Genomic DNA, 115,343 nt, shown 5'->3' with positions numbered 1-115,343 from the left:
AAGCGGTCGGCGTCGTCGGTCTTGTAAACCGATTTGGCCTTGCCGCGGTAGAGTTCGTCGCGTTTTTCCATGATTGGGCTCCGCTTGCTTGAGGTGTTGGGCTAGGCGATTTCGCGCCAGTCGAGCCCGTGTTCCTGATTCGCCACCTGGAGCCAGTCCGGGTCGCACCCAAGGGTGTCGACGAAGCACTGGCGAGCCAAGTGTGGCAGGTTGTTCTTGCTGCTGAGGTGGGCCAGCACCAGGTGTTGCAGGTTGCTCCAGCCCAACTCGTGCACCAGGCGCGCGGCCTGGTGATTGTTCAAATGCCCTTGCATGCCACCCACCCGCTGCTTCAGGAAGGCCGGGTAGTGACCGCGTGCCAGCAGGTCGCGGCAGTGGTTGGCCTCGATCAGCAGTGCATCCAGGCCCTGATAACGCTCCAGCAGCAGCGCGTCGTACGAGCCCAGGTCGGTCAGCATGCCGAAGCGCCGCTGGCCGTCGCTGACCACGTACTGCAGCGGCTCGTAGGCGTCGTGCTCGACCCGCGCCGCGGTCACTTCCAGGCTGCCGATACGCAGGCTTTCACCACAAGCGAGAAAACCGGCCACCTCCACCGGCTTGCGCATGCCGCGCAAGGTCCCCTGGCTGAGGTAGACCGGTACATTGTAGCGCCGTGACAGCAAGCCGACTCCATGCACGTGGTCGGCATGTTCGTGGGTGACCAGAATCGCACTGAGCTGGGCAGCCGACACGCCGAGCAGCGCCAGGCGCCGCTCGGTCTCGCGCAGGGAGAACCCGCAATCGACCAGGATGAACGTGTCACCACTGGCGATCAGCGTGCCGTTTCCCTGGCTGCCGCTTCCGAGTACCGCGAAGCGCACTTAGCCCAGGTGGTCCTGAATGGCGCTCAGCACGCGGCGGGCGACATCGGCCGGGGCCACGGTGTTGATGTTCTTCTCGACCGTGACCTGCACGCTCTCACCTACCTTGCTCAGGCGAACCTGGTAGCGCTCGGCACGGGCTTCACGCTCTTCCTTGGTCGGCTCGCTGCCGAACATGCGGCCGAAGAAGCCAGGCTGGTTCTGCTTGTCTTCAGGCTTTTCAGACAGGTTGATGTAGTACAGGCCCAGGCTGCGGTTGATGTCCTCGACACGCCACTCGCCACCCTGCTCCAGGGCACGGCCCACGCTGGACCAGGCGCGGTCCAGGTCGGCGCCCAGGTACAGCACCGGGTTGCCGCTGCCGTCTTCGCTCAGGCTGACGCGGCTTGGCGCGTCGAAATCGCGCGCGGCCAGCAGCGATACCGAACCGCCCTTCTCGGCGCTGCGGTTCATGCTGGCAAGCATTTCGTCGACCAGCAGGGCATCGGCACCAGTGTTGCTGGAGGTGGACGGGAAATCGGGCTCGGCAGTGCTGCCGGCCGGGCGCTCGACGCTGACCACATACACCTCGGAGGTGTTGCGCTGCACGCCAGGCTCCATGCGTACACGCACGCGCACTTCGCTGTCAGCGCTGCTGGCAGTGCTGGCCAGGCGCTGGCCGAGCGAAGCCGACAGTTCGTCGAAACGCTGCCAGGTGGTATTGAATTCACCGGTCTGCGGGCGCTCTTCGGCGATGCGGAAGCCGTTGTCCTCGAAGAACTGGCGAGCCACCGGCCATACTTCGGCCGGCGAATGCTGGGCCAGCACCCAACGGCTGCTGCCGCTGCGCTGCAGGCTGTAGTCGGTAACCTGGGCGGCGCCACCGGTCATCGGTTGCGGGCGCGGCACCTCGAACTCGCCGGTGGCGCTGTCGTCGGCGACGTTGCGCGGGATCGGCAGCAGCGGGTCAAGGCGCTTGACGTTGCTGGCGTCCGGCGGCAGCTGCATCGGCGCAGTCGGGCGCGCCTGCAGGTAATCGCTGCCGCGGTCGCGGAAATAGCCATCCTCGCCCCACAGCCAGCCACACCCACTGGTGCTGGAGATGATCAGGGCAAGGGCGGAAAGACCAGCCAGTCGCTTCATGCGGTGTACTTCCTCTTAAACCAGTACGCCGGACTGGCGCAAGGCAGTACGGACTTTTTCGTGGCAGCCTTCGCTCAGCCAGGTCAGCGGCAGGCGAATGCCTTTGTGCATCAGGCCCATTTCGACGAGTGCCCATTTCACCGGGATCGGGTTGGACTCGCAGAACAGGTCTTTGTGCAGCGGCATGAGTTTTTCGTTGATTGCGCGGGCCTTCTCGGCATTGCCCTCAAGGGCGGCCTCGCACAGGTCGGCCATTTCGCGCGGGGCGACGTTGGCAGTGACGGAAATGTTGCCCTTGCCGCCCATCAGGATCAGCTCGACGGCGGTCGGGTCGTCGCCGGACATGACGATGAAGTCTTTGTCGACGCCATCGAGGATGGCCTTGGCGCGTACCAGGTCGCCGGTGGCTTCCTTGATACCGATGATGTTCTTGACCTTCGACAGGCGGATCACGGTATCGGCCTGCATGTCGCAGGAGGTGCGGCCGGGTACGTTGTAGAGGATCTGCGGGATGTCGACGGCTTCGGCGATGTGCTTGAAGTGCTGGTACAGGCCTTCTTGCGTCGGCTTGTTGTAGTACGGCACTACCAGCAGGCAGGCGTCGGCGCCGGCGCTCTTGGCGTTCTGGGTCAGGTGCACGGCTTCGGCAGTGGAGTTGGCACCGGTACCGGCGATGACCGGGATGCGGCGGGTGCTGCGCTTGACGCGCTCGACCACGTGCTTGATGACCAGGATGTGTTCTTCGACATCCAGCGTGGCGGACTCACCGGTGGTGCCGACAGCGACGATCGCATGGGTGCCGTTTTCCAGGTGGAAGTCTACAAGTTTGTCGAGGCTTTCCCAGTCGAGACGCCCTTGTGCATCCATGGGAGTGACCAATGCCACCATACTGCCCGCAATCATGTAACTGCTCCTGCCGGAAAAAGAGAGCGGTAATGGTACTGGGGGCATCGGCCTTGCACAAGCGAAGCAGGCGGGCGGAGCATTCCCCTCGGCGCCTTATTTCGCTACCCTTGATGCTTTGATCGGTGCAGCGCGGCCCGCCGGGCCGTCGACCTTGCTCCCCGCCAGCGTCCACGACCTCGCATGCGAGCCCCGGGCCCTGCCGACAGGAGGCTTTCGCCCGTCCTGTGCCGACCGCTCATCGCTTTAGGAATGCTGCATGTCCACCCCCACCGTCCGCGAACAATTCCTTGTCATCAGTGCCCTGGGCCCCAACCCCATGGAGCTGGCCAACGTCCTCAGCCGCGCTGCCTTCGAAAACCGCTGCGCGGTGGTCACCTCGCGCCTGAGCCGCCACGGCGAGACCAGCGCCCTGGTACTGCAGGTAGGTGGCAGCTGGGACGCCCTGGCGCGCCTCGAAGCCATGCTGCCGGGCCTGGGCAAGAAGCACGGCCTGACCCTGGACGTGGTGCGCAGCGCCGACCAGGAAGTGCGCCCGCAAGCCCTGCCCTACGTGGCCTACGTCAGCGCCGCCTACCGGCCGGACATCATCAACGAGCTGTGCCAGTTCTTCCTCGACCACCGCGTCGAGCTGGAAGCCATGACCTGCGATACCTACCTGGCACCGCAGACCGGCAGCAGCATGCTCAATGCCCAGTTCACCGTGATTCTGCCGGCCGGCACCCAGATCAGCTGGCTGCGTGACCAGTTCCTGGACTTTGCCGATGCCCTGAACCTCGATGCGCTGATCGAGCCATGGCGTCCACAGAACCCAATGTAAGGAAACCGACCATGGCCGTAGCACTCGACCAACCCGTTGCCGACTTCCAGGCCCAGGCCACCAGCGGGCAAACCGTCAGCCTGGCCGAGCTCAAGGGCCGGCAAGTGGTGGTGTACTTCTACCCGAAGGACAGCACCCCGGGCTGCACCACCGAAGGCCAGGGTTTCCGTGACCAGCACGATGCCTTTGCCGCAGCCAACACCGTGGTGTTCGGCGTGTCGCGCGATGGCATCAAGTCGCACGAGAACTTCAAGGCCAAGCAAGGCTTCCCGTTCGAGCTGATCAGCGACAAGGACGAAGCCCTGTGCCAGCTGTTCGATGTGATCAAGCTGAAGAAGCTGTATGGCAAGGAATACATGGGCGTTGACCGCAGCACCTTCCTGATCGACAAGGACGGTGTGCTGCGCCAGGAATGGCGCGGGGTGAAGGTGCCCGGGCATGTGGATGCAGTACTGGCTGCTGCCCAGGCCCTGAACAAGGCTTGAGATCGTTGGGGGCGCTTTGCGCCCCTTTCGCGACACAAGGCCGCTCCTACAGGAAATCGCGTATCCCTGTAGGAGCGGCCTTGTGTCGCGATGGGCTGCAAAGCAGCCCCAAAATTACAGCATCGGTGACACACTAGGCTCCTGCCGCGGCCAGGCATCCAGCACGGCCTTGATCAAGGTCGCCAGCGGGATGGCAAAGAAGATCCCCCAGAACCCCCACAACCCGCCAAACAGCAACACAGCACAGATGATCGCCACCGGGTGCAGGCTCACCGCCTCGGAGAACAGCAGCGGCACCAGCACGTTGCCGTCCAGCGCCTGGATGATCGCGTACACCGTCATCAGGTAGATGAACTGGTCACCCCAGCCCCACTGGAACAATGCGATCAACGTCACCGGCACGGTCACCACCACCGCGCCCACGTAAGGCACCACCACCGACAGCCCCACCAACAGCGCCAGCAACGCCGCGTAGTTGAGCCCCAGGCTGATGAAGGCGATGTAGGTGGCAATGCCGCAGATCAGGATCTCGATGCCCTTGCCGCGGATGTAGTTGGCGATCTGCCGGTTCATCTCGCTGCCCACCCGGTTCAGCAGGCTGCGCTGGCGTGGCAGGTAGCCGCTTACCCAACGGCCGATCAGTTCGCGGTCCTTGAGAAAGAAAAACACCAGGATCGGCACCAGCACCAGATAGATCATGGCGTTGACCAGCAGCGGCAGGCTCGATAGCGAGAAGGTCAGCGCCCACTGGCCGAACTTGCCGATTTCCCCGCGCACCGACTCGATGGCATGCAGCACCTGCTCGTCCGACACCAGGTGCGGGTAGCGCTCGGGCAACAGCAACAACAGCGACTGCCACTTGCCGAGCATGCCCGGCAGTTCGTTGAACAGGGTGATCAACTGGTGCCACAGCAGCGGTACCAGCACCAGCATGAACACCGCCAGCGCGCCCATGAACAGGGCAAACACCAGCATCACCGCCAACCGGGTGGGTACCCGCAAGCGCTCCAGGGCATTGACCAGCCCCTGCATCAGAAACGCCAGCACCATGCCCGCCAGCACCGGCGCAAGCATGCCACCGAGGGTGAGTACCGCAGTAAAAGCCAGGAACAACAGGACCGCCAGCACCACCGCTTCCTCATCGGAGAAGTAGCGCTGCATCCAGTCGCGAAGCACTTTGAACATTGACGATCCTTGGAAAGACTCAGGCCTTGCGCAGCCAGTAAGTGTAGGTACCGGCCTCGGCCGTTTCCCGCAGCAGGGTATGACCGGCCAACTGGGCGAAAGTGCGGAAGTCGCGCTGGGAGCCGGCGTCGGTGGCAATTACCTTGAGCACCGCGCCGCTGGCCAGGCGGTTGAGCTCCATCTTGGCCTTCAGCAGCGGCAAAGGGCAATTCAGCCCGCTGGCGTCCAGTTCGGCGTCACAGGTCAGGGTTTCACTCATTGCGGGGCTCTCCAAAGGCATTGCCAGGCTGTATCTGGATTTGGCCGGCTAGGATAGCGCCACTGGTCGCCAACGTGTGAGCCCGCTACAGTAGGTATCTTTGACCGACGCGAGCTTCATGCATGAATCTACTGCGCCCTACCCTGCTGACGCTGGCCTGCCTGTTGGCCCTTCCCGGCCATGCTGACGACCTGCCATCACTGGGTGATGCCAGTTCCGCGATCGTCTCGCCGCAACAGGAGCACCAGCTCGGCCGTGCCTGGCTGAGCCTGCTGCGCGGCCAGGTCAACCAGCTCAACGACCCGCAGCTGAAGGACTACGTCGAAACCAGCGTGTACCGCCTGGCCGAAACCAGCCAGCTGCAGGACCGCCGCCTGGAATTCATCCTCATCGATAGCCGCGAGCTCAACGCCTTTGCCGCCCCGGGCGGCATCGTCGGGGTCAACGGCGGGCTGTTCCTCAACGCCCAGACCGAAGGCGAGTACGCCTCGGTACTGGCCCACGAACTGGCGCACTTGTCGCAGCGCCACTTCGCCCGCGGCGTCGAGGCCCAGCAGCGCATGCAACTGCCGATGATGGCAGCGCTGCTGGCCGGTATCGTGCTGGCGGCCGGTGGCGGTGGTGATGCCGGTATCGGTGTGATCGCCGGCACCCAGGCGGCGGCGATCCAGGAACAACGGCGCTTCTCGCGGCAGAACGAACAGGAAGCCGACCGCATCGGCATCCAGAACCTGGAAAAGGCCGGCTACGACCCGCGCAACATGCCAACCATGTTCGAGCGCCTGGCCCGGCAGTACCGCTACGACGCCAAGCCGCCGGAATTCCTGCTGACCCACCCGGTAACCGAGTCGCGTATCGCCGACACCCGCAACCGCGCCGAGCAGGCCCCCAAGGGCGGCGTCGAGGACAGCATGCGCTACCAGCTGATCCGTGCCCGGGTGGCGCTGACCTACGAAGGCACCCCGGGGCTGGCGGCCAAACGCTTCCGCGCCCAGCTGGACGAAGACCCCAAGCTGGACGCCGCGCGTTACGGCCTGGCCCTGGCGCAGATCAAGGGCGGCCAGCTGAACGAGGCGCGTGAACTGCTCAAGCCGCTGCTGGCCAAGGCACCCAACGACATTACCTACAACCTGGCGCAGATCGACCTGGACATCACCAACAACCGCCTGGCCGACGCGCAGCAGCGCGCCGAACGCATGCAGGGGTTGTACCCGGGCAACTACCCGCTGAAGCAAGTGCGTGCCGATCTGCTGGTGAAGCTGAACAAGCCCGCCGAGGCGGAAAAGGTGCTGAACGAACTGGTGAAGAGCCGACCGGATGACCCGGACGTGTGGTACGACATGGCCGAAGTGCGGGGCCTTTCGGGCAATACCATTGGCTTGCACCGGGCGCGGGCCGAGTACTTCACCTTGGTGGGCGATTTCGACCAGGCCATCCAGCAGCTGGATTACGCCAAGCGCAGGTCGGGTGGGAACTTCCCGCTGGCGGCACAGATTGACCAGCGCCAGCGCGAGATCATGGAGCAGCAGCGCATGGTTCAGGAAATGATGGGGCGTTGAGGGCCATTCGCGGGCACGCCCGCTCCCACAGGTACTGCACCGCCCGTGAGCGCTGCGCTATACCTGTGGGAGCGGGCGTGCCCGCGAAGAAAGCGACGCGGTCTGGCGTCAGGCGTTCCCGGACAACTTCAGGCGCGCTGCCTGGGTAAAGTCCAGCATCCGGTTCAGCGGCTTGATCGCCTTCGGCACCAGCGCCGGGTCGACAAAGATCTCGTTCGTGCCATTACGCAGGCAATCCAGCACACGCTCCAGGGTGTTCATCGCCATCCACGGGCAGTGCGCGCAGCTGCGGCATGCCGCGCCGTTACCGGCGGTGGGGGCTTCGACGAACTCCTTGTCCGGGCACAGCTGCTGCATCTTGTAGAAGATGCCGCGGTCGGTGGCGACGATGAAGGTCTTGTTCGGCAGGGTCTGGGCAGCCTTGATCAGCTGGCTGGTGGAGCCCACCGCATCGGCCAGCTCGATCACCGCTTCCGGCGACTCGGGGTGCACCAGAATCGCCGCATCCGGGTACAGCGCCTTCATGTCGGCCAACTGGCGCGACTTGAACTCTTCGTGAACGATGCAGGCACCGTCCCACAGCAGCATGTCGGCACCGGTTTGCTTCTGGATGTAACGCCCCAGGTGCTGGTCCGGGCCCCAGATGATGGTTTCGCCGTTGTCCATCAGGCTTTCGACGATTTCCAGGGCGCAGCTCGAGGTCACCACCCAGTCGGCGCGGGCCTTCACGGCAGCGGAAGTGTTGGCGTAGACCACCACGGTACGCTCGGGGTGCTGGTCGCAGAAGGCCGAGAACTCTTCTACCGGGCAGCCCAGGTCGAGCGAGCAGGTGGCCTCCAGGGTCGGCATCAGCACGCGCTTTTCCGGGGTGAGGATTTTCGCCGTCTCGCCCATGAAGCGCACACCGGCAACGATCACGGTTTCGGCCGGGTGGTTCTTGCCGAAGCGGGCCATTTCCAGCGAGTCGGACACGCAGCCGCCGGTTTCTTCGGCCAGCGCCTGGATGACCGGGTCGCAGTAATAGTGGGCGACCAGCACGGCGTTCTGGGCCTTGAGCTCGGCAGCGATGGCCGCACGGTATTCGGCCTCCTGCTCGGCTGTCAGCGGGTTTGGCTGCTTGGCGTCGAGGTGGGCCTGAACCAACAGGCGTTCGGAAATCTGGGTCATGATCGCTGGACCTGCAGGCGCGTGCGCGCGTCAAATCGAGTGTATCACCCGGCCCTGACAGATCGGCTAAGGGTGCCGGACGGCACAAAGGCCGCCACGGCGCTCTGCGGGCGCGGATTATTATCGGAGGCCGAAGGCTACAGACAATCCAGCGATTTCTAAAGTGGTTTTTGTGTTGCCTGTGCTGGCCTCTTCGCGGGCACGCCCGCTCCCACAGGTACAGCGCTGCCCTCGGGGGCAAAGAGTAACCTGTGGGAGGAACAGGAGAAACGATCAGCCCTGCGGCGACAGGGCCGCCAGCTGCGCCGCCATGAGCATGGCGAACTCTTCCACGGTCATCTTCTTGCCGTTGAAGTCGACCATGCCGTCGGCATAGTGCAGGCTGCTCACCACATCATTGCCCTGCACGGTGGCCATGCCACTCTGCAGCGCCATCATGCCGACCATTTCCCCGGCCTGGCTCGATTGCATGGCAATGGCCTGGGCGTCGGTCTGGCCATCCAGCAGTGCCTGCAAGGTTGCCAGGTCACCGATCATCGGCTTGGACAACGACAGCTTGCTCTTCACCTCGGTGATCAGTTGCTTGCTCAACTGGTCAGGCGGCAGGTCGAAGCTGGCCGGGGCGGAGAAGCCCATCGACAGGTCAAAGCGGCTTTCGCCATTGGCGGTCCTGAACGACAGGTTTTCCACCGCCACTCGGGGCTTGGCAGCCAGCAGTTTCTGCAGCTCGCCCTGGAACCTGGCCTTCTCCTCATCGTCCATCTGGATTTCCGGCACCGGCTGGCCAGCGGCAGCCGCGGCCTCGAATTCCGGCAGGTGCGCCTGGTACCACGTCGACAACGCCTGTAGCGCCGGCGCGTTGACCGACGTGATGCTCACCGCCATCTGCGCCTTGCCCACCGCACGACCATCCCAGGTGATATCCCCGACCTTGTACTCCACGCGGCCACCCACGGTATCCGGGCCGTCAAGGGTTTGCAGGGCGTTCTGCTCCAGCCCCTTGACCACCAGCACCTGCTGTTTGGGCCCCAGGGTGACCTTGGTTTCGGCCAGCGCCAGGTCGACGTTGCCCACGTAGATGGCCTGGTGCGCGGTGGCCGCCAGTTGGCCGCCGACCTTCAGGCCATTGAGCTCGAAGGTGGCAGGCGGCTGGTCATCGCGTACCAGTTTCATCACGAACCGATCGGCCTGGCCGTGGAAGCTCGAGGCCTTGCCTTCCTGGTCACCACTGACTTGCAGTTGCATGCCCGAGAAGTCGAGGCTGTTGCCATCCGCTTCGTCGAGCTTGACCGGTGCCAGCTGCACCTGGCTGACCACATTGCCGTCGTAACCCAGGCTGGTCTGTGCGCTGACCGGGGCCTGCTCGCCCGCTGCGGCGAACCACGGCGCGGTGGCGTCGTCCTTCTGCAGCGTGCTGTTGCTGACTGCCAGCACCGGCATCAGCTTCAGTGCCTTTACCCGCGACCAGGGGAACGGGCCGTGCTCGATCTGGTCGGTCACGCCAACGTCGAAATTCACCACTTCGCCTTCGCCCAGGTTGATATCGCGGGCCTTGAGCCGGTACTGGGCGGTACTGCTGAAGAAATGCTGCTCCAGCGACACCCGTTCGATGCTCATGCTGCCACCGGTACTCACCAGGGCCTTCTTGAGTTCCGCGTTGCTGCGGACCAGGGCGTTGTCCAGCTCCGCAGGCAGCTGCTTGCCGGTGTACCAGGCACCAGCGGTGGTTGCGACGGCGATGGCGATAGCCAGGCCGGAAAGGATGCCAACTGATTTCTTCATGAATAGAACCGATTGCTGTCCATATGGGCTTCGTAGGCGGCCAAGGGCCACACAGGACGCCAAGAGTACCACTGCAGCCCAGCCCTGGCGCTGGCCAGACTCGAGAAATCCGTTTTTTGGGAAACGCCTGACAGACCTTCCAAGGGAAACCGACATTCGTTAATTTTTGCGAACACCAGAATTGATCACAACCGCAAAAAAACGCGCAAAAACCGAACAAAACCCCACTTTAATCGATAAATATTTCAATCCAGCAACATCTTGTCATGTTTAACTTGACACTAAGCTACCCATCGTTTTTTATTTTCACCACTTTGCGCGCTCCCCCGCGCCCCCGCTGCTCCAACAATAAAGGTGAACAACATGGAGCCCACCCGCTCGCCCTTGCCGCATGCGCAGTACACCGTGCCCGCCGTTTACGCCCAGCCGCAGGAGCCATGCCAGCATGCAGCCTGACCACAGCGCTTCCGGCAACGGCCAACTCCGTAAAACCCTGCGTCTCTGGCACGTGATCATCATCGGTCTGGCCTACCTGACCCCGATGACCGTGTTCGACACCTTCGGTATCGTTTCCGGGATTACTGCCGGCCACGTACCCAGCGCCTACATCCTGGCACTGGCCGGGATCCTGTTCACCGCAGTGAGCTACGGCACCCTGGTAAGGCGCTTCCCGCAATCGGGCTCGGCCTACACCTACACCCAACGTGCGATCAACCCGCACGTCGGCTTCCTGGTCGGCTGGTCGTCGTTGCTGGACTACCTGCTGCTGCCAATGGTCAACGCCTTGCTGGCCAAGCTGTACCTTTCGGCCATGTTCCCGGAAGTACCGGAGTGGATGTGGGTGGCTGGCTTCGTCACCCTGATCAGCCTGATCAACATGCGCAGCGTGAACCTGGTGGCGCACTTCAACCTGCTGTTCGTGGCCGTGCAGGTGGCGATCATCGCCGTGTTCATCTACCTGTGCGTGCGCGGCCTGGACCAGGGTGAAGGGCTGGGTACCGCCTGGAGCCTGCTGCCGTTCGCCGACGACCAGACCCAGCTCAGCGCCCTGGCCGCCGGTGCGACCATCCTGTGCTTCTCGTTCCTCGGCTTCGACGCGGTCACCTGCCTGTCCGAAGAAACCCGCGACCCGGGCAAGACCATCCCTCGCGCGATCTTCCTCACCGCCCTGATTGGCGGCCTGGTGTTCATCACCGTGTCGTACTTCATCCAGGCCTACTTCCCGACCATGTCCCGCTTCCACGACCAGGAAGCGGCACTGCCGGAAATCGCCCTGTACGTCGGCGGCAAGCTGTTCCAGTCGATCTTCATAGCCTGCACCGTGATCAACACCATCGCCTCGGGCCTGGCCTCGCAGACCAGCGTGTCGCGCCTGCTGTACGTGATGGGCCGCGACAACGTGATCCCGGCCAGCCTGTTCGCCCGCCTGCACTCGCGCTACAAGACGCCGGTGCTGAACATCGCGGTGGTGGGGCTGATTTCGCTGTCGGCGATCTTCTTCGACCTGGTCACCGCCACCTCGATCATCAACTTCGGTGCGCTGGTCGCGTTCAGCTTCGTCAACCTGTCGGTGATCAACCACTGCTACCTGCGCGAAGGCAAGCGCCAGGGCCTGGCCAACCAGCTGACATACCTGGTGGCACCCACCATCGGCTTCTGCATCATCGTCTCGCTGTGGCTGGACCTGAACGCACACTCGCTGCTGTTCGGTGGCGTCTGGGCACTGCTCGGCCTGCTGTACCTGGCCTGGCTGACCAAAGCCTTCAGGGACTCCCCGCCCAACTACATCGCTGAATGACCCATGCTGCCGACAACGCCCGCGCCTGATCGCGGGCGTTGCATTTGATCGATAAGGAAAGCCCTCATGCCGCTGCGTCGCCTCTCCATCCAGTGGAAGATCACCCTGCTCGCCGGCCTGTGCCTGCTGGCCATTGTCGCCCTGCTGGTAACCACATCGCTGGCCCAGGCGCGGCGCAGCGCGGCATTGGTCAACCAGGCCAACACCGAAATGCTCGACAGCAGCGCACGCCTGCGCCTGCAGGCCCATGCCGAAACCCAGGCCCTGCGCATCCAGCGCTATTTCATGGACGCCTACCAGTACGGCAATGGCTTTGCCCGCCTGGTGCAGGTGCTCAAGGCCCGTGGCGGCAACGACCTGCGCGCCGAACTGACGCGCCAGGCCCGCGCCAGCCTGGCCGGCAACCCGGATGTGATCGGCCTGTACCTGGTGTTCCAGCCCAACGCCCTGGACCCGGACAGCCAGTACCTCGGCCAGGATGCAATGGGCAGCAATGAGAGCGGGCGCTTCTCGCTGTACTGGTCACAACCCCGCCCCGGCACCCTGGAGCTTGAAGCCATGCCGGAATCGATGCTCGGTGACGCCAACATCGGCAGCAACGGTGTGGCGAAGAACCGCTGGCTGACCTGCCCGCAGGACACCGCCAGAACCTGCATGCTCGAGCCATACCTCGACGAAGTGAATGGCCGCCAGGTACTGATGACCAGCATCGCCCTGCCGCTGCTGGAGCACGGCAAGGTGGTCGGCGTGGTCGGCCTGGACATCGGCCTGGCCAACCTGCAACAGCTGAGCCTTGACGGCCGCCGGGAGCTGTTCGATGGCCAGGGCCAGGTCAGTATCGCCAGCGCGGCCGGCCTGCTGGCCGGCAACAGCCGCGACGACAGCAAGCTCGGCGAGCCCATGGACAAGGCGGTAGCCGACGGCCTGCTGCGTGTTGCCCATCCGTTCACGCCAATCCCTGATGCCGCCCCTTGGCAGGTATTGCTGGAACTGCCGGAAAGCGTGCTGCAGGCGCCTGCCGTCGCCCTCAACCAGCGCCTGGATGCGCACAATCACAGCGCCAACCTCACCAGCCTGCTGGTTGGCCTGGGCGCTGCGGTAGTCGGTTTGCTGCTGGTGTGGCTGACCGCGCGCGGGGTGACCCGGCCAATCCTGGCCGTGGCCGCGCGCCTGGAAGACATCGCCAGCGGCGAAGGCGACCTCACTCGCCGCCTGGACTACGCCCGCCAGGACGAACTGGGCCAGCTTACCGGTTGGTTCAACCGCTTTCTCGACAAACTGCAGCCGGTCATAGCCCAGGTCAAAGGCTCACTGCAGGAAGCCCGCGGCACCGCCGACCAGTCGGCAGCCATCGCCAGCCAGACCAGCAACGGCATGCAGCAACAGCACCGCGAAATCGAACAGGTGGCCACCGCCGCCAATGAAATGAGCGCCACCGCTCTGGATGTCGCCCATAACGCTTCGCAGGCGGCCCAGGCCGCACGCGCTGCCGACCAAGCCAGCCGCGAGGGCCTGCAACTGATCGACAGCACCCGCCAGGGCATCGACCGCCTGGCCGCCGGCATGAACACCGCCATGGGCGAGGCACGCGCGCTGGAAGGCCGCAGCGGGCAAATCGGTTCGGTGCTGGAAGTGATCCGCACCATTGCCGAGCAAACCAACCTGCTGGCGCTCAACGCCGCCATCGAAGCTGCCCGCGCAGGCGAAGCCGGGCGTGGTTTTGCCGTGGTGGCCGATGAAGTGCGTGGCCTGGCCCAGCGCACCCAGGTGTCGGTGGAGGAAATTCGCCAGGTCATCGAAGGCTTGCAGCAAGGCACCCAGGATGTGGTGGGCGCCATGCACGAAGGCCAGCGCCAGGCCCAGGATAGCGCCGCGCGGATGGAACAGGCGCTGCCGGCGCTACAACGTATTGGCGAGGCAGTGGCGGTGATCAGCGACATGAACCTGCAGATTGCCTCGGCGGCTGAAGAGCAGAGCGCCGTAGCCGAAGAGGTGAACCGTAATGTGGCCGGCATTCGCGATGTGACCGAATCGCTGGCAGGCCAGGCCGATGAGTCAGCGCGGATCAGCCAGGCCCTGAACCGGCTGGCCAACCAGCAGCAGGCGCTGATGGAGCAGTTCCGCGTCTAACCTGTCAGGGCCAGTGCGCCTTCTTCGCGGGCATGCCCGCTCCCACAGGAAATGCCCGGCCCTTCGGGGTGGCGCCATACCCTGTGGGAGCGGGCGAGCCCGCGAAGAGGCCCCAACAGGCAATACAGCATTATTGATTTTATCGAGCACAACCTATGCAAAACCCAACCCGCCCCACCTTCTTCGACATCACCAGCGAACAGGGCCTGTTACGCACCTCGATCGCCGTCACCCTGTTCATTGCCATCATCGGCATCGCCTTCGGCCTGGCCTCCGGCTCGTTCTCCATCGTGTTCGACGGCGTCTATTCGCTGGTCGATGCCAGCATGAGCGGGCTGTCGCTGGTGGTGGTCAGGCTGATTACCGCGCACACCACCAGCGTGCAGATGTCACGCAAGTTGCGCGAGCGCTTCACCATGGGCTTCTGGCATCTGGAGCCGATGGTGCTGGCACTCAACGGCATCCTGCTCAGCGGCGTGGCCATCTATGCACTGATCAACGCCGTCAGCAGCCTGCTGCAAGGCGGGCGTCACCTGGAGTTCGGCATCGCCATGGTCTACGCGGTACTGACCGTGATCGCCTGCGTGACCATCGCCATTGTCGAGGCCCGCGCCAACCGCAAGCTGGGCTCGGATTTCGTGCGCATGGACGTCAAGGGCTGGGTAATGTCGGCCAGCATCACCGCCGCGCTGCTGATCGCCTTCTGCTTTGGCTATGCGGTGCAGGGCACATCGCTGGAGTGGGTGTCGCCGTATATCGACCCGGCGGTGCTGGCGCTGGTCTGCCTGGTGATCGTGCCGTTACCGATGTCGGTGGTGCGCCAGGCCCTTTCGGAAATTTTCCTGGTGACCCCTGGCGACCTCAAGCTGCACGTGGATGAAGTCGCCAAGGCCTTCGTCGCACGCCATGGGCTGCAGTCGTACCGCGCCTATGTGGCCAAGGTCGGGCGCTCGCGGGAGATCGAACTGTATTTCATCGTGCCGAAGGCCATGGCCGCGAAAACCATTGATGAATGGGATGCGTGGCGTAACGAGATCGGTGATGCCGTGGGTGGTGAAGGGCCGGACCGTTGGCTGACCGTGGTATTTACCGGGGATCCAGAGTGGGCTGAATAAGCATGGGGGCGCTTTGCGCCCCTTTCGCCGGCAAGCCAGCTCCCACCTCGACCGCATTAGCCTCGAGTCATGCGCAAGCCCTGTGGGAGCTGGCTTGCCGGCGATGAGGCCAGTACAAGCAGCCGAAAACGAAAAAGCCCGCCACCGTTGCCGGTAGCGGGCTTTGACGTACTGCATATGGTGGGTCGTGTAGGATTCGAACCTACGACCAATTGGTTAAAAGCCAACTGCTCTACCAACTGAGCTAACGACCCGTTGGATGGCGCGTATAATACTGATTTCTAACGGGAAATCAACACCCCATCAAACTTTTTTTCAAAAATACCGCGTCGGATCTTCGACTCCGGCGGCCTTGAAGCCGTCGGCACGCAGGCGGCAACTGTCGCATTTGCCGCAGGCACGGCCGTCATCGTCGGCCTGGTAGCAGGAAACGGTCAGGCTGTAGTCCACGCCGCGAGCCATACCGGCCTGCACGATCTGCGCCTTGCTCATGTTCTGCAGCGGCGCCTGGATGCGGAAGCCCTGCCCTTCGACGCCAGCCTTGGTCGCCAGGTTGGCCATGCGCTCGAAGGCTTCGACGAACTCGGGGCGGCAATCGGGGTAGCCGGAGTAATCCACGGCATTCACACCAATGAAGATGTCACGGGCTTCCAGCACCTCTGCCCAGCCCAGGGCCAGGGACAGGAACACGGTGTTGCGCGCCGGCACGTAGGTGACCGGGATGCCTTCACCCGGGGTTTCCGGCACGTCGATGCTGCTGTCGGTCAATGCCGAGCCGCCGATGCCGTCCAGGTTCAGGCCAATTACCTTGTGCTCGACCACGCCCAGGTCGCGGGCAACGCGGGCGGCGGCGTTCAGTTCGGCGCGGTGGCGCTGGCCGTAGTCGAAACTCATGGTGTAGCAGCTGTAGCCTTCGGCCTTGGCCATGGCAACCACGGTGGCCGAGTCCAGGCCGCCGGACAGCAGGATTACTGCGCGTTTGTCGGTCATGTGTGCTTGCTCCTCAATCAACGTCCGGGTTCGTCGTTCCACAGCAGCTTGTGCAGTTGCAGCTGGAAACGTACGGGCAGGTTGTCGGCGACGATCCAGTCCGCCAGCTCGCTGGCGTTCACCTGGTGGTGGCTGGGCGAGAACAGCACCTCGCCGGCACGCTCGGCCAGGTTGTACTGGATCAGCTTGGAGACCGCCCAGTCGTAGTCCTCGCGGGAACAGATGACGAACTTGACCTGGTCGTTGCGGGTCAGCTGCTCGATGTTCTCGTAGCGGTTACGGTGCGACTCTTCGGAGCCAGGGGTCTTCAGGTCGACCACGCGGCTGACGCGGGTGTCGGTGCCGGCAATATCCAGCGCGCCGCTGGTTTCCAGCGACACCTCGTAACCGGCGTCACACAGGCGCTGCAACAGCGGCAAGGCGTTGGGCTGGGCCAATGGCTCGCCACCGGTGACGCAGACGTAGCGCGGCTTGAAGCCAGCGACCTGCTCAAGGATCGAATCGAGGGTGCGGACGGTACCGCCACTGAAGGCATAGGCACTGTCACAGTACTGGCAGCGCAGGGGGCAACCGGTGAGGCGCACGAATACCGTGGGCAACCCAGCCGTTCGCGTTTCACCCTGCAAGGAGTAAAAGACTTCGGTGATGCGTAATGTGTCTTGCATGCTCGCCACGGGCGTGACAGCTAAACAGGCTGCCCGCCTCCGTCAGGCACTGTCGCGGACTCGACATAGCGTTATCCGCAGCAGCGTGTTTACGAAAAAAGGGCAGTGATTCTAACGAAAAAACCCGCGACAAGCGCGGGTTTCTTTCAAGCGGTACTGCTTAGAGCTTCTGCAGGTCACGCTGGGCCAGTTGCGCGGCCGAGGTGCCGGGGTACTGGGTGATGACCTGCTGCAGAATACCCTTGACCTTGTCGGTGTGGCCCATGCGGCGCTCGACGTCGGCCAGCTTGTACAGCGAATCCGGCACCTTGCTGTGCTTCGGATACTTCTGGCTGACCTGGGCGAAGGCCTGGCTGGCAGCCGGCAGGTCGCCCTTGGCCAGGTTCACTTCACCCAACCAGTACTGGGCATTGCCGGCGTACTGGCTGTTGGGGTACTTGCGCAGGAAGGCGTTGAACGCCTGGCTGGCCTTGTCGAAGTCTTTCTGCTTGATCAGGTCGAAAGCGGCATCGTAGTAGAGCTTTTCTTTCGCCGGATCACCGGGCTCGCTACTGGCGGCCGGTTGTTGAGCAGCAGCACCTGCTGCTGCATCGGGGGCGGCATTGGATGCACCACCACCGGAGGAATTGTCAGGGGTCGCGGCAGGCGCGGCGCCACTGTTGATGCGACGGTCCAGGTCCTGGTAACGCTCCAGGTTTTCCTGCTTCATGCGCGACACATCGTTCTGCAACTCTTCGATGATGCCTTGCTGGCGGGAAAGCTGATCCTGCATCTGTTGCAGCTGCATGAACAGCTGGCCCTGTGCAGAGGCAGGGGCCGAAGCCCCTGACCCGGCATAGGCGCCGCTCGTGCCATAACCCGCAGGCGGATAGCTGCCTGCGTTGTCATCAACTACAGGGACCTCAGCCCAGGCCGCGAGCGGCAGGCTGAGTGCGAGGACGGTTACTACACGGCGGCACATACGCATAAGAACTTACTTACGCAGTTCTACGCGACGGTTCTGAGCCCAGGACTGCTCGTCGTTGCCAGTGGCAACCGGACGCTCTTCACCGTAGGAGACCAGTTCCAGCTGAGCAGGGGAAACGCCCTGCAGAACCAGGTAGCGCTGAACGGCCTTGGCACGACGCTCACCCAGAGCCATGTTGTACTCGCGGGTGCCGCGCTCGTCGGTGTTGCCTTCCAGGACAACGCGGTTGCCGTTGGCTTTCAGGTCCTTGGCGTGAACGTCCAGAGCGCGCATGGCTTCTGGCTTCAGGTCCGAGCTGTCGTATTCGAAGTAGAAGGTGGTGATTGCGCGCAGGGCAGCTTCTTCGCTCAGGGAGCCGTCAACAGCGCCAGTGTTGGCACCGTAGCCAGCGTTCGGATCTACAGCAGCGCCTTCGCCTGCGTTGTCACCGCCCTTCGAGGAGCAACCTACAGCTACGGCCATGGCCAGAGCCAGCGCAGCAAATTTACCAAACTTCAGCATTTCCATCGTGAAACTCCTAATGAAACCCCAGTGTGTTAAGCAAAAGTATTACGCCGCAATCAGTTCAGGTAAGGGGACCAGGACGGTTCTCTGACTTCGCCTTGAGCGGTAGGAAGTGGGAGCCTCACGCGGCCATTAAGCGACACGAGCATCAAGACTCCCCGGCCCTGCTGGCGGGTGGCGTAGATTAGCATGGTGCCGTTTGGCGCAACAGTGGGAGACTCATCAAGACTCGTTTCCGAGAGAATCTTTACACTTCCGCGTTGCAAATCCTGGGCCGCAACTTTGAAGTTGGTGAAGCCCTGCTGGCGATGGATCATCACCAGGGTCTTTTCGTCCGCCGACAGTTTCGGGTTGGCGTTGTAGTTACCCACGAAAGTTACACGCTCGGCACCACCGCCACCGACCGACTGCTTGTAGATCTGCGGCTTGCCGCCACGGTCGGAGGTGAAGTACAGGGTGTTGCCATCCTTGCCCCAGAACGGCTCGGTGTTGATGCCCGGGCCGGCGGTGACACGGCTGATCTGGCGCGAAGCCACGTTCATCACGTAGATGTCCGGGTTGCCGTCCTTCGACAGCACGAACGCCAGGCGCGTGCCATCCGGCGACCAGGCTGGCGCACCGTTCAGGCCTTCGAAGTTGGTGACCTGCTCGCGGCGACCGGTATCGATGTGCTGGACGAAGATGCGCGGGCGCTTCTGCTCGAACGAAACGTAGGCGATGCGCTTGCCATCCGGAGCAAAGCGTGGCGACAGGATCGGTTCACGCGATTGCAGCAGGGTAACCGCACGTGCACCGTCGTAGTCCGAACGCTGCAGGGTATAGCGGGTGTTGTTGGTGGAGAAGCGCTCGGCCGTCACGTACAGCATGCGGGTGGAGAACGCACCCTTGATGCCGGTGAGCTTCTCGAACGACTGGTCGGCAATGTAGTGCGCCATGTCGCGCAGTTGGTCGACGCTGCCCGCCACGCTACCGGTCAGCACTTGCTGCTCGGTGGCGACGTTGAACAGCGCGTACTGCACCTGCAGGCGACCGCCCGACGGCACGATGCTGCCGACCATCACGTACTGCGCGCCCAGCGCTTTCCAGTCACGGAAGATCACTTCGCTGGCCTGCGACGGCTGGCTGATCATGTTCTGCCGCGGAATCGGCGAGTAGTAGCCGGAGTTGCGCAGGTCGTTGCCGATGATGTCGGCCATGTCTTCCGGCAGCACGCTGCCGCCCTGCAGACCGAACGGCACTACCGCGATGGGCGTGGCCCGGTCGCTGCCGCTGGTGACCAGGATGTTCTTTTCCTCTGCCACGGCCATGCCTGCCACGCAGCACAGCATGACCAGCAGTCCTCTCAGACGTTTAATCACAACGCTAGATCCTCAGGTGTAAATGTCATCTTGAACGAACGATATTGGTTGAAATCGCTCGGCTTCATACCCTGCATCTCGGTCAAACGACCGATGTTCTTCACTGCTGCCACCGCCGAGCTGTCGTACGGGCCGTCACCACTGGACCGGGCCACGCTGACGCTGGTGATGGTACCGTCCGGCAACATGTTGATCTGCAGGACCACCGTCATGCCCTTGCGCGCGGAAGGCGGACGTGCCCAGCCCTCGGCCGCGCGCATGCGGATCAGGTCGTCGAAGTCGCCGGCCACCTGGTCACCCTGCTCGTCAGCCAGCGCCTGCTGCCGTTCGGTGGTGTCGGACAACAGCTCGGCCAGGGCCTGGGCTTTCTTGTCTTCCGCCGCCTTGCGGGCCGCTTCCTGTGCCTTTTTCTTCTGGGCATCTGCAGCGGCCTTTTTCTTGGCCTCTTCAGCTGCCTTCTTCTTCGCTTCCTCGGCTACCGCTTTCTTCTTGGCGTCCTCGGCTGCTTTCTTCTTGGCCTCTTCGGCCGCCTTTTTCTTGGCGTCCTCGGCGGCTTGTTTCTTCGCCTCTTCAGCAGCCTCTTTCTTGGCCTCTTCTTCGGCTTTTTTCTTTTCTTCCTCGGCCTTCTTCTTGGCGATGTCGGCCTGCTGCTTCTCGGCAGCCTTCTTCGCCTCTTCGGCCTTCTTGGCTTCGGCGGCTTTCTTGGCCTCGGCGGCTTCGGCAGCTGCCTCGGCTTTTTTGGCTTCGGCGGCCTCGCGAGCCTCTTCGGCCTTTTGAGCGGCGTCGGCTTTCTTTTGTTCCGCGGCCTTCACGGCCTCCTGCTCGACCTTCTTCTGTTCCAGCTGCTCGACCTCGGTCTGGCGCGAAGCGGTTTTCTTCGCTTCCCCGGCAATCTTCTGATTGGTCTGGGTAGTCGCCTGGCTCTTGGACTTGAGCTGGTACAGGGTAGCCTGGACGATCGGCTTGGATGGCGGCAGCTCAGGCGTCATGGCAAAACTGACGAACAGCAGGGCGAACACCAGCACATGCAGGCCGATGGCCCAGATACTGGGCCAGAAGTAGCTTTCCGAGGCGGATGGCTCTCGCTGTTGCATCAGGGCGCCTCGGTAATCAGGCCAACGTTACCGACACCGGCCTTCTGCAACCCGCCCATGGCACCCATGACCGCGCCATAGTCGACAGCCTTGTCGCCACGAATGAACACCTGGGTCTGCTTGCCCTGGTCACGGCCGGCGGCAATGATCTTGGTCACCGCGTCGGTCATGGCAGGCAAGGTCATGGCCTTGTCCATCTGCTTGTCGGTATCGACTTCGCTGCCGAGGTTCCAGTAGTAGGTCTTGTCGGCCTTGATGGAGATGGTGAGGATCTGGACGTTGTTGTCCTGCGGCAAGGCTTCACTGGAAACCTTGGGCAGGTCTACCTTCACGCCCTGGTTGAGCATGGGCGCCGTCACCATGAAGATGACCAGCAGTACCAGCATCACGTCGATGTAGGGCACCACGTTCATCTCGGCGACGGGCTTGCGTTTGTGGCGAACTCGGGCCATGGGCTTCTACCTGATTACTCTTCGCTGGTGTGCACTTTGCGGTGCAGGATCGCCTGGAACTCGTCGGCGAAGGTGTAGTAACGGCCGATCAGCACTTCGCTGCGGGCCGAGAAGCGGTTGTAGGCGATGACCGCCGGGATTGCCGCGAACAAGCCGATGGCGGTGGCGATCAGCGCTTCGGCGATACCCGGGGCAACCGTGGCCAGGGTGGCCTGCTGGGCGCTGGCCAGGCCGCGGAAGGAGTTCATGATGCCCCATACGGTACCGAACAGGCCGATGTACGGGCTGGTCGAACCGACGGTGGCCAGGAACGGCAGGCTCTGCTCGAGTTTTTCTTCCTCGCGCGAGATGGCTACGCGCATGGCACGGGCAACACCCTCCATGACCGCGTCCGGGTCAACGCCCGGCTGCTGGCGCAGGCGCGAGAATTCCTTGAAGCCGGCACGGAAGACCTGCTCGACACCGGAATCCGGGTCTGGGTTGCTGCCTGCCTGGCGGTACAGCTTGGACAGGTCGATGCCCGACCAGAAGCGCTCCTCGAAGGCATCCAGCGCACGACGACCGGCGCGCAGCATGGTGCTGCGCTGGAAGATCATGACCCAAGAGGTGACCGAGGCGGCCACCAGGGTCAGCATTACCAGCTGTACCAGCACACTGGCATTGCTGACCAGACTCCACATGGAGGTATGGTCGACGACGTTAGCTTCCACGCTTATTCTCCTGCATTCGATTGAGTACCCGAGCCGTCCGCCGCAAAGGCGTCACGCAGCTCCGGGGGTATGGCTCGGGGTTTGAAAGTGTCGGCGCGCACGGCGGCCACCAGGAACTGCCCTTCGCAGAGCAGCGTTTCATCCTTTTCCCGCCAGACCTGCTGCACGAAGCGCAGGCTGGCGCGATTGAGTTCAAGTACTTGCGCGGTGACCCGCAGCTCGTCGTCCAGCCGCGCCGGCGCGTGATAGCGCGCTTCGCTGGAGTGGACCACGAACAGCAGGTTGTCTTCGGCCAGCTGCGCCTGGGAAAAGCCCAGGTGCCGCAGCCGCTCGGTACGCGCGCGCTCCATGAATTTCAGGTAATTGACGTAATACACCACGCCACCGGCATCGGTATCTTCGTAATAGACGCGACAACGGTGTGCGAACGGTTCCAGGCCATTTTGCGCGCGCATACTCTAGTGCTTACTCCTCAGCTTGCCAATCCGCTGTGGCAACTGTTTTTTCTTCATTAATGTCTTATTGCCAGCGCACCCTCGGCATGCCAGCGGTAGGACCACGAAAAGCCGTTTTCGATCTGTCACTCATCGCCCGTTTCGGAAAAATCCCCACCCTCCCCCAGGCGCCCGGGCACGTTCAAGCCAAAGTGCAGGTAGGCATGCCGGGTGACCACGCGGCCGCGCGGCGTGCGCATGATGTAGCCTTGCTGGATCAGGTACGGCTCGAGCACGTCCTCGATGGTGTGACGCTCTTCACTGATAGCCGCGGCCAGGTTGTCCACGCCGACCGGGCCACCGTCGAACTTCTCGATCATGGTCAGCAGCAGGCGGCGGTCGGAGTGGTCGAAACCGCGCTCGTCGACATCCAGCAGGTTGAGCGCCATGTCGGCCACGGCCTTGGTGATCTGGCCCTTGCCGCGCACTTCGGCGTAGTCGCGCACGCGGCGCAGCAGGCGGTTGGCGATACGTGGCGTGCCACGGGCGCGGCGGGCGATCTCGTAGGCACCCTGGTCTTCGATGGCCAGGCCGAGGATGCCGGCGGAACGGCTGACGATGGTGGCCAGGTCCTTGTCGCTGTAGAACTCCAGGCGCTGGACGATACCGAAACGGTCGCGCAGCGGGTTGGTGAGCATGCCGGCACGGGTGGTGGCACCGACCAGGGTGAACGGCGGCAGGTCGAGCTTGATCGAGCGGGCCGCAGGCCCTTCGCCGATCATGATGTCGAGCTGGAAGTCCTCCATCGCCGGGTACAGCACCTCTTCGACGACCGGTGACAACCGGTGGATCTCGTCGATGAACAGCACATCGTGCGGTTCGAGGTTGGTCAGCATGGCCGCGAGGTCGCCCGGGCGCTCGAGGATGGGCCCCGAGGTGCTCTTGACCGACACGCCCATTTCCTGGGCGATGATGTTGGCCAGGGTGGTCTTGCCCAGGCCGGGCGGGCCGAAGATCAGCGTATGATCGAGCGACTCGCTGCGGCCACGGGCGGCCTGGATGAACAGCGCCATCTGCTCGCGCACCACCGGCTGGCCGATGTACTCGTCCAGCCGCAGCGGGCGGATCGCACGGTCCTGGACTTCTTCACGGTCGCGGCCACTGGCGGCGATCAGGCGGTCGGCTTCGATCACTTGGTAATCATCCCTTTCAGGCTGCGGCGGATCAGCTCCTCACTGCTCAGGCCGGCCTTGTCCTTGATCGCGGCGATCGCCTTGCTGGCTTCCTGCGGCTTGTAGCCCAGCGAAACCAGGGCGCTGACGGCATCGGCTTCGGCCGTGGATGCGCTGGCGACCGGCAGCGGCCCGTCGGAGACCAGGGCGAACATGGCCGGTGACGTTTCCCAAGCCTTGAAGCGGTCCTTGAGCTCGACCAGCAGGCGTTCGGCGGTTTTCTTGCCAACACCGGGCACGCGCACCAGGGCCGAGGTGTCCTGAGCCTGCACGCAGCGCACCAGCTCGTCCACTTCCAGCCCGGACATCAGCGCCAGGGCCAGCTTCGGCCCTACGCCATTCAGGCGGATAAGTTCGCGGAACAGCTCGCGCTCGCGCTTTTCGGCAAAACCGTAGAGCAAGTGCGCATCCTCGCGCACCACCAGGTGGGTGTGCACGGTTACGGGTTCGCCCACCTTGGGCAGACGGTACAGCGTGGTCATTGGAACTTCCAGTTCGTAACCTACGCCGTTGACGTCGATAATCAGGTGCGGCGGCTGTTTTTCCGCCAGGGTGCCGCGCAAACGTCCAATCACGTTCCGATCCTTCCTCTCGGGGAGCCGGTCAAAGACCGCTCAACCCTATCAGCAAATGCAGCGGGTGAACGCATCACCCGAACAAAATGTGTATCAGCGCATGAAGCGCCTACAGACGCAAGCGCCCGCCGCGTCGCCTTGCCGTGGCCAGGCCATGCGGCACCAGGCTGGAGCGGGTATGGGCATGGCACAGGGCGATGGCCAGGGCGTCGGAGGCGTCGATCTGCGGCTTTTGCGTCAGTTTCAGCAGGTGCATGACCATCATCATCACCTGCTCCTTGTTGGCCCCACCGGTACCGGCTACCGCCTGCTTGACCTGGGTGGCGCTGTATTCGGCGATTTCCAGGCCGGCTTCGGCGGCGGCGACGATGGCTGCGCCACGGGCCTGGCCGAGCTTGAGCGCCGAGTCGGCGTTACGGGCCATGAACACCCGTTCGATGCCCATGGTTACCGGGCCGTGCTGGGCGATGATTTCACCCACGCCACGAAAAACGATCTGCAACCGCTCGTGCAGCTCGCCGCTGCCGGTGCGGATGCAGCCCGACGCCACGTACTCGCAACCACGCGCGGTCTGGCGTACCACGCCATAGCCGGTGATGCGCGAGCCGGGGTCGATACCAAGAATCAGAGTCATAGTGCCCGTCGTACAAAGCTCATGTTTTAACACCATTGGGGCCGCTGCGCGGCCCATCGCCGGCAAGCCAGCTCCCACAGGTACAGTGCAAGGCTTGAGGGTGGCACTGTACCTGTGGGAGCTGGCTTGCCGGCGATGGGCTGCACAGCAGCCCCAATTGCAGCCTTACCAGTGACCACAGGTGCAGCGCAAAACTTGAGGACTGCACTGTACCTGTGGGAGCTGGCTTGCCGGCGATGGGCTGCACAGCAGCCCCAATAAAGCTACCTGCCTGGCCCGAATGCTCAGGACACCTTAGCCGAGGTTTTCCATGATCTCATCGGAAATCTGGGCATTGGAGTAGACGTTCTGCACGTCATCCAGGTCTTCGAGCATGTCGATCAGCTTGAGTACTTTCTCGGCACCGTCCTGGTCGAGTTCGGCGCTGGTGGTCGGCTGCATGACGATTTCCGCGTCAGCGGCCTTGAAGCCCGCCTCTTCCAGGGCATTGCGCACGGCGTAGAAGCTGTTGAACGAAGTGAACACGTCGAACGAGCCGTCGTCGTTGGCCACCACGTCATCGGCATCGGCTTCCATCGCCGCTTCCATCAGCGCGTCTTCTTCCACGCCCGGGGCAAAGCTGATCTGCCCCTTGCGCTCGAACAGGTAGGCCACCGAACCGTCGGTGCCCAGGTTGCCACCACACTTGGTGAAGGCATGACGCACGGCAGCGGCGGTACGGTTGCGGTTGTCGGTCATGGCCTCGACCATGATCGCCACGCCACCCGGGCCGTAACCTTCGTAGCTGAGCTCTTCGACGTTGTCGCTTTCGTTGGTGCCGGCACCACGGGCCACGGCACGATCGATGATGTCGCGGCTCATGTTGGCGCCCAGGGCCTTGTCCAGCGCCAAACGCAGGCGCGGGTTGGATGCCGGGTCAGCACCACCCTGCTTGGCAGCGACCGTCAGTTCGCGGATCCACTTGGTGAAGATCTTGCCTCTCTTGGCATCCTGGCGCTCTTTGCGGTGCTTGATGTTCGCCCACTTGGAATGACCAGCCATAACGACTCCGAATCCTTTGAATCACAAACAGCCCCGCCCCTGTACGGGGCGGGACGGGAAATTGCCTGCGCCGAAACGCAAAGGCGCATCCATGTGGATGCGCCCGGGGACTGCTTACTCGACCTTGGTCTGTTCGCGCAGTCGGATGTGCAGCTCGCGCAGGGCCTTGGCGTCGACCATGCCAGGGGCCTGGGTCATGACGCACGCGGCGCTCTGGGTTTTCGGGAAGGCGATCACTTCACGGATCGACTGGGCGCCGGTCATCAGCATGACCAGGCGGTCCAGGCCGAAGGCCAGGCCACCGTGAGGCGGTGCACCGAACTTCAGGGCGTCGAGCAGGAAGCCGAACTTCTCTTCCTGTTCTGCCGCCTCGATGCCCAGCAGGCGGAACACGGCCTGCTGCATCTCTTTACGGTGGATACGGATCGAACCACCACCCAGCTCGGTACCGTTCAGGACCATGTCGTAGGCACGGGACAGGGCCACGGACGGGTTGGCCTCGAGCTCTTCCGGGGTGCACTTCGGCGCGGTGAACGGGTGGTGCAGCGCGGTGAAGCTGCCGTCTTCGTTCTCTTCGAACATCGGGAAGTCGACCACCCACATCGGTGCCCACTCGCAGGTCAGCAGCTCGAAGTCGTGGCCCAGGCGGATACGCAGCGCGCCCAGGGCTTCGCTGACCACCTTGAACTTGTCGGCACCGAAGAACACGATGTCGCCGTCAACGGCGCCAACGCGGTCGAGGATGGTGTTGAGGTTGGCCTCGGGGATGTTCTTGACGATCGGCGACTGCAGGCCTTCGACGCCCTTGGCGCGCTCGTTGACCTTGATGTAGGCCAGGCCCTTGGCTCCGTAGATGCCGACGAACTTGGTGTACTCGTCGATCTTGCTGCGCGGCATGCTGGCGCCGCCTGGCAGGCGCAGGGCGGTAACGCGGCACTTCGGATCGTTGGCCGGCCCGGCGAACACCTTGAAGTCGACGTCCTTGAGCTGGTCGGCAACGTCGACCAGTTCCAGCGGAATACGCAGGTCCGGCTTGTCGGAGCCGTAGCGGCGCATGGCCTCTTCGAAGGTCATGTGCGGGAATTCGCCGAATTCCAGGTCCAGCACTTCCTTGAACAGCTTGCGGATCATGCTTTCGGTCAGGCCCATGATCTCGCTTTCATCGAGGAAGCTGGTCTCGATGTCGATCTGGGTGAATTCCGGCTGGCGGTCGGCACGCAGGTCTTCGTCACGGAAGCACTTGGCGATCTGGTAGTAGCGGTCGAAGCCGGCGACCATCAACAGCTGCTTGAACAACTGCGGCGACTGCGGCAGGGCGAAGAAGCTACCGGCGTGGGTACGGCTAGGCACCAGGTAGTCACGCGCGCCTTCCGGGGTGGCACGGGTCAGGATCGGCGTCTCGACGTCGAGGAAGCCGTTCTCGTCGAGGAAGCGACGGATGCTGCTGGTGATGCGCGAACGCAGGCGCAGCTTGTCGGCCATTTCCGGGCGACGCAGGTCGATGAAACGGTAGCGCAGGCGGGTTTCCTCGCCGACGTCGGAGTATTCGTTCAGCGGGAACGGCGGGGTTTCCGCTTCGTTGAGCACGTTCAGCTGGTAGCCGAGGATCTCGATGGCGCCGGAAGCCATGTTGGCATTCACCGCACCTTCAGGGCGCTTGCGGACCTTGCCGGTGATCTGCACGACGTATTCGCTGCGCACGCGGTCGGCAGCGGCGAAGGTTTCGGCGCGATCAGGGTCGAACACGACCTGGGCCATGCCTTCGCGGTCACGGATGTCGAGGAAGATCACCCCGCCGTGGTCGCGGCGACGATGGACCCAGCCGCAAAGGGTGACTTCCTGGCCGTCCAGGCTCTCGTTCAGTTGGCCGCAATAATGGCTGCGCATCATGATGGTGGTTTCGCTTCTCGTGATTCGTGTATTCGGTGGAGGCCTTGGCCGCCCGGAGAGGGCTAATACTGCAAGACCCGGTCACAGCATTCAACTCAGTCGGCCTTGTCGCCGCCTGCCAGATTCTTTTTCGCCCCGGTCTTGAAGTCGGTTTCGTACCAACCGTTACCGCTCAGGCGGAAGCCTGGCACCGACAGCAGCTTCTTCAGCGCCGGCGCCTGGCAGGCCGGGCAATCGGTCAGCGGCGCGGCGCTGATCTTCTGCAGCACTTCCATGCGGTGCTCGCAGGATGCACATTGATAGTCATAAAGGGGCATGGGTGTCTCTCGTCAACCACAACGCTGGCTGCCGGGGCAGCAAAAAGCGGGATTATATATGGTTAACAAGCACTGCGCAGCCCGCCAGGCGATCAGCGCACACTTGGCGGGTCCTGCAGCCAGGCGACACAGATCACCCGGATCAGCCCGCTGAAGTTGCGCACCCCGCCCTGGCGCAGATGCACCTCGCGGTCCACGTAGGACAGCACCGCGCTGACCGAGCAGCGGTTGGCCGCGGCGATGCGCTCCAGAATGCCCCAGTAGACGGCCTCCAGCCGCAGGCAGGTGGAAAAGCCGTTGAGCCGCACCGAGCGTGACACCGGCTGGGTCTGCAACATGTCGAAATCCGCCTTGAACGGGTCGATGCACTGTTTACCCGGCCAACGCCCCTGGCCAGCCACACGTTTGCTTGCTTGCATCATGCGCCACACTTCCTCGTCACAGGTACCAGGTGGCCTATGAAGCGCTGATGGGCGAGCTTAAAGCAGCGGCAAAATCTTCCTGCACAAACACTCGATGGGTAAGCGTGACGGAAAACCTGTGGGAGCGGGCGAGCCCGCGAAGCAGGCGACGCGGTGGATGGCACCGGCCTTGCCGGTGTTCGCGGGCATGCCCGCTCCCACAAGGTTTGTGCAAGCTTTCGGATTTTGAACAAGAAAGCTGCATTCAAATTGCCATGTGACAGCCCTGGTCAATTACTTGCCGTCGAGCAGCACCCGCAGCATCCAGGCGGTTTTCTCGTGCACCTGCATGCGCTGGGTCAGCAGGTCGGCGGTCGGCTCGTCACTGACCTTGTCCACCACCGGGAAGATGCTGCGAGCGGTACGCACCACGGCTTCCTGGCCCTGGACCAGCTGGCGGATCATCTCGTCGGCAGGCGGCACCCCTTCTTCCTCCTTGATCGAGGAGTGCCGCGCATAGAATGCATAGGCCCCCGGCGCCGGAAAGCCCAGGGCGCGAATGCGCTCGGCGATCGAGTCGACCGCCAGCGCCAGTTCGTTGTACTGCTCTTCGAACATCAGGTGCAGGGTGCGGAACGACGGACCGGTGACGTTCCAGTGGAAGTTATGGGTTTTCAGATACAGCACGTAGGTATCCGACAACAGGCGGGACAATCCATCGACGATGGACTTGCGATCTTCTTCACTGATACCGATATCGATTGCCATGAAGTTCCCCTTTCCATAAGGCTTGAGACCCAAGCAGGTGACGACCACTGTAGCAACACTTGGTACACGCCGCATGTGACATGGCGCAACACATCGCCCGTCGCGGCCTGCGGTTTGAGTAGCCTGCGGCTTTACTGTTAAATAGGCATGGTGCCACCCGTGCGGATTGTCATTGCCGGGTGCATAGGCTGGCCTGCCACGTGTTCGCGCTCTACACCTCATGCGCACCGTGCTGCCAGCTCTTCCTGTGATCGGCCTTATCAACTGTGAGCCAACCCCATGTTCAAGATCGTCCATCTGGTGACGGGCGTGGCAGCCTTGCTGCTATCGCTCATACCCAGCCTGAAAACCGATGCGACCCCCTTCCTGCAACAACCCGACGCGGTCTACCTTGCCCTGCTCGGCCTGCTCAACCTGGTGCTGGCCCCGGTCGTGCCACTGTACTACCGCGGCGCGCGGCAGCAGTTGCAGCACCTGGCCTGTGCCCTGCTGGTGGTGGCCGTGGTGCTGCAGACCCTGACACTGCTGGCCCGCCCGGAAATGGGCAACCTGGCCGCACTGGTCTGCGCGGCGCTGGCCGTGGCCGTGCACCTGGCCGTGGGCTTTGCCCGCATCCCGCGCAAGGCACGCGCCAGCCAGCACGCGGCGCAGGATGCCGGCAATCGTGATACCGGTACCGTGAAGTGGTTCAACACGTCCAAAGGCTTCGGCTTCATCTCCCGCGACTCGGGCGATGATATCTTCGTGCACTTTCGCGCCATTCGCGGCGAAGGCCACCGCATCCTGGTGGAAGGCCAGCGCGTGGAGTTTTCCGTGATGCACCGTGACAAGGGCCTGCAGGCCGAGGATGTGGTTGCGGTAACCCGCCGCTGATCTTGTTTGCAGAAACTAGCCCCTGCAGGAGCGGGCATGCCCGCTCCTGCAGGGGTTCAGGTATCAATAATGAGGCGGTGGCGCCTCTTCCCCTTCGCTCCCGTACTGGCCAACCATCTCTTCGTAACGCTTGATCAGCTCGGCCATCTGCAACTGCAGCCGCTCGACCACCCGCCCCTGCTCGACCACCACGTCATTCAGCGCCTGGATGGTGTCATCCTGGAACGCCTGGCGTGTTTCCAGTTCGACCACTCGCGATTCAAGCGACATGTCAGGCCTCCTGGTAGCCGGCGAGCTGCAGCCCGCGCAGGCGCTGGCGAATGGCTTGCACCTGGTCGTCGGTGTAGGCCACCGCCGGGCACTTGCCCCACACCGGTGCCGGCCAGGCGGCGTCGTCGCGCTGGCGCACGATCACGTGCATGTGCAACTGGCTGACCACATTGCCCAGGGTGGCCACGTTCATCTTGTCGGCGCCGTAGCTGGCTTTCAGCGCTTCGGCCAGGCTGGTGGTTTCCTGCCACAACTGCTGCTGCTCCGCAGCATCGAGCTCGAACAGTTCGCTGATACCGGCGCGCTTGGGCACCAGGATGAACCATGGATAGTTGGCATCCTTGCTCAGCAGCAACTGGCACAGCGCAAATTCCCCCAGCACCAGCGAATCCTGCTGCAAACGCGAATCGAGGACGAACACGGCAAATCTCCTTCAGGCAGAACCAACCCGCGTCACGCGGAAAACAGGCCTGCAAGGATACCCTGCACGTTCCCGGTAACACAGCGCTACTTTTCGCACCAAAATGAGGCCGCCCGTACACCTCGCACCACACTTGCCACCCCAAAGGTGACGCTGCATGAACAAGTTGCGGTAACACATTGACTTTCATGACAGCTTTTCAAATTTTAATGATTCTTGACTGTAATAACCCGTCAGGCGGCTCCCGCCCCGTGTTTACGGCACTTTCCGACCCCCGGTAGCAGGTTTTGTGAAAATTTCATGAAGCGTTGCGAATTTTGAGCACGCTTGTTGCATTCCTTTCACGCCAAGTCGGCACGACATCTGCATCGACAGGTGTACGCGACAAATAACAACAGCGGCATTGGTTACCAGGGAGTTTCCCCAACCGGAATCGGTAGTTACAGGTTCGTTACGGTGAAAGAAACAGCGCTGGTGTTGCACGGCCCTTAAACCGGGGCGTGATTTGCGACATGGAAATACCAAAAAGCGACATGGTGAAAAAGTTCCGAAAAGGATGTTTATACCCATATCGCCAACAACAGTCAGCGTGCTATACATTTTCGCCGACATAACAAGAAAGAGCTGCCCCATATAACTAAAACACTTGGACGCAGCGGTACTCTTCCTAAAAACCAAAGGAGCAAATCACGATGCGCGTGATGAAGTGGAGCATGATCGCCCTGGCCGTTGCGGCAGGGACCTCGCAGTTGGCATTGGCCTCTTCCCAGGACGAGTCCAAAGGTTTCATCGAAGACAGCAAGCTGAACGTCAAGACCCGCATGCTGTACTTCAGCCGTGACTTCCGTAACAACGAAGGCGGCCAGAGCCGTCGCGAAGAAACCGGCCTGGGCTTCCTCGGCACCTTCGAGTCCGGCTTCACCCAGGGCACCGTGGGTGTGGGTGTTGATGCCATCGGCATGCTCGGCCTGAAACTGGACAGCGGCAAGGGCCGCGCCGGCACCGGCCTGTTCCCGACCGGCTCCGACGGCCGTTCGCAGGATGACTACTCCAAGGCCGGCGGCGCGGTTAAATTCCGCATTTCCGACACCGTACTGAAAGTGGGTGACCAGTTCACCGCTCTGCCGGTCTTCGCCACTGACGACAGCCGCCTGCTGCCGGAAATCGCCCAGGGCACCCTGATCACCAGCAACGAGATCGAGGGCCTGACCCTGCACGCTGGTCATTTCACCAGCCTGACCGCCCAGGAGCAGACCAACCGCGACAGCTTCCGCCTGAAGGAAGCCAACGTGGTAGGTGGTACCTACGCGTTCACCGACAACCTCAGCACCAGCCTGTACTACTCGAAGGTTGAAGACTACTGGCGCAAATACTACGCCAACGTCAACTGGGCACTGCCGATCTCGGACAAACAGGGCCTGGTGTTCGACTTCAACATCTATGACACCAAGAGCGAAGGCTCGGCCGAGTACCGCGCATTCGATGGCGACAAGCTGGACAACCGCGCATTCAGCCTGTCGGGCGCCTACAACATCGGCGCTCACACCTTCACCTTGGCCTACCAGAAAGTCACCGGCGACGGCGACTATGGTTATGGCATCGACGGTGGCGGTACCATCTTCCTGGCCAACTCCGTGGCCCGCTCCGACTTCAACGCCGAAGACGAGAAATCCTGGCAGGCTCGCTACGACCTGAACTTTGCCGAATACGGCATCCCGGGCCTGACCTTCATGACCCGTTATGTACGCGGTACCGATGCCAACGTCACCGGCACCAGCAACGGCAAGGAATGGGAACGCGACGTAGATATCAAGTACGTGCTGCAGAGCGGCCCGGCGAAAGACCTGAGCTTCCGCGTGCGTCAAGCCACCTACCGTTCTTCCGATGGCACCTACTACGATTCCCCATCGATCGACGAACTGCGCCTGATCGTGGAGTACCCGCTGAGCATCCTGTAAGCCTGGCTTGCAGTGCCCCGCACCTGAAAAAGCCCGGCGATCACGCCGGGCTTTTTCTTGGCTGACAAGCGTCACGCCCTGGGGCATCCTGTACGCCTTCGTTTCGCCCCCGTACAATGCGGGGTCATTTCAATGTCTTAGGCAATCGACACGGCTCACCATGCGCACCAGTCAATATTTGCTCGCCACCCAGAAAGAAACCCCTGCCGACGCAGTGGTCATCAGCCATCAGCTCATGCTGCGTGCCGGCATGATCCGCAAACTGGCCTCCGGCCTGTACACCTGGCTGCCGATGGGCTTGCGGGTGATGCGCAAGGTCGAGGCCGTGGTGCGTGAGGAAATGAACGCCGCCGGCGCCCTGGAAGTGCTGATGCCCAGCATCCAGCCCGCCGAACTGTGGCAGGAATCCGGCCGCTGGGAACAGTACGGCCCCGAGCTGCTGCGCCTGAAGGACCGCCACCAGCGCGACTTCTGCGTCGGCCCGACCCACGAAGAAGTGATCACCGACCTGGCCCGCAACGAGCTGTCCAGCTATAAACAGCTGCCGCTCAACATGTACCAGATCCAGACCAAGTTCCGTGACGAGATCCGCCCGCGCTTCGGCCTGATGCGCGGCCGCGAGTTCATCATGAAGGACGCCTACTCGTTCCATGCCGACCAGGCTTCCCTGCAGGAAACCTACGACCGCATGCACCAGGCGTACAGCAACGTGTTCACCCGCCTGGGCCTGGACTTCCGCCCAGTGCAGGCCGACACCGGCTCCATCGGTGGCAGCTACTCGCACGAATTCCACGTACTGGCCGAGTCCGGCGAAGACGACGTGATCTTCAGCGACAGCTCCGACTACGCCGCCAACATCGAGAAGGCCGAGGCCATCCCGCGTGAAACCGTGCGCCCGGCCCCTACCGAGGAACTGCGCCTGGTCGACACACCGAACGCCAAGACCATCGCCCAGCTGGTGGAAAACTTCGGCCTGCCGATCGAGAAGACCGTCAAGACCCTGATCGTGCGCGGTGCCGAGGAAGGCAAGCTGGTTGCCCTGGTAGTACGTGGCGACCACGAGCTGAACGAAATCAAGGCGGCCAAGCTGGAACAGGTTGCCGACCCGCTGGTCATGGCCACCGACGCCGAACTGCGCGAGGCCATCGGTGCCGGCGCCGGCTCGCTCGGCCCGCTGAACCTGCCACTGGAGTGCGTGATCGACCGTTCGGTTGCCCTGATGAGCGACTTCGGCATTGGCGCCAACATCGACGACAAGCACTACTTCGGCGTGAACTGGGAGCGCGACCTGCCGGTCCCACAGGTCGCCGACCTGCGTAACGTGGTCGAAGGCGACCCGAGCCCGGACGGCAAGGGTACCCTGGTGATCAAGCGCGGCATCGAAGTGGGCCACATCTTCCAGCTCGGCACCAAGTACAGCGAGGCGCTGAAGTGCCAGGTACTGGGCGAGAACGGCAAGCCGGTAACCCTGTCCATGGGCTGCTACGGCATCGGTGTGTCCCGCGTGGTGGCCGCTGCCATCGAGCAGAGCTACGACGACAAGGGCATCATCTGGAACGACGCACTGGCCCCGTTCCAGATCGCCCTGGTACCGCTGCGCTACGAAACCGAGGTAGTTCGCGAGGCGACCGACAAGCTGTACGCCGAGCTGACTGCTGCCGGCTACGAAGTGCTGCTGGACGACCGTGACAAGAAGACCAGCCCAGGCATCAAGTTTGCCGACATGGAGCTGATCGGCATCCCGCACCGCATCGTCGTCAGCGATCGCGGCCTGGCCGAAGGCAACCTGGAGTACAAGCACCGCACCGAGCAGGACGCCCAGTCGTTGCCGCTCAATGAAGTGCTGACCTTCCTGCAGGCCCGCGTTCGCCGCTGATAACCAATGCACGAGTGATCATGTTCAAGCGAAGTACCTTTCCCCTGGGGGGCGCCGCACTGTGCGGCGCCCTGCTCGTCAGCGGCTGCGCCAACCAGATGTCCCAGCGCAGCGACCATGAGGAGCGCGTCGAGCGCAAACTGCTCGAGCACACCCTGCAGATCGATGTCGGCGAGCCGAAGGTGATGGAGCTTCCGCAACGACGTGTGCGCGTGCATGAGCAGAAGCGCTTCGAAGTCACCGAGTTCGAAGTCACCCGCAGCTATGACCGCTACACGCCTTACCAACCCTGGCGGGAAATCTACGAGATCCCGTTGGGTGCGGTGGCCGTGGTGGCAGGCGTGGGTGCCAATGTGGTCAATGTCTTCGCCCTGGGCAACCTGCCGGAAAGCATCACCCACGACTGGCTCAGCTATGGCGTGGACGGGCTCAACCCGTTCATGAACGTGCCGTCCAACGGCCGTGCCCAGCAGAACCTGGCCGGGATCAGCGAAGTACAGAAAGGCAAGCGCGAGGAATCTACCAGCGTGCCCTGGAGCGAGCGCCTGGTCGAGGTCAAGGCCGGCAAGATGACCCACGAGCTGACCACCGACAGGAACGGCGTGCTGCGCCTGAACCTGCTCGACAGCCCGTTCTCCGAGCAGAACCTCAACCACATCGGCACCCTGCACCTGCAGGTGCTGGACGAGGACAACGCGGTACGTGGCGATGCCAGCCTGCTGGTCAGCGCCACCCTGCGCAACAAGCTGCTCGAAGCCCATGAACTGATCTTCGATGACCTCGAAGATGACGATGTCGGCCAATGGGTACACCGGGTCAAGCGCTTGTCCGAACTGGGCCTGGAAGAGGAAGCCAGTGAAATGGAACAGAGCCTGATCGAACTGACCCGCAACGACCCGGAGTTGCAGCAGGAGTTTCTGCAGTCGCTGACCAAGGCCACTGGCCGGTTGGTGGCCGACCCGGGCGCGCAGTAACTGCTGCGGCAACGCATCCCCCCTGTGGGAGCGGCCTTGTGTCGCGAAAGGGCTGCAGAGCAGCCCCGACAATTGATGCATCACTGCTGAAATCCTGGGGCCGCTGCGCGGCCCTTTCGCGACACAAGGCCGCTCCCACAGGGGGCCATGCAGCCAGGCCCAGGCCATTTATTGAGGCGGGAACAGCTCCAGCTGCTCATGCGCCCCGCGCAAGTCGCGCAACCTCACGCCTACCCCCAGCAAGCGCACCGGTTTGCCACCACGGGCAAACGCCTGCCCCAGCAATTGTCGATAACTCTCCAGGTCCCTGCCCGCCCCCGCCTGTTCCATGGTGGTCTGGCTGAAGTCATGGAACTTGACCTTGACGAAGGGCTTTTCCGGTCGGTAACTGCTGTCCATTCGGGCGATACGCTCGTTCAGGCTTTCCAGCAGCTCGGGCAGCCGTGCCAGGCAACTGGCCAGGTCCGGCAGATCGGTGTCGTAGGTGTTTTCCACGCTGACCGACTGCCGGCGACTGTCATTGTGTACCGCACGTTCATCGATACCCCGCGCCAACCCCCACAAACGCTCGCCAAAGCTGCCGAACTCGCGCACCAGCGCCAGGCGCGACCAGTCGCGCAATTCCAGGCAGGTTTCGATACCCAACCGCGCCAGCTTGTCTGCCGTTACCTTGCCTACCCCGTGCAGCCTGGCCACCGGCAGGGCGGCGACGAACGCCTCCACTTCGCCCGGAGTAATCACGAACAGGCCATTGGGCTTGCGCCAGTCACTGGCGATCTTGGCCAGGAACTTGTTCGGCGCCACACCGGCTGAGACAGTGATATGCAGGGTGCGGGCGACGCGCCGGCGGATATCCTCGGCAATGCGCGTGGCGCTGCCCGAATACCACTGGCTGTCGCTCACATCCAGGTAGGCCTCGTCCAGCGACAGTGGCTCGATCAACTCGGTGTAGTCGCGGAAGATCGTGTGGATTTCCCGCGAGGCCTCACGGTAGGCCTCGAAGCGCGGCTTGACGATCAGCAGGTCCGGGCACAGCTTCAGGGCGTGCCGCGACGACATGGCCGAACGCACGCCGTAGGCACGCGCTTCATAGTTGCAGGTGGCGATCACCCCACGGTGGTCGGCCGAGCCCCCCACCGCCATGGGCCGCCCGGCCAGGCGCGGGTCGTCACGCATTTCGATCGCGGCATAAAAGCAATCGCAGTCGACGTGGATGATCTTGCGCAAGGACATGGATGACCGTCAGCACTGTAAATTCATACAGATAGTATCGCATGTGCCTTCGAGGCATGCAGCCTGTGCCCGGCATTGGTCGATAATCGGCCTGAAAGCCCCGTCGCGCCTGAGCTGCGCGCTATATTCAAACGCTAAGAGTTTGAACAGGAAAGGTTTTTTCAGAAAAAAGCTTGACACCCACGGGTAAATCCGTAGAATTCGATCTCACAGGCGCGGGATGGAGCAGCCTGGTAGCTCGTCGGGCTCATAACCCGAAGGTCGTCGGTTCAAATCCGGCTCCCGCAACCAGATTCGAGAAAAGGCCACTGTTCACACAGTGGCCTTTTTCTTTTGCGTCAAATAATGCGTTGAAAGAAATTTCAAAAAAATCAATGACTAGCGCTTGACACCCATTCTGAAAGCTGTAGAATGCGCCCCACTGACGCGGGATGGAGCAGCCTGGTAGCTCGTCGGGCTCATAACCCGAAGGTCGTCGGTTCAAATCCGGCTCCCGCAACCATATTCGTCAGAACAAACCCCGCCTGTGTAACAGCAGCGCGGGGTTTGTTGCTTTTCCCCTCCTGCTTTTCGTCGCCCCCAATTCCCCCGCCCTCCAGCCAACCCGCAGGCTTGAGAGGTCGTGCCCAGGATGAACTATCTTTAACCCTGCCAGGCCGCTGAAAGCGCTTGAGGCCGGAGTAACATTGGATACGTTTTCCTAAGGGACTCTCACTTGGCCACACCTTTCCCTCACCTCGCGCTGCAAGCCCGGGGCAATCCATGACTTCGCACAACCCCGAACCCCCGGTGCCGCTTGCCTCGGCGCTACCCGGCGCGGTGCAACGCCTGCCCTTGCTCGAACGCTTGAGCCGCTACCGCCAGCCCATCGGCCTGGTAGTGACCCTGGTGTTGTTCACCATGGCCTTGATCGCCTGCCGCCACCTGTTGAGCGAATTGGACATCTATGCCTTGCACGATGCCATGCTCAGCGTCCCGCCCCAGTCGTTACTTGGCGCCTTGCTGGCTACCGTGCTCGGTTTCGTTGTCCTGCTGGGCTACGAGTGGTCTGCCAGCCGCTATGCCGGCGTGAAGCTGCCGGCGAGCAGCCTGGCGCTGGGCGGTTTCAGCGCCTTTGCCATCGGCAACGCCATCGGCCTGTCGATGCTTTCGGGCGGTTCGGTGCGCTACCGCCTGTATGCACGCCAGGGGGTTGGCGCAGGTGAAGTTGCACGGATGACCGTTTTTGCCAGCCTGTCACTGGGCTGCGCGCTGCCGCCCCTGGCCGCCTTGGCGACCTTGAGCGACCTGCCGGCGGCGTCTGCCGCACTGGGTTTGGCGCCTGGCTTGCTGGCGGGTGTCGCAATAGCCGTGCTGCTGGTATGCAGCGTGCTAGTGTTCGGCTTGTACCGTCGGCGCCTGGCTGAGCAACCACTGGCCAACAGCCTGCTGGTACAACTGGGCCGCCGCACACTGCGCCTGCCTGGCGCACGCCTGGCAGCCCTGCAATTGCTGATCACCGCACTGGATGTTGCCGCTGCTGCCACCGTGCTGTACCTGCTGCTGCCCGAAGCACCGCCGTTCGGTGCCTTTGTGCTGGTGTACCTGCTGGCCTTGGCCGCAGGTGTGCTCAGCCACGTACCGGGCGGCGTCGGGGTATTCGAAGCGATCCTGCTGGCAGCTTTTGCCGACCAACTCGGCGCCGCGCCGCTGGCCGCGGCCCTGCTGCTGTATAGGCTGATCTACGTGGTGCTGCCGCTGCTGCTGGCCTGCGTGCTGCTGCTGGCCAACGAGGCCCGGCGCCTGCTGTTCGCGCAACAGGCTATCAAGGCCGCTTCCGGGCTGGCCGCGCCGATCCTGTCGATCCTGGTGTTCCTGTCCGGGGTGGTGCTGCTGTTCTCCGGGGCCACGCCCGAGATCGACACCCGCCTGGAGCACATGGGTTTCCTGGTTCCGCACCGCCTGATCGACGCCTCGCACTTCGGCGCCAGCCTGATCGGCGTGCTGTGCCTGCTGCTGGCCCAGGGCCTGCGCCGGCGCCTGTCCGCCGCCTGGCTGCTGACCACCGTGCTGTTGCTGGTCGGCGCCCTGCTGTCGCTGCTCAAGGGCTTCGATTGGGAAGAGGCCTGCCTGCTGACCCTCACTGCCGCCCTGCTCGCCTTGTTCCGCCGTTCCTTCTACCGCCCCAGCCGTTTGCTCGAGTTGCCATTCTCGCCGGTGTTTCTGGTGGCCAGCGCCTGTGTGGTCGGCGCATCGGTGTGGTTGTTGCTGTTCGCCTACCAGGATGTGCCCTACAGCCATCAGCTGTGGTGGCAGTTCACCCTCGATGCCGATGCCCCGCGTGGCCTGCGCGCCGCCATGGGCAGCGCAGTGCTGCTGGCGGCCGTGGCCCTGACCTGGCTGCTGCGCACCGCACCACCGGTGATCCACCTGCCTGACGAAGAAGAGCTGCTGCGTGCCAACCGCATTCTGCTGGCCTCCGACCAGCCCGATGGCGGCCTGGCCCTGACCGGCGACAAGGCGCTGCTGTTCCACCCTCGCGACAACGCCTTCCTCATGTACGCCCGTCGCGGCCGCAGCCTGGTGGCCTTGTACGACCCGATCGGCCCGGCCCAGGAGCGCGCCGAGATGATCTGGCAATTCCGCGACCTGTGCGACCTGCACCATGCCCGCCCGGTGTTCTATCAGGTGCGCGCCGAGAACCTGCCGTTCTACATGGACATCGGCCTGACCGCGCTGAAGCTGGGCGAAGAAGCCCGGGTCGACTTGCGCCGCTTCGACCTCGAAGCCAAGGGCAAGGAGATGAAGGACCTGCGCTACACCTGGAACCGTGGCGGCCGTGACGGTTTGAGCCTGGAAATCCACGAACCCGGGCATGCCCCGCTGGCAGAGCTGAAGGAAATTTCCGACGCCTGGCTTGGCGGCAAGAACGTGCGCGAGAAAGGCTTCTCGCTGGGGCGCTTCAGCCCTGAATACCTGCGGCATTTTCGCATTGCCCTGATCCGCTTCCAGGGCCGCCCGGTGGCTTTCGCCAACCTGCTGGAAACCCATGGCAACGAACTGGCCAGCCTCGACCTGATGCGTGCGCACCCCGAGGCCCCGAAGCTGACCATGGAATTCATGATGATCGGCCTGATCCTGCACTACAAAAGCCATGACTACGCCCGCTTCAGCCTGGGCATGGTGCCGCTTTCCGGCCTGCAGCCGCGGCGTGGCGCGCCCTTGACCCAGCGCCTGGGCTCGATGGTGTTCCGCCGTGGCGAGCAGCTGTACAACTTCCAGGGGCTTCGACGCTTCAAGGACAAGTTCCAACCGGACTGGGAACCCCGCTACATGGCCGTGCCGGCCGGGCTCGACCCGCTGGTGGCACTGGCCGACACCGCCGCCCTGATCGCAGGCGGCCTGACTGGATTGGTGAAACGTTGATGACCCGACGCTTTTGGCTGTACCTGCTGGTTCCCCTGCTGTTGGCCGCCCTGGGAGGCGCGCTGGCGTTCTGGCTATGGACCCGTCCTGCCCCCGAGGCACGCCTGGAACAACTGAGCATCAATGACACCCGTATCACCCTTGTGACCCCAGGCGTGCACCCCAAGGCCCGAGTGGCCATCGGTGTACCCCAGGACCAGGCGCTGACCGACAGGCAGCTGCTGGACCTGGCCCAGGCCGGCGAAGCGCAACTGGTGCAGGTGATCCTGCCGCCCAACGACTGCAGCAAGCAGCAACAGGCCTTGGACCAGGCCATGGGCCAGCTGCCGGAGAAACCGACCCTGGTCGCCGGTATCGGCCCTGGCGCCTCTCAGGCGTGGCGCTGGCTGGCCAGCCAGAACAACGACAAGGCGCGGGCGATTTCCGTGGACTTCAGCCTGGAACAGCCCGGCTGCCAGGCAGCGCTGCCAAAGTCGGCCGCCCACGGCCACTGGAACGTCGCCTGGAACGACAACCCGGATGACGCCAGCGCCGCCTTCGTGCGCGACCAGGCCAATGCCGAAACCAGCATCAGCGACTACGACATTCACCTGCCACAAGTGCTCAAGGCCCAGCTGACCCAGGCCCTGGTCGGCCACGACGGCAACGCCCTGGCCATCCCGGTGGTCGAGGTGCCAGCCGGGCAGACCACCGACACGGTCACCCTGTTCCTTTCCGGTGATGGCGGCTGGCGGGACCTGGACCGCGACGTGGCCGGGGAAATGGCCAAGCTTGGCTACCCGGTGGTCGGCATCGATACGCTGCGCTACTACTGGCAGCACAAGACCCCGGAACAAAGCGCCGCCGACCTGTCCGAGCTGATGCAGCACTACCGGCAGAAATGGGGCACCAAGCGCTTCGTGCTGACCGGTTATTCGTTCGGTGCCGACGTGCTGCCGGCGATCTACAACCGCCTGCCGGCCGAGGACCAGCAGCGTATCGACGCGGTAATGCTGCTGGCCTTTGCCCGCAGCGGCAGCTTCGAGATCGAAGTCGAAGGCTGGCTGGGCAAGGAAGGCCAGGAAGCGCCAACCGGGCCGGAAATGGCCAGGCTGCCGGCCTCCAAGGTGGTGTGCGTGTATGGTGTGGAAGAAACCGACGAGAGCGGTTGCACCGACAAGACTGCGGTGGGTGAACGCCTGAAGCTGCCGGGGGGGCACCACTTCGACGAAAACTACCCGGCACTGGCCAAGCGCTTGATCGGCGAGATCGAGACGCGCCAGGGCAAATCCAGCGTGGCAGAGCAGAACTGATAAGACCTTGCGGCCCATTCGCGGGTGAACCCGCTCCCACAGGTACAGCGCAAGCTTTGAAAGCTATGCGCTCCATGTGGGAGCGGGTACTGCCTTGAAATCTGTGTTGCACCTCAGATCTCGACCTGGGTCCCCAGCTCGATCACCCGGTTCAGCGGCAGGTTGAAGAAGCGCAAGTTGCCGTTGGCATTCTTCAGCAGGAATGCGAACAGGTTGCCCCGCCAGCGCGACATTCCCTCCAGCCGTGAGGCGATCACGGTCTCGCGGCTGAGGAAGAAGGTGGTGCGCATCGGGCTGAAATCCAGGTCTTCCAGGTGGCACAGCTTCAACGCCGCCGGCACGTCCGGTTCGTCCATGAAGCCGAAGTGCAGCAACACGCGGAAGAACCCGTCGCCATAGGCCTCCACCTCAAAGCGCTCCTGCTCCGGCACCCGTGGCCGATCCTCGCTGACCACCGTCAGCAGCACCACCTGGCTGTGCAGCACCTGGTTATGCAGCATGTTGTGCAACAGCGCATGGGGTACCGCATCGGAGCGCGCCGTGAGAAACACCGCCGTGCCTTCGACCCGGTGCGGCGGCTGAATGCGGATACTGCTGATGAACAGCTGCAGCGGCAGCGCGCCTTCGTCGATACGCTCCATCAGGATCTGCTTGCCGCGCTTCCAGGTGCTCATCAACAGGAACAGCACAGCGCCGGCCAGGACCGGGAAGGCCCCGCCCTGGATGATCTTCGGCACGTTGGCGGCAAAGAACAGCCCATCCACAAACAGGAAACCCAGCAGGATCGGCACCGCCAGCACCGGTGGCCACTTCCACAGCAGCAACATCACCGCCGAGACCAGGAGCGTGGTCATCAGCATGGTACCGGTCACCGCCACGCCGTAGGCCGCCGCCAGGGCGCCGGACGACCCGAAGCCGATCACCAGCAGCACCACGCCAACCATCAGCGCCCAGTTCACCGCACCGATGTAGATCTGCCCCTGCTCGTCGCTGGAGGTGTGCTGGATCTGCATGCGTGGAATGTAGCCCAGCTGGATGGCCTGGCGGGTCAGGGAGAAGGCCCCCGAGATCACCGCCTGCGAGGCGATCACCGTAGCCATGGTGGCCAACCCGACCAGCGGCAGCAGTGCCCAGCCCGGCGCCAGCAGGTAGAAGGGGTTACGTGCCGCCTCAGGGTTCTGCAGCAGTATCGCGCCCTGGCCAAAGTAGTTGAGCACCAGCGCCGGCAGCACCAGGACGAACCAGGCGCGGGCGATCGGCTTGCGGCCAAAGTGGCCCATGTCGGCGTACAGCGCCTCGGCACCGGTCAGCGCCAGCACCACCGCGCCAAGGATGGCCACGCCCATGCCGGGGTGAACCACGAAGAAGTTCACCGCCCAGGCCGGGTTGAATGCCTTGAGCACTTCCGGGCTCTGCGAGATGCCATGCACTCCCAGCGCGCCCAGCGCCACGAACCAGGTGACCATGATCGGGCCGAACAGCTTGCCGATCTTCTCGGTGCCGTGCTTCTGCACCAGGAACAGCGCCACCAGCACCACCAGCGAAATCGGCACCACCCAGTGATCGATGCCTTCGAAGGCCAGCCCCATGCCCTCGACCGCCGACAGCACCGACACCGCCGGGGTGATCATGCTGTCGCCATAGAACAGCGAAGCGCCGATCAACCCGCACACCACCATCAGCGTACGCAACCTCGGGTAGGCCGCCGTGGCCCGCCGCGCCAGTGCAGTCAGTGCCATGGTGCCACCCTCGCCCTGGTTGTCGGCGCGCAGGATGAACATCACGTACTTGAACGACACCACCCACAGCAGCGACCACAGGATCAGCGACAGGATCCCCAGCACGCCGTCATGGTTGACCGGCACTCCGTACCCCCCGCTGAAGACTTCCTTGAGGGTATACAACGGGCTGGTACCGATATCGCCATAAACCACCCCGACCGCCGCCACGAGCAGGCTCAGCGACCGCGTCGCGCCCTGCTTCCCCTCGTGCCCGCCCTCGGCGTGACTGCTTGCCTGAACCATCGACCACTCCCGCAGACGGCCTTGCAAGGCCAGTAGAATTCCCCATGCGCCAGGTGATACTGATACCCCCGACACAATGGCGCGAAGCATAGCGCAGCGTTTGTGGATTTTCTGCTGGTGCGTCTCTGGCGGGGCCACCTGGCGGTTACAACTAGAGGTCCAGAGACTGCATGGGTATGCCCAACGCTGCAGCAATCTTTTCGCGAGTGGCCTTGCGTGGGCGCTCGGCAGCTTCCTGCTGGGCATACGCCGACTGCGAGACGCCCAGGCGCTGGGCAACTTCAGCCTGAGTCAGGTCCAGATGCCTGCGCCAGGCAGCAATGGCGGTCATACCGTCCTTCACCATATAGCCAACGACTTCATTGGGTACCAGGTCCGGTTGTGGATGGCTGGCGATATAATCGGCATACGGCAGCACGACGAAGGCAGGACGCCCGTCAGCATCATTGATGATCTGTACGTTAGTAGGTGTGTTCATCGCGCTTCTTGACCTCCTCGATGCTGACAATTTTGACGCTACCGTCCCAGTCGAAAAGTATCCGGTAGTTACCCACCCTGAGACGGTAACCGTAATGGTGATTGACCAGCGCCCTGATGTTTTGAACGTGCGGCATGTGCATCAATGCCTGAACAGCATCGTAGACCTTCGACTGATCAATCCTGTCGATTTTCCTGAGTTGCTTCACAGCTTTGCGTGACCAGTTGATCGTATTCATTTCCACGCCAGTCTTATAAGAAAACTATAAGAATCGAATAAGTTCAAGAAAAGGTTTCATCGGCGCAGACGAGGGTGACGGGCGGGGTCTATTGATTCAAGGGGAACCATTGCCAGGCTGTGTTTCGAGGTTTTGCCGAGCAAGCAGCTTACGGTTGGCTGGCATAGCGCAGCGTTCGTCGCATTTCTGCTGGTCAAGCGACCCTGCGCTCGCTAGAATTGCGCACTTTTTGATCAGAGGCGCCAAAAGCGCCCGTCAAGATCGCCCCCGATTCCGGTCGGGCGACCTGCATTCAATACCGAGGTTAGTCATGTCCACCACGCCCGCCACCCCCAAGGTAGGTTTCGTAAGCCTGGGTTGCCCAAAAGCCCTGGTCGATTCCGAGCGCATCCTGACCCAGCTGCGCATGGAAGGCTATGAAGTCGTGCCCACCTACGAGGACGCCGACGTGGTGGTGGTCAACACCTGCGGCTTCATCGACAGCGCCAAGGCCGAGTCGCTGGAAGTGATCGGCGAAGCGATCAAGGAAAACGGCAAGGTCATCGTCACCGGCTGCATGGGTGTCGAGGAAGGCAGCATCCGTGACGTGCACCCGAGCGTGCTGTCGGTCACCGGCCCGCAGCAGTACGAGCAGGTGGTCAACGCCGTGCACGAAGTAGTGCCGCCACGCCAGGACCACAACCCGCTGATCGACCTGGTACCGCCGCAGGGCGTCAAGCTGACCCCGCGCCACTATGCGTACCTGAAGATTTCCGAAGGCTGCAACCACAGCTGCAGCTTCTGCATCATCCCGTCGATGCGCGGCAAGCTGGTCAGCCGCCCGGTCGGCGAAGTGCTGAGCGAGGCCGAGCGCCTGGTCAAGGCCGGGGTCAAGGAGATCCTGGTGATTTCCCAGGACACCAGCGCCTACGGCGTCGACGTCAAGTACAAGACCGACTTCTGGAACGGCCGCCCGGTCAAGACCCGCATGCTCGAGCTGTGCGAAGCCCTGAGCAGCCTGGGTGCCTGGGTACGCCTGCACTACGTGTACCCGTACCCGAACGTCGACGACGTGATCCCGCTGATGGCCGCCGGCAAGATCCTGCCGTACCTGGACATCCCGTTCCAGCACGCCAGCCCGAAAGTGCTCAAGGCCATGAAGCGCCCGGCCTTCGAAGACCGCACCCTGGCACGTATCAAGAACTGGCGCGAGCAGTGCCCGGAGCTGGTGATTCGCTCCACCTTCATCGTCGGCTTCCCGGGCGAGACCGAGGAAGACTTCCAGTACCTGCTGGACTGGCTGACCGAAGCCCAGCTGGACCGCGTGGGCTGCTTCCAGTACTCGCCGGTGGAAGGCGCCCCGGCCAACGACCTGGGCCTGGAAGAAGTGCCGGACGACGTCAAGCAGGACCGCTGGGACCGCTTCATGGCCCACCAGCAGGCCATCAGCGCCGCCCGCCTGCAACTGCGCATCGGCAAGGAAATCGACGTGCTGATCGATGAAGTGGAAGAGCAAGGTTCGGTTGGCCGCAGCTTCTTCGATGCCCCGGAAATCGACGGCAGCGTGTTCATCGATGGCGACCACGGCTTCAAGCCGGGTGACAAGGTGCGTTGCCGCGTGGTGGATGCCGACGAATACGACATGTGGGCTGAACCCATTTAATCGCGCTGGAACATAATGCCTGGCAGTTATGTAATTTGGGGCCGCTTCGCGGCCCATTGACGCTATCTGACAGGCATTACCGGGTCTGGGGCTTTTTCGTCAGAACGCGTGAAAAAGCATCAGGCCGCCCTCTGCATCCGGGCTGGCATCCGAGAAGCCTTTGACTGCATAGAGTTGCACTTTCCACTGCTGGTTGAGCTTGTGTGTCAGGAACAGGGTAAGTTCCTTGATCTGCGCGCCCGTCGAGACGACTTTCTGCCGCCAGTCGTAGGAGGCGCCCGCCGAAGTGCCTGCAGCCACGGGCATGGCGAAGCCGAGACTGGCAAATATCGGGTCATCGAAATCGCTGTCGGGCGGGTCGCCGAACTTCTTCCAGCCCAGGGTCGCGAAGCCGGTCACCGGGCCAAAGGCCTTGGCGATGTCGACCTGGCCGGTGTAGTCATACTCACCGGTGCCCAGGCACTGGTCTTCATCGGCAGTGGGGAATTTGACCTTGCCGATCAGGTCCAGCATCAGGCCGCCGTCACTGCCATCGAGCAGGGCATAACCGGCGCTGGCAACCGTGTCCCCCAGCCCGCTTTCCACATCCCGGCAGCCACCGGGCAAGGGGTCACCATTCGGGCCCACTTCAGGGTTGGTGATGCGCAGCCAGGGCACGGTGACCTTGTAGGTCATTGGGCCGGTTTCATACTTGCCGACCACGGGGACGTACCAGATTTCCGAGGTTGTACCCGTGCCATAGTCGCCACTTGAATAGTCCATGCCTATGGCGGCGCTGAAGGTATCGCCCAGGACCGACGCGCTGGCGCATGACAGCAAGCAAGCGAAAAGAGGGAGCGTGGGTCTCATCTGCACCTCGGTATCCCGGACGGGAAGGGTGATCGCACTTACCCAGCCTAGTTGCCTAATGCCCGGATCGCTCTGGATGCTCCACTTTTTCGACTTTCTCTACTGTCTCGGGCCTTTCGACCTTTTCAACCTTCTCTACTTTCTCGACCTTCTCTACTTTTTCTACCTTCTCGACTTTCTCAGGCTTTTCGATCTTCTCGACCTTTTCGGGCTTCTCGGCTTTCTCGATCTTCTCGACTTTTTCTACTTTCTCTACCTTTTCAACCTTCTCTGCTTTTTCAATCTTTTCCACCTTTTCAAGCTCGACCTTCTCTACCCGGTCAGAGCTTCCACTATTGCTGCTCTCGGGTTGCTCCACGGTGTCGACATGTTCCGACTTTCCGGACTTGTCCACGCTTTCAGTACTGTCTCGACCACTGGAATCGTCAGCACCGCCGTGCCCGCTGTGGTCATCGCTGCTTTCAATGCGATCACTGGTCGCATCGCGTCCGCCATGCCCGCTATTGCTGGAACCTTCAGCGTCACGGGTGCCGTGCTCGCTGCCACGCCCCGAATGCCCTCTGTCCGGGTTGTCGGCACGGTCGTCATCGAACTCCACGCGGGTTGCCCGCAGCTCGTGCCTGCCATTGAACACCCCGCTCACCCGCACACGTTGATCGAGCGCCAATGCCGCGGGCTGCTTGCCGACGATCACGGTGCCCTGCCCCAGCGTCACCTTGATGCCTGCCACCACCAGTTGTTGAGCGTGGCTGCGCTGTACCAGCCCCTCGATCACCGCCGTCTGCACACGGCCAGCAAAAGGCAGGCTCGGGTCTGGGCGGGTTTGCGCCACTTCCAGCTGGCGTCCGGTCCACTGCCCACGTACCAGCACTTCCCGCGCAGGTGCCACACGGGTTCCCAGCTTCAGCCCCTGGAGGCTGCCGGCACGCTCAACCGCACCGATGGCACTGGCTTCCCTGAGCCCCGGCGCCCGTTCGATACGGCTGGCTACCACTTCGCCCCTGGCATCGCGCAGCCCACTGACCCTGACCGGCTCGCCCGGGCGCAGCCCTTCAGCCACCCGCGCCCCTGCAGCAAGCCGCACAGGTTGGCCCATGACCCGCAGGGGGGCCGAAGCATTGGGCAGTGCCGTCAGCGGCCCTTCGTAAACGTTGAGGATCGAGATGCGCCCTGCTTGCAGGCCGCGTTTGCCGGCAAATGCCTCCACCGCGACAACCTGGCCGATTGCCAGGTGAGCGCTACTGGCAGGCGCACCGTTTTCACTCACCGGCACGTCCTTGCCAAAGTGCACTTCCAGGCCATTGACGCAAATCGAGGCAAACCCGGTGATGGTGCCGACGATGCCCGTGCCACCGGTACCGCCCGGGCGCAGGATCGGTGCGCCGGTACCGCCTACCCCGCCGTGATCGATGAAGGTGCCGTCCACACCGTCGGCCACCGCACCGGTCCCGCCCGTGCCGCCGGGACGCTGCGGTAGCGGCGCACCGGTGCCACCCACTCCGCCGTTTTCGCTGCGTACACCGGTACCACCGACCCCGCCCGTCCTGGCCCCGGTACCACCAATACCGCCCGGAAACTGCAAGCCCGCCGCCCCCGCCATACCCACTTCGTCACGGCTGACACATACCGGTGCTGCGGCCACCTCGGCAGGCGCCACCAGGTTCAGCCCGAAACCCAGGACCAGTGTGACGACACTGAGGCAGCGCGCGAGGGAAGTCATGGGTCGGGTGTCTTCGACAAATCGGGGTCGGTAGTTTCAGTGTAGAAATAAAGCCCTACCGTGATGCGCTGACGTTGCTCGGCGCTGGGCACATCGGCATCTTCCAGGTCTGATGCGAGCCGACTGAAGGCAAGCAGCATCTGCATGCCGTCCTTGTCCACCGCCGCACGCAGATGGTCGACGCTGGCCGGGCTCAAGGCGTCGTAGTGCACACTGCGTTCAAAGAACGGCTGGCCGTCCCCACTCAGGTTGTGCACTGCTGCGCAGGCATGGTCATGCAGGTTGTGGCCAAAGTACGCGGCCTTTTCGTCGAAGCCCTTCTGCGGCACGAATGCCTGGGCCTCCAGGTGAACACAGTCCTGGTCGTCGAGCCGGACGATACCCAGGCGCAACCACTCATCCAGCACCACCCGCCCGCGGATGTCGGTGCTGATCTTCGCCACCAGCGCATCGAAGGAACAATCGCCGCCAACGCTCGCCAGGCGCGGCAACGGCAGCGCCTGGCCAGGCGCCGAGCAGAACGGCTTGCCAGTGGTCCACATATTGACCAACTGTGCACCTAACGTGATGTTTCCCGGCAGCGCGGCGAGCGATACGCCCCCCTCGCTGCGCAAACGCCGGACATCCTTGCGATGCACGCCCGTGAGCAAGCTGATGCGGCTGTCGGTCGGCGCTGTACCGTCCAGGCGAAACTCGCGATGGGCCACGTCGACGAACACTTCCTTGAGCAGGTCGGCGAACATCGTGTAGGTGACCCCTTTGCGCAGCATCAGGCGCACCAGAGGGCGCATGACACGCCGCAGTGCACTTAACATCGAAGGGGGGATGGTAGGCGATTGCATTGAGCGCATTCCTTGACAGATGAACCCAGTATACGACGCGGGAAAAGATCCCACACCAACTGTGACCATATCCCTGACGAGATGAGGGATAGTCGTCGGCGCTCATTGCATTCGCGTTGAGTGGGGCTGCCGTGTATCCGTACCTGGCCTCATGCAGGCCCGCCCCGTGGGCGCTGCATGAGACCGTTCAGAGCCAGTCAGCTCCTGCTGTTGTCATCACCCGGTTCGCCTGCGGCATGCTCACCGCGGTCATCACCCGGTTCGCCACCCAGATGGTCGCCACGATCATCACCAGGTTCACCACCAACGTGATTGCCGTGGTCATCGCCAGGCTCACCGCCAACATGATTGCCATGATCGTCCCCGGGCTCACCGCCAACGTGATTGCCATGATCGTCACCGGGCTCACCGCCAACGTGATTGCCGTGATCGTCCCCAGGCTCACCGCCAACGTGATTGCCATGATCATCACCTGCTTCAGCGTGGTTGCCGCTGCGCCCAGAGTTCGAGGAGCCGTCATGGCCGCGCCCACTGTTGCCGGCATGGCCATCTCCATCCCCGCCAGCGCCGTGGCCGCCGCCTTCACCGCCATGGCCGCCACCGCTACCGCCGTGACCACCACCGCCACCACCATCCTTGGCGTAGGCGCTGGAGCCATTGGATATCGAGTCTGGGATCAGAACGATGGAAGTCGACAGCACGCCAGCAACGGCAACCGCCAATAGCGCCTTTTTGAACAGCACATGTATTTGCATATTTCGTCTCCAGGTCGTCGCCATGAGAAACGCCAAATCAAGCCGGGAATCCTGTGTTCGGTTCTTGCTTTTCATTGTGTGGGAATTTTTCCCACGGGAAAGTAATAGACCGCCAAACCCCGAGGTTCAAGCAGCGCACCGGGAAGCCGACCGGCGGTTGCCCTGCTATGTTTGCCTTATCGTCATGGAGGAACATCGGCATGCATTCGGTACTGACGCTGCAAACCCCGCGCTTGAGTGACTATGGCGAACTGGTACAGGTGTGGGAGGACTCGGTACGCGCCACCCACGACTTCCTGCCGGATTGCTACATCGTCTTGCTGCGCGACCAGGTGCTGCGTCGCTACCTCGATGCAGTGATGCTGATCTGCTGCAAGGACCGCCAGCGCATCTGCGGCTTCGCCGGGGTCGCCAACGGGCGCGTGGACATGCTGTTCGTCGCACCGGAGTACCGTGGCAAAGGGGTTGGCAAGCGCCTGCTGCACTATGCGATCGACGAACTGAATGCCGAGCGCCTGGACGTCAATGAACAGAACCCGCAAGCCTTGGGCTTCTACCTGCACGAGGGCTTCGAGGTGATCGGCCGTTCGGAAACCGACGGCCTGGGGCAACCCTACCCGCTGCTGCACATGCGCCTGCGCAAAACGGCGTAAATGACACAGATTCCCAGCCCCTCTGCCGCGCGGGCAGGTACAATGCAGGTCTTTCCCTGCCTTTGCGAATTGCCGTCATGTCCGAACCCGTCCGCCTGTCCAAACGCCTTATCGAGCAGCTTGGCTGCTCCCGCCGCGAGGCCGAGCTGTATATCGAGGGCGGCTGGGTCACGGTCGATGGCGTGGTGGTCGAGCAACCGCAGTTCAAGGTCGAGCAGCAACGCGTCGAACTGCTGCCGGGTGCCCGTGCCGAAACGCTGGAACCGGTAACCCTGCTGCTGAACCAGCCGGCCAGCGTGGACAGCGAAACCGCCCGCGCCAGCATGAACATGAGCAACCTCAGCGAAGCCCACCGCGAAGGCGTGCGCGCACTGCACGGGCATTTTGCCCGGCAGGCCTGCGTGGCGCCGCTGGAGCGCGGTGCCAGCGGCCTGCAGGTATTCACCCAAGACTGGCGGGTAACCCGCAAGATCGACGCCGACCTGCGCCGCCTGGAACAGGAATTCATCGTTGAAGTGCGCGGCGAGACCACGCCCCAGGCGCTGGAACGCCTGGCGCGCGGTGCCACCCGCAATGACCGCGAGCTGCCTAAAGCCAAGGCCAGCTGGCAGAACGAAACCCACCTGCGCATGGCCCTGAAAAACCCGCAGCCAGGGCAGATCGCCGAGCTGTGCGCCTACCTGCGCCTGGAGCTGGTAGGCATGCGCCGCATTCGCCTGGGTGGCGTATCGATGGGCAAGCTGCCCCTGGGCCAGTGGCGCTACCTGGCCACTACCGAACGTTTCTAAGCAATACGCCGCGCCACAGGTGCGGCACCTGAACAGGATTCTGCAACAATGAACCACAACGACGTCCTGCGCAGCCTGCGCTACATGCTCAAGGTGAATGACGCCAAGATGGCCGAAATCATCGGGCTATCCGGCCTCGACGTGCATCCCCTGGTGCTGGCCACCTACCTGAAGAAGGAAGACGAGGAAGGCTTCGTGCGGTGCCCGGAACGGGTCATGGCGCACTTTCTCGACGGCCTGGTGATCCACCGCCGCGGCAAGGATGACAGCCGCCCGCCGCAGCCGATCGAGCTGCCGGTAACCAACAACCTCATCCTCAAGAAGCTGCGGGTGGCCTTCGAGCTCAAGGAAGATGACCTGCATGCGATCCTCAAGTCGGTCAACTTCCCGGTCAGCAAACCCGAGCTCAGCGCGCTGTTCCGCAAGGCCGGCCATGACAACTACCGCCCTTGCGGCGACCAGCTGCTGCGCAACTTCCTCAAGGGCCTGACCCTGCGCGTGCGCGGCTGATTGGCCATGCAGCATACGGTTACCCCGGTCGGCATCATCCGCTCCTGTTTCAAGGAGAAGTTCGCCATCCCGCGCCAGCCGCAACTGGCGCCCGCCGCACGCGGCGTGCTCGAGCTGCTGCCGCCGTTCGACCAGGGCGATGCGGTCGAGGGGCTGGAGCAGGTCAGCCATGTCTGGCTGCTGTTCCTGTTCCACCAGGCACTGGAAGACAAACCCCGCCTGAAAGTGCGGCCACCGCGCCTGGGCGGCAACAAGAGCATGGGTGTGTTCGCCACCCGCGCCACTCACCGGCCCAATGGCATCGGCCAGTCGGTGGTACGCCTGGAAGGCGTGGAGCCAGGGCGCCTGCTGTTGTCTGGCATCGACCTGCTCGACGGTACGCCGGTGCTGGACATCAAGCCGTATGTGCCATACGCCGATAGCATCGCTGGCGCCAGCAACCAGATGGCCAGCCAAGCGCCTGCCGCGATCGCCGTGCAGTGGGGCGACAACGCCCTTCCCCAGGCCCGCGAACATGCACTGCGCCTGGGCGAACCGCTGGTGGAGCTGATCGAGCAGTGCCTGGCGCAGGACCCACGGCCGGCCTACCAAGTGCCGCCGGCCGAGCGGGTCTATGGGGTGAAGTTCTGGGATGTGCAGGTGCGTTGGCATTACCCGCAACCGGACGTGATCCGGGTGCTGGAGGTGGTGAAAGATTGAGGATCACAGGCCCGGCCCATCGCCGGCAAGCCAGCTCCCACAGGGACCGCACAATGCTCAGGCCTGTGGTGACCCTGTGGGAGCTGGCTTGCCGGCGATAGGGCCGGGCCTGAAAGCACAATAATCACCCACAAAAAAGGCGACCCTGAGGTCGCCTTTTTCTTTTCACCATCCCGCGATCAGCGAGCCGGGCCTTCAGCCACGCCCAGGTCGTCGGTCGGACGGGTATCGACCAGCGGCGCACCACCGGAGGCCAGCTCCGATGCCAGCTTGTCGTTGTCCATTTCCTTCACCCACTTGGCCACGACCACGGTGGCAACGGCGTTGCCAACCAGGTTGGTCAGGGCGCGGGCTTCGGACATGAAACGGTCGATGCCGAGGATCAGCGCCAGGCCGGCAACCGGCAGGTGGCCAACGGCCGACAGGGTGGCGGCCAGGACGATGAAGCCCGAACCGGTAACGCCGGCAGCACCCTTGGAAGCCACCAGCAGCACCAGCAGCAAGGTGATCTGGTGCGTGATGTCCATGGTGGTGTCAGTGGCCTGGGCGATGAACACCGCAGCCATGGTCAGGTAGATCGAGGTGCCATCGAGGTTGAACGAGTAACCGGTCGGGATGACCAGGCCAACCACCGACTTCTTCGCACCCAGGCGCTCCATCTTGGCCAGCATGCGTGGCAGGGCCGACTCCGAGGAGGAAGTACCCAGCACGATCAGCAGTTCTTCACGGATGTAGCGGATCAGCTTGAGGACACTGAAACCGTGGGCGCGGCAGATACCGCCCAGCACCACCAGCACGAACAGCAGGCAGGTGATGTAGAAGCAGGCCATCAGGTAGCCCAGTTGCACCAGCGAGCCAACGCCGTACTGGCCGATGGTGAAGGCCATTGCACCGAAGGCACCGACCGGGGCCAGTTTCATGATCATGTTGATGATGTTGAACATGACATGGGCGAAGCGGTCGATCATGTCCAGCACCGGCTTGCCGTAGCTGCCCAGGCGGTGCAGGGCGAAGCCGAACAGCACGGAGAACATCAGCACTTGCAGGATGTCGCCGTTGGCGAAGGCGCCGACCACGGTGTTGGGGATGACGTTGAGCAGGAAGCCGACGGTGGTCTGCTGCGCGCCGGCGGCGGCGTAGGCAGCCACGCTGCTGGCGTTCAGGGTGCTGACGTCGATGTGCATGCCAGCGCCCGGCTTGACCACGTTGACCACGACGAGGCCGATGATCAGGGCGATGGTGGAGACGATTTCAAAGTACAGCAGCGCGTAGCCGCCGGTCTTGCCGACCGACTTCATGCTCTGCATGCCGGCGATGCCGCTGACCACGGTACAGAAGATGATCGGGGCGATGACCATCTTGATCAGTTTGACGAAGCCGTCACCCAAGGGTTTGAGGGCGACGCCCGTCTCCGGGTAGTAATGGCCGAGCAGGATACCGATGGTGATGGCGACCAACACCTGGACATACAGGGATTTGTACAGCGGCTGACGTGTCGTCATGGCTAATTTTCCTCAAGTGTGCCGGTTCACCCTTCCCAGGGCGATGGGGCACCTGAATCGCTAACCCTCCTGCACCTGGAGGGATTTGTCGTTGTGTTCGAGCTGCCTGGGCAGGCCTCTGCGAGGATCAATAGCAAGGGTGGTGCCAAAATGCCCATGAAGGGTGCAAGGGCCGTATTTGCAAGGGATGAACGCCCAACGACGGGGCGATTTGCCTGAGGAGGGCTGGCGGATTTCCGCCCGGTGGCGGGATTTGTACAGGGGCATTGGCGGGAATCCGCCCATTGTGGTTTGCCTGTGCCGGCCCTTTCGCGGGCTTGCCCGCTCCCACAGGTACTGCACAGGGCCTGAGGGCAGTGCGGATCCTGTGGGAGCGGGCAAGCCCGCGAAAGGGCCGGTACAGGCTACAAATCAATCCAGGTTGAAGGTGATCCTGAACGCCGCGCCCCCCAGAGGAGAATCCCCCAGGCTCAGCTCGGCGTCATAGCTGTCGACGATATCCTTGACCACCGCCAGCCCGATTCCCTGCCCCGGGTGCTGGCTGTCCAGCCGCTCCCCACGCTCCAGAATCCGCTCACGCTGGTCCGCCGGCACCCCCGGCCCGTCGTCCTCGATGCACAAGGTCAACTGCCCAGGCGCCTGCTCCAGACTTACGCGCACCTGGCCCAGGCTCAGGCGGTAGGCGTTCTCCAGCAGGTTGCCCAGCAGCTCCAGCAACGCGCCCTGCTCCATCGGCACCTGCGCCGCATCGGGCAGTTGCAGCGTCACGTCCACCCGCTTGTCCCGGTACACCTTGGCCAAGGTGCTGCACAGGCTTTCGAGCAACGGCCGCAGCAATACGCTGTGGCGTACCAGGCCGCTCTTGCGCAGGCTGGCGCGTTGCAGCTGGTAGTCGATCTGCTGGCTCATGCGCTCGATCTGGCTCTGCAGCACCCGCGCCTGCTCGCGCTCGCCGCTACGCTGCTGCAGGCTTTCGCCCACCCCCTGCAACACCGCCAGCGGCGTCTTCAGGCTGTGCGCCAGGTCATCGAGCGAATCACGGTAGCGCTGGCGCTGCTCGCGCTCGCTGCGCAACAGGCGGTTCAGCGAGCCGGTCAGGCGCAGCAGCTCCCGTGGGTGTTCGCCACTCAGGCCATCCCGCACGCCCGACTCCACGTCGTCCAGCTCGCGGCTGAGCCGGCGCAACGAACGCAGGCCCCAGGTCAGGCCGGCCCACAGCAGCACCAGCAGCGCCAGCAAGGCCGCGCCAAAACCCAGGTAGAGCTTTTCGCGCAGGCCATCGAGGGTGTGCTGGTATTCGCGCACCGGTTGCAGGGCAACGATGCTGTAGGCGGCGCTCTGGCCACCCAGCAGCTTGATCTCGACGTCATAGACGAAGAACTCTTCGCCATCGGCCTGGTGAATGCGGGCGAATTCGTTGCCGCGGCCGTCGTAGCGCGGGCGGTAGTTGACGTTCTGCGCGGCGGTTGCCCGCGACTGCCAGACCAGCTTGCCGTCGCGGTCGAAGATATAGCCGAGCAGGCCGGTGTACGGCAGGTTGTAACGCTCGTCCGGCAGCAGCGTCGGCATTTGCAGTTGGCCGTGCTCGATGCGCGCAGCGGAAATCAGCGTGGTCACATCCGAGGCCAGGCGTTGTTCGATCGACTCCTGCAGGGCCAGGCTGAAGGCCTTCTGCAAGGCCGGCAGCAGCGCCAGCATGAACAGCAGCGCCAGCACCGCGGCCGCCAGCATCAGGCGCACCCGCAGCGAACGGATCATCGGCAGCGCTCGGTGAACAGGTAGCCCAGGCCGCGCACGGTGTCGATCGGTTTGAAGCCGTGCTCGCCCTCGAGCTTGCGCCGCAGGCGGCCGACCAGCACTTCGATGACATTGGGGTCGCGTTCCTCGTCACCCGGGTACAGCTGCTCCATCAGGCGGTCCTTGGCCACCACCTGCTGGTGATGGCGCATGAGGTATTCGAGGATGCGGTATTCGTAGGCGGTCAGGGCCAGGGGCTGCTCGTCCAGCGTCGCCTGCTTGCGGTTGAGGTCGAGCACCAGCGGGCCGGCGGCAATGGTCGACTGGGTAAAGCCGCTGGAACGGCGCAGCAGGGCGTTCAGGCGTGCCTCGAGTTCTTCGAACTGGAACGGCTTGACCAGATAGTCGTCGGCACCCGCGGCCAGGCCCTCGACCTTGTCCTGCCAGTTGCCGCGGGCGGTGAGGATGAGAATGGGGAAGGTCTTGTCCTGGCTGCGCAGGCGCGTGATCAGCTCCAGCCCGCTGATGCCGGGCAGGCCCAGGTCGATGATGGCAAGGTCGAAATGGTATTGCCCGGCCTGGTACAGCGCCTCCTCGGCATCGGCGACCGCCTCGACCACATGGCCGCTTTCGCCCAGGCGGGTGTAGAGGTGATGGCGAAGCAGGGCTTCGTCCTCGACCACCAGCAGTTTCATGTGCAGCTCCTTGATATGTATTGCCTGTACCGGCCTCTTCGCGGGCACGCCCGCTCCCACAGGGATCGCACAGGCGCCAAGGCTCGTGCAGTACCTGTGGGAGCGGGCGTGCCCGCGAAAGGGCCGGTAAAGGATAACCCGGCTTGCCCGTCAGAACTTGTAGCTTGCAGCCAGGTAGGTCTGCGCGCTGCTGGTCAGGCGCAGGGTGCCGTCCTTCGGCCCGCCGTGCGCACCCACTTCGGTGGCGGCGTTGGTACGCAGGTAACGGTAGCCCAGTTCCACCGAAGCCTTGTCGGTAATGTCCTGGATCACGCCGGCCTGCAGGCCATACGCGTAACCGTAGTCGGTATCCCGGCTGGCACCCGGCGAGTCCTGGGTCAGCTTGGTCACGCCCAGGCTGCCGCCGCCGAACAGCTTGGTGGTGTCACCCACCGGCAGGAACAGGTCGTAGCTGCCCAGCAGGTTTTCCTGGCGCAGCTTCAGGCCGCCGTGGTCGCCCGAGACATTGTCGTAAGTCATGTAGTAGCGGCCCTGGTCATTGATCTTGCCCACGCGCACACCCCAGGTGTCGTCCTTGCCGATGATGCCGTCGGCGTTGAGGTGGTCGGTGTTGCGCTGCAGCAGGCCGGACTTGCGAACCTTGTCGCTGGTCTGGCCGTAGGTCAGGCTGGCAAAGTTGTCGTCAGCGGCCTGGGCAGTGGTGATGCCAGCGGCGCAGACGGCCATGGCGGCAAGCAGGGTGTTGAAGGTTTTCATGGCTGGATACTCCAGTTGAGTGCGCTGTTTCGGTCTGGAAGCTAGAGTAAGCAGGGCACCCTGAACCGCGACTGAACCCTGGCTGAACCTCGGCTGAACGAACCGTTTGCAGAACAAGGAGTAGTGACCATGCGCGCCCTGCTGGCCTTGACCCTGATGTGCAGCGCCGCCCTCGCCCAAGCGGCGGTACAAACCCGCGAGATCCCCTACCAGGACGCCGACGGCAACCGCCTGGTCGGCTACTACGCCTATGACGACGCCATCGAAGGCAAGCGCCCCGGCATCGTCGTGGTGCATGAGTGGTGGGGGCTGAACGACTACGTCAAGCGCCGCGCCCGCGAGCTTGCGGCGCTGGGCTACAACGCGCTGGCCATCGACATGTATGGCGACGGCAAGCAAACCGAACACCCTGCCGACGCCAAGGCGTTCATGACAGCGGCGACGAAAGACCCCAAGGCCGCGGAGCGGCGCTTCGATGCCGGCCTGGAGCTGCTCAAGCTGCAGCCCAATACCAACAAGCACCAGTTGGGGGCAGTGGGTTACTGCTTTGGCGGCAAGGTGGCGCTGGATGCCGCGCGGCGAGGGGAAAAGCTCGATGGCGTGGTGAGCTTCCACGCCCCGCTGGTCACGCAGACACCGGCCAGGCCGGGCGTGGTGCGGGCCGATATCCTGGTGGAGCATGGTGCGGCGGACTCCCTGGTGACCGAGCAGCAGGTGGAAGCGTTCAAGGCGGAAATGGATGCAGCCAAGGTCAACTACCAGTTCGTCAGTATTCCCGGGGCCAAGCACGGGTTCAGCAACCCGGATTCGGACCGCATGGGGCACGGTGAACATGGCGGGCCGGATATTGCCTACAACAAGGCGGCGGACGAGAGCTCCTGGGCGGATATGCAGGCGTTCTTCAAGAAAGTGTTCAAGTAAACAACGCGAGGGTCCGCTTTGCGGCCCAATCGCCGGCAAGCCAGCTCCCACAGGGGCCGCGCAAAGCTTGGGCCGTGCACTGTACCTGTGGGAGCTGGCTTGCCGGCGATTGGGCTGCAAAGCAGCCCCTGCGATTCGATCTCCCACACCGTCGCCTCGGCTGGCACAATACCCCCCCATGAACACACTCCCCGCCTGCTGCGCCCCGCTCCAGCACCACTGGCCCCTGCCCCGCCCACTACCCGGCGCGGTGCTGGTCAGTTGTTACTTCGACCCGGCCCGCCTGGCACCCGACGACTTCCAGCGCGCCGGCGTCGTGCCAGGCGCCAGCCTGCAGCGCTCGGTGGCCAAGCGTCAGGCCGAGTACCTGGCCGGCCGGGTATGTGCCCGCGCCGCGCTGCAGCGCCTGGACGGCCGTGACTACGTGCCCGGTACCCACGAGGACCGTTCGCCCATCTGGCCCGCCGGCATCCACGGCTCGATCACCCACGGCAAAGGCTGGGCTGCCGCCGTGGTTGCTGCCGAGGGCAGTTGCCAGGGCCTGGGCCTGGATCAGGAAGCACTGCTGGATGACCAGCGTGCCGAGCGGCTGATGGGCGAAATCCTCACCCCGCCCGAACTCGAGCGCCTGGACCGCCGCCAGCTCGGCCTTGCCGTCACCCTGACCTTCTCGCTGAAGGAAAGCCTGTTCAAGACGCTCTACCCGCTGACCCGCCAGCGCTTCTACTTCGAGCACGCCGAAGTGCTGGACTGGTCCGCCGAAGGCCTGGCCCGCCTGCGCCTGCTCACCGACCTGTCGCCGCAGTGGCGGCATGGCGCCGAACTGCAGGGCCAGTTCTGCCTGCAGGACGGCCACCTGCTCAGCCTGGTCAGCGTCTGACCGTCACAACGGTGCCTGCTGCCGTGGCCAGTTCAGACTGAAGCAGGCACCGCCCAGCGCGGCGCTGCGCCCCACCGTGGCCCGCCCCGCGTGCCAGTAGATGATCCGCCGCACGATAGACAGGCCCAAGCCATGCCCGCCCGAGGCGCGGGTACGGCTGTCGTCGAGGCGGGTGAACGGTGTGAAAATACGGTCCCAGACGCCCTCGGGAATGCCCGGGCCGTCATCCTCCACGTCAATGCGGCAGCGTTGCTGCCCCAACTGATAGCTCAGGCGCACCTCGGCCTCGGCATGGCGCATGGCGTTGCCCACCAGGTTCTGCAGGGCCCGGTGCAGGTAGCGCGGTTCGGCTTCGACCCAGGCGCCTTCGCCATCGGCGCCCTGGCACTCACCGCGCACCACCCGTACCTCGGCACGCAGCGGCGCAAGCTCTTCGATCACCCGGTCGAGCAAGGCGTCCAGGTCTACCCGCTCGAACTTCAGCGCCGGTGCGCCCTGCTCCAGGCGGGCGTAAGTGAGCATCTCGTCGACCAATTTGTCGAGGTCCTGGATATCGCCGTCCATGCCCGCCAGGTGCTTGGCCCGGGCCTGCTCGGTGGTGGCACTTTCGATCATCTCCAGGCCAAAGCGCAGGCGTGCCACCGGCGTGCGCAGCTCGTGGGAAACCGCCCGCACCAGCTCGCGCTGCATGGTCAGCGAGCGCTGCAGGTGCTCGGCCATGCCGTTGAAGGCCGCGGCCAGGCGCCCCACCGAGTCGGCGTCGCCGGCCGGCACGCGGGTGTCCAGGCTGCCCTGGGCGATGCGCGTGGCGGCAAACTCCAGCCCCGACACGCGCCGCTCCAGTTGGCGCACCAGCAGGTAGACCACCAGGCCGATCAGGCACAGGCCAAGAAAGGTGATCAGGATCAGCAACTGCGGCGGATACGGGTTGAGCTGGTACAGCGGGCCGATTTCCAGCACCCAGGGCGAACCCGCCAGCCCGGCGAACACGCGGATCGAGTCACCATCCTTGCCCAGGGCCATGACCGTGTCGCCCTCCTCGACCCGGCGCCGCTGGTCATCGTCCAGGCTCACCCGCTCGATGCGCTGCAGGGCCACGCCAAAGCCGAAGCCCTTTTCTTTCTTGATCTGTGCCAGGCGCTGCTGCTGTTCGGTCACCGGGTAGCGCACCAATTCGTCGGCCAACAGATAGAGGGTGGCCCGCGCCAGTTGCTCGCTGATCTGTTTGATCTGCGCTACCAGCATCAGGTCTTCCTGGCCGACCTTGCGCAGCACCTGGGCCGCATGCGGGCCGGTCTTCTCGACCACCACCAGGCCGCGGTACAGGCGCGCCCGCTGGCCGCCATCGAGTGTGCGCGCGGTCATCGGTTGCAGCGCCAGCGGCACGCCGAGCAGGCGCTCCCAGATCAGCAGCGAGCGCTTGCGTTCGGTGTCGTTCTGCAGCGCCAGGTTGTCGGCCATCAGGCTGAAGGTACCCTGGGCCAGGCCCTCGCGGTGCTGGGCGGCACGCACTTCGTTGACCAGGTGCAGGCTGAGCACCCCGAGCAGGGCCACCAGCACCAGCACGGCCAGCATGCCGCCATAGATGCGCAGGAAGATCGAGTTGTTCATGGGGCCTCGCCGACGAACAGGTAGCCCTTGCTGCGCAGGGTCTTGATCAGCCTTGGCTGGAGCGGGTCGTCGCCGATCTTGGGGCGGATCCTGGAGATGCGTATGTCGATGGAGCGGTCCTGGCCGTCGTAGCCGACGCCACGTAGTGCAGTGAAGATCTGCTCGCGCGTCAGCACCCGCCCGGCGTTGCTGGCCAACAGCCAGAGCAGGTCGAATTCGGCGCCGGTCAGCTCGATCAGCTGTTCCCCCAGACGCGCCTCGCGCAGGCGATTGTCGATGCGCAGCGCGCCGAAGGCCAGGTCCTGGCGCTTGCTGTCCGGTGCTTCGCTGCGGCGCAGCAGGGCCTGAATGCGTGCCAGCAGCAGGCGTGGGCGTACGGGTTTGCAGACGTAGTCGTCGGCCCCCAGGTCCAGGCCCTGCACCTGGTCGAGTTCATCGCTGCGGGCGGTCAGCATGAGGATCGGGCCGGGGTACTGGCTGCGCACCCGGCGGCAGATGCTCAGGCCGTCCTCGCCGGGCAGCATCAGGTCGAGAATGACCAGGTCGGGCTGGCTGTCGACGATGCGCCGCGCGGCGCGGGCGCCATCGCCCTCGACGCTGACTTCGTAGCCGTTGGCCTGCAGGTACTCGGCGGTGAGCTCGGCCAGGCGCTGGTCGTCTTCGACGATGAGGATGCGGGGTGCGGGGTGGTCCATGGCTTGTGCCTTTGTTTGTTGTTTTTCTGTGGCCTGTGCCGGCCCCTTCGCGGGTGAACCCGCTCCCACAGGGACCGAGCCGCTTTCGAAGCCTGTGCAATACCTGTGGGAGCGGGTTCACCCGCGAAGGGGCCAGCACAGGCAACATAACCCTTTAACCAAAAAGCAACATCCCCTCGGAATACTACGGCTGCCATCCGGTACTGCCAACCTGCCAGCAGCCCCTAGACTGAACCGTTTTTTGTGATAGGGTTCGCGCCCGAAAAATTCTGCCCCGGGGCAGCAAGACGCAGAAAAATACTGCAAACCACTTGGCACAAGGCCTACAGCGAATACCCACCATTCACTCACAAAGTACGCACAAGTTATCCACAGGCGCTCGCCTTGCAAAGCCCCCAATACCGCATTATCTTGTATCCCGATCGCAGCGAACCACTAGATATAGGGGTTCGTGCAAAATCACACACAAAAGTCAACCCGCAAAATCAAGCGATTTTTTCGGGTGAACTTCAAGTGATTCCAGCAGCCAAACCGCTCCTGCGGAGGCGACCGAGGCAAGCCCTTCCAGGGCCTTGTTCGGGTATGGGTGTTACAGGCCAGGCCTGGCATCCATCAGCAACAGTTTTTGGGCCCGGCCCAGAACCTTTGACTTCGGCCAGGGAGCGGCGAGCCAATTGCCCTTATTCCTGAGTCTGTCCCGAAGTTGGTACGCCCGCGCGGGCGGATGCGCATGCATTGCCCATCCCCGCCAGGCCATCGAGCAAGTGGACGGAACGGTGGGCGCCCAAAAGGCGCCTGAACAATATAGAAACTGTGGAGACACCCACCCATGCAAACCGACACAACTCGCGAGAACCCGCAGGCCAAGGTGCCGCAGGCCGCCGATTCCAACCAGGATCTGGCCGCCACCGCTCCCGGCCAACTGCGTGTGATCAAGCGTAACGGCACTGTCGTCCCCTACACCGACGACAAGATCACCGTGGCCATCACCAAGGCGTTCCTCGCAGTTGAAGGCGGCACCGCCGCCGCTTCGTCGCGCATCCACGACACCGTCGCGCGCCTGACCGAGCAGGTCACCGCTACGTTCAAGCGTCGCATGCCATCGGGTGGCACCATCCACATCGAAGAAATCCAGGACCAGGTCGAACTGGCCCTGATGCGCGCCGGCGAGCAGAAGGTCGCCCGTGACTACGTGATCTACCGCGAGCAGCGCGCCAAGGAGCGTGCCACCCGCGTCAACACCGAGTCCGTGGTCGAGCCGCACCCGACCATCCGCATCACCCTGGCCGACGGCAGCCTGGCGCCGCTCGACATGGCCCGCCTGAACACCATCATCAGCGAAGCCTGCGAAGGCCTGGCCGAAGTCGATGGCGACCTGATCCAGCGCGACACCCTGAAGAACCTGTACGACGGCGTGGCCATCAAGGACGTCAACACCGCCCTGGTGATGACCGCCCGTACCCTGGTCGAGCGCGAGCCGAACTACTCGTTCGTTACCGCCCGCCTGCTGATGGACACCCTGCGCGCCGAAGGCCTGGGCTTCCTGAACGTGGCCGAGAGCGCCACCCACCACGAAATGGCCGACCTGTACGCCAAGGCCCTGCCGGCCTACATCGACAAAGGTGTAGAGTTCGAGCTGCTGGACCCGGCCCTGAAAGGCTACGACCTGGACCGCCTGGGCAAGGCCATCGACCACGAGCGTGACCAGCAATTCACCTACCTGGGCCTGCAGACCCTGTACGACCGCTACTTCATCCACAAGGATGGCGTGCGCTTCGAGCTGCCACAGGTATTCTTCATGCGTGTGGCCATGGGCCTGGCGCTGGAAGAGAAAGACAAAGAAGCCCGTGCCATCGAGTTCTACAACCTGTTGTCGTCCTTCGACTACATGGCCTCGACCCCGACCCTGTTCAACGCCGGCACCCTGCGCCCGCAGCTGTCCAGCTGCTACCTGACCACCGTGCCGGACGACCTGTCGGGCATCTACCACGCGATCCACGACAACGCCATGCTGTCGAAATTCGCCGGTGGCCTGGGCAACGACTGGACCCCTGTGCGTGCACTGGGCTCCTACATCAAGGGCACCAACGGCAAGTCGCAGGGCGTGGTTCCGTTCCTGAAAGTGGTCAACGACACCGCCGTTGCCGTCAACCAGGGTGGCAAGCGCAAGGGCGCCGTGTGTGCCTACCTGGAAACCTGGCACCTGGACATCGAAGAATTCATCGAGCTGCGCAAGAACACCGGTGATGACCGTCGTCGTACCCACGACATGAACACCGCCAACTGGATCCCTGACCTGTTCATGAAGCGTGTCTTCGATGACGGCAAGTGGACCCTGTTCTCGCCTTCGGAAGTGCCAGACCTGCACGACCTGACCGGCAAGGCCTTCGAAGAGCGCTACGAGTACTACGAAGCCCTGACCGAGTACAACAAGATCAAGGTGTTCAAGACCATCCAGGCCAAAGACCTGTGGCGCAAGATGCTGTCGATGCTGTTCGAGACCGGCCACCCGTGGCTGACCTTCAAGGACCCGTGCAACCTGCGTTCGCCGCAGCAGCACGTGGGCGTGGTCCACAGCTCGAACCTGTGCACCGAGATCACCCTGAACACCAACAAGGACGAGATCGCGGTCTGCAACCTGGGCTCGATCAACCTGCCGAACCACATCGTCGACGGCAAGCTGGACACCGCCAAGCTGCAACGCACCGTGAACACCGCCGTGCGCATGCTCGACAACGTGATCGACATCAACTACTACTCGGTGCCGCAAGCGCGTAACTCGAACTTCAAGCACCGCCCGGTCGGTCTGGGCATCATGGGCTTCCAGGATGCGCTGTACCTGCAGCACATTCCGTACGGCTCCGATGCTGCCGTCGAGTTCGCCGACAAGTCGATGGAAGCGGTCAGCTTCTACGCCATCCAGGCGTCCTGCGACCTGGCCGACGAGCGCGGTGCGTACGAGACCTTCCAGGGTTCGCTGTGGTCCAAGGGCATCCTGCCACTGGATTCGCAACAGATCCTGATCGAGGCCCGTGGCGCCAAGTACATCGACGTCAACCTGGAAGAGTCCCTGGACTGGGCCCCGGTGCGCGAGCGCGTCAAGAAAGGTATTCGTAACTCGAACATCATGGCCATCGCGCCGACCGCGACCATCGCCAACATCACCGGCGTGTCGCAGTCCATCGAGCCGACCTACCAGAACCTGTACGTGAAATCGAACCTGTCGGGCGAGTTCACCGTGATCAACCCGTACCTGGTCCGCGACCTGAAGGCCCGTGGCCTGTGGGACTCGGTAATGATCAACGACCTGAAGTACTACGACGGTTCGGTGCAGCAGATCGAGCGTATCCCGCAAGAGCTGAAGGACCTGTACGCCACCGCGTTCGAAGTCGAGACCAAGTGGATCGTCGATGCCGCCTCGCGTCGCCAGAAGTGGATCGACCAGGCCCAGTCGCTGAACCTGTACATCGCCGGCGCCTCGGGCAAGAAGCTGGACGTGACCTACCGCATGGCCTGGTACCGTGGTCTGAAGACCACCTACTACCTCCGTGCCCTGGCCGCGACCAGCACCGAGAAGTCGACCATCAACACTGGCAAGCTCAACGCCGTTTCCAGCGGTGGCGACAGCGCCCCGGTCCAGGCAGCCGGCCCTGCGCCAGTGCCGAAGGCCTGCGCGATCGACGAGCCTGACTGCGAAGCCTGCCAGTAAGGCCTGAGTGCCGCGCGGGGTGCCCACGGGCGCCCCGCGCGGCATTTTTGTATCCGCCCTGCGCTGAAACCGGCCGCGTAACTTCGGTCGAAGAAGCACGCAGGCATCTCAAGACACGCATTGCCGAAACGTTGCATACAACTCGGTAGCTGCGGATTGACCCGGTTCCTGTAGGAGCGGCCTTGTGTCGCGATGGGCCGCAAAGCGGCCCCGGCGATGTATGTGGCGAAGCTGCAATATTGGGGGCGCTTTCGCACCCCATCGCGACACAAGGCCGCTCCTACAAAGATCGCGCCAACACCACATCCTGTGCTTAAAAAATAAATAACCACAACATATAGTGCCTTTCGCGTTTTACCGCTACACTTCCCCCCTGTATCTGATGACACACGCTTCGTGAACGGACGCACGCCAAAACGGTCGAAAAAGTTACCCTCGCCCGCCAGACACGCACCCCGATCGAAGGCGAATTCCGGTATACTGCGCCCCCTCTGAAAAGGGCACCTTTCAATTGTCCTGGCCCCTCCGAGAGGCCTGGCCAGGTACAAGCCAGAACACACCAGATGTAAACGAGAGTCAGCCTCTCGAGCTGTCCATTCGCCGTAACGGCCTTGCGTCAGGCATCACATTCTTAAAATCCAACCGGTTGCCCCAGGGCGACCCTCAAGCAGGAGCCAAACCATGCTGAGCTGGGACGAATTCGACAAGGAAGACGGCGAAGTAGCCGCCAAAGGCAACACCCCTGCGCAGGCCGCTGCCGCCGCTACCCTCGACAAGCTCGACAGCGCCGGTGGTGCCGCCGCCCTGGAAGCCCGTGCCGCTACCGCTGACGACTCCGACGCCGTCAAGCGCGCCAAGGCTGCCCTGAACGACCTCGACATCGCCGAAGGCCTGGCCGAGCTGGAAGGCTCCGGCGCTCGCGTGCGTGTTGACGAAAAGCGCATGATCAACTGCCGCGCCGACCTCAACCAGCTGGTACCGTTCAAGTACGACTGGGCCTGGCAGAAGTACCTGGACGGCTGCGCCAACCACTGGATGCCGCAAGAGGTCAACATGACCGCCGACATCGCCCTGTGGAAGAGCATGGACGGCCTGACCGAAGACGAGCGTCGCATCGTCATGCGCAACCTCGGCTTCTTCTCCACTGCCGACTCGCTGGTAGCCAACAACCTGGCCCTGGCCGTGTACCGCCTGATCACCAACCCGGAGTGCCGCCAGTACATCCTGCGCCAGGCCTTCGAAGAGGCGATCCACACCCACGCCTACCAGTACTGCATCGAGTCGCTGGGCATGGATGAAGGCGAGATCTTCAACATGTACCACGAGATCCCGTCGGTAGCGAAGAAAGCCGCCTGGGGCCTGAAGTACACCCGCGCCATCTCCGATCCGGAATTCAACACCGGCACCGTCGAAACCGACAAAGAGCTGCTGCGCAACCTGATCGCCTACTACTGCGTACTGGAAGGCATCTTCTTCTACTGCGGCTTCACCCAGATCCTGTCCATGGGCCGCCGCAACAAGATGACCGGCGTGGCCGAGCAGTTCCAGTACATCCTGCGTGACGAGTCGATGCACCTGAACTTCGGTATCGACGTGATCAACCAGATCAAGATCGAGAACCCGCACCTGTGGGACGCGGCGATGAAGGAAGAAGCGACCCAGATGATCCTGCAAGGGACCCAGCTGGAGATCGAATACGCCCGTGACACCATGCCACGCGGCGTGCTGGGCATGAACGCAGCGATGATGGAGGACTACCTCAAGTTCATCGCCAACCGTCGCCTGACCCAGATTGGTCTGAAGGAAGAGTACCCAGGGACTACCAACCCGTTCCCGTGGATGAGCGAGATCATGGACTTGAAGAAAGAGAAGAACTTCTTCGAGACCCGTGTGATCGAGTATCAGACTGGTGGGGCGTTGAGCTGGGATTGATATCCGAGCGAGCATAGAGAAGGCTGCCGATTGGCAGCCTTTTTTATTGGCTGGGAAAAGCCGAAGAGGAAGCTTCCTACAAGGTTCTCATTGTGACTTTTGTAGCGTCGCGATAACGTCTGTCGGCGCTTAAGAACGCTCACGCAGCGGTATTCCGTTCCCGTTAGCAGCGGCTCTCCAAATCAGGATGGCCAAGATGGACAGTTTCAATACACCTACCCTCTTCACCCGCCACAACCGCCCCCTCCACACCCTCTGGCTCGAATCCCAAGCCTGGTTCTGCGCCCACGAACTCGGCCGGCTGAGTGGTCACTTCTACGACGAACACTGCATGCGCAAGCTCGACCCGGATCAGTACCGCTCCGTGCAGTTGCTGCGCTATGGCAAGTACCAGGAAACCACGATGGTCAGCGAATCCGGGGCCTATACCTTGTTGGCGCATCACCATGTGCCGGAGAACCGGCATTTGCGCTGGTGGCTGACGCATGAGGTGGTGGCGGTGCTGCGTGATCGGCAGGAGGACGGGGTGGAGGATGTTCCGCGACTGGGGCAGATGTGCTGGCCTGGGGGGCGGAGCGCGACGTTGTTGTATTGGCAGAGTGAGCCTTGGGTGAGGATGCGGGATATGCCGGTGGTGCTGGCTGGGGAAGTGCAACAGCTGCCGCCGGTAGAGAAGCCGAAGTTGAGTTGGCGGGAGTGTGCGCAGCGGGCGCTGCGGTTGCATGGGGTTTAAGCGGCGGGTTTGCCTGGGCGGGCCTCTTCGCGGGTGAACCCGCTCCCACAGGTACTGCGCTGGCTTCGGGATCACGCTGTACCTGTGGGAGCGGCCGTGGCCGCGAACACCGGCGCAGCCGGTGCCATGCACCGCGTCGCCTGATTCGCGGGCTTGCCCGCTCCCACAGGTATTGCGCTGGCTTCGGGTTAACGCTGTACCTGTGGGAGCGGCTTTAGCCGCGAACACCGGCGCAGCCGGTGCCATACACCGCGTCGCCTGATTCGCGGGCTTGCCCGCTCCCACAGGTACTGCGCTGGCTTCGGGCTCACGCTGTACCTGTGGGAGCGGCTTTAGCCGCGAACACCGGCGCAGCCGGTGCCATCCACCGCGTCGCCTGCTTCGCGGGCTTGCCCGCTCCCACAAATGCCGGTGCCATCCACAGCTAGTTCATTTGCTTGCCTACAACACCACTGCCCTGCTACTTCCCCTCCCCAACCGGCTCCACCCGCTGCACCACGATCTGCATATGGCTCGCCATGTCGCTCAGTATCACCTCCCCTTCCTTGTACTCCGGGGTGATCATCAGCGAGCGGACAAAATGCTCGTTGCCACCTTCGCGCTTTTGCACGTTCTCGAACGCCACGATGATCGTGTCGTTGCGCCAGTTGCTGATGTCGAAACCGCCCGCAGCAACGAACTCACTAATGTCGCGCTCGTCGTTGAACACATTGGCAGGCAGGATCAGCAGGCGGTCCTTGAGAAACACCTGATAATACTGGCGAGGCCCCACCGGCCAGTTCTGCTCCACCACGTGCTCGATGCGCCAGTGATGGACGTTATTCTCATAGACCACGACACGCTCGACCTTATGGCCATTGCAAGCAACGAGCAAGGGCAATAGCAAACCACCGAGCCAGGTACGCTTTCGGCGCAGATTCATCCCGATCCCCTCGTTACATCAGAGAAAGGTTCATTTAGAGGTTTTAGCCGCGCGACGGTTGAATTTACGGATGTCCCGATACTCCACCAGGCGCACGCGCATCTCGCGGTAACGCTGGCTGTTGATGATCAGCAGAGCCAGCAAACCGAACACCAGGACGGAAATGTACGCCCCCATGTGCGGGCGATAACCGTAGCTGGGCAATGCGGCGAGCAAGGCAACCACGAGGATGCCGATCACACCGCGCACGCCCCAGGCAAAGCCACGCACCATGGCGATATGCGAGGCGACGCTCAGTACACCGGCTGCCGCCAGCACCATCACCGAGAGTTCAGGGTCTGAGCTGCGCATATAGGTGGAAAACACCAGCGAGACGGTGCCGCCCAGCGCCATGCAGGAAAAGAAAAACTCGGCAATGAACACGCCGAAATAACGGGAAAGAAACGCTTGCAGCTCCTGATCACGGGTCACTCGGTAATCTCCTCGTAAAGCCCAACGGCAACCGATTGCACGAAGCTACTGCTGCCAAAGCCCGACAAGCCGCCTATCGAGTCTTTGATCAAGGTACGCGTGGCATGCTGAATTTCGGTAGGGGTAAAACGTTTGATCGCAGTACCCGCCGCTTGCTTCAGCTTGAGCTGCTTGGCAGTGAGCGACGGATGCTTGATGAGCAGAAGCTCCTCGGCCAGCGCCTTGCGTTGCTGCCGCGACAGGCTATGGAACAGCTCCCTCCAGCCCTTGCCGGTAGCCGCTTTGCGAGCCTGCAGGAACCGCACGGTGTTCAGGCTCGATGCGCCCACACCTGCCAGCGCGACGCCGTCCAGTATGCTCATCACGGTCTGGACCGTGTCGTTACTGTCGAGCCAGTCGTTCTGCCCTGGGTCGAACACTTCGTTGAACACTCGGTACCCGCCCATCATGCACTGCCCGGTACCCGCAGCCGCGGCGGCATAACCGACCGCCGTCAACACCATGCTGGCGCCGCCAGTGAACGGTACGGCAATGGTGCCACTGAACATGACGACCCAACCAAGATAGGCCGAGAGGCAACCCAAACTGGCGTTCACGGCCTCTGCCATCACCTTGCGCTCACGCGCGCCGGTTTGCAGCTGGGTCATGAACTGTTCAGGTGACTTGTAAGGTGCTGCCTCCTGCAGAATCACACGCTTGGGCGCAATGCTGCAGATAGGCTTGAATTCGCGAAGCACGATCACGTTGTACTCGGCATCGATATAGACAACACCAGCACCCACGATACCCGGGTCGGCATCGATGGCCCTGAACAGCTTCTGCTGGTCGACGGTCAACAACAGCCGCTGACGCGCCATTTGCTGCCGGTAGCCGCCCAGGGCGCCGGACATCAGATCAGTCACGACAACTCTCCTTGATTCGAAAAGCCGCTGCGCCGGCCCACGCACGCCCCGTGCAGGTCAGGCGACCTGCCAGGGGCTGCACGTGCACCGGCGCGAGCGCAACGGAGCGTGGGTTACACGTTCGGGCAAGGCACCGGCGCCCAGTCACCCATGTCGGGGCTGCGGCACATCTTGTTGACCTGGTCGACGCCAGCATTGGCCACCTGCTGGGCCTCGGCTTTCTTGGTAGTGGCCTTCTGCAGGGTCTTCTCGGTGGCGACCGCCTCTTGCGGCACGTTCGTGTTCACCTTGACGGCCTGGGTCTTCTTCTTGCCAGTGGTGGTCTTTGGCGGCTCAGCCACGGTTGCCACATCGGTACGAGCCACACCAACCTGCTTGAGGTCCTGCTCGTAGGCCTGGGTGTAGTTGTCGAGGTTTTCCGCAACGCGGCCGTTGACGGTGGCCAGCAGCTTGTTCGACTCCTGCAGGCCCGAGACGATCTCGGCCAGGCGCTTGCGCCCTTCGGTGTCGTTGATGCGGTTGGCCTTGCGGCCGTCGATCAGGCTGGTGAACTCACGCTGGTAGCAGCTTTGCGAAGCCTTGGCATAGGCCGTGGTGCGGTCCAGGTCGGCAGCGCTCTTGTCGATGTCGGTGGCGTACGAGGCAATGCGCTGCTTGTCGTCACTGATCTGCTTCTGGCGCTCGGTGTAGTAACCGGCCGCACCGCCCACCAAGGCACCACCCGCCGCACCGATGGCAGCGTTACGGCCGCGGTTGTCACCGTCGACCAGGGCGCCGGTCAAGGCACCGCCGAGGGCCCCGATGACGGCGCCTGTGGCAACCGAGCGGGTCATGTCACCGTCGGTGGAGCGCAGGTGCTGCACGGGCTCGTAGCAGCTCGGGTAGTACTCGACCTTGGTCGTGGCACCAACCTTGGACACCGGAGAGCTGGAGCAGCCTGCCAGCAGAACAGTGCTGAAACCGGCGGCGAGCAGCAGGGCGGAACGGGCATGGGTAGCCGTGAAGATGGTCTTGAACATGTCACTTTCTCACGTGGGTGGTTAAAACGGGGGGCTTCATGCCACCCCGCGGTTGCGTCAGGCAGAAGCCACTACGAAGGCCGCGCGGCGGCCGATGCCAGGAGCTCCTTGAGGATCGTTGCCGGGTCGGCCCGCCGGTTCTGGCGGTACTCCCCAACATGGCGAACGAACAGGGTCGCGCGGCTTACCAGGCTCTTGCCCAGGACCGGCTTGCGGTTGAGTTCTTCCTTGACCCGCTGGAACTGCGCCTGGATCACCGCATCGGTGTAGCGCGTACCACTGGCCAGGTTGTCGATGTAGATCGCCACGGCGCCATCGAGGGCGGCGCGGCCGTTGGCGATGGCTGCGGCGTACATGCTCACGGTGGTCTGGTCGCCACGCGCCTTGGCCTCGGCCTGGGTGTTGCGCAGGTTGGTCAGGCGAATGTTGTAGTTGTTGATGGTCTCGGCCACCAGCGCGGCAGACTGGATCAGGTTGCCGGCAGCCTCTTCGCGCTGGCGGCCGATCAGCGAAACGCTGCGCTTGAGTTCTTCGTTGACCAGCCCCAGCTCGGCCTGCTGGCGCGGGTCGGCGGTGGCGGCGATGATGCTGTCCAGGCGCTTGGTCGGGTCCTGCACGGCATCAATATCGTCGGTCAGGCTGGCCAGGCGCCCTTCCTTTTGCCACTGCTCGAACAGTTCCTGGTAACGCGAACGGGGTGCCGACAAGGCGCCGATGGCCACCCGGAAGCCCGTGGTCTCGTTGCGCTGTTCGGTACCGTCAGCGCCGAACAGCGGGTACTCGCGGCGCATGCCGGTAAACAGCGTGCCCTCGCCTTCCAGGTAGTTGCCGCCCTTGACCACGAAGCCGCCATAGGCGCCTTGCAAGCGGCCGGCATGCACCAGCTGGAACGACTCCTGAACCATTTCGGCGGCATTGCCGATCACATCGAACAGCCCCAGCGGGTTCGGCAGCCGGGTACCGATCGGCATCAGGCGTGCGGCCTGCCCGGTGCCGCCAGCCACCTGGTTGAACACTGCCCAGTCGCCAAGCGGCCCGTCGCTGTCACTACCCTGGACCTTGCGCGGGAACAGCCGCCCTTCCAGTTCCTGGCGGCTTACCGCAGAGCCGCCACGGGCAGCGAATTCCCACTCCACTTCGGTGGGCAGGCGCACAAAACCGACCCCGCCGTCCTCAGCTTTGCTGCCCCGGCCACTGACCGGCAGCAGGTCACGGTGATGCTTGAGCAGCCAGGCACTGTAGACCGCGGCAAAGCGCTCGGCCTCGAAGCGCGACAGCTTGACCTTGGGCAGGCGCCCCGCCGCCGTGGTATCGGGCTGACAGGCCGGCGCCGCCTCGCCGCTGGCCAGCGACTGGGCCTGAGCCATCACCTGGGCATACTGCCGGGCGCTGACCTCGTACTTGCCGATGAAATACATCATCGGCTTGAGCGGGCCAGCCTGGTCGAGTACGGGCAGGTTGGGGGCGACAGCCTTCTGCCAGGCGGGCGAAAGGTCCTGGAGGCTGAACTGGCCATTGATGAAGTCACGCCGATAACCGGAAATGAACGACTGCTGGTAGCCGGCCTCGCCCTCGCTGAACGGGTAGCCGAGGTTGACCTCGCGGTCGTCCAGGCTACCCTGGGCCAGCACGTAGACGCTGCGCAGTACCAGTTCGCCGCCGCATGGCAGCGGCAGGCTGACGTCGCCCGGCAAGGGCTTGGGGTTGTCCAGCTTGCTGGTGTCGACCGGCTGTGCCGGGGTGCTGGCGGCAGCGGCGTTGGCCGGCTTGGCCGAATTGGCAGGCGGCTCGTCGGTACCCGGCGAACAGGCCGCCAGGCCCAGCGTGGTCAGAAGCAGGGCCGTAGCCCCGAGACGAAGTTCAGACATCACGGATTCCTTGACTGGCATCGATGCGCGCCACCCGCCAGCCACCCAGGGCAGCAGCGGCTGTGCTGGCCAGCAGCACCGCAGACAACGCAACGAAGTAATGCATGGGCAACAGATGGCTGGCGTATTCGCCTGGCACCTGCGTGAAGATCCGGTTGAGGCCCTGCTCGGCCAGCAGGTACAGGCCGCCGGCAACTGCGGCCGCCAGCACGCCGCTGTACAGCGCCTGCAACACCACGAACAGCAGCAGCGCGGCCGTGCCGAACCCCAGCAGGCGCAGCACCGCCAGCTCACGCTGCTTGCGCTGTACCGCCGCCACCGCGCCAGCGGCGATGGCTGCCACGGCACCGGCCACGGCCAGGCTGGTGATGATCCAGAACACCAGGTCAAGGTTGCGGCTCAGGGCCTGCACCTGGGCGATCTGCGCTGCCTGGGTCGATACCAGCCACTTGCGTTCGGCAAAGTAGGCGCGCAGCGTCTCGACATCAGCCAGCCCACGGGCATACAGGCGAAACGCCGGGTATATCCGCTGCGCATCATTGCCTGCGGCCTCCCCCGGCCAGCCCAGCGCCGGCACGCCGCGCCCGTCGCGGTAGTCCTCGACCGCTTCGAGCAGGGCCAGGGAAGCAAACAGGCCATCGCGCTCGAACGCCGCCAACGGCAGCACGGCAGCTACCTGCAGGCGCGTCTGGCGCCATTGCATCTGGCCGGCCTGCTGCCGGCTGAAGCTGGCCTGTAGCTCATCACCGGCAGCGGCACCGAGCTTCTCGGCAGCGGTAAAGCTCAGTACCACCTGCTGCAGGCCCTGCGGCGGCGGCACCTGTTGCAACAAGGGGTCACCGGCAGCGGTCGGCAGCATCTCGACGGTTACCGCACGCCCCTTGGCAGGCAGCAGCAGCTCTGCAGTGGCGGCGATCTGCCGGGTCCGCGCGATGGCGAAGGCGACGTCCGGTCGAAGCCCCAGGGCATCGATGAAATCGGCGCGGAAACGGCCACCGCCCAAGGGAATGATCTCGCGTACGCTCGGGTCGCGTTGCAGCCGCTCGGTCAGGCTGCCGACCAGGCCGAACTTGAGACCGAACAGCACCAGCAACGGCGCGATCACCGCGACCAGCGCCAGCACGCTGCACGCCGACAGCCGCGCATCGTTGCGGTAGTCCTGCCAGGCCAGGCCGGCGATCAGCCACGGGCGCATCAGACGGCCTGCGCCAAGGTGGCGGTGACGCCGCCGTCGGCATCGCGTCGGCAGGCCATGCGCAGCACGCTCAACCCGGCCCTGCGCGCCAGCGCTTCGTCATGGGTGGCGAGCACGCAGGTCACCTGGCGCGCCTGTGCTTCACGCAGCAGCAACTGCATGACCCGCTCGGCGCTCACCGGGTCCAGCGCTGCGGTAGGCTCGTCGGCCAGCAACAATGCCGGCGCATGCGCCAGGGCCCGGGCGCAGCTGACCCGCTGACGTTGCCCCAGCGACAACGCGGCAGGTTTCTTGGCCAGCTGGTCATGCACATCCAGCGCCTCGGCCAGGCGTTCGACGCTGCCATCCTCGCCCAGCCCCAACAGCTGCCGTGGCAGGCGGATATTGCCGCGCACATCGAGGAAACCGAGCAATCCGCCGGCCTGCAGCACATAGCCCAGCTGGCGGCTGCGCAGCGCCGCCAACTGGTCGAGGCGGCGCTGGCGCCACAGGCCAGCCACATCGGTGCCGGCGAAGACGAAGCCCTCGGCGGCATCCGGCGCCAGCACCAGCGCCAGCAGGTCGAGCAAGGTACTCTTGCCGCAGCCGCTGGGGCCGACCAGGGCCACCCGTGCCCCTGCCGCCAACTGCAGCCGGTCGATCTGCAGGCTGTAGCGCTGGGCACCCTGGCCGCGCGTCTTGTGCACCGCGTGCAGGCTGATCATCACGGCAGCGTCGACAGCGGAACACGGTACAGGGCATCGCCCGGCTCGGCCTTGCCGAAGCGCACCCAGTTGGCCATGTCGTTGTGGAAGGTTTCGTACAGGCGGATCTTCGAGTCCAGCTCGTCGATGAAATCCTCCTGTTCGGCCACCGACAGCGACAGCCACAGGTCCTCGGTCATGCTCAGGGACTTGCTGCGGTATGGCAGGCCTTCGAGGTATTCGCCCAGTACCCCGCCCTGGGCCAGGTTTGCGCCCTTGCGCAGGGCACCCGGATCGCGGCTCATGTAGGCACTCGCGCTGGCGATCTCGTTGAAGAAATCACCCGGTGAACTGCGGGTCTTGCGCGCGGCATCGACGATCAGCTTCAGCGACTGCTGCAGGTCATTGAGCTGCAGCTTGGTCAGCATCACGCACACCTGCAGGCTCGGCAACGCCGGGTTGGCCAGGTCATGGTCGGCGGCCCAGGCGCTGACCAGTTGCGGCGCCTGGCTGGCGCCGTTACGGCCGAGGAAGTCCATGTGCATGGCATAACCGATCGCCTGGGACTTCGCCGCCAGGCTCGCGCCCGAGCCCAACTGGGGCAACGGCTGCGGCTGCTGTTCACGCACCTGGTGCACCAGTTCGGCGAACGTCGAGCCGATCTCGCGCACGCGCTCGCCAAAGGCGCCCACATCGCCGCCCGGCACAGCCACGTACAGGTCACCGATCTGCGGGTTGCTGTCGGCGGTAAGCACGCGGTACTGGCTTTCGGCAGCGCCATGGTTTTTCGCACCGGCCGGGGTGCGCAGGTGCAGGGCGTAGATCCTGATCTGCTTGCTCAACGCAGCCTGGCGAACCTCGGCCTCGTTCATCTGTGTGCTGCTGTAGGGGTCGTTCTTGCGCAGGGCACCGGCATCGCTGACCAGCAGGACGATGCGCCCGCCATAGCCCGACCAGTCCATGCCCTCCACGGCCTGCATCACGCCGGCAAAGGCATCTTCGTTGAACGAATGGCTGGAGACGCTGGTGGCCTTGACCTGCGCGGCAGCCTTGAGGAAGCGCGCCGGGTCGCGGCCCTCCTCCAGGCTGACCAGGGTCTTGCTCAGGTAGTCCAGGCCCGGGGTGCGCTTGACGCTGTTGCGAAAGCCCACCAGGCCGAAGCTGACATTGCCCAGCTCGCCCCGTGCAGCCAGTTGCGCCTGCAGTTCGCTGACCACCTGGCGCACGCGGTCGATGTAGGGTTGCATCGACACCGACGTGTCGACCACCAGGACGATGCCGGTACGGAAGCGGTTGTCCGTTGCCACGGCCGCACCGGCAGCCGTGGCCGCCTGGCTGCGAACGCTGCTGCCGGGGTCGATGGAGGCGACGTTGAGCAACTGCACCGGCTGGCCGTCGGCGCCGAAGCTTTCGCGGTAGTCGAAGATCGGCATCAGGTAGAACTGGTTCTGCGGCACCGCGCTGGCGGCTGGCTCCAGGGCCAGCACCTGGGGCACCTGGTCGGGCTCGTTCTGCGCCTTGAGCAGGTCGGCGCGGGCCCTGCCGGTGTCGTCGAGCAGTTGCTGCAGGTCATCGGCCTGGCGCATGAACATCACCGGTGAACGGCCGGAACGCTCGGTAAACTTCAGCACCAGGCTTTGCTTCCAGTCGCTGGTTTGTGCCGCAGGCAACCAGCCGTCGCGCTGGCCGCTGCTGGAGGCGCCAACTTCCAGCCATGGCTGGCCGTCGATATCCTTGCGCTGGTACACGTACAGCACCGAGAACGCCGGCAGCGGTTCACCGGCGCTGTCACCGGGCCGTGCGCGCAGTTGCGCTTCGGGCTTGCTCAGCACGCGTTGGAACAGGGTTTTCTTGCCCGGCATCAACAAAGGCCGGCCGTCTTCGCTGGCCGCTGGCGGTGGAGCGGTTGGCGTCAGCGGTTCGCTCGCGGTTTGCGCCACGGGTGGCTGCACGTCCGGTTGGTCGCTGCCACTGCGCAACCAGAACAAGGTCGCGCCCAGGCCCAGCGCCGCGGCTATGGCCACGGCCAGCATGGCCTTGGCCGGCATGCCCGAGGCTGGTTTCGGCGGCGCAGCGGGCCTGGGCCGGGACGGCTCCTTGGCAGGCGCGGGTGAGGCGACCGGCTCGGCCGTGGCCTGCGGAATATCGATGGACATTGGCGTCAAGCCGCCAAGGTCTGCCTTGCCCGGCATCGCGACCGGCAACGGCCGGATCACTGTGCTGTCCTGGTCATCGGCAGGCAAGCGATCGAGTGCGGCCAGCAACGCGTCGGCATCGGCGAAGCGTTGATCAGGGTCCTTGGCCAGCAGCCCGCGCAGGATGTCCTGGTAGCGCCCGTGCTCGATGGGCAGCTCCGGTAGTGGCTCGGTCAGGTGGGCCAGTGCGGTCGACAACGCATCGGTGCCACGGTAGGGCAGCTCGCCGACAAGGATCTCGTACAGCACCACCCCAAGCGCATACAGGTCGGCGCGGCCGTCGATGTCCATGCCCCGCGCCTGCTCCGGGCTCATGTAGCTCGGGGTGCCGACGGCGAAGCCAGCCTGGGTGAACTGGGTGCGGTCATCCAGCGACTTGGCGATGCCAAAGTCCGAGAGCACCGCCGTGCCGTCGGCGCGGAACAGGATGTTGGCCGGTTTCACGTCGCGGTGCACCAACCCCTGGCCGTGGGCATAACCCAGCGCCTGGGCGATCTGCCGCACGTACAGCAAGCCCTGCTCGGGTGCAAGCCCGGCGGCGATGCGCTCCTTGAGGGTGCCGCTGGGCAGGTACTCCATGGCCATGTAGTACAGCTCGCCGACGTTGCCGATGTCATGGATGGTGGCGATGTGCGGGTGCGCCAGCCGCGCCAGGGTGCGCCCTTCGCGCAGGAAGCGCTCGCAGAAGGTAGGGTCGGCGGCAAGGCTCGCGGCCATCACCTTCAGCGCCACCTTGCGCTGCAGCGAGCGCTGGGTGGCCAGGTAGACGCTGGCCATGGCGCCCTGGCCAATCTCGCTGTCGATGTCGAATCCGGGAATCTGCATGTTCGGGGTGCTCTTCATTTCGCCTTCACCACCACGGCGGTGATGTTGTCAGGGGCGCCACGGGTCAGCCCCAGGTGTACCAGGCTGCGGACCACCTGATAGGGGTCGGCGTGGCCGAGCACGTCGGCGATCTCGTGGTCTTCGGCGGTCTTGTTCAAGCCGTCGCTGCACAGCAGGTAGGTGTCGCCCGGCTGTACCTGCACATCCACCGCCTGGAGTTCGAGCTGGTCCTCGACGCCGATGGCGCGGGTAACGATGTTGCCGCGCGGGTGTACGCGCGCTTCGGCCTCGTTGAGCAGGCCGCTGTCCTGCAGTTCCTGGACATAGCTGTGGTCATGCGACAGGCGCTCGATACGGCCATCGCGCAGCCGATACAGGCGGCTGTCACCAGCCCACAGGCCTACCGCCCGGTCGCCGCGTGCGGCCAGGACCACCACCGTGCTGCCCATCATCGCCACGCCCCGGCGCAAGGTCTCCTCGCGTACGGCGCTGTTGACCTGGGCCAAGGTGTCGCGCAGGGCCTGGGTGAAATCCTCCAACCCATCGATGAGCGGCAACTGGCGCAGGCTGTCCACGGCCAGGCTGCTCACATAGTCCCCGGCGGCATGCCCACCCATGCCGTCGGCAACGGCCCACAGGCCATCCCAGGTCAGCTCCAGGCAGGCGTCTTCGTTGATCTTGCGGACCATGCCTACATGGCTGTAGCTGGCCGCGCTGTAGTGCACGCGGCTCATGCTGGACTCGCCTCGCTGCCCAGCAGGAACGCGGCGAACTGCTCGCTGCGCGGCAGGCCCTGGCTACGCAGCAGGCCAGGTGCGATCCGCTCGCTGCCCAGGCCCCACCACAGGCTCATGCCTTCGCAGGCACATTCGGCCAGGGCCAACGCCCTGCCCTGCGGCGTGCTGCCGTCGAGCCGCTGCAACCCGCCCACGGCTAGACGTGGCCCCTGCAGCAGCGGCCGGGGTTGGTCGAAAGGCTGCAAGGCTGCCTCGAAATGCTCGAAAGCCGCATCCGCTTCAAGCGTGCCCAGCAACGCCGCCTCGACACCTTCGAACCACTCATCGGCCCCACCAACGATGCCTGCGATCGCCACCCCGGGCTCCAGCACCTGCGCCACGCTCAGCGGAAAATACCGCCCCACCCGGTCGATGCTCGGCATCAGCACGCCGACCACCGCGTCCGGGCCACACACCCCAGGCGCCAGGGCAAAGCGCCACAACGGGCTGACCAGGTAGGCCTGCAGCCAGGCCTCGCCAAGCGCCTGCTGGCTGGCCTGGATACCGGCGGCCAGCCACTGGTCCCAGGGCTGGATGAAGGTCTGCGGCAGGCCACGGCTGACGAAGTCGCCGCGACAGGCCAGTTTTCCGTAGAAACCCACGTCGTTCACAGATGCTCCGGCAGGCTGAAACCGCTGACCACTCGGCTGCGGAACGGGTTGAAGGCGCTGCTGGCACGCAGCTCGTACGACACGCTGGCGCCATCCACGCGCAAACGCAGGTTGAAACGTTCCGGCGAGCTGCCAGCCACCAGGTCGGCCTGGTCGAGCAGGCGGAACCACGCCCATGGGCCTTCCACGGTCAGCCCCGAACGGCCGCTGGCCGATGGCGGCGCGATCGACAGGCGAACCACGCCGATGCTGTTCGGGTTGGGCCACTGCAACGCCACCGGGCGGCTCGGGCCGTGGTCGTAGCTGACTTGCTGGCCGTCGAGATCAAGCAGGAACTGGGTGATGCTCGCGTCCATCGCCACCGGCTTGAGCTCGAAACGCACGCTTGGCTGCAGGCCGTTACCGCTGCGGAAGAACGCATCGCGGATGGTCGCCGCGCGCTGGAAGGTGTACAGCACATTGCCGCTGATCCCGAGCTTCTGCGCAGCGCCCGGCTGCCAGCTCCAGGGCGTGCTGGAAGTATTGACGTAGGGCTGCAGGTACTTGCGGAAGTAGTTGTCCATCACCCCACCGACCCCGAAGAACTGGCCGAAGTCTTCCAGGGTGGCGTCGCGCGAACTGCCAGCCACCAGCGGGTAGCGGCCGCTGAGCGACTGCCGGTAGACATTCAGCACTTCGCTGGCCCAGGCGGCATTGAGCTGGTTGCGCACCCCGCCCATGACGATGCCATGGGTCGAGCCGAGTACCGAACTGACCAGGTTCTGCACCACCCTGGGCTGGCGCGCCGCGCCCAGGGCTACCCGTTGCGCCGCAGCCTGGGCCTGGTTCTTGGCCTCGCCGAGCAAGGCGTCGCCGCTGGCACCGACCATGGCGCTGACCTGCACGTAGAGCGCATTGAGGTCGGTGAGCAAGCCGTCGATGGCGGCGGGCTGGCCTTCACCGCTGCCGACCAGCGTGGCCAGCTCGGCGAAGTGCGCGGTCACCGGGTCCTGCGTGCGGGCCGCGGGGCTGTCGACGGGCAGCGGCGCGTCGCCGAGCAGCCCGCCAAGGCGCTGGCGCAGCTGGTCGACACCGGCCTGCTCGGCCTTGTCCTGGACCTTGTCGAGCGTGGTCGGCTGCGCCAGGTTGGTTTCACGGGCCACCGCCTGCAGCAGCTGCTTCATCGGCGAGGTCGGCCCGGACAGCACCCGCAGCACGTCGGCGGCTTGGCCAACGCTGGTGACAGGCACGACGTCCAGGTCGTCGAGCAGGGCATCCCAGTGGCGGATGTAATCCTGGTAGTAGAGTTGCTGCACATCGTCGGCCAGGCGTTTGGCATCGCCCGCTTCGCCCGGCGCGCGGCCCAGTACCCAGCGTTCTTCGGCCAGCGTGGTGCTCTGCGCCAGGCTGGCGACGAGAAATGCCTGGCGGTAGCCCTGCACGGTGAACAGCCCCGGCAGCGGCTCGCTCAACGGCTTGCCGCTCTTGAAGCGAAACACCAGGGCGGCATCACGCCCGGCAGCGTCGCTGACGCGGAAGTCTTCGACCCCGCCTGGCAGCTTCTGGCGCTTGACCCGGTCGTAAACACGCTGGGCCACCGGCAACTGCTGCAGCTGGCGACGGGTGTCGTCGATCAGGCGCTGGTCCAGGCGTGCGTTCGGCGGACGTTTCTCGAACAGCGCCGCCAGGTGCTGCCCCAGGGCTTGGCGCAGGTCGGGCGCAAGGTCGCGGGGTAACTGGCGCTCCCAGTCGAGGGTGATCCAGGCCTTGATGAAGTCTGGGTCGTAGTGCTCGGCATCGGCCAGCATCAGGTAGGCCTTGAGCCCTTCGTAGAGGTAATCGGATGGCCCCCCGGCATACAGCTGTTCCTCGATGCGGGTGACCAGGCGCGGGGCGAAAATGGCGATCAGCAGCTTGCGGTACAGGCTCTGCGATTCGCTTTCGAGCATGTCGCCCTGGTACAGGCCCAGGCCCTCAGCCCAGCTGGGAGGGTCGTCCGCCAGGTGGCGGACGGCGTTGAGCAGCGGCAGCACGTCGACCACGTTGCGCTGCGCAGGGCTCAGGCCTTGCACGCTTTTGCCCAGTGGCTGAAGGCGGCTGTCGACTTCGGCGATGTATTGCTGGTTGGCCCGGTAACTGAGGGCCCACAAGGTCCCGACCAGCAGCACCAACGCCACGCTCACGGCCAGCGCACCACGGGCGATCCACCGGCGCCGCCGCTCCACCTTGGGGTTGCTGCCAACCAGGCCGCGCTCGGCGAAGGCCACGGCAGTGAACAACCGCTCGATGAAATAGCTGCGCCCGCTACCGCTCTGGCGTGCCAGGTGCGCACGATCCAGGCCCATGCTCTGGGCCATGCTGCCGATCAGCCGGTCGATGGGGCTGCCTTCCTGGGTGCCGCTGGTGAAGTACACACCACGCAGTAACGCCCGTGCCTCGAAGGCGTTGGGCTTGAAGATGCCGTCGAGGAAGGCCTTGAGGTTGCCACGCAGGGCGGCGAACTGTTGCACGAAGCCATAGACAAGGTCGCGTCGGGCCGGGTCGCGTTCCTGTTGCAGGCGCTCGACCAGGCGCTCGCCGAGCCGCCGTTCGAGCAATGCGAACTCGTTGTCGAACTGCGCCAACGGGCCGTCAGCGCCCTGCTCGAGAGTATCCAGCGGGAAGGTCATGCCCCACACCTGGGCGCGTTCGTCCTTGCCCAGGTTGTCGAAGAACTCCATGAAGCCCGGCACCAGGTCGAGCTTGGTCAGCATCAGGTAAACCGGGAAGCGCACGCCCAGCTGACTGTACAGCTCCTGGATGCGCGCGCGGATCGCCGCGGCGTGGGCGGCGCGCTCGGCGTCGCTGCCCAGCAGCAGGTCGGACAGGCTGATGGCGATGAATGCACCGTCGATGGGGCGGCGCGAGCGCTGGGTCTTGAGCAGGTCGAGAAAGCCCAGCCAGGCCGCCTTGTCGACCTGGGCGTGGCTGTCCTGGGTGGTGTAGCGGCCGGCAGTGTCGAGCAGCACCGCCTGGTCGGTGAACCACCAGTCGCAGTTGCGCGTGCCGCCCACACCGCGGATGGCGCCCTCGCCCAGTTGCGCGGCCAGCGGGAAGTGCAGGCCGGAGTTGACCAGCGCGGTGGTCTTGCCCGAGCCGGGCGGGCCGATGATCACGTACCACGGCAGCTCGTAAAGGTTGCGACGCTCGTCACCGCCCAGACGGGCCTTCTTCAACAGGGCCAAGGCCTCGTCCATGCGCTGGCGCAGCGCCGCCAGCTCTTCGGTGGTGGCCACGCTGGCAGGGTCCGGGGCGGTTTCTGCGGCCAGGCTCTGCATGACCTTGGCCGCCTGCCGGCGCGCCTGCACGATGCGCCAGGCGCGGTAGCCGCCCCACAGGGCGAACAGCAGGACGATCAGCAGCCAGCGTGGCGTGGGCGACGCCAGCATGTCCAGCAACGGCCCGACGAACCAGATGATCAGGCTCAGGGCGATCAGGCCCAGCAGCGGGATCACCCAGCGAATGACAAAACTGAAAAACGCCTTCACTCGACGCCCTCCGCCAGAACGGTGATTTCAACCCGGCGATTCTTCGCCCGGCCCTGCGCGGTGTCGTTCGACGCCAGGGGCTCGGTGTCGCTCAGCCCTTGGGCGCTGAAGCGCTCGGGTTGCCCGGTGCGCGCGGCGAGGATGCCCTTGACCTCTTCGGCGCGCGCTTGCGACAACGCCCAGTTGGACGGGAAGCGCAACGTCGCGATGCGCTGGTTGTCGCTGTGCCCGGTGACCCGGACATTGCCCTTGACCTTGGCCACTGCCTCGGCGATGCGCAGCATCAGCGGCTGGAAATCGCCCTTGATGCTGGCGCTGGCGCTGGCGAACAGCTCGTCACCGCGAATGGTCACCACCGAGCGGTCGACCGCGTCTTCGACGGAAACCCGGCCGGCCTTGATGTCATCGGCGAGGAACCCGGCCAGGCGCGGGCGCTCCACTGGCTTGGGCTGCAGCACCGGGCGGTCCATGGCTTGTACCGGGATTTCGCCCAGCGCGTGGATACCCCGGAACACCGGCTCGGCATCGGCGGCCAGCTTCAGGCGCAGGCCGAACAACAGCAGCAACAGCAATGCCGCGGCCACCGCCAGGCCCACCCATGGCGGCACGAACTGGGCCAGGCGGTCACGGCTGACAGCCACCCCACGCCAGTGTGGCGAGAGTTCGCGCTCACGTTCGCCACGGGCACTGCGAATTGCCGCAGCGGTACGCTCGCGCAGTGCTTCGAGCTGGGCGCGGCCATCGTTCATGACCCGGTAGCGGCCCTCGAAGCCGAGGCTGGTGCACAGGTACAACAGCTCCAGCAGGTTGAGGCGTTCGCGCGGGCTCTGCAGGCAATGCTCCATCAGCTGGAACACCTTCTCACCGCCCCAGGCCTCGTTGTGCACCGTGATCAGCAAGCTCTGGCGGCTCCAGTCGCTGGCACTGCCCCACGGCGTGCTGAGCACCGCCTCGTCCAGCGCGGTGCACAGCGCATAGCGCGCCAGCAGCACCTCGTTGCGCACCACCCCGGCGGCTTCGGCACGGGTCTCGAACTGGCGCAGATAGGCCAGCAACTGCGCCCGCAGGCTGGCCGGCGCCGAATGAGCGATGGTGTTGCGCAGGCGGGTAAGCAAGGCCAGCAACGGCCCGGCCGCCTGCTCGAGCGGGTTGACACCCACGCCCTGGCCAGGCGCCAGGGGCTCGGCCGGTACCTGCAACGGCGGCGGCTGCGGCGCTGGCGCGGTGGGTTGCGGGGCAGCGCGGCCACCGGGGCGCGGCATGAACTGGGTACGGTCGTTGGCCTGCGGATCTTCCGGGTGCATCGCGGGTTATCCTCGAATGGCCCAGAAGGCCAGGCTCAGGCCGGGGAACTCGCCGGCGACGTAGAAGGCAAAGCCACCGGAGTGTTGCAACTGCTTCCAGTGCTCGCTGCCCCGGTCGAGCTCGAAGTAGGTGGAGCCGGCATGGAACGGGATCTGCCGGGGCGCCACCGGCAACGGCAGCAGGCCGATGCCCGGCAGTTGCAGGTTGACCAGGTCGCGGATGTGCTCCACCGAGCCGATCTTGCTCTGTTGGCCAAAGCGGCTACGCAGCGTCTCGCTGGGCACATCGGCACGCACCACCAGGACGAAACTGGCGCTGTCGAGCAGGCTGCGGTCGGCAAGCATGCCAACGTGGATGCCGTAGGCCTTCTCGACGATGGGAATGGCCACCGCCTTGCTGTCGATCAGCGTCGACAAGGCCTCGCGCAAGGCGGCCATCACTGGAGCGAAGGTCGCCGCCAGGTCGTCGTGCTGATACACCGGGAAGCTGTGCGGGCGGCGGCCATCGCGGGTGAAGGTGGCGAACTCGCCAGCCAGGGCCACCAGCTCGCTGTACAGCCGCTCGGGGTGCAGCGGGCTCAGCTGGTTGAGGTGTTCGACCAGCGGCTGGGCGCGGTTGACCAGTTGCAGCAGCATGAAGTCGGCAATCTCCGACGCCCCGCCATTGGCCGAGGCGACCACCCTGCCCGCCAGCGCTTCGCCACGCTGGTGCAGCAGGCCCAGCAGCTCGCCGCAGAAGCCGAACAGTTGTTGGCTGGCCGCCACGTCGAGTACCGGCGGGATGTAGCTGTCATCCACCACCAGTGCGCGGTCGGCGCGCTTTTCGCGGATGCGCAGCATGCCAAGGGCGGCGTAGTCGCTCAGGCCGTCCTCGCTGCGCAGCAGGCGCAGGGCGCGGCTGCCGAGGGCCAGCGGGGCACGGTTTTCGAACGGCGCGTTGTCGTCGCGCACCTCGCTGACACGGCTGACATAGCGGGCGCCAGCGACGGCTTCGCCCTCGTCGACGGTGTCGCGGGCCCCCGCCCGCTTGAGTGGCAGCCCCAGGTGGACAACGCCATCGCGCAGATCGTCGGGCACTTCCAGCGGCGCAGGTGGCAGGTCGTCGCGGGGGATGTCGAACGGCGTGCCGTCGGGCAGCAAGCCGCGGGCGCTGAGAATCGCCACCTTGCCCTGGGCAAGCAGGCCCTGGTCGAGCAGCAGCTCGGAGAAACCCCACGCGGCCACGCTCAGCGGCCGGTTGCGGGCGTCGACGAGGTGTTCGAGGTAGCGATCATGCTGTTGGAAATGCTGGGTCGTGATGAACATGCCTTCCGACCACACCACGCGATTGTTCCAGGACATGGGGACTCCGATTGCCTAGCGGGCAGGTTCAGGTTGTGGGGTGGCCACGGCGCTGCGCACGGCACGCACATCGAGGCTGATCTGATAGTCCCGCGGCGGCACCGGCAGCACGCTGCGCCACTGGGCCTGGTCGATCTCGCGGTAACCGACCACCAGGCCGATGTGGCGAGTGGCAGGGTCGAGCGGACGTTCCAGGCGCAACTGGCCGCCGGGCTGCAACAGCACTTCGTCCTGGTCGATCAGGTCGGCGCCGAGGGTGGCCTGGGCGCGCTCGGCCAGGGCGAAGTAGTCGGCGCGGGCAAATGCGGCGCTGTTCTTCAGCTCGTACAGGCGCACCCGTACCGGCGCAGGCGTGCCGCCAGGGCCCGGGTTCAGCCCCTCGGCGGCACTGAAATACAGGGTCACGGCTGCGCTGTCCGGTGCACTGTCGGCAGCGGGGGCAACCGGCGTGTCCTTGCTGCAGGCAGCCAGCAGCACCAGGCTCAGGGCTGCGACCAGTCGTATTGCTTTCATCCTTGTCCTCTTGACGTACCGTGGTCTTCCTGGGTGCGCTCAACTACGTTGCAAACGGCTGCTATGGGCCTCGTAGGCGCGGCTGAATTCGCGGCCGAACAGTTCCTGGAAATCGTCTTCGGCTTCACGGGAGATCTGCCCGTAAAGCTCAGTGAACTGCTGCCAGCAGTGGGCCTGGCGCGAGCCACCGAACAACTTGGCCAGCCCCGCCGCAGGTGCCAGGCGCTGCTCCAGGCGCGCCGGCTGGAAACACGCGAGCAGGTGCTTGATTGCAGCCTGCACGCCCGCCATCACCGCCAGCTGGTGGGCGCGCACATCATCGAAGCTTTCGCGCACGGCCTGGTCCGGCGCCATGAACGCCTGGTTACCGTGACGCAACAACAGCAGCAACGCCTCGTCGGCATTGGGGGCGAACTTCAGCGGGTTGTTCTGCACCGGGGCGATGGTGGTCTGCTGCATGCGGAACTCGCCCTTCAGGCTGCTGCGTGCACGCAACACGTCGATCAGGCCCTCCACCATCAAGCGGTAGCTCTGGCCGATGGCCTCCATTTGCGCGGCGGCGTCGGCGGCGTCGATGCGCAGGTGCTCGATACCGGCGCCGCGCAGGAACGCCTGCAGCAACGCATCGCTGCTTGCGGCTGGCGCAGGTGCGGCGACTGGTTCGCTTGCAGCAGGCTGTGCAGGCACTGCAGGAACGGCTGGCGCAGGCGGCGCAGTCGGGGTCGGGGTCGGGGTCGGGGTCGGAGCCGGTGCCGGTGCCGGTGCCGGTGCCGGTGCCGAGCCGAACAGGTTCCAGTCTTCCGGGATCATCCCCGGCGCAGCCGGTTCGGCGGCCGGGGCAGGCGCTACCACCGGGGTTGGCGGGCGGAAGTCGTGCTGCTGAGCCGGCACATGGTCGGGCTGGCTGACCGGCGGCACGCTCGAGGGGCCGAGGAAGTCGAACAGGTCAGGCAGCGTGTCGTGGTTCGACGCACCTTGCAGGAACGCAGCCGGCGCACCGGAAATCGGCGGGGCGGGAACGGCCGGGGCCGCCACCTGGTTGGCCATCAGCGCCTCGAAACTGTGTACCTGGGGTTCGCCCTCCAGGGCGCCAGGCAGGTTCGCCTCGATGCGCGCCTGTATCTCGTATTCCCCAATACGGATAACTTCGCCATCCAGCAACTGCTCACTGTTACCGCGACGCAAGCGAATACCGGCACGAACTAATTCCACACCGTTCGTACTGTCATCGGTCAAAAAATATCGCCCTTCCTTGAACTGGATCACACAATGCCGGGCCGATACCAACCGCTCGGGGTCAGGAAGTACCCAGTCATTTTCCGCCGCACGGCCAAGCGTGATGGCACCGGTTTCCAGCCGCATCTCCGGGCATTGCCCGGGAGTAATCTTGTGGTAACTAGTGATAGTTAGGCAAAGTGCCATCACGCCTCCATGCATCCATTTAAAACATCGATCCATCCATTTGAGTTGTTTTCCCACAACCACTCAAAAACAGCTGTACCCCTTGATTCACGGGGGCTTCGTGCACATAACCGAACGTACGACGGCTATTCAACGCTAATGCCGAGGCTAACCGAATGGAATCGGACGAGTGGTGCTCGGTAACTGCCAACGGATTCACAGCTGGCACTCGGGGGCGCGTAGCTTACCTTGACACTCGCGAATAAATAAACCATAAATGCGCAACTTCGAAGTGCCAAAATAATATCACCATGATATCACCCCGGCACTCTTTGGAAAGTTTGTGCGCCAGTTCACACTTGCAACTTCGCACAACAACACGCCCTCACCAAGGGCCGATATGGAGATCGAATTCTGGTGAACGCATCGCCGCTGCTCGCCGCTGTTTCCGCTGACTTTCCCTGCGGCGATGACCTCGAATATGACGCCGAGTTTCTGCAACTGGAGCGTGACGCTCAGGGCCGCCCCGAGCGCGTCATGGGTGACGCCGTCCAGCCTGCCGAGCCACCACAGTGGCGCGATATCGAGCAGGCAAGCACGACCTTGCTGCAACGCAGCAAGGACCTGCGCATCACCCATTTCCTGCTTCAGGCCAACCTGGCCCTGCACGGCCTCCCAGGGCTTGCCGCCAGCCTGGAGCTGATCCGCGATCTGCTCGGCGAGTACTGGCTGCACCTGCACCCACAACTGGACGCCGCCGACGACAACGACCCTACGGTACGGGTCAACGCCCTGGCCGGCCTGGCCTGCGACACCAACATCGCGCTGCTGCGTGACGCCGTGCTGGTGCGCTCCCGTGCCTTTGGCCCGGTCACCCTGCGCGCGGCACTGCACGCCGCAGGCGTGCAGCATTTCGCCAGCGAACAGCTCAGCGCCGAGGAACTGGCCGCCGCCCTGCGTGACGCCGACGCCGACCAGCTGCAGCAATGCCAAGAGGCGCTGCGGCTGGCCCGCGAGGCGGTGGACGCCATCGAGAGCCGGGTCAACGACCAGGTCGGTTCGGCCAGCGGTATCGATTTGTCAGCCTTGCGCCAGCCGCTGCGCCAGGTGCAGCAGGTACTGGCTGACTACTGCCCCGACGGGGCGGGCCCAGCCCCGCAAGCCGATGACACGCCGGCTGCCGAGCGCGATGACGAGCGGCAGGCGACCGCCAGTGCCGCCCCGGGCACACGGCCGGCCGCCCGCCCCGGCGAAGTCAACAGCCGCGAAGACGTGCAGCAGAGCCTTGACCGCCTGCTGCAGTACTACGCCCGCCACGAACCATCAAGCCCGCTGCCGGTACTGCTGCACCGGGCGAAGAAGCTGGTCCATGCCGATTTCGCAACCATTGTGCGCGACCTGATCCCCGATGGCTGGTCGCAATTCGAGAACCTGCGCGGCCCCGAGGACAACTGACGTCCTCGGCCCGCATCAACACCGACGCCCGCAACGAACAGCGCCGCCGTACCGGCGACCAGGAGGAACAACGTGGCGAAAGACAGCTCCCAGAAATTCATCGCGCGCAACCGTGCGCCGCGGGTGCAGATCGAATATGACGTCGAGCTCTACGGCGCCGAGAAGAAAGTCCAGTTGCCGTTCGTCATGGGCGTGCTGTCGGACCTTGCCGGCAAGCCGGCCGAACCGCTGCCAGCGGTGGCCGAGCGCAAGTTCCTGGAAATCGACGTCGACAACTTCGACTCGCGCCTGAAGGCGATGAAGCCACGCGTGGCCTTCAACGTGCCCAACGAACTGACCGGCGAAGGCAACCTGAGCCTGGACATCACCTTCGAGAGCATGGACGACTTCAGCCCGGCCGCCGTGGCGCGCAAGGTCGACGCCCTCAACCAGCTGCTCGAGGCCCGCACCCAATTGGCCAACCTGCTGACCTACATGGACGGCAAGACCGGTGCCGAGGACATCATCCTCAAGGCCATCAAGGACCCGGCCCTGCTGCAAGCCCTGGCCAGCGCACCGAAACCCGTCGACAACGAGCCCAAGGCCTGAGGAGACAGCCCATGAACGATCCATTGCGCGACGCCCAGGCCCAGCCGGGAGCTGCCACCCAGGACCCGAGCGAGTTCGCCGCCCTGCTGCTGCAGGAATTCAAGCCCAAGACCGAACGTGCCAAGGAAGCGGTCGAAAGCGCCGTGCGTACCTTGGCCGAGCAGGCCCTGGCGCAGACCAGCCTGGTGTCCAACGATGCCATTGGCTCGATCGAGCAGATCATTGCCGCCATCGACGCCAAGCTGACCGCACAGGTCAACCAGATCATCCATCACGACGACTTCCAGCAGCTGGAAAGCGCCTGGCGTGGCCTGCACTACCTGGTCAACAACACCGAGAGCGACGAGCAGCTGAAGATCCGCGTGCTCAACGTCTCGAAGACCGAGCTGCACAAGACCTTGAAGAAATTCAAGGGCACTGCCTGGGACCAGAGCCCGGTGTTCAAGAAGCTGTACGAGGAAGAGTACGGCCAGTTCGGCGGCGAACCTTATGGCTGCCTGGTCGGCGACTACTACTTCGACCAGTCGCCACCCGACGTCGAGTTGCTGGGCGAGATGTCGAAGGTCTGCGCCTCGATGCACGCGCCGTTCATTGCCGCCGCCTCGCCGACCGTGATGGGCATGGGCTCCTGGCAGGAGCTGAGCAACCCGCGCGACCTGACCAAGATCTTCACCACCCCGGAATACGCTGGCTGGCGCTCGCTGCGTGAGTCCGAAGACTCGCGCTACATCGGCCTGACCATGCCGCGCTTCCTGGCGCGTCTGCCTTATGGCGCCAAGACCGACCCGGTCGAGGCATTTGCCTTCGAAGAAGACACCGACGGCGCCGACAGCAGCAAGTACACCTGGGCCAACGCCGCCTATGCCATGGCCGTGAACATCAACCGCTCGTTCAAGTACTACGGCTGGTGCTCGCGCATTCGTGGCGTGGAGTCGGGTGGCGAAGTGCAGGGCCTGCCGGCGCACACCTTCCCCACCGACGACGGTGGCGTGGACATGAAGTGCCCGACCGAAATCGCCATTTCCGACCGCCGCGAAGCGGAGCTGGCCAAGAACGGGTTCATGCCGCTGTTGCACAAGAAGAACACCGACTTCGCTGCCTTCATTGGTGCCCAGTCGCTGCAGAAGCCGGCCGAGTACGACGACCCGGACGCCACCGCCAACGCCAACCTGGCCGCGCGCCTGCCGTACCTGTTCGCCACCTGCCGCTTCGCTCACTACCTCAAGTGCATCGTTCGCGACAAGATCGGCTCGTTCAAGGAGAAGGACGAGATGCAGCGCTGGCTGCAGGACTGGATCCTCAACTACGTCGACGGCGACCCGGCGCACTCCACCGAGACCACCAAGGCCCAGCACCCGCTGGCAGCCGCCGAAGTTGTGGTCGAGGACGTCGAAGGCAACCCGGGTTACTACAACTCGCGCTTCTACCTGCGCCCGCACTACCAGCTCGAAGGGCTGACCGTGTCACTGCGCCTGGTATCGAAGCTGCCTTCGGCCAAAGGGGCCTGACAGACTTCGGGGCCGCTTCGCGGCCCTTTCGCGACGCAAGGCCGCTCCTGCACAGAGGGCCGACGTCGTGTGTTGAGTGAGAGACCGACGCAGCTTCTGTAGGAGCGGCCTTGCGTCGCGAAAGGGCTGCGCAGCAGCCCCAACTGCACCAAACCGCCAACCTGACGCGTAATACCGAGGACACCATGGCTGTAGATATTTTCATCAAGATCGGCGACATCAAGGGCGAGTCCCACGACAAGGCCCACAAGGACGAAATCGACGTGCTCAACTGGAGCTGGGGCATGTCCCAGTCCGGCAACATGCACATGGGCAGCGGCGGCGGCTCGGGCAAGGTCAACATCCAGGACCTGTCGATCACCAAGTACATCGACAAGGCCAGCCCCAACCTGATGGCCCACTGCTCCAGCGGCAAGCACATCGACAAGGTCAAGCTGACCGTGCGCAAGGCTGGGGGCGAGAGCCAGGTCGAGTACCTGATCATCAACCTTGAAGAAGTCATCATCAGCTCGCTGAGCACTGGTGGCTCGGGCAGCGACGACCGCCTGACCGAGCACGTGACCCTGAACTTCGCCAAGGTCACCGTCGACTATCAGCCGCAGAAAGCCGACGGCACCAAGGAAGGCGGCCCGATCAAGTACGGCTGGAACATCCGCTCCAACGTCAAGATCTGACCGACCGCGCCCGCGCCGCCTTGGCTGGCGCGGGCACCTTCCCCCACCTCACCCGCTCACGGTGAACCCCATGGCCAAGCCTTCTTTCATCAACCTCTGGAATGCCTACCCGACCGACTCCTCGCCTTGCGACGGCGGCTGGGACAACCAGTGCGCCATCCGCATGAGTATCGCGCTCAACGGCGAGCACACCATCAAGGTGAACGCCGGTACCTACAGCGAACCACGTTGTGCCCATGGCCATGCCCGGGGTGCCGAATCGCTGGCCAACTGGCTGTGGAAGCACCATCTCGGCGCCCCGCTGCAACTGAGCGGCAGCGCAAGCGACCGCCTCAAGCTCGGCGAAAAGCGCGGCATCATCTTCTTCAAGGACTGCTTCGCCCGTGCCGGGCAGGCATTCGAAAACCGTACCGGCGATCACATCGATTTGTGGGACAGAGGCCGGGTCACGGGCTATTTCGCCGACCAGGCCCATCGTTCCAAGGCCGTCTGGTTCTGGGAGCTGAAATGAAACGTGCGCCCAAAGCCATGCCGGCCCTGCTGGTCGCGTTCGCCCTGAATGCCTGTGCACAGCCCCCCGCTCCGTCGTCGAACGCGGCGCCTGAGGTCAGCCTTGCCGGGAAAAAGCTCGTGCTGGTGAACCACGAAGGCCGCTGCGCGCTGCGCAAGGCCGATGCCTCGCTGTTGCAGTTGGAGATGCCCTGGCCCTGCCAGCTCAGCCCGGAGCGAGATGGCGGCAAGCCTCGCGTGGAGCAGTTCAATGGCGCGCAGATCATCATTGTCAGCCATGTGCAGCCAGACCCGTCACAACCCGGCCGTTGCGAAAGCCAGTACCAGGCTGTTCGCCAGCTGGGCGAGCGCCTGGAGCCTTCCATCCTGGCACGTGGCGCCAGCTGCTCGAACGGCCCTGTAGACCAGAAGAACTTCGTGGGGCTGTTCGAGTGGTAGCCGAAATCGCCGCCCGCGACCGTCTGCAGCCCTCGCTGCTGGACCGCCTGACCGACGACGACCCGGGCAACCCGCAGGAAGCGCCGGACAAGCGCGTGCTCAGCCTGCACCAGCTCAAGGCCTCGGTACTGCGCGACCTCGCCTGGTTGCTCAACACCACTTCGCTGCTCGACAGCGCCGCGACCCTGGGCACCCCGGCCGGGGCTTCGGTGATCAACTACGGCCTGCCGGCCCTGGCCGGCAACAGCGCCTCGAACATCGACCTGGCCGCCCTGGAGCGCATCATCCACCAGGCCATCGCCACCTACGAGCCGCGCATCCTCGCCCATACCCTGAAGGTGCGTGCCCAGGCCGCACCCGGCGAGATGAATGCCAACGCCCTGAGTTTCGAAATCGAAGGTGACCTGTGGGCCCAGCCGGCGGCCTTGCCGTTGCTGCTGCAGACCGAGGTGGACCTTGAGTCCGGCCATGTGCGCGTGGCCCCTGCCGAACGCCGGAGGCGTGCATGAACCCGCGCCTGCTCGAGCTGTACAACCAGGAGCTGCAGCACATCCGCGAAAGTGCGGCGGAGTTCGCCCGGGAATACCCGAAGATCGCCGGGCGCCTGACGCTGTCCGGGATCGAGTGTGCCGACCCCTATGTCGAGCGCCTGCTCGAAGGCTTCGCCTACCTCACCGCGCGGGTGCAACTGAAGCTGGATGCCGAGTACCCGACCTTCACCCACAACCTGCTGGAGATCGCCTACCCGCACTACCTGGCGCCGACCCCGTCGATGACCGTGGTGCAACTGCAGACCGACCCCGACGAGGGCTCACTGGCCGCCGGGTTCCGCCTGCCGCGTGACAGCGTGCTGCGCGCCAACCTGGGGCGCAACTCGCAAACCCCGTGCGAGTTCCGCAGCACCCAGGACGTTACCCTCTGGCCCTTGCAGGTAGCCCGCGCCGAGTACTTCGGCAACCCCGGCGCGGTGCTCGGGCGCCTGGCCAGCAGCGTGCCACAAGCCCGCGCCGGCCTGCGCCTGACCCTGCGCAGTGGCGCCGAGGTGCCGTTCGCCAGCTTGCCGCTCAGCCATCTGCCGCTGTACCTCAACGGCGCCGACGAAACCCCGTTCCGCCTCTACGAGCAACTGCTGGGCAGCGCCTGTGCGGTGTTCGTGCGCCAACCCGGCGCTGATTGGGTGGAACGTATTCCGGTCGAACAGGCCCTGCGCCCGTGTGGCTTCGATGACCGTGAAGCGGCGTTGCCGGTGGTGCCCCAGGCCTTCCAGGGCTACCGCCTGTTGCAGGAGTACTTCGCCCTGCCGCAGCGCTTCCTGTTCGTCGATTTTGCCGGGCTGGAGCAGGCCGTACAGCGCTGCACCGGCCAGACGCTGGAAGTGCTGGTATTGTTCGAACGCTTCGACCAGAGCCTGGAGAGCAGCGTCGGCGCGAGCCAGTTCGTGCCGTTCTGCACCCCGGCGATCAACCTGTTCCCGCGCCGGGTCGACCGCCTGCACCTTTCCGATCGGGTGCATGAGCACCACGTGATCGCCGACCGCACCCGGCCCACCGATTTCGAGATCCATTCCCTGCAGCGGGTCACCGGCCACGGCACCGGGCCGGATCAGGAATTCCTGCCGTTCTACGCGGTGCGCGACCCGTCGCGCTACGGCCGCGACCAGGCCTACTACATCGTGCGCCGGGAGCCGCGGGTGCTGTCCAGCGACCAGCGACGCAATGGCACCCGCTCCAGCTACATGGGCAGCGAAACGTTCATCAGCCTGGTCGACGGCCAGCAGGCACCCTACCGCCACGACCTGCGCCAGCTGGGTATCAGCGCCCTGTGCAGCAACCGCGACCTGCCACTGTTCATGAGTGTTGGCGACGGGCGCAGCGACTTCAGCCTGGCCGACAGCGCACCGGTTGCCGGCGTGCGTTGCCTGGCCGGCCCGAGCCGGCCCAAGGCCAGCCATGCCCACGACAACCGCGCCTGGCGCCTGATCAGCCAGCTGTCGCTGAACTACCTGTCGCTGGCCGAGCACGGCCAGGGCGCCGCCGCCCTGCGCGAACTGCTGCGCCTGTATGGCGACCCGCAGGACAGCGCCCTGAACCTGCAGATCGACGGCCTGCGCGACGTCAGCAGCAAGCCCTGCACCCGACGCCTGCCGATGCCCGGGCCGATCGTTTTCGGGCGTGGCCTGGAGATCACCCTGACCTTCGACGAAAACGCCTTCCGCGGGACCGGCGTGTTCCTGCTCGGCGCGGTGTTCGAGCGTTTCCTGACCCGCTACGTGTCGATCAACAGCTTCACCGAAACGGTACTGCGCACCAGCGAACGCGGCGAGATCATGCGCTGGTCGGCCAAACCGGGGCGCAGGCCAACCTTATGAACACCTTGCAGGCCATGCAGGACGAGCCCTGGGCGTACGACTTCTTCCAAGCGCTGCGCCGCCTCGAAGCGCAATACCCCGAGCTGCCACGCTTCGGTCATTCCCTGCGCCTGGCCGACGAGCCTGTGCGCCTGGGCCAGCGCCTGGACTGCGCGTTCGCCCCGTCGACCCTGGCCTCGGTCAGCGCCGACGGCAATCAGCCGGCGCGCCTGGAGCAGTTTTTCTTCGGCCTCGGAGGCCCCAACGGGCCGCTGCCACTGCACCTGACCGAATACATGCGCGAGCGCCAGCGCAACCAGGCCGATTCGACCAGCAAGGCGTTCCTCGACGTCTTCCATCACCGCCTGCTGAGCCTGTTCTACCGTGCCTGGGCCGAAGCCCGACCGACCGTCAGCCACGATCGCCCGGGTGATGACTACTGGGCCGCGCGCCTGGCGGCGCTCAGTGGCCGTGGCCAACCCGAACTGCAAGGCCAGGGCGCGCTGGCCGACACCGCCAAACTGCACTGGTCCGGCCACCTGAGCGCGCAAACGCGCTACCCGGACGGCCTGTGCAGCATCCTCAGCGGGTATTTCGGCGTGCCTGTGACGCTGGAAGAATATGTCGGCCAGTGGCTTGAGCTGCCCGAACGCAGCCAGCTCGGCGTGCGCGCCAACCGCCTGGGCATGGACCTTTGCCTGGGCCGCTACGCCTGGGACCGCCAGCACAAGTTCCGGCTGTGCCTCGGCCCGCTCAGCCTCGACCAGTACCACGCCCTGCTGCCCGGCGGACAGGCCTTCGTCGAACTGGCGGCATGGGTCGCCGAATACCTGGGCCAGGAACTGGACTGGGACCTCAACCTGATCCTCGCGCAGGACCAGGTGCCTGCGCTGCAACTCAATGCCGGCCAACGCCTGGGCTTCGATACCTGGCTCGGCCGCCCTCCGCACGATGCACGCGACCTGAAGCTGGCCCGGTACTACGCCGACCAGCCGGCCGCCGCCCACCATACAAGGAACCAGGACCATGGGTGAAATCAGCCGCGCCGCGCTGTTCGGCAAACTCAACAGCGTCGCCTACAAGGCCATCGAGGCCGCAACGGTGTTCTGCAAGCTGCGGGGCAACCCCTATGTCGAACTGGTGCACTGGCTGCACCAGTTGCTGCAATTGCAGGACAGCGACCTGCACCGTATCGTGCGCCAGTTCGATATCGAGCCGGCGCGCCTGGCCCGCGACCTGACCGATGCGCTGGACCGGCTGCCACGCGGTTCGACCTCGATCACCGACCTTTCCTCGCAGGTGGAAGAAGCCGTCGAGCGCGGCTGGGTATACGGCAGCCTGATGTTCGGCGAGAGCCAGGTGCGCAGCGGCTACCTGCTGGTCGGCATCCTCAAGACACCTGGCCTGCGCCATGCCCTGCTGGGGCTGTCGAACGAGTTCGCCAAGCTGAAGGTCGAGGCGTTGAGCGAACGCTTCGACGAGTACGTGGGAGACTCACCGGAAAACCACCTGACCGCCACAGACGGCTTCAGCGCTGCGCAGCCTGGCGAGGCCAGCGGCGCCGTGGCGCCTGCGGCGATGGGCAAGCAGGAGGCGCTCAAGCGCTTTACCGTCGACCTTACCGAACAGGCCCGAAGCGGCAAGCTCGACCCTATCGTCGGCCGTGACGAAGAGATTCGCCAGCTGGTCGATATCCTCATGCGGCGCCGGCAAAACAACCCGATCCTTACCGGTGAAGCGGGTGTCGGCAAGACCGCCGTGGTCGAAGGGTTCGCCTTGCGCATCGTCGCTGGCGACGTGCCGCCGGCGCTCAAGGACGTCGAGCTGCGCAGCCTGGACGTCGGCCTGCTGCAGGCCGGCGCCAGCATGAAAGGCGAGTTCGAACAGCGCCTGCGCCAGGTGATCGAGGATGTGCAGGCCTCGCCCAAACCGATCATCCTGTTCATCGATGAAGCCCATACCCTGGTCGGTGCCGGTGGCGCCGCCGGCACCGGCGATGCCGCCAACCTGCTCAAGCCGGCACTGGCCCGCGGCAGCCTGCGCACGGTGGCGGCTACCACCTGGGCCGAGTACAAGAAGCACATCGAGAAGGACCCGGCCCTGACCCGCCGCTTCCAGGTGGTGCAGGTGGACGAGCCGAGCGAAGCCAAGGCGCTGCTGATGATGCGTGGGGTGGCATCGACCATGGAGCAGCACCACCAGGTGCAGATCCTCGACGAAGCACTCGAAGCCGCGGTCAAGCTGTCCCACCGCTACATCCCGGCACGCCAGCTGCCGGACAAATCGGTGAGCCTGCTCGATACCGCCTGCGCGCGCGTGGCCATCAGCCTGCACGCGGTGCCGGCCGAGGTCGACGACAGCCGCCGGCGTATCGAGGCGCTGGAGGTCGAGCAGGCGATCATCGCCCGTGAAGCCGCCATCGGTGTGCCTACCGGGCAGCGACAGGCCCAGGCCGACACCCTGCTGGCCGAAGAGCGCCAACGCCTGGCCACGCTGGAAAGCCGCTGGGCCGAAGAAAAGGCCCTGGTCGACCAATTGCTGGCCACCCGCGCCCAGCTGCGCGACCAGGCCGGGGTGGTCGACCAGGACGCGCAGGTGCCAGGCAACCCTGAACTGCGCGAAACGCTGGCCGACCTGCAACGGCGCCTGAGCGCCCTGCAAGGCGAGAGCCCGTTGATCCTGCCGACCGTGGATTACCAGGCAGTGGCCTCGGTGGTGGCCGACTGGACCGGGATTCCGGTGGGACGCATGGCGCGCAACGAGATCGAGACCGTGCTCAACCTCGACAGCCTGCTGGCCAGGCGGATCATTGGCCAGGACCACGCGCTTGAAATGATCGCCAAGCGCATCCAGACCTCCCGCGCCGGCCTCGACAACCCGAACAAGCCGATTGGCGTGTTCATGCTTGCCGGCACCTCTGGCGTGGGCAAGACCGAGACCGCACTGGCCCTGGCCGAGGCGCTGTACGGCGGTGAACAGAACCTGATCACCATCAACATGAGCGAGTTCCAGGAGGCCCATACCGTCTCGACCCTCAAGGGCGCCCCACCTGGCTACGTCGGCTACGGTGAAGGCGGCGTGCTGACCGAGGCCGTGCGCCGCCGGCCGTACAGCGTGGTGCTGTTGGATGAGGTGGAAAAGGCCCACCCGGACGTGCACGAGATCTTCTTCCAGGTGTTCGACAAGGGCGTGATGGAGGACGGCGAAGGCCGCCAGATCGATTTCCGCAACACGCTGATTCTGCTCACCACCAACGCCGGTACCGAGCTCATTGCACGCACTTGCAGCGACCCACAGGCCCTGCCCGACCCGGACGCGGTGGCCAGCCAGCTGCGCAAGCCGCTGCTGGAAATCTTCCCGCCGGCGCTGCTCGGCCGCCTGGTAACCATCCCCTACTACCCGCTCAGCGACGCCATGCTCAAGGCCATCACCCGCCTGCAACTGGAGCGCATACGCAAGCGCGTGGAAGGCACGCACAAGGTCGGCTTCGCCTACGACGAAGGGGTGGTGGAGCTGATCGTCTCGCGCTGTACCGAAACCGAAAGCGGTGGCCGCATGATCGACGCCATCCTCACCAACGGCCTGCTGCCGGACATGAGCCGCGAGTTCCTCACCCGCATGCTCGAAGGCAAGCCGCTGGCGAGCGTGCGCATCAGCCGCCGCGACAACGACTTGCATTATGACTTCGGCGCAGCCGACTGACAGGACGGACCATGCTGTTCACGCAGTTCACGCGCCTGGCGCAGATCAACAGCCCGTTGGGGCCGGACAAGCTGATCCTGGCCGAAATGGGTGGCAGCGACGAGCTCGGCCGCCTGTTCGACTATGAGCTGCAGCTGACCAGCGACGACCCGGCCATCGACCTCAATGCCCTGCTGGGCAAGCCGATGAGCCTGAGCGTGCAGCAGGGCCTCGGCACGTCACGTTACTTCCATGGCATCGTCGCCCGCTGCAGCCAGTCGGTGGACCAGGGCCAGTTCGCCAGCTACCGGGTCACCCTGCGCCCGTGGCTGTGGCTGCTGACCCGCACCAGCGACTGCCGCATCTTCCAGCACCTGAGCGCGCCACAGATCATCAAGCAGGTGTTTCGCGACCTGGGCTTTTCCGACTTCGAGGATGCCCTGAGCCGCAGCTACCGCGAACGCGAATACTGCGTGCAGTACCGCGAGACCAGCTTCGACTTCGTCAGCCGGTTGATGGAAGAGGAAGGCATCTACTACTTCTTCCGCCACGAAGCGCAGCGCCACGTGCTGGTGCTGGCCGACGCCTATGGCGCGCACCCGCAGGTGCCTGGCTACGAAAGCGTGCCCTTCTACCCGCCGGACGGGCAGCACCGCGAGCGTGACCACATCAACGACTGGCACCTGGCCCAGGAAGTCCAGCCAGGTTCCCTGGAGCTCAACGACTACGACTTCCAGCGCCCCAGCGCGCGCATCGACGTGCGCTCGGCCATGCCACGCCCGCACCAGGCCGGTGACTACCCACTGTACGACTACCCCGGCGCCTACCAGCAAAGCCAGGATGGCGAACACTATGCGCGCACTCGCCTGGAGTCGCTGCAGAGCCAGCACGAGCGGGTCGAGCTGCGCGGCAACGCCCGCGGCCTGGGCAGTGGCCACCTGTTCAGCCTCAGCGGTTTCACCCGCCAGGACCAGAACCGCGAGTACCTGATCGTCGGCGCACGCTACTACGTGCATCAGGAGCGCCTGGAAAGCGGCACCGGCAGCAGCGCAGCGCAATTCGAAAGCAACCTCAGCTGCATCGACGCACAGCAGAGCTTCCGCCCGCAGGGCAGCACCGTGCGGCCGATCGTCAAGGGCCCGCAAACCGCCGTGGTGGTCGGGCCCGCTGGCGAGGAGATCTGGACCGACCAATATGGCCGGGTGAAGGTGCACTTCCACTGGGACCGCCACGACCAGTCCAACGAGAACAGCTCCTGCTGGATCCGGGTATCGCAGGCCTGGGCCGGCAAGAACTGGGGCTCGATGCAGATCCCGCGCATCGGCCAGGAGGTGATCGTCAGCTTCCTCGAAGGCGACCCCGACCGGCCCATCATCACTGGCCGCGTCTACAACGCCGAACAGAGCGTGCCCTACGACTTGCCCGCCAATGCGACGCAAAGCGGCATGAAGAGCCGCTCGAGCAAAGGCGGCAGCCCGGCCAATTTCAATGAAATCCGCATGGAAGACAAAAAGGGCGCCGAGCAGATCTACGTGCATGCCGAGCGCAACATGGACACCGTGGTCGAGCAGAGCGAGACGCTGGCGGTCGGCATCAACCGTACCCAGACGGTGGGCATGCTGGAAACCATCACCATCGGCCAGGACCGCATCCGCGCCGTGCGCCGTGACGACATGTTGCTGGTCGGCGCCAGCAAGACCGATAGCGTCAGCACCAGCTACCTGATCGAAGTGGGCGAAAACCTGCGCCTGGTGTGCGGCAAGAGCGTGATCGAGCTCAACGCCAGCGGCCAGATCAATATCAGCTGCGAGCAGTTCAGCTTCCATGCCAGGCAGAACGGCGAGATCAACACCGACGGCACCCTCGACTTGAACGTCGGCAGTGGTGCGCAGACCGCGCCCGACAACCAGGGTGTGAAAAAGACCATCGACGACTCGGTGAAGGCGATCTTCTCCGGCTCCGACCAGTAACGAGACCTGTCATGAGTTATCGCGTCAACGAATTCCGCCTGGCCCTGCCCGATGCCGCCGTGCAGGACAGCAGTATCAACATCCTGCGTTTCGAGGCACTGGCCACCTCGCTGATCATCAGCCGCAGCCTGCTGGCCGAAGGCGAGACCTTGCAGAGCAATTTCGATGGCCAGTTGCAGCGACTGCAGCAGCAGGTCAAGGACCTGCGCATGCAGCCCGCCCAGGCTGTGCAGGTAGGCGCCGGGCAGGCGATCGCCGCCATCGAGCTGACCAGCCAGTTCAGCAAGGGCCAGGAGAAGGTCTATCAGTACCAGCTGGCCCTGGTGCTGCCTGGCACGCGCAAGATGTTTGCCCTGAGCTACGTCAAGGCCAGCCCGCTGGGCGCGGCCGAAGCGGCGCACTGGGCAAGCATCAAGCAGTCGCTCGACTTCGACAGCCTGGGCTGATCGCGCACCATGTCCGACGCACTGTGGGCCGCCCGCGAAGGCGACGCGCTGATGCACACCTCGATGCTGGCCGACATCGTCGGGGGTGTGCTGGAAATCGCCGCCACGGTGGCCATCGGCGCCCTGGCCACTGCCGCAGTGGCGGCGGCATTCGGCCTGACCGTGGCCACTGGCGGCCTGGGCTGCTTCGTGCTGGGCGCGGTGGTCGGCCTGGTGGTCGGTGTGGTCATGGCCAAGACCGGCGCCGATACAGGCCTTAGCCGATTATGCGAGGGCATAGGCAATTTCCTGTTCCCGCCGTCGGTGCAGGCCAACATCATCAGTGGCTCGTCGAACACTCGCACCAACGGCAAGCGCGCGGCACGTGCTGCCGGCGTCGTCACCGGCCCGCCGGCACCGTTGGCGCAGGCCGGGGCCGAGGCTGGCGAGGCGAAGGAAGAAACCTTCCTCGACATGGCCAAGGGCTTTTTCTCGCAAATGTGGCGGCCGACCGTGGCCACGCCCGCCGCCAATACCTTGCCGGCACCGGACGACAAGGTGCTGTGCAGCAAGCACCCGCCGATGCCACCGCAGTACCTGGCCGAGGGGTCCAGCAAGGTGCTGATCAATGGCCACCCGGCCTGCCGCAGCGGTGACCGCAGCACCTGCGAAGCGGTGATCGTCGATGGCGGCCTGGTGTCGAACAACGTGCGCATCGGCGGCGAGCCGATCGTGGTGCGCGAGATTCGCAGCGGCAAGACGCCGGGCATCGGCCTGGCAGTGACCGCGTTGATGCTGCTGCGCGGGCGTGGCGGCAAGTTCTACAGCAAGTTCGGCTGCATGCTGCTGGGTGGGGTGAGCAGTTTCGTCTCCGGGCAGGTTACCAATGCCATCGTTCAGGCAACGTCCGGCTCACCCAACCCGGTGCACGCGTCTACCGGGGCAAAGATCCTGTGCGGGCCCGACGAGCTGGATTTCAGCCTGCAGGCGCTGCTGCCCCTGGACTGGCAACGGCTCTACAACAGCCGCGACGAGCGCCGTGAAGGGCTGTTCGGCGCAGGTTGGAGCATCGAGTACGAGGTGTTCGTGCAACTGCACCTGGACGCCGATGGCAGCGAGCGCTTGTCGTTTACCGATGAACAGGCTCGGGTCATCGACATGGGCTACATTGCCCGCGCCGATGCCGTGTTCAGCGCCGGTGAAGGGTTGAGCGTACGCCGCTCGCAACAGGACGAAATCCTGATCGAGGATATCGACAAAGGGCTGTACCGCCTGTTCCAGCCCTCCCCTGGAAAACCAGGCCACTGGCGCCTGAGCGCCATGGGTGACCGCAACGACAACCGCATCTATCTGGACTATGACGAAAGCGGGCGCCTGATCCGGCTGCGTGACACGTTCGACCTTGTACAGGTCGAGTTGCACTATGCGCCACAGTGGCCTCAACGGGTCGCCCGCCTGGAACGTCGCCATGCCGAGGGCGACCTGCAGTTGCTGGTCAGTTACCAGTACGACGCCTGTGGCGACCTGGCGGCAGTGTACGACAGCCAGGGCAGGCTGCGCCGCCGCTTTGTCTACGACGAACAACGGCGCCTGGTCGAGCATGAGAACGCTGCTGGTCTGCGCTGCTTCTACGAATGGGCATTGACCGAAGACGACTGGCGGGTGGTGCATTACAAGAGCAGTGGCGGTGATGAGTACCAGTTCGAGTACGACATCCCTGCGCGCACGACCCGGATCACCGATGGCTTGCAACGTGTCAGCACGCGACGCTGGAATGCCCAGTACCAGATCACCGAATACATTGATGCAGTCGGCGCGACCTGGCGGTTTGAATGGGACGACGAGCGTCAGTTGCTCGCAGCGGTCGATCCGATGGAAGGGCGCTGGCAATACTTTTACGATGCTTCGGGCAACCTGACCCAGACCGTCGACCCGCTGGGGCGCAGCGAATCGACGCAGTGGCTGGAGCATTGGTCGCTGCCGCGCTCGACGATGGACCCGGCCGGCAACAGCTGGCAGTACCGCTATGATCCGCGCGGCAACTGTATCGGCGAAACCGACCCGCAAGGTAACGTCACGCAGTACCGCTACGACCACCGTGGCCAGCCGACCGAGATCATCGACCCCGCAGGGCATTCGCGAACCCTGCGCTGGAGCGACCTGGGACTGCTTCTGCAGGAAACCGACTGCTCCGGCCACATCACACGCTATGGTTATGACCGCAACGGCCATTTGCTGTCAGTGACCGATGCGTTGAGCGAACGTACCGAGTTCGAGTACGACAGCGATGGCCTTCTGCTTGGCGTGACACGGCCAGACGGTACCCGTGAAGGTTATCGCTACGATGAGGCAGGAAGGCTGACGCAAGCGATCGACCCCGCTGGTGGTATCACCGCGTACCGCTTCGATGCCCGTGGTGTCCTGCTCCAGTCCATCGACCCGCAAGGACGCACGCTTGGCTACCAGGTCGACCCCTACGGTCGACTGCTGTCGCTGACCAACGAAAACGGCGAGTACTTTTACTTCCGGTGGGATGCTGCCAATCGCCTGGTCCGCGAGCAGTTTCTCGATGGAACCGCCAGGGAGTACCGTCACGACCCGTTGCACAATGTGGTGCAGGTGGCCTACACCCCGACGCCCGGTAACAGCTCGGTCGAGCCGATCGTCCACCGCCTGGAACGTGATGCCCTGGGTCGTCTGATTACCAAGACGACCGCGGATGGCGTTACCACCTATGGCTACGATGAGCTCGACAACCTTACCGAGGTTCATTTCGCCGATGCTGCCGGCAACAGCGAAACCCTGCAATTGTGCTTTGACGCGCTGGGACAGCTGGTCGAGGAGCACAGCGGCAACGGCGTACTGCGCCATCGCTACGATGAGTTGGGCAACCTGTGCCGCACCCAGTTGTTCGATGGCCGCTGGATCAACCGCATGTACTACGGAAGCGGCCACCTGCACCAGATCAACCTGGACGGACATGTCATCAACGACTACGAACGCGATCGCCTGCACCGGGAAGTGCAGCGTACCCAGGGCGCGCTGCTCACACACCAGGAATATGACCGCAACGGACGTTTGCGCACCCGCAGATGCAGACCCGCCAGCCAACCCGTGCAATTACCCGCACCTTTCCAGCAGCGCTTCGAATACGACCCGCGCGATGACCTGAACCGGCGCGTGCGGCAGGTAGCCGGCCGGGTGCAGCATGACCAGATCATCCAGCTTGATGCTGGTGGGCGCCTGATGGGCAGTCATGACATTGCCAACGGCAATCATGAAACCTACCGCTACGATGCCGCCGGCAACCTGCTGGATGCCACGGCCAATGCGCCAGTTCTGCACGACAGGTTGCTGGCGTACCAGGACAAGCGCTACCGCTACGACGCCTTTGGCCGCCTGGTGGAAAAGCGCAGCAGCCGGCGCGGCATACAGCATTTCAGCTACGACGCAGAGCATCGCCTGGTAGAGGTACGCACTCGCCAGGCAGGGCGGGAACGCAGTGTACGCATGCGTTACGATCCGCTCGGGCGGCGGGTGGAAAAAAGCGAACTTGATGGTGCCGGGCAGCTGCTCGGCCAGACGCGCTTTGCCTGGGACGGATTACGCCTGTTGCAGGAACAGCGCCATGGCCAGGTAAGCCTGTACCTGTACGAGGGTGACGGCTATGAGCCGCTGGCACGCATCGACGGCAGCGGGCCGAACCAGCAGGTGCTGCACTTCCATAATGACCTCGGGGGGCTCCCGGAGTGGCTGACCGATGAACAGGGACGCGTGGTATGGCAGGCCAGCTATCTGGGCTGGGGTTCTACCCTCGATGAGTCCCGCCAGGCCAGTTGCCTGCAGGAACAGAATCTGCGCTTCCAGGGGCAATACCTGGATCGGGAGACCGGGTTGCATTACAACACCTTCAGGTTCTATGACCCGGAGGTAGGCCGCTTTACCCAGCCTGACCCGATTGGCCTGTCTGGTGGTCACCAACTGTACCGGTATGCGCCAAACCCGGTGACATGGGTCGATCCACTAGGTTGGCTGACCTTGACCGGTTATACCAAGGGCGGTATCAAGCGAACCACCGAAGCCTGGCGCAGCAGGCATGGTCCGGCGTCAATGCGTGACCACCACATGATCCCGCAAGAAATGTGGCGGGAAGACCGCGATTTCCGTAACCAGATGAAAGCTGCCGGAATTCGCAACCCCAAACGGTACATCGACCAGCAGATCTCGCGCATTCCGAATGCATTCCACGCCGACATTCACGCCAAAGGTTGGAACGAGGACTGGAAGAAGTGGTTCAACAACAACGCGAACTTCACCAAGAAGGACCTGCAAAAGCAGATCAAGGTGATGATGCGCCAATACAATGTGCCCAAGGCGACGAGGAACCATGTGCGTCGCTACGGCAAGAATGGCAAGGGCTGCGGAGGCTGACATGAACATCTATCACTTGGACAACGCGCCGACTCCCTGGGGAGACTGGGGCGCGGTACTGCTCCAGGGCATGATCGCCTGGGACGAAGATACCGATGTAGACAGCATCAAGCGGGCCGGCCCGTACACCCCGGCCGCCTACATACGTTCGGGTTCGCTGGTGCTCACCCAGCCGGTCAAGGAAGCCCTGGAAAAAAGCGGCTTGAAGGGGATCGGGCGTTACGAGCATCTGGAGAAGACCCATATCGTTCACATCGACTGGCTGCACTGGGACACCAGCAAGCCCATTACCGATTACCTCGATCTGGAAGGCGGGCCGAGCTCGATCATCGACTCCCTGCCGCATGACCCTGAGCTTGCCGCGCGTATGCCGGAGTACTGGCAGGCATTCGTGGTGGGCAAGCTCAACCTGCTCAAGGACCCGCAGCATGACCCTGCCGACCTCGGCCAGTATCTCAAGGTGCTCAAGGCCGACGAGCAAGCCGATTTCTTCAAAGGGGATGTCTATCGTGGGTACTTCCTGAGCGAACGGGCCAAGGAGTGGCTGGAACAGCAGTGCCCAGGTTGCTTTACATTCACCCTGCTCGGTTGAATCAGTCCAGCTGCCGAGCCCTCAGTTCCTGCGCCAGCATGTCAATGAAGGCGCGGACCTTGGCCGAACCGTACTTGCTCTCCCGGTGCAGTATATGGATTGGCCACGGCGCCTCTTCGTATTCGGCAAGGATCACCTGCAACTGCCCACTGGCCACCTCATCCGCGACCTGATACGACAGCAGGCGGGCAATCCCCAGTCCGCCACTGGCAGCGGCGATTGCCCCGTCATTGCTGGTCACCGTCAAGCGAGGCTTCATGCGCACCAAAGTCGGCTCATCGGTTACTCCGAAACGCCAGCCGGCTCGCGGCGACAGGTTGGTGGTGCCGATCACCGCATGCTCCGCTAGGTCGGACGGGTGCTTCGGCACGCCATGGCGCGCCAGGTACTCGGGAGAGGCGCACAGCATGCGCCGGACCCTGCCCACCCGCAGTGCTTTGAGCCCGGAGTCGGGCAAGGGGCCGATACGAACGGCTACGTCCATGCCCTCTTCGACCATGTTGACGATGCGGTCGAGGAAGTAGGCGGAAACGTCAACCTCGGGGTACTGCTGCAGGTAGTGGACGATGCACGGCATGACGAACTTCTTGCCGAACAGGATGGGCGCAGTGACGGCCAGGTCGCCCTTGGGCGTGGCGTTGATGCCGGCGGCGGCTTCGTTGGCCTCGTTGATGCTGGCGAGGATATGCCGGGTGTCTTCCAGGTAGCGGCCCCCGGCTTCGGTCAGGCGTACGCTACGGGTGGTGCGCAGCAGCAGCTTGACCCCCAGCTGATCCTCCAGGGCGCTGACGGCACGGGTGACCGCAGCTGGAGAGATGTCCAGGCGGCGGGCAGCAGCGGCGAAGCTTTCCAGCTCGCCTACGGCGACGAACACCTTCATCAGGTGGATCTGGTCCATGCGGGCTCCTGGGGCTATGAAGTGCCGGGATTATCTTTCATCTGAGCGTTTTGTGTCGCCTGTCCCGGCCCTTTCGCGGGCTCGCCCGCTCCCACAGGTTATCCACCATCTCTGAGGGCAGTGAAGTACTTGTGGGAGCGGGCGAGCCCGCGAAAGGGCCGGGACAAACTACCTTACAGATCCAGCACCAACGCCTGCGCCCCCTCCTCCGACCGGGCCGGCACGGCACAGCAGATCAACACCGCCCCCTCCTCCGGCAGCTCGGCCGGCGGGTTCGGGTAATGCACCCGGCCACTGACCAACCGGGTCTTGCAGGTACCACACGACCCACCTCGGCAACTGAACTCAGGCGACAATCCGCGAGCCTCGGCCAGCTCCAGCAGCGTCCCGCCACCCGGCGCCCAGCGCGCCTCCTTGGCTGAAGCCGCAAAGTACACCGGTACCGGCTCGCTGGCAGCAGGTGGCTGTTGCAGGGTGGGCTGGTCATCGTCGGTGTGCCGCCGGAGCGTCGACGGGCCAAAGGCTTCGGCATGGATCCGCGCATCCGGCACATGCACCCCGCGCAGCCCTTCATACAGGTCCTGGGTAAAACTGCCCGGGCCGCACAGATAGAAATCGTAGTCGTCCAGCGCCAGCGTGGCCTTGACCTGCTCGATACCCAGCCGACCGGCAAACTCGTAATCACGCCCCGCCAGCGCATGCGTTTCCGGCTGGCTCAGGGCGCGGTGCACGTGCAGCAGGCCGCCGGCCTGTTGCCGCAAGCTTGCAAGCTCCTCACGGAACGGCAGGTCGGCCAGGCTGCGTGCCCCATGGAACAGATGAATGCGCCGTGCCTGCCCCTTGCTCAACTGCTCGCGCAGCATGGCCAGTAACGGCGTGATACCCACACCCGCGCCAATCAGCACCAGCGGCCGTGTGCTCTGCTGGTCCAGCGTGAAGCTGCCCATTGGCGGGCGCACGTTCAGCATATCGCCTGCCACGACGCGCTCATGCAGGTGCCGCGAGACCGGGCCCTGGGCTTTGACGCTGATGCGCAGGTAACCGTCGGAAGGCGCGCTGGAAAGGCTGTAGGTGCGGATCAGCGCCGCCTCACCGTCGAGCTGGACTTGCACCGGAACATGCTGCCCCGGCGCAAAGGCCATCGCACTGCCAGCAGGAGGCTCAAGGTAGAACGAGCGGATATCGCGGCTTTCCTGCTCCACCCGCAGCACACGCCAGGCCTGCCATTGGCCATGCCGTTGGCGTTGCTGCAGGCGTATGTCGGCCTCGGCCCAGGTGCCGGTCATCAGGCTGGTCGGCGCGTACTCCTTGAAGGCCCAACGCAGGGAAACGGCAGCCGGGCGCCACACCACCTGCTCGACCTCCAGCGTCCACAAGCGCTCGGCACCTTCGAACGCCTGGATGGCGGGGCTGTCCAGCAGCAACTCGGCATGCCCGTATAGCTGCAACACGTTGCCGTTGCTGAAATCGATGAACAGCAACCCTGCTTGCGGGTTCACCAGCAGGTTGCCCAAGGTGTTGAAGTGCAGGTTGCCAGCATAGTCGGGAATGGTCAGGCGGTTGCCTTCGACCTTGACGAACCCGGGCCGCCCGCCACGGTGGGAGACATCCACCGAGCGCTGGCCGTCGTCATGCTCGACATAGCTGGCGACAAAGAAGGTGTCGGCTGCCTGGATCATGCTGACAGCCGAGGCATCGAGTGTCGTCGCATCGACACGCCCTTGGGCGGGTTCCGCGACACGGGTGTAGTCACGCAGCTGGATGTACTGCGGGCAGTTGCCGAACGACTGCTCCACAGTCACCTGCAGTTGCCCGTCGCCGGCCTGGTGGATCTGCCCGTTGATGCGGTTGCGCCGGCGGGTGTGCAGTTCTATCCCCAGCAGGCCGACCGCCTGCCCGGCAGCCAGCCCCGGGGTGGCGGGATCGTCTGCTGGCAGTTGAGTGTCGATCGTCAGCTGGCGCGGGTCCGGCGAGCTGACGAAACCTTCCGGCCCTTCCAACAGCGTTGCCCAGGGCCGCCCCAGCGCGTCCACGCTGGCGGCGACCATGAACGGCAACTGGTGGTAGAAAATACGATGCTGGTCGGGCATGTAGTCACGAATGACCTTTTGCCCGAACGCCTCCATGCGCTCCGCGACACCGGCTTTTTCCTGCAGGGTCTTCTCCCCCGCATGCCAGGGCGAGGAGTGGTGATCCGGGTTCTGTTGCATGGTGGCGTTCCTCGCAATGGCGGGATGTCAGGCGCTGGTCTGCAGGCCGATCACGGTGCGTGGCATGGGCACGAAGCCCGGCAGCGCCTCGATCCGCGCCAGCCAGCTGCGTACGTTGGCATAGGGCTCCAGCGACACATTGCCCTCCGGTGCGTGGGCGATGTAGGAGTAGTTGGCGATATCGGCGATGGTGGGTGTGCTACCGGCCAGGAAGGGCGTTTTGGCCAGCTCGGCGTCGATCACCTTCAGCAGGGTATGGGCGCGGGTAATCACTTCGTCGGTGTTGAACGAGGCACCGAACACCGTGACCAGACGCGCGGCAGCAGGGCCGAAGGCCAACGGGCCGGCAGCGACCGACAGCCAGCGCTGGACGCGGGCGGCGGCAGCGGGTTCCTCGGGGAGCCAGGTGCCGTTGCCGTACTTCTTGGCCAGGTACACCAGAATGGCGTTGGAGTCGGCGACCACCGTGCCGTTGTCGTCGATGACCGGGACCTGGCCGAACGGGTTGAGGGCCAGGAAGTCCGGCTGCTTGTGCGCGCCTTTGGCCAGGTCGACGAACACCAGCTCGGTGGGCAGGTTCAGCAGCGAAAGCATCAGCTCGATGCGATGGGCGTGGCCGGACTTGGGGAAGTTGTAAAGCTTGATCGGGTTCGACATGGGCTTGGCTCCTGATCAGCACCGGGGTGGGCTGGTGGAGCACATGCTGCACCGGTTCGGCTGGCAGCAGAATCCGTGTGGCGGGGAAACCATAATTTCGCAAGGCGAAACAATGGAAATATCCAGATCTGCGTATCCCCTGTGTAGGAGCGGCCTTGTGTCGCGATAGGGCCGCAAAGCGGCCCCCGACTATGGTTTATCGCTGCTGAAATCCTGGGGCCGCTTTGCGGCCCTATCGCGACACAAGGCCGCTCCTACAAAGGCAGGTGCAAGATCAGTGCAGCTTGTTGAAATACCGGAACAACCCGCGCGCAGCCTCGATCACCTGTGGCACACAAGCCTGGATGTCCGCTTCGCTCATCTGGTCCAGCAGTTCGAAGTTGTCCTCGAGCCCATGCAGCGAAATGGCCTTGAGCAGTCGGTCCTGCTCTGGCGGCAGCTCGGCCCAGCCAGCGACCTGAGTGCCGCGCATGTAGCCAAAGCACCACTCCTCCATGATGATCACACTGCCCTCTTCGCCTTCGCTTTCTTCGAACAGCGGCTCAAAGTGGTCGACATCGTCGCCCAACTCCTCCGCCACCTGGCTGGCATAACGCAGCATCAATGCCGTATACGCCTCTTCATGTGCCGGCTTCTTGAATTTCGGCACCTTGCCACCAGCCACCGCGGGCAACCACTGTTCCGGAGTGACAGTGGTCGGTGAGCTGGCCAGTGCAGTGAAAAAGCCATTGAGCTCGGCCAGGTTGAGTACCGAGTAGTCATTGCCGTAGGTGATCAGCAGGTCTTCGAGGCGGTCGAGTTCTTTTTCGCTGAGTGCGGGGAGCATGGGTGAACATCCTGGGAAGCAAAAGTGTGTGCACCCTAGCACAGCAACGCCCGAAGGGCTGCCCGCGCTTATAGCTTTGCGGGCAGATTGCTTAACGTGGCAACCAGCCATGCAGCAGCTGCTGCCTGCCAGTTCCGATCAACAGCCATAGCAGAATGCGACACTTGCGCGGACACAACTGCCCCGCCATGTGTACCCCCTTGCTCTGCAAATCGATCTCGGCACCGGCAAATCCGTAAGAGGCCGTGGCTGTTGGGCCACTGCCTGTGCGGGTAGCAACAATCACCGGCAAGGTGGGCGCGAGATGGCCAAGCACTTCGGACCAGCTACCGGAAACGTGGCCTGCACCAAAACCGGCGATGACCAGCCCCTCGTAGCCCAGTGTCGCTGTAGCCTTCAACAACGCCGTATCTGCGTCCAGGCACGCTTCCAGCATTGCAACTCGATGCTCGGTGCGATGCGGTAACGGCAGCACCTCCCGTGGGCCAGGCGGCTGACGATACACCACGGTACCTTCCACAACATCGCCCAGCGCTCCGCACCCGGGTGATTCAAATGCAGCCATTGCAAGGCTTGCCGTCTTGCGAACCCTTGCAGCACAGTGGACCTGATCATTCATCAGCACCAGAACGCCGCGTCCACGGCTGCCCGGCGCCAGTGCAACCTGCGCCGCAGCCAGCAGGTTGGCCGGGCCGTCGTTGCCCGGCTGGCTGGCCGCGCGCATGGCACCGGTCATTACCAATGGCGCATCGAACGGCCAGAGCAGATCGAGGAAATACGCCGTTTCCTCGAGGCTGTCGGTACCTTGGGTCAGTATCACCGCGTGTGCTCCGCGAGCCAACTCGCCCCGGGCCCAGGCCAGCACCTCGAGCATCGCCGCAAAGCCCAGCGAGGCACTGGGGAGCAGACCCAGAGTGGCAGCTTCAAGCTGGGCCATCTCACGCAGTTGTGGCAACTCGGCCAGTTGCTCAGCGCAGTCAAGCTTGGGCATCACCCCGCATTCGCTTGCACTTGCCCGCATGCTCACCGTCCCTCCCAGGCTGGCGATCGACAACCTGGGCAGGTTTGCATGCGCTTTCATACTCCACCTCCAGCAAGCAGCCCGACCAGCGGAACGATCGCCAGTGTGCTGATGGCCATCGACACTACATTGCCGATGTAACCATGCATGTAGGCCGGCAAGCGCTGACTGATGGCCACCGCCAACGGTGGCGCTACCAGCGCGCCAAGCACTGCACTGGCTACGACCACTTGCCAGCCTCCACCGTGGGTGAGCACAGCGGCAGGTACGATAGAGACGATGGGAATGTAAGTGGGGTACCAGCCTCGCGCCTGCCATTGGCGACGCCAGAGCACGACTCCCACCAGTGATGCCAGCGCCTGCCCGGCAACCATCGGTATCAGCAGCAGCGAACCGTAGACTGGCGCAGCGGGGGCCAGCATGTATGCCAGGAACACCCCCAACAGCAGCCCGAGGCTGGCCAGTTCATTACCAAAGAATGGCGCTTCGCTGAAATCGGCCAGTACACGCCGCAAGGTCCAGGCCACACCGTAATCGGGTTGGGCCGCAACGGGCTCAGGTGCGGCGGGCGGTTGGCTGGGCCGTACCCATGATGGAAAGCGCCAGCACAGCATGAACGCCACCACGCTTGCCAGCGCCATGCCGCTTACGTTGCCGACTACCACCGGCAACTGCAGGGGGTAGCACAGGTAATTGACCATGAACAGGCTGGCTGGCGTTACCAACAGCGCTCCCAGCAGTGCGCCGCTGATGGTCACCTGCCAACCCGCACCAAAAAACAGCACCATGGCTGCTGGCAATGATACGAAAGCAACGAAGGTTGGTTGCCAGGTGCCACTGGCCAAGGTCCATCCCCACAACGCGTGACTGAGCAACAAGCCCAGCAGCGAACTGGTGAACACCCACGGCCATAATCCGCTGCCGTAGCAGATGGCAAAGCCGTGCCAGCGATACCCATGCACATGGGCCCAGTGCGCCAGGCAAGCTCCCAGCAGCAAGCCCAGGGCGGGCAACTCATGCTTGTAGAAGGCCACTTCGCTGATATCACCAACTATCCAGCGCAGGCGGCTTAATGGTTGATCGAGCGTCGCGGCCAGTTGCGTGTAGTCCGGCCATTGGCCCTGTACGAGGCTGGCTGCCAGCAGCACCAGCAGGCAGGCAAGGATCAACACCGACGAACGCTGCCGGTTGGGGAAGAGTAGCGTTTTCATGTGCAACTCCTCAGCGGGGCATAGGTGCATGAAGGCGATAGCCAAGCGTCGCATCGTAAAGGTCGGTGCGCCTGTCTCGCGGCAAGTCGTTGAGGCTGTTCCAGATCGGCGCCGAGCGGGCGCTGCTGAGGTCGACATCGGCGTAGAGAATGCCCTCCTCCTCTGCACTGGCCACCTCGCCAATGGGCCAGCCATTGGTACCGGCAATCAGTGAACAGCCCAGGAAGCGACCGCCCCGCTCGCTACCTATGCGATTGGCGGCAGCGATGTAGACGTTGTTGGTGTGTGCCGCCGTCATGGTCAGGTACGACGCCATGCAGCGCCCTGTTTCATCGAACAGTGGTGGTGGCGTCCATACCCAGTTGTTCAGGCTGCAGATGATGTCGGCGCCTTGCGCAGCCATCAGCCGCGGCACTTCCGGGAACCAGATATCCCAGCAGATCAGCAGGCCGATACGGCCGATCGGTGTCTCGAACACAGGGAAGCCCAGGTCGCCAGGGGTGAACCAGAGCTTTTCCTGGTTCCACAGATGGGCCTTGCGGTAATGCCCGAGCAAGCCTTGCGGACCGAACAGAACGGCACTGTCGAAAAGTTTCAGTCCCTCGCGTTCGGCAAAACCCGCCGCCAGATATACCTGGTACTCCTTGGCGAAATCCGCCCAGGCTTTCAGGCTGCGCCCCTCCTCCAGCGTTTCGGCATGGGCATAGGCCTCTGCACGCGTGTGGAAGGTGTAGCCGGTGTTGGCCAGCTCGGGTAGCACGATCAGGTTGGCGCCTTCACGCGCCGCGCACCGAGCCAATGCCAGGCCCTTGCTCAGGTTGCCATCGCAATGCTCCAGCCCGACCTGAGGGTCGTACTGGATGACAGCGATACGTACGGGGCTGACGGGCGTGCAGTGTTCAGACATGGCGGCTTCCTTTTATGGTTGTTTTGGAAGGGCGCCAGTAAAGCGGGGTTGGGCGGGGGAGTGACAGTCGGGGAGTTCCTATGGGATCGAAGGACAAGAGAAGTGTTCGAGTAGGAAATTCCCCACAAAAACTCCCGGATGCTGCTATTTCCCAGCTTGATAATGTGGGTAGTGGTTCAGGGTAAAGCCACCATTGAACGATGCCGATGTTCTGTTGCACAGGTTGATGACCACATCAAGCGCCGTGCGTAAACACGGCTCGGTCCAGCCGGCGTCAACAGAGAAGGACTCTCCAGCCAGATACAACCCTGAACTGGCACTCAGATCACGGTTGTACTTCATCAGGCTCACTGCATCGTAATAGGTCCCAGCCCGATACAACTTTGCGCAGCCAAGCGCGTTTCGATCAGTCATCCAACGCTGTATGCGAATGTTTCGGGTATCGATATAAGGCGATATGGGTTCAGCCACGTTGCTGCAGCGAAGGAGGATCCGATCGAGTTCCTTCACGCACTTGTCGCCCAGTTCTTCATCTGAGAACGCGGCCAGTTTCGTTGCATCGTCTTCCCAGGTGTAACTGAGCAGGATGCAATCATCAGCGTAATGGTCGTTGTAGCGATAGGCATAGACATCGTGAACGAAACTGTCAGTGAATCGACTCCCAACCATAAGTGCCATAACCCGCAGCAATATGCTCGGCGAACTGCTCCGCAAAATGGCGCCATTTATCATAGACCTGCTGAAGCATCGCAGTGGGTGGTGGTGTCTTTCCTTCGGGATTGCGCCAGATCAACAGCGCAGGGTCTCTGTCACCCGCTAATTGCCCGTCACGAAGATATATTCCAGTGGCATTCACCCAAGGTGTCCCGGGATTTGGAAAATCGGAAATTCGTAGCTCGAACAGCTTGGCGTAATAGGCCATAAGCGAACGCCCATCTTTTGGGGGCTCACCAGTCCTGTTGAAGAACGGCATGCGCATGGCCCCCATTTCAAAAGGGGTTACAGGCTGCTTGTGATTTCCTGCGTTATTCACCAGCGTAAGGTGACGCCCACCCACAGGTCGGGACTGCTCGATCAAGGTGATACGGGTAAAGCCGCAACGTAGCAATTCTCGGGCTGCAGTTAGCCCGGTAACACCAGCACCGACAATACAGATCCGGTGATCCGGCTGAGTGGCGTATGCAACTCCGCCCTCTTGTTCGAGTAGACGGCGATAATCAAAGCAAAGATCAGGAGGGTTAGGGTAACGCGCAGCCCACGGCTTTACGGACAGGGATGGCTCGATAGCCAGATCAGCAGGATGGTTGTGTGTTGAGCCGATGGTCATGGTCTCGTGTTCTCAATGAGTTGGGAACATGAGAATGATCAATCAAGAGATGCGTGAGGAGGTTGTTAATTAGCACCAACCGGCCACCACAGGATCGTGAGATATCTGTGGTGGCCGGGTTGATGTCAATAAAGCCGTTACGCCTTACACCGCCAGCGCGCGCTCACGCAGCTCGCTGTTGAGGATGCGGTCGTTCTCGCTGTAATCGACCGGGCAGTCGATCACGTGCACGCCCGGGGTCTTGATG

The 115,343-nt window shown here is 64.0% G+C and carries 100 protein-coding genes, 3 tRNA genes and 2 pseudogenes (1 of these 105 running past the window's edge); 40 read left to right on the top strand and 65 right to left on the bottom strand.

Annotated features, from left to right (window positions below):
* The 4 genes in view from purC to dapA are tightly spaced (at most 30 nt apart) and all read right to left on the bottom strand, a layout consistent with a single transcriptional unit that may run on beyond the window.
* Positions 1-71: the 5' portion of a phosphoribosylaminoimidazolesuccinocarboxamide synthase gene (gene purC, locus CAG44_RS16755; RefSeq protein WP_004375217.1), read on the bottom strand. Its footprint begins 640 nt before the window's first position; the window shows 71 of its 711 coding nt (coding positions 1-71); the start codon lies at positions 69-71; the stop codon falls past the left edge of the window.
* 30 nt (positions 72-101) lie between these two features.
* Positions 102-860, bottom strand: coding sequence for an MBL fold metallo-hydrolase (locus CAG44_RS16750; RefSeq protein WP_085692558.1), 759 nt, complete (start codon positions 858-860; stop codon positions 102-104).
* Entirely contained in the window at positions 861-1,982 is a 1,122-nt protein-coding gene (bamC, locus tag CAG44_RS16745) for an outer membrane protein assembly factor BamC (RefSeq protein WP_004375223.1), read from the bottom strand.
* A gap of 15 nt (positions 1,983-1,997) precedes the next feature.
* Positions 1,998-2,885 (bottom strand): 4-hydroxy-tetrahydrodipicolinate synthase, encoded by an 888-nt coding sequence (dapA, locus tag CAG44_RS16740; protein ID WP_025340253.1) that lies wholly within the window; start codon positions 2,883-2,885, stop codon positions 1,998-2,000.
* Positions 2,886-3,144: 259 nt separating this feature from the next.
* On the opposite strand from dapA, the gene CAG44_RS16735 reads away from it, so the two are divergent.
* Entirely contained in the window at positions 3,145-3,705 is a 561-nt protein-coding gene (locus CAG44_RS16735) for a glycine cleavage system protein R (protein WP_013973793.1), read from the top strand.
* An 11-nt stretch (positions 3,706-3,716) separates the two neighbouring features.
* Positions 3,717-4,190 (top strand): peroxiredoxin, encoded by a 474-nt coding sequence (locus CAG44_RS16730; RefSeq protein WP_013973794.1) that lies wholly within the window; start codon positions 3,717-3,719, stop codon positions 4,188-4,190.
* Positions 4,191-4,304: 114 nt separating this feature from the next.
* On the opposite strand, the gene CAG44_RS16725 is transcribed toward CAG44_RS16730, so the two are convergent.
* Complete coding sequence (locus CAG44_RS16725) at positions 4,305-5,375, bottom strand: AI-2E family transporter (protein ID WP_015271461.1); 1,071 nt, start codon at positions 5,373-5,375, stop codon at positions 4,305-4,307.
* 19 nt (positions 5,376-5,394) lie between these two features.
* A complete protein-coding gene (locus tag CAG44_RS16720) occupies positions 5,395-5,634 on the bottom strand; it encodes a sulfurtransferase TusA family protein (RefSeq protein WP_004375233.1) in 240 nt (79 codons plus the stop codon).
* A 122-nt stretch (positions 5,635-5,756) separates the two neighbouring features.
* On the opposite strand from CAG44_RS16720, the gene CAG44_RS16715 reads away from it, so the two are divergent.
* Complete coding sequence (locus CAG44_RS16715; protein ID WP_025340255.1) at positions 5,757-7,193, top strand: M48 family metalloprotease; 1,437 nt, start codon at positions 5,757-5,759, stop codon at positions 7,191-7,193.
* Positions 7,194-7,301: 108 nt separating this feature from the next.
* Here CAG44_RS16715 and nadA read toward each other — a convergent pair whose 3' ends face one another.
* Both nadA and CAG44_RS16705 read right to left on the bottom strand, forming a co-directional pair.
* Complete coding sequence (gene nadA, locus CAG44_RS16710) at positions 7,302-8,360, bottom strand: quinolinate synthase NadA (RefSeq protein ID WP_003254747.1); 1,059 nt, start codon at positions 8,358-8,360, stop codon at positions 7,302-7,304.
* Positions 8,361-8,633: 273 nt separating this feature from the next.
* Positions 8,634-10,142 (bottom strand): YdgA family protein, encoded by a 1,509-nt coding sequence (locus tag CAG44_RS16705; protein WP_025340256.1) that lies wholly within the window; start codon positions 10,140-10,142, stop codon positions 8,634-8,636.
* A 445-nt stretch (positions 10,143-10,587) separates the two neighbouring features.
* On the opposite strand from CAG44_RS16705, the gene CAG44_RS16700 reads away from it, so the two are divergent.
* From CAG44_RS16700 to CAG44_RS16690, 4 genes and pseudogenes are all read left to right on the top strand, one after another.
* Positions 10,588-11,940 carry an APC family permease gene (locus tag CAG44_RS16700; protein ID WP_075046057.1) on the top strand — a complete coding sequence of 451 codons (1,353 nt, stop codon included), beginning with the start codon at positions 10,588-10,590 and terminating at the stop codon, positions 11,938-11,940.
* 66 nt (positions 11,941-12,006) lie between these two features.
* Positions 12,007-13,212, top strand: a pseudogene (locus tag CAG44_RS29340) (HAMP domain-containing protein); the annotation flags it as partial.
* Between the two features lie 102 nt (positions 13,213-13,314).
* Positions 13,315-14,070 carry a methyl-accepting chemotaxis protein gene (locus CAG44_RS29335; RefSeq protein ID WP_371858046.1) on the top strand — a complete coding sequence of 252 codons (756 nt, stop codon included), beginning with the start codon at positions 13,315-13,317 and terminating at the stop codon, positions 14,068-14,070.
* Between the two features lie 155 nt (positions 14,071-14,225).
* Positions 14,226-15,185 carry a cation diffusion facilitator family transporter gene (locus CAG44_RS16690; RefSeq protein WP_075046059.1) on the top strand — a complete coding sequence of 320 codons (960 nt, stop codon included), beginning with the start codon at positions 14,226-14,228 and terminating at the stop codon, positions 15,183-15,185.
* 178 nt (positions 15,186-15,363) lie between these two features.
* Here the strand turns inward: CAG44_RS16690 and CAG44_RS16685 are convergent.
* The 18 genes from CAG44_RS16685 to CAG44_RS16600 all read right to left on the bottom strand — a co-directional run bounded on the left by CAG44_RS16685 (position 15,364) and on the right by CAG44_RS16600 (position 29,217).
* Positions 15,364-15,439, bottom strand: a tRNA-Lys gene (locus tag CAG44_RS16685).
* A 61-nt stretch (positions 15,440-15,500) separates the two neighbouring features.
* On the bottom strand, positions 15,501-16,175 hold the full coding sequence (gene queC, locus CAG44_RS16680) for a 7-cyano-7-deazaguanine synthase QueC (protein ID WP_013973801.1): 675 nt from the start codon (positions 16,173-16,175) through the stop codon (positions 15,501-15,503).
* 17 nt (positions 16,176-16,192) lie between these two features.
* Positions 16,193-16,840 carry a 7-carboxy-7-deazaguanine synthase QueE gene (gene queE / locus CAG44_RS16675; RefSeq protein ID WP_015271468.1) on the bottom strand — a complete coding sequence of 216 codons (648 nt, stop codon included), beginning with the start codon at positions 16,838-16,840 and terminating at the stop codon, positions 16,193-16,195.
* Between the two features lie 160 nt (positions 16,841-17,000).
* Positions 17,001-17,807 carry a tol-pal system protein YbgF gene (gene ybgF, locus CAG44_RS16670; protein WP_004375252.1) on the bottom strand — a complete coding sequence of 269 codons (807 nt, stop codon included), beginning with the start codon at positions 17,805-17,807 and terminating at the stop codon, positions 17,001-17,003.
* Between the two features lie 6 nt (positions 17,808-17,813).
* The gene (pal, locus tag CAG44_RS16665; protein WP_003254755.1) at positions 17,814-18,314 is read right to left on the bottom strand and encodes a peptidoglycan-associated lipoprotein Pal; all 501 of its coding nucleotides are present in this window, start codon (positions 18,312-18,314) and stop codon (positions 17,814-17,816) included.
* A 53-nt stretch (positions 18,315-18,367) separates the two neighbouring features.
* On the bottom strand, positions 18,368-19,639 hold the full coding sequence (tolB, locus tag CAG44_RS16660; protein WP_038408273.1) for a Tol-Pal system beta propeller repeat protein TolB: 1,272 nt from the start codon (positions 19,637-19,639) through the stop codon (positions 18,368-18,370).
* 26 nt (positions 19,640-19,665) lie between these two features.
* Positions 19,666-20,763: a cell envelope integrity protein TolA gene (gene tolA, locus CAG44_RS16655; RefSeq protein ID WP_038408274.1), complete on the bottom strand. Its 1,098-nt coding sequence runs from the start codon at positions 20,761-20,763 to the stop codon at positions 19,666-19,668.
* Positions 20,763-21,215 (bottom strand): protein TolR, encoded by a 453-nt coding sequence (gene tolR / locus CAG44_RS16650; RefSeq protein ID WP_003254760.1) that lies wholly within the window; start codon positions 21,213-21,215, stop codon positions 20,763-20,765. Before tolR ends, tolA begins: the two co-directional genes overlap by 1 nt.
* A 14-nt stretch (positions 21,216-21,229) precedes the next feature.
* Complete coding sequence (gene tolQ / locus CAG44_RS16645) at positions 21,230-21,925, bottom strand: protein TolQ (RefSeq protein ID WP_015271471.1); 696 nt, start codon at positions 21,923-21,925, stop codon at positions 21,230-21,232.
* A gap of 2 nt (positions 21,926-21,927) precedes the next feature.
* Positions 21,928-22,380 carry a tol-pal system-associated acyl-CoA thioesterase gene (gene ybgC, locus CAG44_RS16640; protein WP_015271472.1) on the bottom strand — a complete coding sequence of 151 codons (453 nt, stop codon included), beginning with the start codon at positions 22,378-22,380 and terminating at the stop codon, positions 21,928-21,930.
* 125 nt (positions 22,381-22,505) lie between these two features.
* Positions 22,506-23,552, bottom strand: a complete 1,047-nt coding sequence (gene ruvB / locus CAG44_RS16635) for a Holliday junction branch migration DNA helicase RuvB (RefSeq protein ID WP_004375289.1) — start codon at positions 23,550-23,552, stop codon at positions 22,506-22,508.
* Positions 23,549-24,166, bottom strand: coding sequence for a Holliday junction branch migration protein RuvA (gene ruvA / locus CAG44_RS16630; RefSeq protein WP_085692556.1), 618 nt, complete (start codon positions 24,164-24,166; stop codon positions 23,549-23,551). Before ruvA ends, ruvB begins: the two co-directional genes overlap by 4 nt.
* Before the next feature lie 109 nt (positions 24,167-24,275).
* Complete coding sequence (gene ruvC / locus CAG44_RS16625; RefSeq protein ID WP_004375291.1) at positions 24,276-24,800, bottom strand: crossover junction endodeoxyribonuclease RuvC; 525 nt, start codon at positions 24,798-24,800, stop codon at positions 24,276-24,278.
* Positions 24,801-25,094: 294 nt separating this feature from the next.
* Positions 25,095-25,841, bottom strand: a complete 747-nt coding sequence (locus CAG44_RS16620) for a YebC/PmpR family DNA-binding transcriptional regulator (RefSeq protein WP_013973810.1) — start codon at positions 25,839-25,841, stop codon at positions 25,095-25,097.
* A gap of 114 nt (positions 25,842-25,955) precedes the next feature.
* A complete protein-coding gene (gene aspS / locus CAG44_RS16615; protein WP_085692555.1) occupies positions 25,956-27,731 on the bottom strand; it encodes an aspartate--tRNA ligase in 1,776 nt (591 codons plus the stop codon).
* A 95-nt stretch (positions 27,732-27,826) separates the two neighbouring features.
* On the bottom strand, positions 27,827-28,048 hold the full coding sequence (locus tag CAG44_RS16610) for an FmdB family zinc ribbon protein (RefSeq protein WP_003254776.1): 222 nt from the start codon (positions 28,046-28,048) through the stop codon (positions 27,827-27,829).
* Between the two features lie 92 nt (positions 28,049-28,140).
* Positions 28,141-28,470: a ribbon-helix-helix domain-containing protein gene (locus CAG44_RS16605; RefSeq protein ID WP_085590686.1), complete on the bottom strand. Its 330-nt coding sequence runs from the start codon at positions 28,468-28,470 to the stop codon at positions 28,141-28,143.
* 273 nt (positions 28,471-28,743) lie between these two features.
* Positions 28,744-29,217, bottom strand: a complete 474-nt coding sequence (locus CAG44_RS16600) for a Dps family protein (protein WP_025340264.1) — start codon at positions 29,215-29,217, stop codon at positions 28,744-28,746.
* A gap of 279 nt (positions 29,218-29,496) precedes the next feature.
* Between CAG44_RS16600 and CAG44_RS29230 the strand changes: the two genes are divergently transcribed.
* On the top strand, positions 29,497-30,090 hold the full coding sequence (locus CAG44_RS29230) for a cold shock domain-containing protein (protein WP_025340265.1): 594 nt from the start codon (positions 29,497-29,499) through the stop codon (positions 30,088-30,090).
* A 63-nt stretch (positions 30,091-30,153) separates the two neighbouring features.
* Here CAG44_RS29230 and CAG44_RS16590 read toward each other — a convergent pair whose 3' ends face one another.
* Positions 30,154-30,360: a SlyX family protein gene (locus CAG44_RS16590; protein WP_085692554.1), complete on the bottom strand. Its 207-nt coding sequence runs from the start codon at positions 30,358-30,360 to the stop codon at positions 30,154-30,156.
* 1 nt (position 30,361) lies between these two features.
* Positions 30,362-30,781, bottom strand: coding sequence for an HIT domain-containing protein (locus CAG44_RS16585; protein WP_085692553.1), 420 nt, complete (start codon positions 30,779-30,781; stop codon positions 30,362-30,364).
* A gap of 692 nt (positions 30,782-31,473) precedes the next feature.
* Between CAG44_RS16585 and CAG44_RS16580 the strand changes: the two genes are divergently transcribed.
* The 3 genes from CAG44_RS16580 (at position 31,474) to CAG44_RS16570 (ending at position 35,589) form a co-directional block, all read left to right on the top strand.
* Positions 31,474-32,739 carry an OprD family porin gene (locus tag CAG44_RS16580; protein WP_025340268.1) on the top strand — a complete coding sequence of 422 codons (1,266 nt, stop codon included), beginning with the start codon at positions 31,474-31,476 and terminating at the stop codon, positions 32,737-32,739.
* A 160-nt stretch (positions 32,740-32,899) separates the two neighbouring features.
* Positions 32,900-34,615, top strand: coding sequence for a proline--tRNA ligase (locus tag CAG44_RS16575; RefSeq protein ID WP_085590690.1), 1,716 nt, complete (start codon positions 32,900-32,902; stop codon positions 34,613-34,615).
* A 20-nt stretch (positions 34,616-34,635) separates the two neighbouring features.
* The gene (locus tag CAG44_RS16570) at positions 34,636-35,589 is read left to right on the top strand and encodes a hypothetical protein (RefSeq protein ID WP_023661807.1); all 954 of its coding nucleotides are present in this window, start codon (positions 34,636-34,638) and stop codon (positions 35,587-35,589) included.
* Between the two features lie 168 nt (positions 35,590-35,757).
* On the opposite strand, the gene dinB is transcribed toward CAG44_RS16570, so the two are convergent.
* On the bottom strand, positions 35,758-36,816 hold the full coding sequence (dinB, locus tag CAG44_RS16565) for a DNA polymerase IV (RefSeq protein ID WP_170978906.1): 1,059 nt from the start codon (positions 36,814-36,816) through the stop codon (positions 35,758-35,760).
* A gap of 220 nt (positions 36,817-37,036) precedes the next feature.
* On the opposite strand from dinB, the gene CAG44_RS16555 reads away from it, so the two are divergent.
* The 4 genes from CAG44_RS16555 to CAG44_RS16540 all read left to right on the top strand — a co-directional run bounded on the left by CAG44_RS16555 (position 37,037) and on the right by CAG44_RS16540 (position 41,519).
* Positions 37,037-37,113, top strand: a tRNA-Met gene (locus tag CAG44_RS16555).
* A gap of 134 nt (positions 37,114-37,247) precedes the next feature.
* Positions 37,248-37,324 (top strand) — tRNA-Met (locus tag CAG44_RS16550).
* 260 nt (positions 37,325-37,584) lie between these two features.
* Entirely contained in the window at positions 37,585-40,227 is a 2,643-nt protein-coding gene (gene mprF / locus CAG44_RS16545) for a bifunctional lysylphosphatidylglycerol flippase/synthetase MprF (RefSeq protein ID WP_085692552.1), read from the top strand.
* On the top strand, positions 40,227-41,519 hold the full coding sequence (locus CAG44_RS16540; protein WP_085692551.1) for a virulence factor family protein: 1,293 nt from the start codon (positions 40,227-40,229) through the stop codon (positions 41,517-41,519). Before mprF ends, CAG44_RS16540 begins: the two co-directional genes overlap by 1 nt.
* Before the next feature lie 113 nt (positions 41,520-41,632).
* On the opposite strand, the gene CAG44_RS16535 is transcribed toward CAG44_RS16540, so the two are convergent.
* The 3 genes from CAG44_RS16535 to CAG44_RS16525 form a co-directional block, all read right to left on the bottom strand.
* On the bottom strand, positions 41,633-43,543 hold the full coding sequence (locus CAG44_RS16535; RefSeq protein WP_085692550.1) for a potassium transporter Kup: 1,911 nt from the start codon (positions 43,541-43,543) through the stop codon (positions 41,633-41,635).
* Positions 43,544-43,694: 151 nt separating this feature from the next.
* The gene (locus tag CAG44_RS16530) at positions 43,695-44,021 is read right to left on the bottom strand and encodes a helix-turn-helix transcriptional regulator (protein ID WP_085590701.1); all 327 of its coding nucleotides are present in this window, start codon (positions 44,019-44,021) and stop codon (positions 43,695-43,697) included.
* Positions 44,005-44,259: a type II toxin-antitoxin system RelE/ParE family toxin gene (locus CAG44_RS16525; protein WP_075046069.1), complete on the bottom strand. Its 255-nt coding sequence runs from the start codon at positions 44,257-44,259 to the stop codon at positions 44,005-44,007. The genes CAG44_RS16530 and CAG44_RS16525 overlap by 17 nt, the downstream gene beginning before the upstream one ends.
* A gap of 310 nt (positions 44,260-44,569) precedes the next feature.
* Between CAG44_RS16525 and rimO the strand changes: the two genes are divergently transcribed.
* Positions 44,570-45,901 carry a 30S ribosomal protein S12 methylthiotransferase RimO gene (gene rimO, locus CAG44_RS16520; protein WP_013973825.1) on the top strand — a complete coding sequence of 444 codons (1,332 nt, stop codon included), beginning with the start codon at positions 44,570-44,572 and terminating at the stop codon, positions 45,899-45,901.
* A gap of 99 nt (positions 45,902-46,000) precedes the next feature.
* Here rimO and CAG44_RS16515 read toward each other — a convergent pair whose 3' ends face one another.
* Genes CAG44_RS16515 through CAG44_RS16505 form a run of 3 tightly spaced genes read right to left on the bottom strand, consistent with a single transcriptional unit; the run spans position 46,001 to position 49,312 of the window.
* Positions 46,001-46,750, bottom strand: a complete 750-nt coding sequence (locus tag CAG44_RS16515) for a hypothetical protein (RefSeq protein WP_024087593.1) — start codon at positions 46,748-46,750, stop codon at positions 46,001-46,003.
* 55 nt (positions 46,751-46,805) lie between these two features.
* Complete coding sequence (locus tag CAG44_RS16510; protein WP_085590703.1) at positions 46,806-48,470, bottom strand: DUF5666 domain-containing protein; 1,665 nt, start codon at positions 48,468-48,470, stop codon at positions 46,806-46,808.
* A complete protein-coding gene (locus tag CAG44_RS16505; RefSeq protein ID WP_025340275.1) occupies positions 48,467-49,312 on the bottom strand; it encodes a DUF6502 family protein in 846 nt (281 codons plus the stop codon). Before CAG44_RS16505 ends, CAG44_RS16510 begins: the two co-directional genes overlap by 4 nt.
* Before the next feature lie 236 nt (positions 49,313-49,548).
* Between CAG44_RS16505 and CAG44_RS29330 the strand changes: the two genes are divergently transcribed.
* The 5 genes from CAG44_RS29330 to tsaA all read left to right on the top strand — a co-directional run bounded on the left by CAG44_RS29330 (position 49,549) and on the right by tsaA (position 52,717).
* Complete coding sequence (locus tag CAG44_RS29330; protein WP_158091150.1) at positions 49,549-50,037, top strand: hypothetical protein; 489 nt, start codon at positions 49,549-49,551, stop codon at positions 50,035-50,037.
* 230 nt (positions 50,038-50,267) lie between these two features.
* A complete protein-coding gene (locus CAG44_RS16495; RefSeq protein WP_023663473.1) occupies positions 50,268-50,720 on the top strand; it encodes a GNAT family N-acetyltransferase in 453 nt (150 codons plus the stop codon).
* 77 nt (positions 50,721-50,797) lie between these two features.
* Positions 50,798-51,508 (top strand): rRNA pseudouridine synthase, encoded by a 711-nt coding sequence (locus tag CAG44_RS16490; protein WP_013973831.1) that lies wholly within the window; start codon positions 50,798-50,800, stop codon positions 51,506-51,508.
* Positions 51,509-51,556: 48 nt separating this feature from the next.
* Positions 51,557-52,018, top strand: coding sequence for a DUF1456 family protein (locus CAG44_RS16485; RefSeq protein WP_013973832.1), 462 nt, complete (start codon positions 51,557-51,559; stop codon positions 52,016-52,018).
* A 6-nt stretch (positions 52,019-52,024) separates the two neighbouring features.
* The gene (gene tsaA / locus CAG44_RS16480; RefSeq protein ID WP_085590707.1) at positions 52,025-52,717 is read left to right on the top strand and encodes a tRNA (N6-threonylcarbamoyladenosine(37)-N6)-methyltransferase TrmO; all 693 of its coding nucleotides are present in this window, start codon (positions 52,025-52,027) and stop codon (positions 52,715-52,717) included.
* Between the two features lie 179 nt (positions 52,718-52,896).
* Here tsaA and CAG44_RS16475 read toward each other — a convergent pair whose 3' ends face one another.
* From CAG44_RS16475 to CAG44_RS16455, 4 genes are all read right to left on the bottom strand, one after another.
* Positions 52,897-54,219 (bottom strand): dicarboxylate/amino acid:cation symporter, encoded by a 1,323-nt coding sequence (locus tag CAG44_RS16475; RefSeq protein WP_025340279.1) that lies wholly within the window; start codon positions 54,217-54,219, stop codon positions 52,897-52,899.
* Positions 54,220-54,630: 411 nt separating this feature from the next.
* Complete coding sequence (locus CAG44_RS16465; protein WP_085692547.1) at positions 54,631-55,977, bottom strand: ATP-binding protein; 1,347 nt, start codon at positions 55,975-55,977, stop codon at positions 54,631-54,633.
* Positions 55,974-56,651 (bottom strand): response regulator, encoded by a 678-nt coding sequence (locus CAG44_RS16460; RefSeq protein ID WP_025340281.1) that lies wholly within the window; start codon positions 56,649-56,651, stop codon positions 55,974-55,976. Before CAG44_RS16460 ends, CAG44_RS16465 begins: the two co-directional genes overlap by 4 nt.
* A gap of 150 nt (positions 56,652-56,801) precedes the next feature.
* Positions 56,802-57,407: an outer membrane beta-barrel protein gene (locus CAG44_RS16455; protein WP_085692546.1), complete on the bottom strand. Its 606-nt coding sequence runs from the start codon at positions 57,405-57,407 to the stop codon at positions 56,802-56,804.
* A 129-nt stretch (positions 57,408-57,536) separates the two neighbouring features.
* Here CAG44_RS16455 and CAG44_RS16450 point away from each other — a divergent pair, with 129 nt between their 5' ends.
* Together CAG44_RS16450 and CAG44_RS16445 are read left to right on the top strand one after the other, a co-directional pair.
* Positions 57,537-58,328, top strand: a complete 792-nt coding sequence (locus tag CAG44_RS16450) for a dienelactone hydrolase family protein (protein WP_085692545.1) — start codon at positions 57,537-57,539, stop codon at positions 58,326-58,328.
* Between the two features lie 178 nt (positions 58,329-58,506).
* A complete protein-coding gene (locus tag CAG44_RS16445; protein ID WP_085619118.1) occupies positions 58,507-59,208 on the top strand; it encodes a 4'-phosphopantetheinyl transferase in 702 nt (233 codons plus the stop codon).
* Between the two features lie 3 nt (positions 59,209-59,211).
* Here CAG44_RS16445 and CAG44_RS16440 read toward each other — a convergent pair whose 3' ends face one another.
* Both CAG44_RS16440 and CAG44_RS16435 read right to left on the bottom strand, forming a co-directional pair.
* Positions 59,212-60,819: an ATP-binding protein gene (locus CAG44_RS16440; protein ID WP_085692544.1), complete on the bottom strand. Its 1,608-nt coding sequence runs from the start codon at positions 60,817-60,819 to the stop codon at positions 59,212-59,214.
* Complete coding sequence (locus CAG44_RS16435; protein WP_085590720.1) at positions 60,816-61,514, bottom strand: response regulator transcription factor; 699 nt, start codon at positions 61,512-61,514, stop codon at positions 60,816-60,818. Before CAG44_RS16435 ends, CAG44_RS16440 begins: the two co-directional genes overlap by 4 nt.
* An 829-nt stretch (positions 61,515-62,343) precedes the next feature.
* Between CAG44_RS16435 and CAG44_RS16425 the strand changes: the two genes are divergently transcribed.
* From CAG44_RS16425 to CAG44_RS16415, 3 genes are all read left to right on the top strand, one after another.
* On the top strand, positions 62,344-65,223 hold the full coding sequence (locus tag CAG44_RS16425; RefSeq protein WP_085692543.1) for a ribonucleoside-diphosphate reductase subunit alpha: 2,880 nt from the start codon (positions 62,344-62,346) through the stop codon (positions 65,221-65,223).
* Positions 65,224-65,904: 681 nt separating this feature from the next.
* A complete protein-coding gene (locus CAG44_RS16420; protein ID WP_024087598.1) occupies positions 65,905-67,155 on the top strand; it encodes a ribonucleotide-diphosphate reductase subunit beta in 1,251 nt (416 codons plus the stop codon).
* A gap of 196 nt (positions 67,156-67,351) precedes the next feature.
* Positions 67,352-67,888, top strand: coding sequence for a Bro-N domain-containing protein (locus CAG44_RS16415; protein WP_085692542.1), 537 nt, complete (start codon positions 67,352-67,354; stop codon positions 67,886-67,888).
* Positions 67,889-68,348: 460 nt separating this feature from the next.
* Here CAG44_RS16415 and CAG44_RS16410 read toward each other — a convergent pair whose 3' ends face one another.
* From CAG44_RS16410 to tagH, 15 genes are all read right to left on the bottom strand, one after another.
* Complete coding sequence (locus CAG44_RS16410) at positions 68,349-68,810, bottom strand: hypothetical protein (RefSeq protein WP_085619128.1); 462 nt, start codon at positions 68,808-68,810, stop codon at positions 68,349-68,351.
* 30 nt (positions 68,811-68,840) lie between these two features.
* Positions 68,841-69,281 carry a hypothetical protein gene (locus tag CAG44_RS16405; protein ID WP_085619130.1) on the bottom strand — a complete coding sequence of 147 codons (441 nt, stop codon included), beginning with the start codon at positions 69,279-69,281 and terminating at the stop codon, positions 68,841-68,843.
* On the bottom strand, positions 69,278-70,171 hold the full coding sequence (locus CAG44_RS16400) for a hypothetical protein (RefSeq protein WP_038408275.1): 894 nt from the start codon (positions 70,169-70,171) through the stop codon (positions 69,278-69,280). The genes CAG44_RS16405 and CAG44_RS16400 overlap by 4 nt, the downstream gene beginning before the upstream one ends.
* A gap of 125 nt (positions 70,172-70,296) precedes the next feature.
* Positions 70,297-71,202, bottom strand: coding sequence for a type VI secretion system-associated lipoprotein TagQ (gene tagQ, locus CAG44_RS16395; RefSeq protein WP_025340301.1), 906 nt, complete (start codon positions 71,200-71,202; stop codon positions 70,297-70,299).
* A 71-nt stretch (positions 71,203-71,273) separates the two neighbouring features.
* Positions 71,274-73,070 (bottom strand): SUMF1/EgtB/PvdO family nonheme iron enzyme, encoded by a 1,797-nt coding sequence (locus CAG44_RS16390; RefSeq protein ID WP_085590736.1) that lies wholly within the window; start codon positions 73,068-73,070, stop codon positions 71,274-71,276.
* The gene (locus tag CAG44_RS16385) at positions 73,063-74,265 is read right to left on the bottom strand and encodes an FtsX-like permease family protein (RefSeq protein WP_085692541.1); all 1,203 of its coding nucleotides are present in this window, start codon (positions 74,263-74,265) and stop codon (positions 73,063-73,065) included. The genes CAG44_RS16390 and CAG44_RS16385 overlap by 8 nt, the downstream gene beginning before the upstream one ends.
* Positions 74,265-74,969 carry an ATP-binding cassette domain-containing protein gene (locus tag CAG44_RS16380; RefSeq protein ID WP_085692540.1) on the bottom strand — a complete coding sequence of 235 codons (705 nt, stop codon included), beginning with the start codon at positions 74,967-74,969 and terminating at the stop codon, positions 74,265-74,267. The genes CAG44_RS16385 and CAG44_RS16380 overlap by 1 nt, the downstream gene beginning before the upstream one ends.
* On the bottom strand, positions 74,969-77,968 hold the full coding sequence (locus CAG44_RS16375) for a serine/threonine-protein kinase (RefSeq protein WP_305880076.1): 3,000 nt from the start codon (positions 77,966-77,968) through the stop codon (positions 74,969-74,971). Before CAG44_RS16375 ends, CAG44_RS16380 begins: the two co-directional genes overlap by 1 nt.
* Positions 77,969-77,982: 14 nt before the next feature.
* The gene (locus tag CAG44_RS16370) at positions 77,983-78,702 is read right to left on the bottom strand and encodes a PP2C family serine/threonine-protein phosphatase (RefSeq protein WP_085590745.1); all 720 of its coding nucleotides are present in this window, start codon (positions 78,700-78,702) and stop codon (positions 77,983-77,985) included.
* Positions 78,699-79,355, bottom strand: coding sequence for a type VI secretion system-associated protein TagF (gene tagF / locus CAG44_RS16365; RefSeq protein WP_025340307.1), 657 nt, complete (start codon positions 79,353-79,355; stop codon positions 78,699-78,701). Before tagF ends, CAG44_RS16370 begins: the two co-directional genes overlap by 4 nt.
* Positions 79,352-82,861 carry a type VI secretion system membrane subunit TssM gene (gene tssM / locus CAG44_RS16360; RefSeq protein WP_085590749.1) on the bottom strand — a complete coding sequence of 1,170 codons (3,510 nt, stop codon included), beginning with the start codon at positions 82,859-82,861 and terminating at the stop codon, positions 79,352-79,354. Before tssM ends, tagF begins: the two co-directional genes overlap by 4 nt.
* Complete coding sequence (locus tag CAG44_RS16355; RefSeq protein ID WP_085692538.1) at positions 82,858-84,165, bottom strand: DotU family type VI secretion system protein; 1,308 nt, start codon at positions 84,163-84,165, stop codon at positions 82,858-82,860. Before CAG44_RS16355 ends, tssM begins: the two co-directional genes overlap by 4 nt.
* 6 nt (positions 84,166-84,171) lie before the next feature.
* On the bottom strand, positions 84,172-85,506 hold the full coding sequence (gene tssK / locus CAG44_RS16350) for a type VI secretion system baseplate subunit TssK (RefSeq protein ID WP_085590753.1): 1,335 nt from the start codon (positions 85,504-85,506) through the stop codon (positions 84,172-84,174).
* Between the two features lie 15 nt (positions 85,507-85,521).
* Positions 85,522-86,019: a type VI secretion system lipoprotein TssJ gene (gene tssJ / locus CAG44_RS16345; protein WP_025340311.1), complete on the bottom strand. Its 498-nt coding sequence runs from the start codon at positions 86,017-86,019 to the stop codon at positions 85,522-85,524.
* A gap of 39 nt (positions 86,020-86,058) precedes the next feature.
* Entirely contained in the window at positions 86,059-87,441 is a 1,383-nt protein-coding gene (gene tagH, locus CAG44_RS16340) for a type VI secretion system-associated FHA domain protein TagH (RefSeq protein WP_085692537.1), read from the bottom strand.
* A gap of 396 nt (positions 87,442-87,837) precedes the next feature.
* Here tagH and tssA point away from each other — a divergent pair, with 396 nt between their 5' ends.
* From tssA to CAG44_RS16270, 14 genes are all read left to right on the top strand, one after another.
* Positions 87,838-88,875 (top strand): type VI secretion system protein TssA, encoded by a 1,038-nt coding sequence (gene tssA, locus CAG44_RS16335; RefSeq protein ID WP_085590758.1) that lies wholly within the window; start codon positions 87,838-87,840, stop codon positions 88,873-88,875.
* Between the two features lie 72 nt (positions 88,876-88,947).
* Positions 88,948-89,463, top strand: a complete 516-nt coding sequence (gene tssB, locus CAG44_RS16330; RefSeq protein ID WP_025340314.1) for a type VI secretion system contractile sheath small subunit — start codon at positions 88,948-88,950, stop codon at positions 89,461-89,463.
* Between the two features lie 11 nt (positions 89,464-89,474).
* The gene (gene tssC, locus CAG44_RS16325; protein WP_025340315.1) at positions 89,475-90,971 is read left to right on the top strand and encodes a type VI secretion system contractile sheath large subunit; all 1,497 of its coding nucleotides are present in this window, start codon (positions 89,475-89,477) and stop codon (positions 90,969-90,971) included.
* A gap of 185 nt (positions 90,972-91,156) precedes the next feature.
* Positions 91,157-91,645, top strand: coding sequence for a type VI secretion system tube protein Hcp (locus CAG44_RS16320; RefSeq protein WP_025340316.1), 489 nt, complete (start codon positions 91,157-91,159; stop codon positions 91,643-91,645).
* Between the two features lie 70 nt (positions 91,646-91,715).
* Positions 91,716-92,156, top strand: a complete 441-nt coding sequence (locus CAG44_RS16315) for a type VI secretion system amidase effector protein Tae4 (RefSeq protein WP_025340317.1) — start codon at positions 91,716-91,718, stop codon at positions 92,154-92,156.
* Positions 92,153-92,593, top strand: coding sequence for a hypothetical protein (locus tag CAG44_RS28960; protein WP_075046098.1), 441 nt, complete (start codon positions 92,153-92,155; stop codon positions 92,591-92,593). The genes CAG44_RS16315 and CAG44_RS28960 overlap by 4 nt, the downstream gene beginning before the upstream one ends.
* Entirely contained in the window at positions 92,587-93,102 is a 516-nt protein-coding gene (tssE, locus tag CAG44_RS16305; protein WP_025340319.1) for a type VI secretion system baseplate subunit TssE, read from the top strand. Before CAG44_RS28960 ends, tssE begins: the two co-directional genes overlap by 7 nt.
* Positions 93,099-94,961 (top strand): type VI secretion system baseplate subunit TssF, encoded by a 1,863-nt coding sequence (gene tssF / locus CAG44_RS16300; protein ID WP_025340320.1) that lies wholly within the window; start codon positions 93,099-93,101, stop codon positions 94,959-94,961. Before tssE ends, tssF begins: the two co-directional genes overlap by 4 nt.
* The gene (gene tssG / locus CAG44_RS16295) at positions 94,958-95,974 is read left to right on the top strand and encodes a type VI secretion system baseplate subunit TssG (protein ID WP_085590759.1); all 1,017 of its coding nucleotides are present in this window, start codon (positions 94,958-94,960) and stop codon (positions 95,972-95,974) included. The genes tssF and tssG overlap by 4 nt, the downstream gene beginning before the upstream one ends.
* The gene (tssH, locus tag CAG44_RS16290) at positions 95,967-98,642 is read left to right on the top strand and encodes a type VI secretion system ATPase TssH (RefSeq protein WP_085692536.1); all 2,676 of its coding nucleotides are present in this window, start codon (positions 95,967-95,969) and stop codon (positions 98,640-98,642) included. Before tssG ends, tssH begins: the two co-directional genes overlap by 8 nt.
* Before the next feature lie 11 nt (positions 98,643-98,653).
* Positions 98,654-100,591: a type VI secretion system tip protein VgrG gene (locus CAG44_RS16285; protein ID WP_025340323.1), complete on the top strand. Its 1,938-nt coding sequence runs from the start codon at positions 98,654-98,656 to the stop codon at positions 100,589-100,591.
* A gap of 11 nt (positions 100,592-100,602) precedes the next feature.
* Positions 100,603-101,037: a DcrB-related protein gene (locus tag CAG44_RS16280; RefSeq protein WP_085692535.1), complete on the top strand. Its 435-nt coding sequence runs from the start codon at positions 100,603-100,605 to the stop codon at positions 101,035-101,037.
* Positions 101,038-101,046: 9 nt separating this feature from the next.
* Positions 101,047-105,447, top strand: coding sequence for an RHS repeat-associated core domain-containing protein (locus CAG44_RS16275; protein ID WP_085692534.1), 4,401 nt, complete (start codon positions 101,047-101,049; stop codon positions 105,445-105,447).
* Position 105,448: 1 nt separating this feature from the next.
* Positions 105,449-106,039, top strand: a complete 591-nt coding sequence (locus CAG44_RS16270) for a hypothetical protein (RefSeq protein WP_170929336.1) — start codon at positions 105,449-105,451, stop codon at positions 106,037-106,039.
* A 1-nt stretch (position 106,040) separates the two neighbouring features.
* Here CAG44_RS16270 and CAG44_RS16265 read toward each other — a convergent pair whose 3' ends face one another.
* From CAG44_RS16265 to CAG44_RS29145, 9 genes and pseudogenes are all read right to left on the bottom strand, one after another.
* The gene (locus CAG44_RS16265; protein ID WP_025340328.1) at positions 106,041-106,937 is read right to left on the bottom strand and encodes a LysR family transcriptional regulator; all 897 of its coding nucleotides are present in this window, start codon (positions 106,935-106,937) and stop codon (positions 106,041-106,043) included.
* A 173-nt stretch (positions 106,938-107,110) separates the two neighbouring features.
* Positions 107,111-109,147, bottom strand: coding sequence for a pyridoxamine 5'-phosphate oxidase family protein (locus CAG44_RS16260; protein WP_085692533.1), 2,037 nt, complete (start codon positions 109,145-109,147; stop codon positions 107,111-107,113).
* Between the two features lie 27 nt (positions 109,148-109,174).
* Positions 109,175-109,804: a glutathione S-transferase family protein gene (locus CAG44_RS16255; RefSeq protein WP_085692532.1), complete on the bottom strand. Its 630-nt coding sequence runs from the start codon at positions 109,802-109,804 to the stop codon at positions 109,175-109,177.
* A gap of 274 nt (positions 109,805-110,078) precedes the next feature.
* Positions 110,079-110,630 carry a UPF0149 family protein gene (locus tag CAG44_RS16250; protein ID WP_085590774.1) on the bottom strand — a complete coding sequence of 184 codons (552 nt, stop codon included), beginning with the start codon at positions 110,628-110,630 and terminating at the stop codon, positions 110,079-110,081.
* A gap of 91 nt (positions 110,631-110,721) precedes the next feature.
* Positions 110,722-111,711, bottom strand: a complete 990-nt coding sequence (locus CAG44_RS16245) for an asparaginase (protein ID WP_085692531.1) — start codon at positions 111,709-111,711, stop codon at positions 110,722-110,724.
* Positions 111,708-112,862 (bottom strand): hypothetical protein, encoded by a 1,155-nt coding sequence (locus tag CAG44_RS16240; RefSeq protein ID WP_085692530.1) that lies wholly within the window; start codon positions 112,860-112,862, stop codon positions 111,708-111,710. The genes CAG44_RS16245 and CAG44_RS16240 overlap by 4 nt, the downstream gene beginning before the upstream one ends.
* 10 nt (positions 112,863-112,872) lie before the next feature.
* Complete coding sequence (locus tag CAG44_RS16235) at positions 112,873-113,769, bottom strand: nitrilase family protein (protein WP_085590781.1); 897 nt, start codon at positions 113,767-113,769, stop codon at positions 112,873-112,875.
* A 144-nt stretch (positions 113,770-113,913) separates the two neighbouring features.
* A pseudogene (locus tag CAG44_RS16230) lies at positions 113,914-115,096 on the bottom strand (FAD-dependent oxidoreductase).
* A 144-nt stretch (positions 115,097-115,240) separates the two neighbouring features.
* On the bottom strand, positions 115,241-115,343 hold a 103-nt coding region (locus tag CAG44_RS29145; RefSeq protein WP_232109555.1), incomplete at its 5' end, for a hypothetical protein.

The organism is Pseudomonas sp. B13(2017) (assembly GCF_002113245.1).
In the GTDB taxonomy this organism is placed as follows: Bacteria; Pseudomonadota; Gammaproteobacteria; order Pseudomonadales; family Pseudomonadaceae; genus Aquipseudomonas; species Aquipseudomonas putida_Z.
This window is presented reverse-complemented; position numbering and strand designations above follow the sequence as displayed.

Bases quoted from the DNA above. Each gene is read 5' to 3' on its own strand.
- bamC (WP_004375223.1), bottom strand. From the start codon at position 1,982: ATGAAGCGACTGGCTGGTCTTTCCGCCCTTGCCCTGATCATCTCCAGC.
- dapA (WP_025340253.1), bottom strand. From the start codon at position 2,885: ATGATTGCGGGCAGTATGGTGGCATTGGTCACTCCCATGGATGCACAA.
- CAG44_RS16735 (WP_013973793.1), top strand. From the start codon at position 3,145: ATGTCCACCCCCACCGTCCGCGAACAATTCCTTGTCATCAGTGCCCTG.
- CAG44_RS16730 (WP_013973794.1), top strand. From the start codon at position 3,717: ATGGCCGTAGCACTCGACCAACCCGTTGCCGACTTCCAGGCCCAGGCC.
- CAG44_RS16725 (WP_015271461.1), bottom strand. From the start codon at position 5,375: ATGTTCAAAGTGCTTCGCGACTGGATGCAGCGCTACTTCTCCGATGAG.
- CAG44_RS16720 (WP_004375233.1), bottom strand. From the start codon at position 5,634: ATGAGTGAAACCCTGACCTGTGACGCCGAACTGGACGCCAGCGGGCTG.
- CAG44_RS16715 (WP_025340255.1), top strand. From the start codon at position 5,757: ATGAATCTACTGCGCCCTACCCTGCTGACGCTGGCCTGCCTGTTGGCC.
- nadA (WP_003254747.1), bottom strand. From the start codon at position 8,360: ATGACCCAGATTTCCGAACGCCTGTTGGTTCAGGCCCACCTCGACGCC.
- CAG44_RS16705 (WP_025340256.1), bottom strand. From the start codon at position 10,142: ATGAAGAAATCAGTTGGCATCCTTTCCGGCCTGGCTATCGCCATCGCC.
- CAG44_RS16700 (WP_075046057.1), top strand. From the start codon at position 10,588: ATGCAGCCTGACCACAGCGCTTCCGGCAACGGCCAACTCCGTAAAACC.
- CAG44_RS29335 (WP_371858046.1), top strand. From the start codon at position 13,315: ATGCAGCAACAGCACCGCGAAATCGAACAGGTGGCCACCGCCGCCAAT.
- CAG44_RS16690 (WP_075046059.1), top strand. From the start codon at position 14,226: ATGCAAAACCCAACCCGCCCCACCTTCTTCGACATCACCAGCGAACAG.
- queC (WP_013973801.1), bottom strand. From the start codon at position 16,175: ATGACCGACAAACGCGCAGTAATCCTGCTGTCCGGCGGCCTGGACTCG.
- queE (WP_015271468.1), bottom strand. From the start codon at position 16,840: ATGCAAGACACATTACGCATCACCGAAGTCTTTTACTCCTTGCAGGGT.
- ybgF (WP_004375252.1), bottom strand. From the start codon at position 17,807: ATGCGTATGTGCCGCCGTGTAGTAACCGTCCTCGCACTCAGCCTGCCG.
- pal (WP_003254755.1), bottom strand. From the start codon at position 18,314: ATGGAAATGCTGAAGTTTGGTAAATTTGCTGCGCTGGCTCTGGCCATG.
- tolB (WP_038408273.1), bottom strand. From the start codon at position 19,639: ATGCTGTGCTGCGTGGCAGGCATGGCCGTGGCAGAGGAAAAGAACATC.
- tolA (WP_038408274.1), bottom strand. From the start codon at position 20,763: ATGCAACAGCGAGAGCCATCCGCCTCGGAAAGCTACTTCTGGCCCAGT.
- tolR (WP_003254760.1), bottom strand. From the start codon at position 21,215: ATGGCCCGAGTTCGCCACAAACGCAAGCCCGTCGCCGAGATGAACGTG.
- ybgC (WP_015271472.1), bottom strand. From the start codon at position 22,380: ATGCGCGCGCAAAATGGCCTGGAACCGTTCGCACACCGTTGTCGCGTC.
- ruvC (WP_004375291.1), bottom strand. From the start codon at position 24,800: ATGACTCTGATTCTTGGTATCGACCCCGGCTCGCGCATCACCGGCTAT.
- CAG44_RS16620 (WP_013973810.1), bottom strand. From the start codon at position 25,841: ATGGCTGGTCATTCCAAGTGGGCGAACATCAAGCACCGCAAAGAGCGC.
- aspS (WP_085692555.1), bottom strand. From the start codon at position 27,731: ATGATGCGCAGCCATTATTGCGGCCAACTGAACGAGAGCCTGGACGGC.
- CAG44_RS16610 (WP_003254776.1), bottom strand. From the start codon at position 28,048: ATGCCCCTTTATGACTATCAATGTGCATCCTGCGAGCACCGCATGGAA.
- CAG44_RS16605 (WP_085590686.1), bottom strand. From the start codon at position 28,470: ATGATGCAAGCAAGCAAACGTGTGGCTGGCCAGGGGCGTTGGCCGGGT.
- CAG44_RS16600 (WP_025340264.1), bottom strand. From the start codon at position 29,217: ATGGCAATCGATATCGGTATCAGTGAAGAAGATCGCAAGTCCATCGTC.
- CAG44_RS29230 (WP_025340265.1), top strand. From the start codon at position 29,497: ATGTTCAAGATCGTCCATCTGGTGACGGGCGTGGCAGCCTTGCTGCTA.
- CAG44_RS16590 (WP_085692554.1), bottom strand. From the start codon at position 30,360: ATGTCGCTTGAATCGCGAGTGGTCGAACTGGAAACACGCCAGGCGTTC.
- CAG44_RS16580 (WP_025340268.1), top strand. From the start codon at position 31,474: ATGCGCGTGATGAAGTGGAGCATGATCGCCCTGGCCGTTGCGGCAGGG.
- CAG44_RS16575 (WP_085590690.1), top strand. From the start codon at position 32,900: ATGCGCACCAGTCAATATTTGCTCGCCACCCAGAAAGAAACCCCTGCC.
- CAG44_RS16570 (WP_023661807.1), top strand. From the start codon at position 34,636: ATGTTCAAGCGAAGTACCTTTCCCCTGGGGGGCGCCGCACTGTGCGGC.
- mprF (WP_085692552.1), top strand. From the start codon at position 37,585: ATGACTTCGCACAACCCCGAACCCCCGGTGCCGCTTGCCTCGGCGCTA.
- CAG44_RS16540 (WP_085692551.1), top strand. From the start codon at position 40,227: ATGACCCGACGCTTTTGGCTGTACCTGCTGGTTCCCCTGCTGTTGGCC.
- CAG44_RS16535 (WP_085692550.1), bottom strand. From the start codon at position 43,543: ATGGTTCAGGCAAGCAGTCACGCCGAGGGCGGGCACGAGGGGAAGCAG.
- CAG44_RS16530 (WP_085590701.1), bottom strand. From the start codon at position 44,021: ATGAACACACCTACTAACGTACAGATCATCAATGATGCTGACGGGCGT.
- CAG44_RS16525 (WP_075046069.1), bottom strand. From the start codon at position 44,259: ATGAATACGATCAACTGGTCACGCAAAGCTGTGAAGCAACTCAGGAAA.
- rimO (WP_013973825.1), top strand. From the start codon at position 44,570: ATGTCCACCACGCCCGCCACCCCCAAGGTAGGTTTCGTAAGCCTGGGT.
- CAG44_RS16515 (WP_024087593.1), bottom strand. From the start codon at position 46,750: ATGAGACCCACGCTCCCTCTTTTCGCTTGCTTGCTGTCATGCGCCAGC.
- CAG44_RS16510 (WP_085590703.1), bottom strand. From the start codon at position 48,470: ATGACTTCCCTCGCGCGCTGCCTCAGTGTCGTCACACTGGTCCTGGGT.
- CAG44_RS16505 (WP_025340275.1), bottom strand. From the start codon at position 49,312: ATGCAATCGCCTACCATCCCCCCTTCGATGTTAAGTGCACTGCGGCGT.
- CAG44_RS29330 (WP_158091150.1), top strand. From the start codon at position 49,549: ATGCTCACCGCGGTCATCACCCGGTTCGCCACCCAGATGGTCGCCACG.
- CAG44_RS16495 (WP_023663473.1), top strand. From the start codon at position 50,268: ATGCATTCGGTACTGACGCTGCAAACCCCGCGCTTGAGTGACTATGGC.
- CAG44_RS16490 (WP_013973831.1), top strand. From the start codon at position 50,798: ATGTCCGAACCCGTCCGCCTGTCCAAACGCCTTATCGAGCAGCTTGGC.
- CAG44_RS16485 (WP_013973832.1), top strand. From the start codon at position 51,557: ATGAACCACAACGACGTCCTGCGCAGCCTGCGCTACATGCTCAAGGTG.
- tsaA (WP_085590707.1), top strand. From the start codon at position 52,025: ATGCAGCATACGGTTACCCCGGTCGGCATCATCCGCTCCTGTTTCAAG.
- CAG44_RS16475 (WP_025340279.1), bottom strand. From the start codon at position 54,219: ATGACGACACGTCAGCCGCTGTACAAATCCCTGTATGTCCAGGTGTTG.
- CAG44_RS16465 (WP_085692547.1), bottom strand. From the start codon at position 55,977: ATGATCCGTTCGCTGCGGGTGCGCCTGATGCTGGCGGCCGCGGTGCTG.
- CAG44_RS16460 (WP_025340281.1), bottom strand. From the start codon at position 56,651: ATGAAACTGCTGGTGGTCGAGGACGAAGCCCTGCTTCGCCATCACCTC.
- CAG44_RS16455 (WP_085692546.1), bottom strand. From the start codon at position 57,407: ATGAAAACCTTCAACACCCTGCTTGCCGCCATGGCCGTCTGCGCCGCT.
- CAG44_RS16450 (WP_085692545.1), top strand. From the start codon at position 57,537: ATGCGCGCCCTGCTGGCCTTGACCCTGATGTGCAGCGCCGCCCTCGCC.
- CAG44_RS16445 (WP_085619118.1), top strand. From the start codon at position 58,507: ATGAACACACTCCCCGCCTGCTGCGCCCCGCTCCAGCACCACTGGCCC.
- CAG44_RS16440 (WP_085692544.1), bottom strand. From the start codon at position 60,819: ATGAACAACTCGATCTTCCTGCGCATCTATGGCGGCATGCTGGCCGTG.
- CAG44_RS16435 (WP_085590720.1), bottom strand. From the start codon at position 61,514: ATGGACCACCCCGCACCCCGCATCCTCATCGTCGAAGACGACCAGCGC.
- CAG44_RS16425 (WP_085692543.1), top strand. From the start codon at position 62,344: ATGCAAACCGACACAACTCGCGAGAACCCGCAGGCCAAGGTGCCGCAG.
- CAG44_RS16420 (WP_024087598.1), top strand. From the start codon at position 65,905: ATGCTGAGCTGGGACGAATTCGACAAGGAAGACGGCGAAGTAGCCGCC.
- CAG44_RS16415 (WP_085692542.1), top strand. From the start codon at position 67,352: ATGGACAGTTTCAATACACCTACCCTCTTCACCCGCCACAACCGCCCC.
- CAG44_RS16410 (WP_085619128.1), bottom strand. From the start codon at position 68,810: ATGAATCTGCGCCGAAAGCGTACCTGGCTCGGTGGTTTGCTATTGCCC.
- CAG44_RS16400 (WP_038408275.1), bottom strand. From the start codon at position 70,171: ATGTCCGGCGCCCTGGGCGGCTACCGGCAGCAAATGGCGCGTCAGCGG.
- tagQ (WP_025340301.1), bottom strand. From the start codon at position 71,202: ATGTTCAAGACCATCTTCACGGCTACCCATGCCCGTTCCGCCCTGCTG.
- CAG44_RS16390 (WP_085590736.1), bottom strand. From the start codon at position 73,070: ATGTCTGAACTTCGTCTCGGGGCTACGGCCCTGCTTCTGACCACGCTG.
- CAG44_RS16385 (WP_085692541.1), bottom strand. From the start codon at position 74,265: ATGCGCCCGTGGCTGATCGCCGGCCTGGCCTGGCAGGACTACCGCAAC.
- CAG44_RS16380 (WP_085692540.1), bottom strand. From the start codon at position 74,969: ATGATCAGCCTGCACGCGGTGCACAAGACGCGCGGCCAGGGTGCCCAG.
- CAG44_RS16375 (WP_305880076.1), bottom strand. From the start codon at position 77,968: ATGCAGATTCCCGGATTCGACATCGACAGCGAGATTGGCCAGGGCGCC.
- CAG44_RS16370 (WP_085590745.1), bottom strand. From the start codon at position 78,702: ATGAGCCGCGTGCACTACAGCGCGGCCAGCTACAGCCATGTAGGCATG.
- CAG44_RS16355 (WP_085692538.1), bottom strand. From the start codon at position 84,165: ATGCACCCGGAAGATCCGCAGGCCAACGACCGTACCCAGTTCATGCCG.
- tssK (WP_085590753.1), bottom strand. From the start codon at position 85,506: ATGTCCTGGAACAATCGCGTGGTGTGGTCGGAAGGCATGTTCATCACG.
- tssJ (WP_025340311.1), bottom strand. From the start codon at position 86,019: ATGAAAGCAATACGACTGGTCGCAGCCCTGAGCCTGGTGCTGCTGGCT.
- tagH (WP_085692537.1), bottom strand. From the start codon at position 87,441: ATGGCACTTTGCCTAACTATCACTAGTTACCACAAGATTACTCCCGGG.
- tssC (WP_025340315.1), top strand. From the start codon at position 89,475: ATGAACGATCCATTGCGCGACGCCCAGGCCCAGCCGGGAGCTGCCACC.
- CAG44_RS16320 (WP_025340316.1), top strand. From the start codon at position 91,157: ATGGCTGTAGATATTTTCATCAAGATCGGCGACATCAAGGGCGAGTCC.
- CAG44_RS16315 (WP_025340317.1), top strand. From the start codon at position 91,716: ATGGCCAAGCCTTCTTTCATCAACCTCTGGAATGCCTACCCGACCGAC.
- CAG44_RS28960 (WP_075046098.1), top strand. From the start codon at position 92,153: ATGAAACGTGCGCCCAAAGCCATGCCGGCCCTGCTGGTCGCGTTCGCC.
- tssF (WP_025340320.1), top strand. From the start codon at position 93,099: ATGAACCCGCGCCTGCTCGAGCTGTACAACCAGGAGCTGCAGCACATC.
- tssG (WP_085590759.1), top strand. From the start codon at position 94,958: ATGAACACCTTGCAGGCCATGCAGGACGAGCCCTGGGCGTACGACTTC.
- tssH (WP_085692536.1), top strand. From the start codon at position 95,967: ATGGGTGAAATCAGCCGCGCCGCGCTGTTCGGCAAACTCAACAGCGTC.
- CAG44_RS16285 (WP_025340323.1), top strand. From the start codon at position 98,654: ATGCTGTTCACGCAGTTCACGCGCCTGGCGCAGATCAACAGCCCGTTG.
- CAG44_RS16280 (WP_085692535.1), top strand. From the start codon at position 100,603: ATGAGTTATCGCGTCAACGAATTCCGCCTGGCCCTGCCCGATGCCGCC.
- CAG44_RS16275 (WP_085692534.1), top strand. From the start codon at position 101,047: ATGTCCGACGCACTGTGGGCCGCCCGCGAAGGCGACGCGCTGATGCAC.
- CAG44_RS16270 (WP_170929336.1), top strand. From the start codon at position 105,449: ATGAACATCTATCACTTGGACAACGCGCCGACTCCCTGGGGAGACTGG.
- CAG44_RS16265 (WP_025340328.1), bottom strand. From the start codon at position 106,937: ATGGACCAGATCCACCTGATGAAGGTGTTCGTCGCCGTAGGCGAGCTG.
- CAG44_RS16260 (WP_085692533.1), bottom strand. From the start codon at position 109,147: ATGCAACAGAACCCGGATCACCACTCCTCGCCCTGGCATGCGGGGGAG.
- CAG44_RS16255 (WP_085692532.1), bottom strand. From the start codon at position 109,804: ATGTCGAACCCGATCAAGCTTTACAACTTCCCCAAGTCCGGCCACGCC.
- CAG44_RS16250 (WP_085590774.1), bottom strand. From the start codon at position 110,630: ATGCTCCCCGCACTCAGCGAAAAAGAACTCGACCGCCTCGAAGACCTG.
- CAG44_RS16245 (WP_085692531.1), bottom strand. From the start codon at position 111,711: ATGAAAGCGCATGCAAACCTGCCCAGGTTGTCGATCGCCAGCCTGGGA.
- CAG44_RS16240 (WP_085692530.1), bottom strand. From the start codon at position 112,862: ATGAAAACGCTACTCTTCCCCAACCGGCAGCGTTCGTCGGTGTTGATC.
- CAG44_RS16235 (WP_085590781.1), bottom strand. From the start codon at position 113,769: ATGTCTGAACACTGCACGCCCGTCAGCCCCGTACGTATCGCTGTCATC.